The sequence below is a fragment of the Microbacterium sp. Gd 4-13 genome, assembly GCF_003095395.1.
Lineage (GTDB): Bacteria > Actinomycetota > Actinomycetes > Actinomycetales > Microbacteriaceae > Microbacterium.
The window spans coordinates 1-115,343 of the sequence record NZ_QEIJ01000001.1 but is presented as its reverse complement, the minus strand read 5'-3'; the positions used below and the strand labels follow the sequence as shown (position 1 = coordinate 115,343).

96 protein-coding genes, 1 tRNA gene, 1 pseudogene and 1 riboswitch (1 of these 99 running past the window's edge) are annotated in these 115,343 nt (G+C 70.4%); of the genes and pseudogenes, 45 read left to right on the top strand and 53 right to left on the bottom strand.

Translation table 11 applies throughout. The features are described from left to right. A protein-coding gene (locus DEA06_RS00495; RefSeq protein ID WP_116646014.1) for an NAD(P)H-quinone dehydrogenase crosses the window boundary here: on the bottom strand, positions 1-1,429 show its 5' portion. 32 nt of this gene lie to the left of the window's left edge; 1,429 of the gene's 1,461 nt are visible here — the first part of the coding sequence; its start codon is at positions 1,427-1,429; its stop codon lies beyond the left edge, outside the window. A gap of 53 nt (positions 1,430-1,482) precedes the next feature. On the opposite strand from DEA06_RS00495, the gene DEA06_RS00490 reads away from it, so the two are divergent. The 3 genes from DEA06_RS00490 to DEA06_RS00480 all read left to right on the top strand — a co-directional run bounded on the left by DEA06_RS00490 (position 1,483) and on the right by DEA06_RS00480 (position 5,201). Further along, a complete protein-coding gene (locus tag DEA06_RS00490) occupies positions 1,483-2,316 on the top strand; it encodes a purine-nucleoside phosphorylase (protein ID WP_116646013.1) in 834 nt (277 codons plus the stop codon). Further along, positions 2,313-4,025, top strand: coding sequence for a phospho-sugar mutase (locus tag DEA06_RS00485; RefSeq protein ID WP_116646012.1), 1,713 nt, complete (start codon positions 2,313-2,315; stop codon positions 4,023-4,025). Before DEA06_RS00490 ends, DEA06_RS00485 begins: the two co-directional genes overlap by 4 nt. Before the next feature lie 192 nt (positions 4,026-4,217). After that, positions 4,218-5,201: a type IV toxin-antitoxin system AbiEi family antitoxin domain-containing protein gene (locus tag DEA06_RS00480; protein WP_116646011.1), complete on the top strand. Its 984-nt coding sequence runs from the start codon at positions 4,218-4,220 to the stop codon at positions 5,199-5,201. 131 nt (positions 5,202-5,332) lie between these two features. Here the strand turns inward: DEA06_RS00480 and DEA06_RS00475 are convergent, their stop codons facing one another. Next, positions 5,333-7,258, bottom strand: a complete 1,926-nt coding sequence (locus DEA06_RS00475) for a PRD domain-containing protein (RefSeq protein ID WP_116646752.1) — start codon at positions 7,256-7,258, stop codon at positions 5,333-5,335. A gap of 163 nt (positions 7,259-7,421) precedes the next feature. On the opposite strand from DEA06_RS00475, the gene DEA06_RS00470 reads away from it, so the two are divergent. The 7 genes from DEA06_RS00470 (at position 7,422) to DEA06_RS00440 (ending at position 13,850) form a co-directional block, all read left to right on the top strand. After that, positions 7,422-7,760, top strand: a complete 339-nt coding sequence (locus DEA06_RS00470) for a PTS sugar transporter (protein ID WP_116646010.1) — start codon at positions 7,422-7,424, stop codon at positions 7,758-7,760. A 13-nt stretch (positions 7,761-7,773) separates the two neighbouring features. Then, positions 7,774-8,049, top strand: a complete 276-nt coding sequence (locus DEA06_RS00465) for an HPr family phosphocarrier protein (protein ID WP_116646009.1) — start codon at positions 7,774-7,776, stop codon at positions 8,047-8,049. A gap of 14 nt (positions 8,050-8,063) precedes the next feature. Then, positions 8,064-9,755, top strand: coding sequence for a phosphoenolpyruvate--protein phosphotransferase (gene ptsP / locus DEA06_RS00460; protein ID WP_116646751.1), 1,692 nt, complete (start codon positions 8,064-8,066; stop codon positions 9,753-9,755). Then, positions 9,752-11,362, top strand: coding sequence for a PTS mannitol transporter subunit IICB (locus DEA06_RS00455; RefSeq protein ID WP_116646008.1), 1,611 nt, complete (start codon positions 9,752-9,754; stop codon positions 11,360-11,362). The genes ptsP and DEA06_RS00455 overlap by 4 nt, the downstream gene beginning before the upstream one ends. A 103-nt stretch (positions 11,363-11,465) precedes the next feature. Next, complete coding sequence (locus tag DEA06_RS00450; RefSeq protein WP_116646007.1) at positions 11,466-11,906, top strand: PTS sugar transporter subunit IIA; 441 nt, start codon at positions 11,466-11,468, stop codon at positions 11,904-11,906. Further along, the gene (locus DEA06_RS00445) at positions 11,903-13,057 is read left to right on the top strand and encodes a mannitol-1-phosphate 5-dehydrogenase (RefSeq protein ID WP_116646006.1); all 1,155 of its coding nucleotides are present in this window, start codon (positions 11,903-11,905) and stop codon (positions 13,055-13,057) included. Before DEA06_RS00450 ends, DEA06_RS00445 begins: the two co-directional genes overlap by 4 nt. 73 nt (positions 13,058-13,130) lie before the next feature. Continuing rightward, positions 13,131-13,850: an alpha/beta hydrolase gene (locus tag DEA06_RS00440; RefSeq protein WP_240606801.1), complete on the top strand. Its 720-nt coding sequence runs from the start codon at positions 13,131-13,133 to the stop codon at positions 13,848-13,850. Positions 13,851-13,921: 71 nt separating this feature from the next. Here DEA06_RS00440 and DEA06_RS00435 read toward each other — a convergent pair whose 3' ends face one another. From DEA06_RS00435 to DEA06_RS00395, 9 genes are all read right to left on the bottom strand, one after another. Beyond that, on the bottom strand, positions 13,922-14,839 hold the full coding sequence (locus tag DEA06_RS00435) for a hypothetical protein (protein ID WP_116646005.1): 918 nt from the start codon (positions 14,837-14,839) through the stop codon (positions 13,922-13,924). 158 nt (positions 14,840-14,997) lie between these two features. Then, positions 14,998-16,113: an adenosine deaminase gene (locus tag DEA06_RS00430; RefSeq protein WP_116646004.1), complete on the bottom strand. Its 1,116-nt coding sequence runs from the start codon at positions 16,111-16,113 to the stop codon at positions 14,998-15,000. Between the two features lie 25 nt (positions 16,114-16,138). Next, complete coding sequence (locus tag DEA06_RS00425; protein WP_116646003.1) at positions 16,139-17,440, bottom strand: thymidine phosphorylase; 1,302 nt, start codon at positions 17,438-17,440, stop codon at positions 16,139-16,141. After that, positions 17,437-17,838 carry a cytidine deaminase gene (locus DEA06_RS00420; protein WP_116646002.1) on the bottom strand — a complete coding sequence of 134 codons (402 nt, stop codon included), beginning with the start codon at positions 17,836-17,838 and terminating at the stop codon, positions 17,437-17,439. The genes DEA06_RS00425 and DEA06_RS00420 overlap by 4 nt, the downstream gene beginning before the upstream one ends. A 61-nt stretch (positions 17,839-17,899) precedes the next feature. Continuing rightward, positions 17,900-19,186, bottom strand: a complete 1,287-nt coding sequence (locus tag DEA06_RS00415; RefSeq protein WP_116646001.1) for an ABC transporter permease — start codon at positions 19,184-19,186, stop codon at positions 17,900-17,902. After that, the gene (locus tag DEA06_RS00410; protein WP_116646000.1) at positions 19,183-20,463 is read right to left on the bottom strand and encodes an ABC transporter permease; all 1,281 of its coding nucleotides are present in this window, start codon (positions 20,461-20,463) and stop codon (positions 19,183-19,185) included. Before DEA06_RS00410 ends, DEA06_RS00415 begins: the two co-directional genes overlap by 4 nt. Next, positions 20,460-21,974 carry an ABC transporter ATP-binding protein gene (locus DEA06_RS00405; protein ID WP_116645999.1) on the bottom strand — a complete coding sequence of 505 codons (1,515 nt, stop codon included), beginning with the start codon at positions 21,972-21,974 and terminating at the stop codon, positions 20,460-20,462. The genes DEA06_RS00410 and DEA06_RS00405 overlap by 4 nt, the downstream gene beginning before the upstream one ends. 92 nt (positions 21,975-22,066) lie before the next feature. Further along, positions 22,067-23,146: a BMP family ABC transporter substrate-binding protein gene (locus tag DEA06_RS00400; RefSeq protein WP_116646749.1), complete on the bottom strand. Its 1,080-nt coding sequence runs from the start codon at positions 23,144-23,146 to the stop codon at positions 22,067-22,069. 225 nt (positions 23,147-23,371) lie between these two features. Further along, a complete protein-coding gene (locus DEA06_RS00395; protein ID WP_116645998.1) occupies positions 23,372-24,490 on the bottom strand; it encodes a mannose-1-phosphate guanylyltransferase in 1,119 nt (372 codons plus the stop codon). Between the two features lie 213 nt (positions 24,491-24,703). Here DEA06_RS00395 and sdhC point away from each other — a divergent pair, with 213 nt between their 5' ends. The 8 genes from sdhC to trpS all read left to right on the top strand — a co-directional run bounded on the left by sdhC (position 24,704) and on the right by trpS (position 32,655). Continuing rightward, positions 24,704-25,138 (top strand): succinate dehydrogenase, cytochrome b556 subunit, encoded by a 435-nt coding sequence (gene sdhC, locus DEA06_RS00390; RefSeq protein ID WP_116645997.1) that lies wholly within the window; start codon positions 24,704-24,706, stop codon positions 25,136-25,138. Next, a complete protein-coding gene (locus tag DEA06_RS00385; RefSeq protein ID WP_116645996.1) occupies positions 25,138-25,584 on the top strand; it encodes a succinate dehydrogenase hydrophobic membrane anchor subunit in 447 nt (148 codons plus the stop codon). The genes sdhC and DEA06_RS00385 overlap by 1 nt, the downstream gene beginning before the upstream one ends. 49 nt (positions 25,585-25,633) lie before the next feature. Continuing rightward, the gene (gene sdhA / locus DEA06_RS00380) at positions 25,634-27,463 is read left to right on the top strand and encodes a succinate dehydrogenase flavoprotein subunit (RefSeq protein WP_116645995.1); all 1,830 of its coding nucleotides are present in this window, start codon (positions 25,634-25,636) and stop codon (positions 27,461-27,463) included. A 2-nt stretch (positions 27,464-27,465) separates the two neighbouring features. Continuing rightward, on the top strand, positions 27,466-28,251 hold the full coding sequence (locus tag DEA06_RS00375; protein ID WP_187266873.1) for a succinate dehydrogenase iron-sulfur subunit: 786 nt from the start codon (positions 27,466-27,468) through the stop codon (positions 28,249-28,251). A gap of 42 nt (positions 28,252-28,293) precedes the next feature. Next, on the top strand, positions 28,294-29,433 hold the full coding sequence (locus DEA06_RS00370; RefSeq protein WP_240606746.1) for an MFS transporter: 1,140 nt from the start codon (positions 28,294-28,296) through the stop codon (positions 29,431-29,433). 9 nt (positions 29,434-29,442) lie between these two features. Beyond that, positions 29,443-30,597: a YihY/virulence factor BrkB family protein gene (locus DEA06_RS00365; RefSeq protein WP_116645993.1), complete on the top strand. Its 1,155-nt coding sequence runs from the start codon at positions 29,443-29,445 to the stop codon at positions 30,595-30,597. Between the two features lie 138 nt (positions 30,598-30,735). Next, complete coding sequence (locus tag DEA06_RS00360; RefSeq protein WP_205781187.1) at positions 30,736-31,584, top strand: exodeoxyribonuclease III; 849 nt, start codon at positions 30,736-30,738, stop codon at positions 31,582-31,584. Between the two features lie 66 nt (positions 31,585-31,650). Next, the gene (gene trpS, locus DEA06_RS00355; RefSeq protein ID WP_116645991.1) at positions 31,651-32,655 is read left to right on the top strand and encodes a tryptophan--tRNA ligase; all 1,005 of its coding nucleotides are present in this window, start codon (positions 31,651-31,653) and stop codon (positions 32,653-32,655) included. A gap of 236 nt (positions 32,656-32,891) precedes the next feature. On the opposite strand, the gene DEA06_RS00350 is transcribed toward trpS, so the two are convergent. Beyond that, entirely contained in the window at positions 32,892-33,734 is an 843-nt protein-coding gene (locus DEA06_RS00350) for a DUF559 domain-containing protein (protein ID WP_116645990.1), read from the bottom strand. A 257-nt stretch (positions 33,735-33,991) separates the two neighbouring features. On the opposite strand from DEA06_RS00350, the gene DEA06_RS00345 reads away from it, so the two are divergent. From DEA06_RS00345 to DEA06_RS00315, 7 genes are all read left to right on the top strand, one after another. After that, a complete protein-coding gene (locus DEA06_RS00345) occupies positions 33,992-34,855 on the top strand; it encodes a DNA-formamidopyrimidine glycosylase family protein (RefSeq protein ID WP_116645989.1) in 864 nt (287 codons plus the stop codon). A 274-nt stretch (positions 34,856-35,129) separates the two neighbouring features. After that, positions 35,130-36,155, top strand: a complete 1,026-nt coding sequence (gene ribD / locus DEA06_RS00340; protein ID WP_116645988.1) for a bifunctional diaminohydroxyphosphoribosylaminopyrimidine deaminase/5-amino-6-(5-phosphoribosylamino)uracil reductase RibD — start codon at positions 35,130-35,132, stop codon at positions 36,153-36,155. Further along, positions 36,155-36,838, top strand: a complete 684-nt coding sequence (locus DEA06_RS00335; protein ID WP_116645987.1) for a riboflavin synthase — start codon at positions 36,155-36,157, stop codon at positions 36,836-36,838. Before ribD ends, DEA06_RS00335 begins: the two co-directional genes overlap by 1 nt. Then, entirely contained in the window at positions 36,835-38,112 is a 1,278-nt protein-coding gene (gene ribA, locus DEA06_RS00330) for a GTP cyclohydrolase II (protein WP_116645986.1), read from the top strand. The genes DEA06_RS00335 and ribA overlap by 4 nt, the downstream gene beginning before the upstream one ends. Next, positions 38,109-38,585 (top strand): 6,7-dimethyl-8-ribityllumazine synthase, encoded by a 477-nt coding sequence (gene ribH, locus DEA06_RS00325; RefSeq protein ID WP_116645985.1) that lies wholly within the window; start codon positions 38,109-38,111, stop codon positions 38,583-38,585. The genes ribA and ribH overlap by 4 nt, the downstream gene beginning before the upstream one ends. 171 nt (positions 38,586-38,756) lie before the next feature. Beyond that, positions 38,757-40,247, top strand: coding sequence for an MFS transporter (locus tag DEA06_RS00320; RefSeq protein ID WP_116645984.1), 1,491 nt, complete (start codon positions 38,757-38,759; stop codon positions 40,245-40,247). Between the two features lie 148 nt (positions 40,248-40,395). Further along, on the top strand, positions 40,396-42,309 hold the full coding sequence (locus tag DEA06_RS00315) for an ABC transporter ATP-binding protein (protein ID WP_116645983.1): 1,914 nt from the start codon (positions 40,396-40,398) through the stop codon (positions 42,307-42,309). A gap of 837 nt (positions 42,310-43,146) precedes the next feature. Here DEA06_RS00315 and DEA06_RS00300 read toward each other — a convergent pair. Then, positions 43,147-45,024 (bottom strand): phosphoenolpyruvate carboxykinase (GTP), encoded by a 1,878-nt coding sequence (locus DEA06_RS00300; protein ID WP_116645982.1) that lies wholly within the window; start codon positions 45,022-45,024, stop codon positions 43,147-43,149. 109 nt (positions 45,025-45,133) lie between these two features. Here DEA06_RS00300 and DEA06_RS00295 point away from each other — a divergent pair, with 109 nt between their 5' ends. From DEA06_RS00295 to DEA06_RS00285, 3 genes are all read left to right on the top strand, one after another. Beyond that, on the top strand, positions 45,134-46,570 hold the full coding sequence (locus DEA06_RS00295; RefSeq protein ID WP_116645981.1) for an XRE family transcriptional regulator: 1,437 nt from the start codon (positions 45,134-45,136) through the stop codon (positions 46,568-46,570). Between the two features lie 34 nt (positions 46,571-46,604). Continuing rightward, the gene (locus DEA06_RS00290) at positions 46,605-47,213 is read left to right on the top strand and encodes a DUF1684 domain-containing protein (RefSeq protein WP_116645980.1); all 609 of its coding nucleotides are present in this window, start codon (positions 46,605-46,607) and stop codon (positions 47,211-47,213) included. 87 nt (positions 47,214-47,300) lie between these two features. Then, positions 47,301-48,095 (top strand): transglutaminase family protein, encoded by a 795-nt coding sequence (locus DEA06_RS00285; protein ID WP_116646747.1) that lies wholly within the window; start codon positions 47,301-47,303, stop codon positions 48,093-48,095. Between the two features lie 84 nt (positions 48,096-48,179). On the opposite strand, the gene DEA06_RS00280 is transcribed toward DEA06_RS00285, so the two are convergent. Continuing rightward, the gene (locus DEA06_RS00280) at positions 48,180-49,061 is read right to left on the bottom strand and encodes a bifunctional methylenetetrahydrofolate dehydrogenase/methenyltetrahydrofolate cyclohydrolase (protein ID WP_116645979.1); all 882 of its coding nucleotides are present in this window, start codon (positions 49,059-49,061) and stop codon (positions 48,180-48,182) included. A 105-nt stretch (positions 49,062-49,166) separates the two neighbouring features. Beyond that, positions 49,167-50,441, bottom strand: coding sequence for a serine hydroxymethyltransferase (gene glyA / locus DEA06_RS00275; protein ID WP_116645978.1), 1,275 nt, complete (start codon positions 50,439-50,441; stop codon positions 49,167-49,169). Positions 50,442-50,511: 70 nt separating this feature from the next. Then, a riboswitch (ZMP/ZTP riboswitch) is annotated at positions 50,512-50,613 on the bottom strand. Positions 50,614-50,742: 129 nt separating this feature from the next. Between glyA and DEA06_RS00270 the strand changes: the two genes are divergently transcribed. The 4 genes from DEA06_RS00270 to DEA06_RS00255 all read left to right on the top strand — a co-directional run bounded on the left by DEA06_RS00270 (position 50,743) and on the right by DEA06_RS00255 (position 54,460). Beyond that, a complete protein-coding gene (locus tag DEA06_RS00270) occupies positions 50,743-51,129 on the top strand; it encodes a YrdB family protein (protein WP_116645977.1) in 387 nt (128 codons plus the stop codon). Beyond that, positions 51,126-52,499 carry an FAD-linked oxidase C-terminal domain-containing protein gene (locus DEA06_RS00265; RefSeq protein ID WP_116645976.1) on the top strand — a complete coding sequence of 458 codons (1,374 nt, stop codon included), beginning with the start codon at positions 51,126-51,128 and terminating at the stop codon, positions 52,497-52,499. The genes DEA06_RS00270 and DEA06_RS00265 overlap by 4 nt, the downstream gene beginning before the upstream one ends. Further along, positions 52,496-52,909, top strand: coding sequence for an NUDIX domain-containing protein (locus tag DEA06_RS00260; RefSeq protein ID WP_116645975.1), 414 nt, complete (start codon positions 52,496-52,498; stop codon positions 52,907-52,909). The genes DEA06_RS00265 and DEA06_RS00260 overlap by 4 nt, the downstream gene beginning before the upstream one ends. A 96-nt stretch (positions 52,910-53,005) precedes the next feature. Continuing rightward, positions 53,006-54,460, top strand: a complete 1,455-nt coding sequence (locus DEA06_RS00255; protein ID WP_116646746.1) for a L,D-transpeptidase family protein — start codon at positions 53,006-53,008, stop codon at positions 54,458-54,460. 220 nt (positions 54,461-54,680) lie between these two features. On the opposite strand, the gene DEA06_RS00250 is transcribed toward DEA06_RS00255, so the two are convergent. Further along, complete coding sequence (locus DEA06_RS00250) at positions 54,681-56,897, bottom strand: NADP-dependent isocitrate dehydrogenase (protein ID WP_116645974.1); 2,217 nt, start codon at positions 56,895-56,897, stop codon at positions 54,681-54,683. A gap of 160 nt (positions 56,898-57,057) precedes the next feature. Between DEA06_RS00250 and DEA06_RS00245 the strand changes: the two genes are divergently transcribed. Then, entirely contained in the window at positions 57,058-57,510 is a 453-nt protein-coding gene (locus tag DEA06_RS00245) for a GNAT family N-acetyltransferase (protein WP_116645973.1), read from the top strand. 114 nt (positions 57,511-57,624) lie between these two features. Here the strand turns inward: DEA06_RS00245 and DEA06_RS00240 are convergent, their stop codons facing one another. From DEA06_RS00240 to DEA06_RS00190, 11 genes are all read right to left on the bottom strand, one after another. Further along, the gene (locus DEA06_RS00240) at positions 57,625-58,413 is read right to left on the bottom strand and encodes a lytic murein transglycosylase (RefSeq protein WP_116645972.1); all 789 of its coding nucleotides are present in this window, start codon (positions 58,411-58,413) and stop codon (positions 57,625-57,627) included. A 148-nt stretch (positions 58,414-58,561) separates the two neighbouring features. Continuing rightward, entirely contained in the window at positions 58,562-60,379 is a 1,818-nt protein-coding gene (locus tag DEA06_RS00235) for an ABC transporter ATP-binding protein (RefSeq protein ID WP_116645971.1), read from the bottom strand. Continuing rightward, the gene (locus tag DEA06_RS00230; RefSeq protein ID WP_116645970.1) at positions 60,376-62,205 is read right to left on the bottom strand and encodes an ABC transporter ATP-binding protein; all 1,830 of its coding nucleotides are present in this window, start codon (positions 62,203-62,205) and stop codon (positions 60,376-60,378) included. The genes DEA06_RS00235 and DEA06_RS00230 overlap by 4 nt, the downstream gene beginning before the upstream one ends. A 131-nt stretch (positions 62,206-62,336) precedes the next feature. Then, entirely contained in the window at positions 62,337-62,846 is a 510-nt protein-coding gene (locus DEA06_RS00225; RefSeq protein ID WP_116645969.1) for a methylated-DNA--[protein]-cysteine S-methyltransferase, read from the bottom strand. Beyond that, on the bottom strand, positions 62,843-64,339 hold the full coding sequence (locus tag DEA06_RS00220; protein ID WP_116645968.1) for an AlkA N-terminal domain-containing protein: 1,497 nt from the start codon (positions 64,337-64,339) through the stop codon (positions 62,843-62,845). The genes DEA06_RS00225 and DEA06_RS00220 overlap by 4 nt, the downstream gene beginning before the upstream one ends. 140 nt (positions 64,340-64,479) lie before the next feature. Continuing rightward, on the bottom strand, positions 64,480-66,531 hold the full coding sequence (locus DEA06_RS00215) for a hypothetical protein (protein WP_116645967.1): 2,052 nt from the start codon (positions 66,529-66,531) through the stop codon (positions 64,480-64,482). A gap of 193 nt (positions 66,532-66,724) precedes the next feature. Further along, positions 66,725-67,810, bottom strand: a complete 1,086-nt coding sequence (locus DEA06_RS00210; RefSeq protein ID WP_116645966.1) for a glycosidase — start codon at positions 67,808-67,810, stop codon at positions 66,725-66,727. 2 nt (positions 67,811-67,812) lie between these two features. Continuing rightward, entirely contained in the window at positions 67,813-68,652 is an 840-nt protein-coding gene (locus DEA06_RS00205; protein ID WP_116645965.1) for a carbohydrate ABC transporter permease, read from the bottom strand. After that, complete coding sequence (locus tag DEA06_RS00200) at positions 68,649-69,659, bottom strand: sugar ABC transporter permease (protein WP_116645964.1); 1,011 nt, start codon at positions 69,657-69,659, stop codon at positions 68,649-68,651. Before DEA06_RS00200 ends, DEA06_RS00205 begins: the two co-directional genes overlap by 4 nt. A 1-nt stretch (position 69,660) precedes the next feature. After that, positions 69,661-70,944 (bottom strand): extracellular solute-binding protein, encoded by a 1,284-nt coding sequence (locus DEA06_RS00195; protein ID WP_116645963.1) that lies wholly within the window; start codon positions 70,942-70,944, stop codon positions 69,661-69,663. Position 70,945: 1 nt separating this feature from the next. Next, on the bottom strand, positions 70,946-71,995 hold the full coding sequence (locus DEA06_RS00190) for a LacI family DNA-binding transcriptional regulator (protein ID WP_116645962.1): 1,050 nt from the start codon (positions 71,993-71,995) through the stop codon (positions 70,946-70,948). 154 nt (positions 71,996-72,149) lie between these two features. On the opposite strand from DEA06_RS00190, the gene DEA06_RS00185 reads away from it, so the two are divergent. Next, positions 72,150-73,577, top strand: a complete 1,428-nt coding sequence (locus tag DEA06_RS00185; RefSeq protein WP_116645961.1) for an NAD(P)/FAD-dependent oxidoreductase — start codon at positions 72,150-72,152, stop codon at positions 73,575-73,577. Positions 73,578-73,683: 106 nt separating this feature from the next. Here DEA06_RS00185 and purH read toward each other — a convergent pair whose 3' ends face one another. The 9 genes from purH to DEA06_RS00140 form a co-directional block, all read right to left on the bottom strand. Continuing rightward, complete coding sequence (gene purH, locus DEA06_RS00180) at positions 73,684-75,291, bottom strand: bifunctional phosphoribosylaminoimidazolecarboxamide formyltransferase/IMP cyclohydrolase (protein WP_116645960.1); 1,608 nt, start codon at positions 75,289-75,291, stop codon at positions 73,684-73,686. A gap of 8 nt (positions 75,292-75,299) precedes the next feature. Then, complete coding sequence (gene purN, locus DEA06_RS00175; protein ID WP_116645959.1) at positions 75,300-75,938, bottom strand: phosphoribosylglycinamide formyltransferase; 639 nt, start codon at positions 75,936-75,938, stop codon at positions 75,300-75,302. Between the two features lie 4 nt (positions 75,939-75,942). Then, entirely contained in the window at positions 75,943-77,460 is a 1,518-nt protein-coding gene (locus DEA06_RS00170; RefSeq protein ID WP_205781186.1) for a DUF6350 family protein, read from the bottom strand. 56 nt (positions 77,461-77,516) lie between these two features. Then, positions 77,517-79,073 (bottom strand): polysaccharide deacetylase family protein, encoded by a 1,557-nt coding sequence (locus tag DEA06_RS00165; protein ID WP_116645958.1) that lies wholly within the window; start codon positions 79,071-79,073, stop codon positions 77,517-77,519. Further along, complete coding sequence (locus DEA06_RS00160; RefSeq protein ID WP_116645957.1) at positions 79,070-79,606, bottom strand: hypothetical protein; 537 nt, start codon at positions 79,604-79,606, stop codon at positions 79,070-79,072. Before DEA06_RS00160 ends, DEA06_RS00165 begins: the two co-directional genes overlap by 4 nt. 113 nt (positions 79,607-79,719) lie before the next feature. Then, on the bottom strand, positions 79,720-80,160 hold the full coding sequence (locus DEA06_RS00155; RefSeq protein ID WP_116645956.1) for a nitroreductase family deazaflavin-dependent oxidoreductase: 441 nt from the start codon (positions 80,158-80,160) through the stop codon (positions 79,720-79,722). Between the two features lie 95 nt (positions 80,161-80,255). Continuing rightward, positions 80,256-81,158: a succinate--CoA ligase subunit alpha gene (sucD, locus tag DEA06_RS00150; RefSeq protein ID WP_116645955.1), complete on the bottom strand. Its 903-nt coding sequence runs from the start codon at positions 81,156-81,158 to the stop codon at positions 80,256-80,258. 46 nt (positions 81,159-81,204) lie between these two features. Further along, the gene (sucC, locus tag DEA06_RS00145) at positions 81,205-82,368 is read right to left on the bottom strand and encodes an ADP-forming succinate--CoA ligase subunit beta (protein WP_116645954.1); all 1,164 of its coding nucleotides are present in this window, start codon (positions 82,366-82,368) and stop codon (positions 81,205-81,207) included. A 157-nt stretch (positions 82,369-82,525) separates the two neighbouring features. Next, positions 82,526-84,055 (bottom strand): FAD-dependent oxidoreductase, encoded by a 1,530-nt coding sequence (locus tag DEA06_RS00140; RefSeq protein WP_116645953.1) that lies wholly within the window; start codon positions 84,053-84,055, stop codon positions 82,526-82,528. 112 nt (positions 84,056-84,167) lie between these two features. On the opposite strand from DEA06_RS00140, the gene DEA06_RS00135 reads away from it, so the two are divergent. The 3 genes from DEA06_RS00135 to DEA06_RS00125 are packed head-to-tail and all read left to right on the top strand — an operon-like array spanning position 84,168 to position 87,682. Beyond that, positions 84,168-85,406: an acyl-CoA dehydrogenase family protein gene (locus DEA06_RS00135; protein ID WP_116645952.1), complete on the top strand. Its 1,239-nt coding sequence runs from the start codon at positions 84,168-84,170 to the stop codon at positions 85,404-85,406. A 52-nt stretch (positions 85,407-85,458) separates the two neighbouring features. Further along, the gene (locus DEA06_RS00130; protein ID WP_116645951.1) at positions 85,459-86,634 is read left to right on the top strand and encodes an AI-2E family transporter; all 1,176 of its coding nucleotides are present in this window, start codon (positions 85,459-85,461) and stop codon (positions 86,632-86,634) included. Between the two features lie 4 nt (positions 86,635-86,638). Then, on the top strand, positions 86,639-87,682 hold the full coding sequence (locus tag DEA06_RS00125) for an ATP-dependent DNA ligase (RefSeq protein WP_240606745.1): 1,044 nt from the start codon (positions 86,639-86,641) through the stop codon (positions 87,680-87,682). Here DEA06_RS00125 and DEA06_RS00120 read toward each other — a convergent pair. The 3 genes from DEA06_RS00120 to DEA06_RS00110 all read right to left on the bottom strand — a co-directional run bounded on the left by DEA06_RS00120 (position 87,655) and on the right by DEA06_RS00110 (position 90,296). Then, positions 87,655-88,029, bottom strand: a complete 375-nt coding sequence (locus DEA06_RS00120; protein WP_165817889.1) for an LPXTG cell wall anchor domain-containing protein — start codon at positions 88,027-88,029, stop codon at positions 87,655-87,657. The two genes, DEA06_RS00125 and DEA06_RS00120, sit on opposite strands and share 28 nt — an antisense overlap. Positions 88,030-88,185: 156 nt before the next feature. Further along, a complete protein-coding gene (gene ligD, locus DEA06_RS00115) occupies positions 88,186-89,214 on the bottom strand; it encodes a non-homologous end-joining DNA ligase (protein WP_116645949.1) in 1,029 nt (342 codons plus the stop codon). Between the two features lie 59 nt (positions 89,215-89,273). Continuing rightward, on the bottom strand, positions 89,274-90,296 hold the full coding sequence (locus DEA06_RS00110; RefSeq protein WP_165817888.1) for an SseB family protein: 1,023 nt from the start codon (positions 90,294-90,296) through the stop codon (positions 89,274-89,276). A gap of 232 nt (positions 90,297-90,528) precedes the next feature. Here DEA06_RS00110 and DEA06_RS16430 point away from each other — a divergent pair, with 232 nt between their 5' ends. Beyond that, positions 90,529-90,891, top strand: a complete 363-nt coding sequence (locus tag DEA06_RS16430) for a hypothetical protein (RefSeq protein ID WP_165817887.1) — start codon at positions 90,529-90,531, stop codon at positions 90,889-90,891. On the opposite strand, the gene DEA06_RS00105 is transcribed toward DEA06_RS16430, so the two are convergent. Together DEA06_RS00105 and DEA06_RS00100 are read right to left on the bottom strand one after the other, a co-directional pair. Next, positions 90,888-93,335 (bottom strand): UvrD-helicase domain-containing protein, encoded by a 2,448-nt coding sequence (locus tag DEA06_RS00105; protein ID WP_116645947.1) that lies wholly within the window; start codon positions 93,333-93,335, stop codon positions 90,888-90,890. The two genes, DEA06_RS16430 and DEA06_RS00105, sit on opposite strands and share 4 nt — an antisense overlap. A gap of 40 nt (positions 93,336-93,375) precedes the next feature. Further along, a complete protein-coding gene (locus tag DEA06_RS00100; protein ID WP_116645946.1) occupies positions 93,376-94,251 on the bottom strand; it encodes a CHAD domain-containing protein in 876 nt (291 codons plus the stop codon). A gap of 130 nt (positions 94,252-94,381) precedes the next feature. Between DEA06_RS00100 and DEA06_RS16425 the strand changes: the two genes are divergently transcribed. Next, positions 94,382-94,457 (top strand) — tRNA-Met (locus tag DEA06_RS16425). Between the two features lie 123 nt (positions 94,458-94,580). On the opposite strand, the gene DEA06_RS00095 is transcribed toward DEA06_RS16425, so the two are convergent. From DEA06_RS00095 to DEA06_RS00075, 5 genes are all read right to left on the bottom strand, one after another. Beyond that, on the bottom strand, positions 94,581-96,164 hold the full coding sequence (locus DEA06_RS00095) for a carboxylesterase/lipase family protein (protein WP_116645945.1): 1,584 nt from the start codon (positions 96,162-96,164) through the stop codon (positions 94,581-94,583). Positions 96,165-96,190: 26 nt separating this feature from the next. Further along, positions 96,191-96,865, bottom strand: coding sequence for a GAP family protein (locus DEA06_RS00090; protein WP_116645944.1), 675 nt, complete (start codon positions 96,863-96,865; stop codon positions 96,191-96,193). A gap of 44 nt (positions 96,866-96,909) precedes the next feature. Beyond that, a complete protein-coding gene (locus DEA06_RS00085; protein WP_133241685.1) occupies positions 96,910-98,628 on the bottom strand; it encodes a hypothetical protein in 1,719 nt (572 codons plus the stop codon). After that, positions 98,625-99,272 carry a response regulator gene (locus tag DEA06_RS00080; RefSeq protein WP_116646744.1) on the bottom strand — a complete coding sequence of 216 codons (648 nt, stop codon included), beginning with the start codon at positions 99,270-99,272 and terminating at the stop codon, positions 98,625-98,627. Before DEA06_RS00080 ends, DEA06_RS00085 begins: the two co-directional genes overlap by 4 nt. Positions 99,273-99,339: 67 nt before the next feature. Then, positions 99,340-99,804, bottom strand: a complete 465-nt coding sequence (locus tag DEA06_RS00075; protein WP_116645942.1) for a MarR family transcriptional regulator — start codon at positions 99,802-99,804, stop codon at positions 99,340-99,342. 186 nt (positions 99,805-99,990) lie between these two features. Here DEA06_RS00075 and DEA06_RS00070 point away from each other — a divergent pair, with 186 nt between their 5' ends. Genes DEA06_RS00070 through DEA06_RS00055 form a run of 4 tightly spaced genes read left to right on the top strand, consistent with a single transcriptional unit; the run spans position 99,991 to position 103,722 of the window. Beyond that, positions 99,991-100,842 (top strand): MetQ/NlpA family ABC transporter substrate-binding protein, encoded by an 852-nt coding sequence (locus DEA06_RS00070; RefSeq protein WP_116645941.1) that lies wholly within the window; start codon positions 99,991-99,993, stop codon positions 100,840-100,842. Next, a complete protein-coding gene (locus DEA06_RS00065; protein WP_116645940.1) occupies positions 100,839-101,870 on the top strand; it encodes an ATP-binding cassette domain-containing protein in 1,032 nt (343 codons plus the stop codon). The genes DEA06_RS00070 and DEA06_RS00065 overlap by 4 nt, the downstream gene beginning before the upstream one ends. Beyond that, positions 101,867-102,535 carry a methionine ABC transporter permease gene (locus DEA06_RS00060; RefSeq protein WP_116645939.1) on the top strand — a complete coding sequence of 223 codons (669 nt, stop codon included), beginning with the start codon at positions 101,867-101,869 and terminating at the stop codon, positions 102,533-102,535. Before DEA06_RS00065 ends, DEA06_RS00060 begins: the two co-directional genes overlap by 4 nt. Before the next feature lie 2 nt (positions 102,536-102,537). Then, positions 102,538-103,722 (top strand): aminotransferase class I/II-fold pyridoxal phosphate-dependent enzyme, encoded by a 1,185-nt coding sequence (locus DEA06_RS00055; RefSeq protein WP_133241684.1) that lies wholly within the window; start codon positions 102,538-102,540, stop codon positions 103,720-103,722. Here the strand turns inward: DEA06_RS00055 and DEA06_RS00050 are convergent. Beyond that, positions 103,700-105,073: an FAD-linked oxidase C-terminal domain-containing protein gene (locus tag DEA06_RS00050; RefSeq protein ID WP_205781185.1), complete on the bottom strand. Its 1,374-nt coding sequence runs from the start codon at positions 105,071-105,073 to the stop codon at positions 103,700-103,702. The genes DEA06_RS00055 and DEA06_RS00050 overlap by 23 nt on opposite strands. Positions 105,074-105,164: 91 nt before the next feature. Further along, positions 105,165-106,163 carry a glycerophosphodiester phosphodiesterase family protein gene (locus tag DEA06_RS00045; RefSeq protein WP_116645936.1) on the bottom strand — a complete coding sequence of 333 codons (999 nt, stop codon included), beginning with the start codon at positions 106,161-106,163 and terminating at the stop codon, positions 105,165-105,167. Between the two features lie 132 nt (positions 106,164-106,295). On the opposite strand from DEA06_RS00045, the gene DEA06_RS00040 reads away from it, so the two are divergent. After that, complete coding sequence (locus DEA06_RS00040; RefSeq protein WP_205781184.1) at positions 106,296-107,195, top strand: Bax inhibitor-1/YccA family protein; 900 nt, start codon at positions 106,296-106,298, stop codon at positions 107,193-107,195. A gap of 276 nt (positions 107,196-107,471) precedes the next feature. Further along, positions 107,472-108,695, top strand: coding sequence for a non-homologous end-joining DNA ligase (gene ligD, locus DEA06_RS00035; RefSeq protein WP_116645934.1), 1,224 nt, complete (start codon positions 107,472-107,474; stop codon positions 108,693-108,695). A 554-nt stretch (positions 108,696-109,249) separates the two neighbouring features. Here ligD (DEA06_RS00035) and DEA06_RS00025 read toward each other — a convergent pair. From DEA06_RS00025 to DEA06_RS16420, 5 genes and pseudogenes are all read right to left on the bottom strand, one after another. Continuing rightward, the gene (locus DEA06_RS00025; protein ID WP_116645932.1) at positions 109,250-110,635 is read right to left on the bottom strand and encodes a glycosyltransferase; all 1,386 of its coding nucleotides are present in this window, start codon (positions 110,633-110,635) and stop codon (positions 109,250-109,252) included. Beyond that, positions 110,632-111,081 (bottom strand): nitroreductase/quinone reductase family protein, encoded by a 450-nt coding sequence (locus DEA06_RS00020; RefSeq protein ID WP_116645931.1) that lies wholly within the window; start codon positions 111,079-111,081, stop codon positions 110,632-110,634. The genes DEA06_RS00025 and DEA06_RS00020 overlap by 4 nt, the downstream gene beginning before the upstream one ends. Before the next feature lie 160 nt (positions 111,082-111,241). Continuing rightward, positions 111,242-112,822 (bottom strand): glutamine-hydrolyzing GMP synthase, encoded by a 1,581-nt coding sequence (gene guaA, locus DEA06_RS00015; protein ID WP_116645930.1) that lies wholly within the window; start codon positions 112,820-112,822, stop codon positions 111,242-111,244. After that, positions 112,819-113,334 (bottom strand): DUF3817 domain-containing protein, encoded by a 516-nt coding sequence (locus DEA06_RS00010; protein ID WP_116645929.1) that lies wholly within the window; start codon positions 113,332-113,334, stop codon positions 112,819-112,821. The genes guaA and DEA06_RS00010 overlap by 4 nt, the downstream gene beginning before the upstream one ends. A gap of 80 nt (positions 113,335-113,414) precedes the next feature. Beyond that, a pseudogene (locus tag DEA06_RS16420) lies at positions 113,415-115,343 on the bottom strand (hypothetical protein); the annotation flags it as partial.

Here is a 115,343-nt window from a genome sequence, read left to right as displayed (position 1 = left end):
GCATCGCCCGGGTCGCGTCGGTGATGCTCGCCGACAGCGACGGGTAGACGGCGAAGACGCGAGAGACCTGGTCGATCGTGAGACGCCGTTCGACGGCGATCGCGATCGGGTAGATGAGCTCCGACGCGCGGGGGCCGACGATGACGCCGCCGATGACGGTGCCGCTCCCCTGCCGGGCGATGATCTTGACGAAGCCGTCTTTGATGCCCTGCATCTTCGCGCGCGGGTTCGCCGAGAGGGGGAGCTTGCGCACGACCCCGTCGATGCGCCCATCGGCGATGTCCTGCTCCGACCAGCCGACGGTGGCGATCTCGGGGGCGGTGAAGATGTTCGCCGAGATGCGGCGGCGCTCGAGTGGGATGACCACGTCGCCGAGCGCGTGGAAGATCGCGGTGCGGCCCTGCATGGAGGCGACCGAGGCCAGCGGCACGAACGTGGTGCAGTCGCCGGCGGCGTAGATGTTCGGCACGGAGGTGCGCGCGACGCGGTTCACCCGGATGTTGCCCGACGAGGTCAGCTGCACGCCTGCCTCCTCGAGTCCGATGCCGGCGGTGTTGGGAATCGAGCCGACCGCCATGAGGCAGTGGCTGCCCTCGACCGTGCGTCCGTCGGCGAGGGTCACGACGACGCCGTCGCCGGTGTTGACCACGCTCTCGGCGCGAGCCTTCGACAGCAGGGTCATGCCGCCGCGCTCGAAGACCTTCTCGAGCACGGCCGCGGCGTCGGAGTCCTCGCCGGGGAGCACCTGATCGCGGCTGGAGACGAGCGTGACCTTCGACCCGAGGTTCATGTAGGCCGAGGCGAACTCGGCCCCGGTGACGCCGGAGCCCACGACGATCAGGTGCTTCGGCAGCGAACGCATGCCGTAGAGCTGGGTCCAGGTGAGGATGCGGTCGCCATCCGGCTTTGCGGAGGGCAGCTCGCGCGGCGACGAACCAACTGAGACGAGCAGCGTGTCGGCCTCGACGCGATCGAAGTCGGTGCCGCCCTGCTCGGTGGCGATCACGACGGCGGAATCGCCCTCCAGGCGCCCGTGGCCGGAGATGATGCGCACGCCCGCCTCCACGAGCGAGGCGCGCATGTCGTCGGACTGCTGGCGGGCGAGGGAGAGCAGCCGGGTGTTCACGGCCGCGAGGTTGATGGCGACCTCGGGCTGCAGCGGCTTGCCGTCGCCGCCCTTCGCGAACAGTTGCACCCCCAGCGCGCTCGCGCCCTTGATCGCGACCGCGGCATCGGCCGTGGCGATGAGGGTCTTCGACGGCACGACGTCGGTCATGACCGCGGCGCCCCCGACGCTCGCGCGCTCGACGAGGGTCACCTCGGCTCCGAGCTGGGCGGCGGCGAGCGCCGCTTCGTAACCGCCGGGGCCACCGCCGATGATGGCGACGCGCTGGGTTCGCTCGAAGCTGAGGGAGGACATGTACTCCATTCTGTCGCGCGTCGCGTGTGGCGACGAAACGCGGCGATTCCTAGAGTGGGCTCATGTCCTCATCTGCCGAGAACCCTCTCGATGACCCCACGGCCGATCCGTTCGCGATCGCCGCCACCGCCGCCGCCGATATCGCACGCCTCACGGGCGTCGAGCGCCACGACATCGCCGTCACTCTCGGGAGCGGGTGGGGACGCGCCGCCGAGCTCATCGGCGAGACCGTCGCATCGTTCCCCGCGACGGAGGTCACCGGGTTCAGCGCTCCGGCACTCGCCGGGCACGTCGGCACGCTCCGGAGCGTCCGCACCCCCGCGGGCACGCACGTGCTCGTGATCGGGGCCCGCACGCACTTCTATGAGAACCACGGTGTTCGCCGGGTCGTCCACAGCGTGCGCACGGCCGCAGCATCCGGGGCGTCCACCATGATCCTCACCAACGGCGCCGGTGGCATCCGCGAGACGTGGACGCCCGGGCAGCCGGTGCTGATCAGCGACCACATCAACCTCACCGCCGCCTCGCCCCTCGAGGGCGCGACCTTCGTCGATCTCACCGACCTCTACTCCTCCAGGCTGCGCGACCTCGCCCGCACGATCGACCCGACTCTCGACGAGGGCGTCTACTGCCAGTTCCGCGGCCCCCACTACGAGACGCCCGCCGAGGTGCAGATGGCCAAGACCATCGGCGGCCATATCGTCGGCATGTCGACGGCCCTGGAGGCGATCGCCGCCCGCCAGGCGGGCATGGAGGTCCTCGGCTTCTCGCTCATCACGAACCTCGCCGCCGGCATCCAGACCACGCCGTTGAGCCACGAAGAGGTGCTCGAGGCCGGCCGTGCGGCCGAGCCCGTCATCTCCGCCCTGCTCGCCCGCGTCATCGAGGCGCTGTGAGCGCCGACGCGGCGTCGCGCACCGACGACCTGCTGGAGGCGGCCCGCGCCTGGTTGGCGCAGGATCCCGACGGACAGACCCGCGACGAGCTGCGCACGCTGATCAGCGGCACCGAGGAGGCGGATGCTGCGGCCGCCGCCGAGCTCGCGAACCGCTTCTCGCAGCGACTCGCGTTCGGCACCGCCGGACTCCGCGGCGCGCTCGGTGCCGGGCCCAACCGCATGAACCGCGTGCTGGTGGCGCAAGCCGCCGCGGGCCTGGCCGCGTTCCTGCGCGAGCGCGCGGGCGAGGGCGATGCGCCGTCGGTCGTCATCGGCTACGACGGCCGCCGAAACTCCGACGTGTTCGCCCGTGACTCGGCCGAGATCTTCGCCGGTGCCGGGCTCCACGCGATCCTCCTGCCGCGGATGCTCCCCACTCCCGTGCTCGCCTTCGCCGTCCGCCACCTCGGCGCGTCGGCGGGCGTCATGGTCACCGCCAGCCACAACCCGCCCGACGACAACGGCTACAAGGTCTACCTCGGCGGCGACGACGACGGCGCGCAGATCGTCTCGCCCAGCGATTCGTCGATCGCCGCGCACATCCAGCGCATCGCCGATACGACCGAGCTCGGCGATCTTCCCCGCTCCGTGGGGTACTCCAACGCCGACGAGTCGCTCGTGGAGGCCTACGTCACTGCGACCGCGGCCGTCTCCCCCGCCCCCGCCGGGGCGCACGGACTGCGCTGGGTGTACACCGCGATGCACGGCGTCGGATGGGAGACCCTCTCGCGCATCGTCGCATCGGCCGGCTACCCGGCGCCGATCCCTGTCGAGGCGCAGCTGCACCCCGACGGCGCGTTCCCCACGGTGGCGTTCCCCAACCCCGAAGAGCCCGGTGCCCTCGACCTCGCGTACGAGACTGCACGCGAGAACTCCGCCGACCTGATCATCGCCAACGACCCCGACGCCGACCGCCTGGCGGTGGCGATCCCGGATGCTTCGGCGGAGGGCGGCTGGCGGATGCTCAGCGGCAACGACGTCGGGCTGCTGCTCGGCTGGCGGGCGGCCCGCGCTGCCGTCGACGAGAACGGCGTGCCCCGCGACCCGTCGGCGACGCTGGCCTGCTCGCTCGTCTCGTCGCCCGGTCTCGGACGCATCGCGGAGCACTACGGCCTCGGCTTCCGCGAGACACTGACGGGCTTCAAGTGGATCTCCCGCGCCCCCGGTCTCGTCTACGGGTACGAGGAGGCCCTCGGGTACCTCGTCAACCCCGGCACGGTGCGCGACAAGGACGGCATCTCCGCCGCGATCGCGATGCTCGGTCTCATCGGCCAGGCGCGGGAAGAGGGTCAGACCATCGCCGACGTGCTCGCGGAGTTCCGCGAGACCTTCGGCGCATTCGCGAGCGACCAGATCTCCATCCGCGTCGACGACGTGGCCGAGATCGCCGCCATGATGGCGAGATTGCGCGACGACCTGCCGCGAACGGTCGGCGGGATCGCAGCATCCCAGGTCGACGACCTGCGCGACGGGCTCGGCGACCTGCCGCCGGGCGACGTGTTGCGTTTCGCGCTCGAAGACGGCTCGCGCCTCATCGTGCGCCCGAGCGGCACCGAGCCGAAGCTGAAGCTCTACCTCGACGTGCGCGCGACGACCGAGAAGAAGGCGCGCAAACGCCTCGCGGAGCTCGCCGCGGGCGCCCGCGAGATGCTGGACGCCGTGCGCTGACCCTGCGCCCCGCGCCAGCGTTCCTCTCCGGTTCGGGGCACATATCTCTGGGTTCGGGGCGCAGGTTTCCGGTCGGGGCGGGGAATCCCGCGCCCCGACGCGAGTTCTGCGCCCCGACCCGGCTTTCCTCCCCAGGCGGCCGGACACGACGAGTATCCACCGGGGTACCGGACTCGACCTCGAGGCCGGCGTATGTCGCCGAAGCTCGGGAGCATGGTCTCGCCGTTCGACGTCTCCCTGCTCCGCAGGGGCGACCTCGCAGATGAGGGCATCGGCTCACACGCGCTCGACCGCATGGTGGCCTCGTCCGAGCTGAGGCGGGTGCGCCCCGGCGTCTACGTGAGAGACGAAGACGTGCGGATGCTGACCCCCGAAGGTCGCATCGTCGTGCGCGCGCGTGCGCTCTGCGCCGTCAGCCGCGTGGCGCCGGTGTTCTCGCATCTCACGGCGGCAGCGATCCTCGGGCTGCCCGTCTACGGGTGGCATGCGGTCACGCTCGATGCGATCCTCTCCCCCGAACGCCCCGGCGCGGCCGCGGGGGTCGTGCGGCACCGCGGTCAGCTCGCCGCGGGCGACGTCGTCGGCGTCGGCGACCTGACGTGCACGAGCCTGGTGCGCACCGTGGCGGACATCGCCCGCACCGCCGGCTTCACGCCCGCCGTCTGCGCGGTCGACGCGGCCCTGCGGCAGGTCGCCCATCCGAAGCAGGGCACCTACCTGACCGATCGCGCGGAGGCGTTCCGCGAGACCGCGCGCGAGGTCGTCGGGCGCTCCGCCCACGGCCGGACGCGGGCGCAACGCGCCCTCGCGTTCGCCGACGGTCGGGCCCAGCTGCCCGGCGAGAGCGTCAGCCGCATCCTGCTCGCCGAGCTGGGGTTCGCGCGCCCCTCCCTGCAGGTGCGGGTCGAGGGGCCGCGGGGCGAGGACTACTTCGTCGACATCGGGCTCGACGACGTGAACTCCTTCGGCGAGTTCGACGGCGAGAGCAAATACACCGACGAGGCCCTGCGCAGCGGGCGAACCGTCGAGCAGGTGCTCCTGGCCGAGAAGCAGCGGGAGGACTGGATCCGCGGACGCACCCAGCGCCGGTTCGCTCGGTGGGGGTGGGCGCACATCCGCTCGGCGCGCGACCTCGGCGCACGCCTGATCTCGTTCGGCATCGTCCCGCCGCGATAGGCCGCACACCGCGCGCTGACCCGTTCGGGGCGCGATCTTCTCATCGGGGCGCGGAATTCCACGCCCCAGCCGAAGAATCGCGCCCCAAACCCGAAGAGCGACGCCCCGAACACGGGCCGCCCGGCCGGGTGTCAGCCGTCGATGACGGCGACCAGCTCGTCGAGGAAGGCCGCGAAGTCGGTGCCGCGCCGCACGATCCGCTGCACGCTGTCGCGCTCGCTGAACACCTCGACGAACTGCTCGAACACGGTCTGGAACGCCTCGCGGTCGGTTTCGCTGAACGCCACGAGAGCGACCACCTGCACGCGGCCCTCGCCCCACGGGATCGAGGAATCGGCGATGCCGATCGCGATCCGCGTGCGCGAGGCGGTCATGTCCATCGCGTGGGGCACGGCGAGCGCGTCGGTGAAGGCGGTCGACGAGAGCGCCTCGCGATCGATCGCCCGCTCGACGTAGTCGCCGTCGATGACCGACTGCGCCACGAGCAGCGATCCGAGCTCGCGGATCACCCCCGGCTCCCCCTCGGCCGCGTCGATGCCGCGAATGAACGCGGTCGGGTCGAAGTACCGCTCGAGCTCGGTGCGCAGCCGCGCGAGGCGCCGCCCGCGGCGGATACGACCGGCCGCCGCCTGCACCCGTTCCACGTCGCTGTCGGTGAGGAACGGCTGGATGCGCACGATGCGGTCGCTCGGACGGGCCGGATCGATCGTCGAGAGAACGAGATCGGTGTCGATCGACTCCCAGTCGGGATCGACGCGGGTCTCGACGCCGACGACCTCGATGGCCTGGCCGAGCGAGCGGTCGACGCTCGAGCGCAGCAGCTCGTGCAGCTCGTAGTACCCGGGGCACACGATCGTCGCCGTCAGCAGCTGGTCGGCGCGCCTGCTGCGCTCGAGGCGCCCACCGACGTGCATCGCGATGTAGGCGATCTCGTCGTCCTGGATGGGGATGCCGAGGCTCTGCTGCAGACCGCTGGCGATGTAGACGGCGACGTCGAAGATCATCGGGTACGTCGACTTCAGCGAGCGCGTCAGGGGATTGCGCGACCACGCCTGCTCCCTCGCACGGTGCAGGAGGTTCTGCACGTGGAGGGCGAGGCGGAGGATGAAGTCCTCGTGCGCGATGTCGACGAGGAAGTCGGCGGCCGCCTGCTCGACGACGGCGCGGACGGATGCTTCGACCTCGGGATCGAGCCGCGCTCGCGCGTCATCGGCCGAGGGCGCACCGGGGGCGACGACCCGCGTGAGCACGAGAGTGGCGAGGTGCTCGCGGTCGCCCGTGCCCAGCTGCACGCCGAGGTGCCGGAGAGTGAGACGGTCGAGGAGGCCAGCCACCTCGGAATGGGCGGCGGAGCTGTCGGTCGACGCGCGTTCGAGCGCACGGTCGCGGGTGATCCGGTCGGCGGCGATCGCGATGTGCATCACGACATCGCCGATTCCGAACTCGTTGACGAAGTAGCCCATCGCCCCCAGCTCCCCGACGAGCTCGGACTTGAACGGTCCGAACGCGCGGGCGCCGACCGACCCCTCACCGAGGGTGCGGCGGAGCGCGGCGAGGTCGAACAGCCCCGCATCCATCTCGTCGTGGGCGAGCTTGCTCAGCAGCCGCCGCTGCGCCATCTCGGTGCCGCGCAACCGCGCGGTCGACGCGGAGCGCTCGAGGGTCAGCTCGGTGCCGCCGAGAAGCCCGCGCACCCGAGCCAGGTCGGCGTCGAGGGTGGCGGTGCTGACGTGCAGGGCGTCGGCGGTCTCAAACACGTCGATGCCGTCGGGTGAATCCAGGAGCGCACGCACGAGGGTGTGGAGCCGGTCGCGGGGGGTGCCCGCCTCGGGTGCGCTGCCGGCGCGCTGGGCCGCCGCCGCATCCGCCCCTGCGCGGTAGCCCGACGGACCCGACTCGATCGCCGTTCCGTGCGGAACCCGGGCGTTGACGGCGTTGACGTACGACCGGACGCTCCGGGGCGTCACGCCCAGGGAATCGGCGAGTGTCGCCGCCGTCTCCCACTCGCCGTTCCGGGTCAGCAGGGCGAGCAGGCGATCCTGTCTCGCTCGTGTCACGTCTTCCTCCACGTCCGCCGTCGTGTCGCGGAAGCCTCCCCAGTCAATCACGCGCCGACCCCTCGGGCGGCGGCGCACCAGCGTTCATTCCGGGGGGTGGGAAACGAACCTGGTTGTCGTCTCCCAGCGTTCTCACAAGAATGGGCGAGAAGGAGGCGGATCGATGAGGATCCTCGTGGTCTGTGGTGCGGGTGCGTCAAGCACCTTCGTCGCACAACGCGTGCGGCACGCCGCTCATGACCGCGGCCTTCCCTACACCGCGTTCGCCGGTACCGACAGATCGCTCCCGATCGATCTGGACGCCGCCGACATCGTGCTGGTCGGACCCCACATGGCCGACTCGCTCGAGAGGATCGAGAGGGATGCCGCGGCCCGTGGCGTCGTGGTCGTCCTCCTCCCGGACGACGTCTTCACCGACCTGTCCGGCGTGCGGACCCTCGACCTGGTCGAGCAGGCCGTGCAGAGCTCCCCGGCACGCGCCACCGACCCCCTCGACGCCTGAGAAAGGACCCCCCATGCCCCAGATCACCCGGACGGTGAGGATCGGCTCGTCCCACGGACTGCACGCCCGCCCCGCGAAGCTGTTCGCGAAGGCGGCGAAGGACTCCGGCATCCCCGTCACGATCGCCAAGGACGCGGGTGCCCCGGTGAACGCCGCCAGCATCCTCGGGGTGATCGCCCTCGGGCTCGATCAGGGCGACTACGTCACGCTCACCGCCGACGGCCCCCACGCCGAGGCGACGGTCGACGCCCTCGCCGAACTTCTCACCACCGACCACGACGCAGCATGACGGGAACCGAGACCATGACGGAACTTCGCGGAGTCGGAATCGGCCTGGGCGTCGCCCAGGGACCGGTCGCACGCATGGCGGAGCCCCTCCCGGCTCCGAAGGACGCCCCCAGCCAGCTGAGCGTCGACGAGGAGTCGGCGCGCGTCCGCGAGGCGGTCGCCGCCGTCGCGCGCGAGCTCGAGGAGCGCGGTAACACCGCGGGCGGCGCCGCCCGCGACGTGCTCGAGGCCCAGGCGATGATGGCCGAGGACCCGACACTCGAAGCCGAGGTCGACACCCGCCTGCAGGCCGGCAAGACCGGCGAGTGGGCCGTCTACGACGCCTTCGCGTCGTTCCGCGAGCAGCTCACCGCTCTCGGCGGCTATCTCGGCGAGCGCGCCGCCGACCTCGACGACGTCGCGCAGCGCGTCATCGCCCGCCTCCGGGGCGTCGCCGCCCCCGGCATCCCCGACCCCGGGCACCCGTTCGTCCTCGTCGCGAAAGACCTCGCCCCGGCAGACACCGCGCTGCTCGACCTCGACAAGGTGCTCGCGCTCATCACGACCGAGGGCGGCCCCACCTCGCACACGGCCATCCTCGCCCGCGAGAAGTCGATCGTCGCGGTCGTCGGCGCCGCAGAAGCCGCGAGCCTCACCGAGGGCGAGACGGTGATCGTCGACGCCGCGGCGAACCTCGTCGTGACCTCGCCGTCCGACGACGAGCTCGCCCGAGCCCTGACCCGCGCCGCCGACCGTGCGGCCGCAGCATCCGCCCCCATCACCCCGGGCGCTCTGGCCGACGGCACCCCGGTGCCGCTGCTGGCGAACCTGGGCAAGCCCGGCGGGGCCTCCGAGGCGGTCGAGCTGGGCGCCGAGGGCGTCGGCCTGTTCCGCACCGAGTTCCTCTTCCTCAGTTCGAGCTCGGCCCCCACCGTCGAGGAGCAGCGCACGGCCTACACCGAGCTGCTCGCGGCATTCCCCGGCAAGAAGGTCGTCGTGCGCGTGCTCGACGCCGGTGCCGACAAGCCCCTGCCGTTCCTCAACGACGCGCACGAAGAGAACCCGGCGCTCGGCCTCCGGGGCCTGCGCGCCCTCCGCGCCAGCGAAGACATCCTCCGCGAGCAGCTCACCGCGCTCGCGGAGGCGGATGCGGCGACCCGACGCTCTCCCGAAGGACCTGCCGATCTGTGGGTCATGGCGCCCATGGTCTCGACCGTCGAGGAGACCGAGTACTTCGTCTCGCTGGCGAAGGACTACGGACTGAAGACCGCGGGCGTCATGGTGGAGGTGCCCTCGTCGGCGCTCCTGGCCGACCGCATCTTCCGCCACGCCGACTTCGCCTCCATCGGCACCAACGACCTCACGCAGTACACGCTCGCCGCCGACCGCCTGCTCGGCTCGGTGGCATCGTTCCAGGATCCGTGGCACCCCGCCGTGCTCCGCCTGGTGCGCGAGGTGGGAGCGGCGGGAGCGGCGTCGGGCAAGCCCGTCGGCATCTGCGGCGAAGCGGCGGCCGACCCGCTGCTGGCCGTGGTGCTCGTCGGTCTCGGCGCGACCACGCTCTCGATGGCGCCGACGGCCCTGGCCGACGTGCGCGCCACCCTCCTCACCCACACTCTCGACGATGCCCGCCGCATCGCCGAGGCAGCACTGGCCGCCGACGGCGCGGCCACCGCACGCGAGGCCGCGACAGCGGCCTCCGCACGACAGAAAGAAGCAGTCAAATGACGACGACGTCGAAAGACGTGACGAGCAGCACCGGCGGCGCACGCGTCGCGGTGCAGCGCTTCGGCACGTTCCTCTCGGGCATGATCATGCCCCTCATCCCCGCGCTCATCGCCTGGGGCATCTTCACGGCCTTCTTCATCGAGAAGGGCTGGACGCCCAACGACCAGCTCGCCACGATCGTCGGCCCCTTCATCCACTACCTGCTGCCGGTGCTCATCGCCTACCTCGGCGGCCACCTGGTCTACGCCGTGCGCGGCGGTGTCGTGGGTGCGATCGCCACGTTCGGTGTCATCGCCGGCTCCGACTACCTCATCGGGCAGGTCAACCTGACGCTTCCCGCCGACAACCAGCTCGGCGAGATCAACATGTTCATCGGCGCGATGATCATGGCCCCGCTCGCCGCGTGGACGATGAAGCAGCTGGACAAGCTCTGGGACGGCAAGATCAAGGCCGGCTTCGAGATGCTCGTCAACATGTTCTCGGCCGGCATCTGGGGCTTCGTGATGGCGATCGTCGGGTTCTACCCGCTGGCGTTCCTCATCAACGGCCTCATGAACGTGCTCAGCACCGCGGTGAACTTCCTGGTCGACACGGGCCTGCTGCCGCTGACGAGCATCCTGATCGAGCCGGCGAAGGTGCTCTTCCTCAACAACGCCATCAACCACGGCGTGCTGACTCCGCTCGGCATCCAGCAGGCGGCCGACAGCGACACCGGCGGGTCGATCCTGTTCCTGCTCGAGGCCAACCCCGGCCCCGGCGTCGGCCTGCTGCTCGCCTTCACGTTCTTCGGGCTCGGCGCGGCGCGCGCGTCCGCTCCGGGTGCGGCGATCATCCAGTTCTTCGGCGGCATCCACGAGGTGTACTTCCCGTACGCGCTCATGAAGCCGACCCTCATCCTCGCCCTCATCGGCGGCGGCATGACGGGCGTCACGACCAACCTGCTGCTGGGTGGCCAGCTCCGCGCCCCCGCGGCTCCGGGCAGCATCCTCGCGGTGCTGGCTCAGGTGGCCGACAACCGGTACTTCGCGGTGATCCTCTCCGTGGTGCTGTCGGCCGCGGTGACGTTCCTCATCTCGGCGATCATCCTGCGAGCCTCGCGCAAGCGGGACCTGCTCGCCGAGGGCGACGCCTTCGCCGCCGCCATCTCGAAGACGTCGGCGAACAAGGGCAAGTCGTCCGCCGCCCTCGACGCGCTCCGCGCGTCGGACGGCCGCGACCGCGAAGCGGTGCGCGAGGCCGAGGAAGCCGTCGACCGCCTCGAGACGCAGGAGGAGACCGGTGGAGCTCTCAGCGGCGGCATCGTCGCCACCAAGCAGATCCAGAACGTGGTCTTCGCGTGCGACGCCGGAATGGGCTCGTCGGCGATGGGCGCCAGCGTGCTGCGCAACAAGTTCAAGAAGGCCGGTCTCGCCGACGTCACGGTGACCAACAAGGCCATCGCGAACCTCGACCCGTCGGCCGATCTGGTGATCACGCAGGCCCAGCTCACCGACCGCGCGCGCAAGCAGACGCCCGGTTCGATCCACGTGTCGGTCGACAACTTCATGAACTCGCCGAAGTACGACGAGGTCGTGGAACTCGTGCGCGACCAGCACGACGACAAGTAAGACAGATCACACCTACGAGGCCGGGCGCGCGAAGCCCCGGCCTCGTAGGCTTTCACCCACGGATGCTTCGGCATCCGACCCCTCGAAACGAAAGGCGAACGACATGCCACGCGACGTTCTCAGCATCGACCAGGTGCGCATCCACAGCGGCGGTGCGACCCGTGAAGAGGCGATGAAGGAGGCCGCCGACATCCTCGAATCGGCCGGCGCCGTGACGTCGGAGTACTTCGACGCGATGCAGCAGCGCGAGGAGACCGTCTCGACCTACATGGGCAACGAGCTCGCCATCCCGCATGGCACCAACGAGACGAAGGATGCCATCCTCGACTCCGCGCTCTCGGTGGTGCGCTACGACGGCGGGGTCGACTGGGGCGGAGAGCCGGTGACCTTCGTCATCGGCATCGCCGGCAAGGGCGACGAGCATCTCGAGATCCTCTCGCAGATCGCGATCCTCTTCTCCGACGAGGACGAGGTCGCCAGACTGAAGCAGGCCGACGCCCCCGAGGCGCTCTACCAGGCCCTCGCCGCGGTCAACGACGCATGAAGGCCGTCCACTTCGGCGCCGGCAACATCGGCCGCGGCTTCGTCGGCGTGCTCCTGCACCAGGGCGGCTACGACCTCGTGTTCTCCGACGTCGCAGCGCCCCTCGTCGACGCGATCAACGACGCATCCGAGTACACGGTGCACGAGGTCGGCGAGGGCGGCGTCGACACCGTCGTCACCGGCTTCCGCGCGATCAACAGCGCGACCGACGCTGCGGCGCTCGTCGATGAGATCGCCGGGGCGAACGTGGTCACCACGGCCGTCGGTCCGACGATCCTGAAGTTCGTCGCGCCGCACATCGTGGCGGGCCTGGGCCTTCGCGACCCCGCATCGCCGCCGCTGCAGATCATGGCGTGCGAGAACGCGATCGGCGCGACCGACACCCTCCGCGAAGAAATGGCGAACGCAGCCGGAGATGCGTGGGACGCCGTCTCTGCCCGCGCCGTCTTCGCCAACACGGCCGTCGACCGGATCGTGCCCGCCCAAGCTCCGGGCGACGGCATCGACGTCACGGTCGAGCCGTTCTTCGAGTGGGCCATCGAGCGCGCGCCGTTCGGCGATAACCCTCCCCGCATTCCGGGGGCGCACTTCGTCGACGACCTGACGCCGTACATCGAGCGCAAGCTCTTCACGGTCAACACCGGGCACGCCACCACCGCCTACTTCGGTGCCGAGGCGGGGATCGAGCGCATCTCCGACGCCCTGGCCGACCCCGCGATCGCCGAGAAGGTCGAAAGCGCTCTGCGCGAGACCTCGGAGCTGCTCATCGAGAAGCACGAGCTCGACGCCGCGACGCAGCACGAGTACCGTGCGACCATCCTGCAGCGGTTCCGCAACCCCGCGCTCCCCGACACCGTCTGGCGCGTGGGGCGCCAGCCGCTGCGCAAGCTCTCCCGGCACGAGCGTTTCGTCGGCCCCGCCGCCGAAGCCGTCGACCGGGGCCTCCCCGTCGACGCCCTCGTCGCCGCGATCGGTGCCGCGCTGCGGTTCTCCGATCAGGAGGACGCGCAGGCCGTCGATCTCCAGCGGATGCTGCGTGAGCAGTCGGCCGCAGAGTTCACGGCGTCGGTGACGGGCCTTGACGCGCAGCATCCGCTCTTCGCCCGCATCGAGGCGCAGGTCGCCGCGCGCCAGGCGGAGCTGGCAGCCTGACGACGTGACCGATCCGCACGACGCGACGCCGGCCGGGGGCACTCCCCCGCGCCGGCGTCGTCGGTTCCGCGCACTGCGCTGGACCCTGGGCGTCATCGGCGGCCTCATCGCGGCGCTGCTGATCGGCATCGTCGTCTGGAGCCAGGTCGACGTCATGGGCGCCGAGGCCGGCCCGCTCGACGCGGTCAGGAGCGACCCCTCGATCTCGGTCGCCGACGACGGTGCGGGCATCGTGCTCGCGCCCGCCGACGGCGGCAGCGACGTCGGGCTCGTCTTCATCCCGGGCGCGAAGGTCGACCCGTGGGCGTATGCGGCCAAGCTCTCGCGTCTGGTCGTCGACGACGGCGTGACCGTCGTCATCACGCGGCCGTGGGTGAACCTCGCGTTCTTCGACCCGCGCCCGCTCGACGCCTTCACCTCGCTCGCCCCCGACGTGAAGGCGTGGGCGGTCGGCGGGCACTCGCTCGGAGGCGTCCGGGCGTGCCAGCTCGCCCCCGACGCCGACGCGCTCGTGCTGTTCGCCTCGTACTGCGCGAACGACCTCAGCGGTTCCGGTCTTCCCGTGCTGAGCCTCGCGGGCTCCGACGACGGCCTCTCGACCCCGCAGAAGATCGCCGACGCGAAGGGCGAGCTGCCCGCCGACGCGGAGTTCGTCGAGATCGCCGGCGCCGCGCACGCCTCGTTCGGCGACTACGGGCCGCAGGCCGGCGACGGCACCCCGACGATCTCCGACGCCGACATGACCGCCGCCCTGACCGACGCGATCGCCCCGTTCCTCGCCGCGCTCCCCTGACCACGGGTCTCACCCGACCGTGTCCCGATCCCGCCGGGAAAGAGTGCGTCATTCCCGGCGGGATCGGGACATCAACCCCGCGATGGCGACCACCCTGCACGCACCAACGCCTCCCGCACGAGGAAGACAGCCGGTTTGCCGCCGTCGCGCAGGTGGTGCCGCAGCACTCGCACCACATCCCACCCCGCGCGGCGTATAGCCGGCCAGCGATCGGAGTCTCGTTCGAACTGCCGGACGTCGAAGGCGTGCTGCCGACCGTCGTACTCCGTCCCGACGCGCCACCGCGGATAGGCCAGATCGAGCCGCGCCACGAACCGGCCGCTCGCGTCCCGCAGCACCCAGTTGAGCTCGGGCTCCGGCAGACCGGCTCGCGCCAGCACCAGGCGCAGCCGGGACTCCTCGGACGACTCCGAACCCGCACGGATGGCATCGAGCGCGGCGCGCAACCGCTCCGCGCCCACCCCGCCCATCGCCGCTGCCTCACGGCGCAGCTCCTCGAGCGTGGCGCAGCGGCCGCGCCCGACGAGATAGTCACCCGCCGCCACGAGGTCATCGAGGCTCCAGGATGCGCCGGCCTGCCGCCAGGCCCTGGCGGGCGACTCGACGGGGAGTCCCCCGATGAGATGCACCGCCGCATCTCGGTGCTGGAGCCGGTGACCGATCACCCCCTTGACCCGCGGCTCGCGCTGCGGACGGTGGGCGCTGACATGCACCTCACTACCGGACCGGCCCGAGGGCATCGGCGCACCCCAGAGAGCGAGGGCCGTGCCGTGGCTGAAGAACTGCCAGGGCGCGATCCGTGCGGCGAACTGCTGACACTGCCGCAGGAGTCCGTACGAGCCAGCATCCTTGTGGTCGCGCACGCCCGGAAAGGGGATGGCGAGATCGCGGGCGTCGAGCCGCCCGGCGCGCACGCCGGCCCGCTGGGCGTCGTGGATGGAGAACGGTCTTGCACGAAGTTCAGCGGGCAGATCGGCGGGAGGGCGCATCGCCCGATCCTGGCCGCCACATCACCGTCTGCGGCTCGGTGGGCACTCTCCTGTCCAGAACCCCCGCCGCCCGTCCCCTTGTGGAGGACGAGCGATGTCCCCATTCCGCCGCGAACTGACCGCGCATTCCCGGCCGGATGGGGACATCGGCTCGGAGGTCAGGCGCCGAAGCCGGCGGCGATGAGTTCGATGAGTTCCTCGCGCTCCTCGACGGGCAGGAAGGCACCCGCGGCGGCGTTGAGCTGGAACGCCTCGAGGTCGCCGAGGTCGTAGCCGAAGGCGTCGACGAGCAGCGAGAGCTCCCGCGTCAGGCTCGTGCGGCTCATCGTGCGGTTGTCGACGTTCACCGTGACCGAGAAGCCGAGCTGGTAGAGCAGATCGAACGGGTGGTCCTCGATCGCGGTGCCCCACGCCTCGATCGCACCGGTCTGCAGGTTCGACGACGGGGAGAGCTCCAGCGTGATCTCGCGGTCGCGCACCCAGCGGGCGAGGTCGCCGAACTGCACCATGACCTCCTCGCCCGAGCGCTCGATGACGTTCAGGTCTGAGGCGAGCCGCACACCGTGACCCAGACGCAGCGCACGACCGTCGAGAAGGGCGGAACGGATGCTGTCGAGCCCGGCCGCCTCGCCGGCGTGCACCGTCGTCGGGAAGAACTCCCGCGCGAGGTAGTCGAAGGCGTCGCGGTGCAGGGCGGGGAGGTATCCGTCCTCGGGGCCGGCGATGTCGAACCCGACCACTCCGCGCCCTCGCCACGACACGGCGAGCTCGGCAAGCTCACGGACGCGCTCGGTGTGGCGCATGCCCGAGATCAGCTGGCCGACGCGGATGTCGCGACCCGCTGCCTCCGCGGCATCCTCACCCTCTTCGATCCCCTCCTGCACGGCGTCGACCACGTCGTCGAGCGACAGACCACCGGCGAGGTGCTGCTCGGGCGCCCAGCGCACCTCGCCGTAGATCACGCCGTCGGCGGCGAGGTCTTCGACGAACTCGCGGGCGACGCGCGTGAGGTTCTCGCGCGTCTGCATGACGCCGGTCGTGAGGTCGAAGGTCTTGAGGTACTCCACGAGCGACCCCGAGTCCCCCTTCTCGGCGAACCAGTCGGCGAGGTCTTCTCCGTCGTCGACGGGGAGATCGACCCCCGCCGCATCGGCGAGCTCGACGATGGTGTCGGGGCGTACCCCTCCATCGAGATGGTCGTGCAACGACACCTTGGGCAGGCCGCGGAGCGACATCCCCTCGAGGCGGGCGTCTCCGTGCTGATCGATCGACATGGCTTCCTCCTGTGCGCGGGTTCGGTCAGGCCGTGATGCGCTCACGGACCAGTGGCAGCACGTCGACCGCCGAGTCGGCGATCTCCCATGCTCCCGCGACGGCCTCGAGAGCGCGGCCGAACCGCTTCTCATCATCGGCCGACAGGGTGAACAGCGGTTGACCAACCGTCACCCGATCGCCGGGCTTGACGTGCAGGTCGATGCCCGCAGCGTGGATGACGGGGTCGATGGCTCGGGCGCGCCCGGCGCCCAGCCGCCAGGCGGCGACGCCGAACGGCAGTGCGTCGACGCGCTGCACGATTCCGGCGCGCTCGGCGGTGACGACGTGCGTCTCGCGGGGCGTCGGGAGCGCCGCATCCGGATCGCCGTCCTGAGCGATGATCATCGCGCGCCAGGCGTCCATCGCACGACCGTCGGACAGGGCCGCCTCGACGTCGGCATCGGGGTGCCCCGCGAGGGCCAGCATCTCGCGGGCGAGGGCGAGGGTGAGCTCGACGACGTCGGCCGGTCCGCCGCCGGCGAGCACCTCGACCGACTCGCGAACCTCGTTGGCGTTGCCGATCGCGAGGCCGAGGGGCGTGTTCATGTCTGTCAGGAGCGCCGTGGTCGACACGCCCGAGTCGGTGCCCAGCGCCACCATGGTGCGGGCCAGCTCGCGCGCGCGGTCGATGTCCTGCATGAAGGCGCCGGAGCCGAACTTCACGTCGAGCACGAGCGCATCGGTGCCCTCGGCGATCTTCTTCGACATGATGCTCGACGCGATCAGCGGGATCGCCTCGACCGTACCCGTGACGTCGCGCAGGGCGTAGAGCTTCTTGTCGGCCGGGGCGAGGCCCGAACCGGCCGCGCAGATGACGGCGCCGACGTCGCGCAGCTGCGCGAGCATCTCGTCGTTCGACAGGGCCGCGCGCCAGCCGGGGATCGACTCGAGCTTGTCGAGCGTGCCTCCGGTGTGTCCGAGGCCGCGACCCGACAGCTGCGGCACGGCGACGCCGAACGCGGCGACCAGCGGCGCCAGCGGAAGGGTGATCTTGTCGCCCACTCCCCCGGTCGAGTGCTTGTCGACGGTGCGCTTGCCCAGGGAGGAGAACTCCATGCGCTCGCCCGAGGCGATCATGGCGTCGGTCATGACCCGGATCTCGTCGCGCGACATGCCGTTGAGGAGCACGGCCATCGCGAACGCCGACATCTGCGCGTCGGAGACGTAGCCCTTCGTGTAATGCTCGATCATCCAGCGCAGCGCGGGCTCGGGCACGGCCTGGCCGTCGCGTTTGGCGCGGATGATGTCGACCGCGTCGTGGGGGTGCACCTCCGACTCCGCGCTCATCGGGCCGCCTCCTCGAGGTCGCGCGGTCCGAAGGCATCGGGCAGCACCTCGTCGATCGTGCGGATCCCCGACACGGTCTCGAGCAGCATCCCCGGGATGGCGTGCTCGAAGAGCAGCTGCCGGCACCGGCCGCACGGCATGAGCGTGCGCCCGTCGCCGTCGACGCACACGAAGGCGACCAGCTGGCCACCGCCGGAGCGGTGCAGCTCGCTCACGAGTCCGCACTCGGCGCAGAGGGTCACGCCGTAGGATGCGTTCTCGACGTTGCACCCCGACACGATGCGCCCGTCGCTGACGAGGGCCGCGGCCCCCACCTTGAAGCGGGAGTACGGCGCGTACGCGTGGTGCATGGCATCGGTGGCCACAGTGCGCAGCTCGTCCCAGTCGATGTCGGTCATCTGTCCTTCTTGTCGTGAGTCGGATGCTTCGGCACGCCGTTGATCGGATGCCGCGGCGAGGTCAGCCCTTGATGTACGGCTTACCGGCGGCGGCCGGACCCCGGACACGGCCCGCCAGGCCCACCACCGCGAAGATGGTCACCAGGTAGGGCAGCATCGCCAGGAAGTCGCCCGGGATGGGCGACCCGAGGTTGCCGAGCAGGGTCTGGAGGTTGGTCGCGAACCCGAACAGCAGCGCTGCGAGCGTCGCGCGCACCGGGTCCCACCCGCCGAAGATCACCGCGGCCAGGGCGATGAAGCCGAGACCGTTGGTCATCTCCTTGTCGAAGCTGCCGACGGCGCCGAGGGTGAAGTACGCACCGCCGATGCCCGCGATGCCTCCGGCCAGCAGCAGGTTCCAGAATCGGGTCGGGTTGACCTTGATACCGACGGTGTCGGCCGCCTGGGGGTGCTCGCCGACGGCGCGCAGGCGCAGACCCCAGCGCGTCTTGTAGAGCCCCCACGCCACGGCGGGGACCGCGATGTACATGAGGTAGACGATGAGCGTCTGGTTGAACAGCACAGGCCCGAGCACCGGGATCTCGCTGAGCCCGGGGATGGCCCAGCGCGGGAAGCGCGGCGGGCTGTTCAGGGTGGCGCCGTTGGGCACCATGATCGCGCCGTGGAGGAAGCTCGTGAGGCCCGTGATGAGCACGTTGAGCACGACTCCGACGATCACCTGGTCGACGAGATAGCGGATGGCGAACAGACCGAGGACGGCTCCGACGAGGGCACCGGCGAAAATGGCCGCGACAAGGCCGAGCACGTAGCTGCCGGTGATCGTGCCGACCAGCGCACTCGTGAAGGCCGCGAGGAGGAACTGGGCCTCGATCGCGACGTTGACCACGCCCACCCGCTCGCCGATGACGCCGCCGAGCGCTCCGAAGACAAGCGGTACCGAGAGCGAGATCGCGCCGAAGAGCAGACCGGTGACGGGCACGAGGCCGTCCGCCGCCGACCAGGTGAGGAATCCGAAGACGCCCACCAGCGCGACGAGGATCGCGAGCCACAGGCCCGGGCGTCGGTAGCGCAGCGTCGCCCAGACCGAGTACGCGGTGGCGAGGGCGAGAAGCATCGCGCACACCAGTACCGTCGGCCAGGTGGGGACGAGGATGTCGGGCGCGGTCCACGACGACGCGCGGTCGGCGAGGCGGTAGGTGCTGACACCGGTGCGTCCGGCGGGGAGCGCGAGCAGCAGGACGAGGATCGTCGCCACACCGAAGGTGATCGAACCCTTCCAGCTGCGCTGGCGCGACATCTCGAGCCCCGGGTCGACGGGGGCGTTGTCCGTGACCGTGGCGGCGCTCATGCCGACACCGCCTTCCGTGCGGCGCGGCGCGTTCGCCGGGTGGGCGTCGCGGGGTCTTTCGGGAGGAAGAAGATGGTGCGCACGAGCGGCGGAGCGGCGATGAACAGCACGATCAGCGCCTGCACGACGAGCACGATGTCGACCGGGATGTTCTCGGTGATCTGCATCGTGAAGCTTCCCGCCTTGAGGGCGCCGAACAGGATGCCCGCGGCGAAGACGCCCCACGCGCGGCTGCGGCCGAGCAACGCCACGGTGATGGCGTCGAAGCCGATGCCGGCGTCGATGCCGTTGCCGAAACCGCTTGTGATCGTGCCCGAGATCTGGTTGACGCCGGCGAGTCCGGCGAGAGCACCCGCGAGAGCCATCGCGTAGATGAGGATGCGGCCGACCTTCACGCCCGACGCGCGTGCCGCGTGCGGGTTCTCGCCGACGGCGCGCATGCGGAAACCGAGCGAGGATCGCTCGATGAGCCACCAGACGAAGACCGTGGCAAGGATCGCCACGAAGAAGCCCCAGTTCACCGTGAGCGGCGCCGGGAAGATCGCCGGGAACTGCGCCGTGACGGGGGTGGCCTGGGAGATCGGCTGCGATCCGCCCGGGCGCATCAGCAGTCCCGGCGTCGAGAGCAACCACGACACGAAGTAGAACGCGACGAAGTTGAGCATGATCGTGAGGATCACCTCGTGCGCACCGGTGCGGGCTTTGAGCACTCCGACGATGCCGCCCCAGACGGCCCCTCCCGCGAGGCCGGCGAGGATCGTCAGCGGCAGGTGGATCCACAGCGGAGCGTCCACCGAGAACGCAACGAACGCGGCCGTCGCGGCACCGATGAGCAGCTGACCGCGGCCACCGATGTTGAACAGACCGACGCGGAACGCGAGTCCGACGCCGAGGCCGGCGGCGATCAGCGGCGTCGCGAAGTTCAGCGTGTCGGTGAGCGGTTTGATGGCCCGGAGGAAGTCGGGTGCGTCGTAGTTGTAGATCGCGCCGCGGAAGAGCGCCGAGTACGTGCCCGCGAAGGCATCCCATACCGCGGCGAGCATGTCGCCGGGGCGGGCGAAGAAGTAGCCGGCGGTGCGGATCACGTTCTGATCGGTCAGGGCGACGAGCAGGCCGCCGATCAGCATCGACAGCACGATGGCCAGCACCGTGGTGACGACGTTGCCGCGCAGGAGGTCGGCCACGAAGGCGTTCTGCCGCGGCGCCGGGGGCGAGGACGGCGTCTGGCCCGCCAGCGGGCCGGTGGCCGCGGGAAGCTCGGAGGAGGTGTCGGTCATGCGTTGATCCCCTCGATCGATTCGCCCGCCATCATGAGTCCGAGGGTCTCCCGCGACGCGTCGCCGGGCACGATGCCGATGATGCGGCCGCGGTACATCACCGCGATCCGGTCGGCGAGCGCCGACACCTCGTCGAGCTCGGTGGAGACGACGATGACGGGTACCCCGGAGTCGCGGGTCTCGACGATGCGCTTGTGCACGAACTCGATCGACCCGACATCGATGCCGCGGGTGGGCTGGGAGGCGACGAACAGCTTGAGCGGACGGCTCAGCTCCCGCGCGAGGACGACCTTCTGCTGGTTGCCGCCCGACAGGCGCCCCACGGCGGTCTGGGGACTCTGGGTGCGGATGTCGAACTCGTCGATCTTCTCGCGGGCGAAATCGGCGAGAACCGACCGGCGCAGAGTGGCGGCCTGGAAGAACGGTGCCTCCCCCGACCTGTTCAGCACGAGGTTCTCGGCCACGCTGAACTCGCCCACCAGCCCCTCGACCTTGCGGTCCTCGGGGACGAAGCCGACACCGGCGTCGATGATCTGCTTGACGCTGCGACCGTTCAGTTTCTCGCCGTCGAGGAGGATCGACCCCGACACCTTGGCCTGCAAGCCGATGAGGGCCTCGGTGAGCTCGGTCTGACCGTTGCCCTGCACTCCCGCGATCGCCAGGACCTCGCCTGGCTGCACGGTGAAGCTGACGTCGTTGACGACCAGGTGGCCGGTCTCGTCGGTGACGCTGAGTCCCTCGACGACCAGCCCGCCGGGGCGCAGGTTCGGAGCTTCCCGGCTCACGGTGAGCTCGACGGCACGACCGACCATGAGCGAAGCGAGTTCGGCGTTCGTGGCCGTCGGCTCGGCCTCGGCGACGACCTTGCCGAGCCTGATGACCGTGATGGTGTCTGCGACCTCGCGCACCTCGCGGAGCTTGTGGGTGATGAAGACGATCGACGTGCCCTCGTCGCGGAGCTGGCGCATGATGCCCATCAGCTCGTCGGTCTCCTGCGGGGTGAGCACAGCGGTCGGCTCGTCGAAGACGAGCACCTTCGCTTCGCGCGAGAGCGCCTTGATGATCTCGACCCGCTGCTGGACGCCGACGGGAAGGTCGCCCACGATCGCGTCGGGGTCGATGGCGAAGCCGAACCGGGCCGCCACCTCCCGCACGTGTGCCCGCGCGGCGGGGAGATCGAGCGCACCGCCGAAGCGGGTCGACTCGTGCCCCAGCATGACGTTCTCGGCGACCGAGAACACGGGCACGAGCATGAAGTGCTGGTGCACCATGCCGATGCCGGCCTGCATGGCATCGCCCGGACCCCGGAACTGCTGGACGACTCCGTCGAGCAGGATCTCGCCCTCTTCGGCCGTGTACAGACCGTAGAGGACGTTCATCAGGGTGGACTTGCCGGCGCCGTTCTCGCCCAGGAGGGCGTGGATCTCTCCGGGACGGACGACGAGGTCGATGTGGTCGTTCGCGACAAGGTCGCCGAATCTTTTCGTGATCCCGCGCAGTTCGAGCGTCATGACGTCAATCTAATCGAGGCGGAAGTGGGCGGCACCGGGGAGAACACGACCACGGCCAGCCGGAGCACCGGCTGGCCGTGGTCGTCGCGTGATCAGCCCTGGGCGGGCGAAGACACCGATTCGGCGTCGATCGTGCCGTCGATGATGCTCTGACGGATCGTCTCCAGCTCGTCGGCGAGGCCGAGCGCGACCTCGTTCTCGAAGTCGTGGAAGCTCGAGATGCCCACGCCGTCGTTCTCCAGCACGCCGACGAACGGAGTGGTGTCGAACCCGCCGGCGGCGGCTTCCATCGCGGCTTCGTAGACCGCGACGTCCATGCCCTTGAGGATCGAGACGAGCAGCAGATCGGCGACCGTCGGGTCGGTCTCGTAGACGTCCGCGTCGACGCCGAGCAGCGCGATGTTGCCGCCCGAGTCACGGATGGCCTGCGCGGCCGACTGGTAGATCGGGCCGCCGACGGGCAGCAGCACGTCGACGTCCTGGTCGATGATGCCCTGCGCGAGCTGCTTGGCGACGTCGTTGGCAGCGAAGGCGTTGGTGAACTGGCCCTCCTGCGTGGCCGAGTCCCAGCCCACGACCTGAACGTCGGTGCCCTTCTCGGAGTTGTAGTACTCGACGCCGCTCTGGAAGCCGTCCATGAAGATCGTCACCGGCGGGATCTTCGCGCCGCCGAAGGTGCCGACCTTGCCGGTCTGCGTGTACGAGGCGGCGGTGTAGCCGCCGAGGAACGCAGCCTGAGCGGTGTCGAAGAGCAGCGGCTTGATGTTCGGCGCGTCGGTGGTGCCGTCGAAGTCATTGTCGGCTGCGTCGTCGATGATCGCGAACTCGATGTCGGGATTGGCCAGGGCCGCCTCCACCGTCGGAGCGCTCAGGTTGAAGCCGACCGAGACGATGAACGTGCAGTTGGCCGCGACGAGACCGTCGAGGTTCGAGGCGTAGTCCGAGGCCGAGGCGGACTCGGTCTTGGTGACCTCGACGCCCAGTTCGTTCGCGGCACGCTCCAGGCCCTCGAAGCCGAGCTGGTTGAACGACTTGTCGTCGAATCCGCCCTCGTCCGAGACCATGCAGGGCTTGAACCCGTCGACCACCGTCGCGGCGCTGCCGCTCTCGGCGGGTGCGGCGGCGTCCGGCGCGGATCCACAGGCGGTCAGCAGCGCGAGGGTACCGACCATCGCGAGACCGCTGAGAACGGCCTTCTTCGTCGTCTTCACAAAGTCCTCCAGAACGGGGGTATGACCTCCGGGTTCGGAGATCGATGCAGTCACATTACATATTGTGACGCCCCGCTCCACGGCCCGAACGAGCGCCGAGGGGCAATGGTTACAAAGACGCAACAGAGGGGACACGGATGCGGCGTCCGAGCCGCCGATCTCTCTGCATTCCGGAGCATCCGCCCGTCAGAGCACGTCGCTGCGACCGGTGAGTTTCAGGGCGTCGACGACACCCTTCACCCGCTGGGCGTTGTCGCTGGTGGTGACCAGCAGCGCGTCGGGGGTATCGACGACCACGATGTCGTGAACGCCGATGAGGCTGATCACGCGACTGGTCTGCGAGACGACGATGCCGCTGGAGGAGTCGGCGAGCACGCGCGCGTTCTTGCCGAGGATCGCGAGCTCCCCCTTGCCGCCGTGCGAGTTGAGCTTGGCGAGGCTCGCGAAGTCCCCGACGTCGTCCCAGTCGAAGTGTCCGGGGATCACCGCGAGACGCCCCTTGTCGGCGGCGGGCTCGGCCACGGCGTAGTCGATCGCGATCTTCTTGATCGTCGGCCACACCCGGTCGACGACCGGCCCTCGACGGTCGCGGTCGTCCCATGCCTCGGCGAGCTCCATGAGACCGGCGTGCAGTTCGGGCTCGTTGGCCTCGATCTCGGCGAGGAGCACATCGGCGCGCGTGATGAACATGCCCGCGTTCCAGAGGTAGGCGCGGTCGGCGAAGTAGGTCTGGGCGGTCGCAAGATCGGGCTTCTCGACGAAGCGCTCGACCAATGCGGCCTCGGGCGCACCCTCGACGTCGAGCTCGTCGGCCTTCTTGATGTAGCCGAATCCGATCGACGCCTCGCTGGGCTGGATGCCGATGGTGCAGATGTATCCCTCCCGGGCGACCGCCACGGCCTGCTGCACGGCGAAGGCGAAGGTGTTCGTCCCTCGGATGACGTGGTCGGCGGCGAAGGAGCCGATGACCACGTCGGGCTCGCGGCGAACGAGGATCGCCGCGGCGAGACCGATCGCGGCCGCGGAGTCGCGCGGCTCGGACTCGAGGATCACGTTCTTGTCGGCGACGCCCGGAAGCTCGCGCTCGACCGCGGCACGATGTGCGCGCCCGGTCACCACGGCGATGCGGTCGCGTCCCGTCAACGGCTCGAGGCGGTCCCAGGTGTCGCGGAGCAGCGTCTGACCCGACCCGGTCAGGTCGTGGAGGAACTTCGGCGCCTCGGCGCGGGAGAGGGGCCACAGCCTGCTGCCGATACCCCCGGCGGGGATCACGGCGTAGAAGTCGTCGAGGGGGTGAGATGCCATGCCGCCAGGGTAGTGGCGTCACGGGGTCGCGCCCGTCGCGGCCGGGTGACCAGCGTGTAAACGATTCTCTCGATATCGAGATAGTTAGGAGGGCCTTAGGGGCGGACCTATGAGGCGCCGAATAGAATTGCGAGGCGCTCGCGCGCCGTCCGGGGTGCCCCGTGCGGGGGCATCGAATGGCCCCGAAACCATGTTCGATCAGGGAGGACGACCGTGTCAGCACCTGCACGCGTCACACCGTCGATATCCGAGACCACCTCGAAAGTCCCTCGCGGCACCCTCTACCGGGGTAACGAGGGAATGTGGTCGTGGGTGCTGCATCGCATCACCGGCATCGCGATCTTCTTCTTCCTCTTGGTGCACATCCTCGACACCGCGCTGATCCGCGTGTCACCCGAGGCGTACGACGCCGTCATCGGCACCTACAAGAACCCGATCATGGGCCTGGGCGAGGTGGCCCTGGTCGGTGCGATCGCCTACCACGCCTACAACGGCCTGCGCATCATCCTCGTCGACTTCTGGGGATGGGCCACCCGCCACCAGCGTCAGCTGTGGTGGGGCGTGCTCGGCCTCTGGGTCGTGACGATGCTCGGCTTCACGCCGCGCCACCTCATCAACGTCTTCTCGAGCATGGGAGTCGGACACTGATGACCACCGCAGACCTCGCGGCACCGCGCACCCCGTACGTCCGCAAGAAGGGCGTCAACCTCGAGAAGTGGGGCTGGCTCTACATGCGCGCCTCCGGCGTGCTGCTGATCATCCTGATCTTCGGCCACCTGTTCTCGAACCTCCTGACCAACGACGGCATCCACCAGATCGACTTCGCCTTCGTCGCGGGCAAGTTGGCCTCGCCGTTCTGGCAGTGGTGGGACGTCGCGATGCTCTGGCTCGCCCTCATCCACGGCGCCAACGGCATGCGCACGATCGTGAACGACTACGTCGCGACGCCGCTCATCCGCCGCATCCTGGTGGTGTCGCTGTGGACCTCGGCGGCGTTCCTCATCCTCCTCGGCACGCTCGTCGTCTTCACGTTCGACCCGTGCATCGGGGTCGACGAGGCCAGCGTCCTCTGGGAAACCTGCACCGGCGCCTGACCCGTATCTCCCCTCCCCCGCACGTCACCGACAGCAGAGGCATCTCCCCGTGAGCACCCAGACCAGCTCGGACTCCGTCGTCAAAGACGGAGTGCACTACCACCAGTTCGACATCGTCATCGTCGGCGCCGGCGGCGCCGGCATGCGCGCGGCGATCGAGGCCGGCCCCGGTGCCAAGACCGCGGTGATCTCGAAGCTCTACCCCACCCGCTCGCACACCGGTGCGGCGCAGGGCGGCATGGCCGCGGCGCTCGCCAACGTCGAAGAGGACTCGTGGGAGTGGCACACGTTCGACACCGTCAAGGGCGGCGACTACCTCGTCGACCAGGACGCCGCCGAGATCCTCGCGAAAGAGGCGATCGACGCGGTCATCGACCTCGAGAACATGGGCCTGCCGTTCAACCGCACGCCCGAGGGCAAGATCGACCAGCGACGCTTCGGCGGCCACACCGCCGACCACGGCAAGACCCCCGTGCGCCGTGCCTGTTACGCCGCCGACCGCACCGGCCACATGATCCTCCAGACGCTGTTCCAGAACTGCGTGCGCCTGGGCATCAACTTCTTCAACGAGTTCTACGTGCTCGATCTCGTGACCGTCGTCGACGATGCGGGCGCGACCCAGATCGCCGGTGTCGTCGCGTACGAGCTGTCGACCGGCGAGCTGCACGTGTTCCAGTCGAAGGCCGTCATCTTCGCCACCGGCGGCTTCGGCAAGATCTACAAGACGACCTCCAACGCTCACACCCTCACCGGCGACGGCGTCGGCATCGTCTGGCGCAAGGGCCTGCCGCTGGAGGACATGGAGTTCTTCCAGTTCCACCCGACCGGCCTCGCGGGCCTCGGCATCCTCCTCACCGAGGGCGCGCGCGGCGAAGGCGCGATTCTCCGCAACGCCTCCGGCGAGCGGTTCATGGAGCGCTACGCCCCCACGATCAAAGACCTCGCGCCGCGCGACATCGTCGCGCGCTGCATGGTGCAGGAGGTCGCGGAGGGCCGCGGCGCGGGCCCCCACCGCGACTACGTGCTGCTGGACTGCACCCACCTCGGCGCGGAGGTGCTCGAGACGAAGCTCCCCGACATCACCGAGTTCGCCCGCACCTACCTGGGTGTCGACCCCGTCGTCGAGCCGGTGCCCGTCATGCCGACCGCGCACTACGCGATGGGCGGCATCCCCACGAACATCAACGCCGAGGTGCTGAGCAACAACACCACCGTCGTCCCCGGCCTCTACGCCGCCGGCGAGTGCGCCTGCGTGTCGGTGCACGGCTCGAACCGCCTCGGCACCAACTCGCTGCTCGACATCAACGTCTTCGGCAAGCGCGCCGGCCGCAACGCGGTCGAGTACGTCAAGACGGCCGAGTTCGTGCCCCTTCCCGAGGACCCGGCCAAGGAGGTGCGCGAGCTCATGGAGGGTCTGCGCGCGAACCCCGGCACCGAGCGCATCGCCGTCCTCCGCAAGACCCTGCAGGACGAGATGGACAAGGGCGCACAGGTGTTCCGCACCGAGGAGTCCCTCACCCGGATGCTGACGACGATCGAGGATCTGCGCACCCGCTTCAACAACATCCACGTCGACGACAAGGGCAAGCGCTTCAACACCGACCTGCTCGAGGCCGTCGAGCTCGGTTTCCTGCTCGACCTCGCCGAGGTCGTGGTGTACTCCGCACTCAACCGCAAGGAGAGCCGCGGCGGCCACATGCGCGACGACTACCCGACGCGCGACGACGAGAACTACATGAAGCACACCATGGCCTACCTGACGGGCGACCCCCACTCGTCGTTCGCCTCCGACCACATCGAGCTCGACTGGAAGCCGGTGGTCTTCACGAAGAACGAGGCAGGCGAGTTGCGTTACCCGCCCCTGGAGAGGAAGTACTGACCATGGCATCGACAGTCATCGACACGACGGACGCCACGGCGGAGGCCTCGGAGACCACGGCCGACACCGGCATCCAGTCGTTCATCGTCACCTTCAACGTGCGTCGCTTCGACCCGGAGTCCGACACCGAACCGCGCTGGGTCGACTACGACGTGGAGCTCTACCCCACCGACCGCGTTCTCGACGCACTGCACAAGATCAAGTGGGAGGTCGACGGCTCGCTCGCCTTCCGCCGCTCGTGCGCCCACGGCATCTGCGGCTCCGATGCGATGCGCATCAACGGCCGCAACCGCCTGGCCTGCAAGACGCTGATCAAGGATCTCGACATCTCGCAGCCGATCTACGTCGAGGCGATCAAGGGTCTTCCCCTCGAGAAGGACCTCATCGTCGACATGGAGCCGTTCTTCGCCTCCTACCGCGACGTGCAGCCGTTCCTGATCTCCAAGACCAAGGCCGAGCCTGGCAAGGAGCGCGTGCAGTCCATCGTCGACCGCGAGGTCTTCGACGACACCACCAAGTGCATCCTCTGCGCCGCCTGCACCTCGTCGTGCCCGGTCTTCTGGACCGACGGCCAGTACTTCGGCCCCGCCGCGATCGTCAACGCGCACCGCTTCATCTTCGACTCGCGCGACGACGCGGCCGACGTGCGTCTCGACATCCTCAACGACAAGGAAGGCGTCTGGCGTTGCCGCACGACCTTCAACTGCTCCGAGGCCTGCCCCCGCGGCATCGAGGTCACGAAGGCCATCGCCGAGGTCAAGCAGGCGGTTCTGCGCGGCGGTCGCTGACACTCGCTCCCTGAGGGATCGTCCGCGCGCTAGCCTGTGCGCGTGGACGGGCGGATGCGGCGACCGGCGGGTGCCGCGATCGGCGCGGCGTATGCGGCGCAGGGCCTCGGCTATGCGGCCGTCGTCACATCTCTTCCTTCGCTGAAGGATCAGGTGCGCATCGACGACGCCGCCGTCGCGGTGATCGTGCTCGGCGTCAGCGTGGCCGCCGCTGCCGGATCGGTGCTCGCCGACCTCATCGCCGTTCGCGCCGGTAGCCGCGCGGCGCTCGTGACGGGCCTCCTCCTGCAGGCCGCGGCTCTGCCGCTGATCGCCCTCCTGACCCCTCTTCCCCCGTTCCTCGCGGCCTTCGCCGTCTACGGCCTCGGGCTCGGGTGCGTCGACGCGGCATCGGCGATGCAGGGCGTCGCGCTTCAGCGCTCGCGCGGGCGCCCCGTGCTCGGACGACTCTTCGCCGTCTACACCGCCGCGGCGATCGTCGGGGCGGTGCTCGTCGCCGGTGCGGCAGCGTCCTCGGCGTCGGCGATGCCGCTCCTGGTCGCCTGCGCGGTCGCGGCCGGCGCAGCGGTGGCGGGAACCCGCTGGTTCTCGACGGAGCGACCGACCGCCGCAGCATCCGGCTCGTCACGGCTTCCGCGGCGGGGCATCTGGGTGTTCGGCTCGGTCATCCTCGCGGCCTTCGCCCTCGACGCGGCCGTCAGCACGTGGAGCACGGTCTACCTCGCCGACACCCTCACCACCGCCGGCGTGATCGCTCCTCTCGGCTATGCCGCGTACCAGGGCGCCGTTCTCGTGACGCGGTTGGCGACCGATGCCCTCGTCACGAGGCTGGGCCGGAGGGCGCTGGCAGCACTGTCGGCGGTGGTTGCGATCGTCGGATGCGTCGTGATCGCCGCGATCCCCTTGCCGGCCGCGGCGGTCGTCGGGTTCGCGCTCGCGGGTGTGGCGACGGGCGTGCTCGTGCCCGTCGCCTTCGCCGCCGCCGGCGACCTCGACCCCGCACGCGCCGACGAGGTCATCGCCCGGGTGAATCTCTTCACCTACGCCGGCGCTGTGCTGGGGGCCGTGGGCGTCGGCCTCATCGGCGACGCGACCGGGCTCGGGGTCGCGTTCCTGCTTCCCGGCCTCGCGCTCGTCACCGTCCTCGTCGTCCGACGGCGCTTCGCCTCGCGCGCTCGGTAGTCTGATCCGGTGGCAGACTCCAACGCGTCCGGGGAGCGCCTGCAGGCGCTGCGCGAGCGACTGGACGAGCCGATCGAGAAAGCGACCGAACTGACGAGGAAGACCCTCGCCTGGTTTCCGATCCGCGTCTGGCGCCACTTCCTGCAGCACAACGGGTTCCTGCTCGCGGCGGGGATCAGCTATCAGTCGCTCTTCGCGATCTTCGGCGTCATCTATCTCTCCTTCGCCCTCGCCGGCCTGTGGCTCGGCGGCAGCAAGGAGTCGGTGCAGGCGCTCATCGACCTGATCAACCGCTACATCCCGCAGATCATCAGCGAGAACGGGCTCGTGAAGCCCGAGCAGGTCGAAGCGGTCGCGGCCGGCAGTACCGGCCTTCTCACCGTCACCGGTATCGTCGCGGCGGTCGTGGTCATCTGGACCGCCATCGGATTCATCACCTACGCGCGCCGCGCCGTGCGCGACACCTTCGGCCTCCCGTTCGACCGGCGCAGTTACGTACTGCTGAAAGCCCGCGACTTCCTCGCCGCCGCGCTGTTCGGGGTGGCGCTCATCGTCGGCGCCGGACTCGGACTCATCGCCACCGGCGCGATCGAGCTGATCTTCCTGCTGCTCGGCTGGGACAGCCAATCGATCTGGGTACGGGTCCTCAGTCGCGTCCTGGCGTTCGTGGTGGCGTTCTGGGTCAACACCCTCGCCCTGGCGGCCATGTTCCGGTTCCTCACCGGCGCCTCGCTCTCGTGGCGGCGCATCTGGTCGGGCTCGCTCCTGGGCGGCGGCGCGATGGTCGCTCTGCAGATCGCCGCGGGCTTCCTCTTCGTCTACTCCCCCACCAACCCCCTTCTGGCGACGTTCGCGATCTTCATCGGGTTCCTCCTCTGGTTCCGCCTGAACGGGATCGTGATCCTCGTCGCCGCCGCGTGGATCGCCGTGGGCGCCGAGGACCGCGGCATGTCGCTGTTGTCGGAGGACGAGCGGGTGGCCGCCGAGCACGCCGCGCTCGTCACCGCCGCGCAGGTGCGCCTGCGTGACGCCGAGCAGGAGCTCGGCGACGCGCCCTGGTACGCCCGGTGGTGGGCCACGCGCGAGGTGAACCGACTCCGCGACGAGCTCGCCGAGGCCGAAGCATCCGCCCCTCCTCGAGCCTCGAGCACCTTCCTCGACTGAGCCCGCTCGCCCGTCTCTCGTTCCTGTGCAGGAATGTGGCGCCTTCCTGCGAATGACGGCATCGATTCGTACCGTCGTGAGCAGCACGGTGTGGCAGTCGCCCCGGCCGTGTCGGGGGCCGCGGTTAGGCTTGCGGTCGTGTCTCGCAGCGTTCGTATCGTCTCCATCAATGTCAACGGCATCCGTGCCGCCGTCCGCAACGGAATGAACGATTGGCTCGCCGAAGCCGATGCCGACATCCTCGCGATCCAAGAGGTGCGCGCCACCGCCGACGACCTGCGCACCGCACTCCCCGGGTGGGAGATCGTCAACGACGAGGCCCTCGCGAAGGGCCGCGCCGGCGTCGCGATCGCGAGCCGGGTGGCTCCCGTCGAGGTGCGCACATCGCTCAGCTCCGATCCGGTCGATTCCGCCGGCCGCTGGATCGAGGGAGACTTCGACATCGACGGCGAGCCCGTGACGGTCGTGAGCGCCTACGTGCACAGCGGCGAGGTCGGCACCCCCAAGCAGGAGGCGAAGTGGGGCTTCCTCGATGCCATGGAGAAGCGGATGCCGCAGCTCGCCGCTGAGCATCCGCTGGCGCTGATCATGGGCGACCTCAACGTCGGTCACCGCGAGCTCGACATCCGCAACTGGAAGGGCAACGTCAAGAAGGCCGGTTTCCTCCCGCGTGAGCGCGGCTACTTCGACCGCTTCCTCGGCGAGGCCGGAGCGACCGTGACGGGCGTCGACGGCAGCGTCGGCACCGGACTCGGCTGGATCGACATCGGCCGCCGCCACGCCGGAGAGGTCGACGGCCCGTACACGTGGTGGTCGAGCCGCGGCAAGGCCTTCGACACCGACACCGGCTGGCGCATCGACTACCACCTCGCCACCCCCGCCCTCGCCGAGCGCGTCACCGACTACCGCATCGGCCGGGCCCCCTCGTGGGACACGCGCTGGAGCGACCACGCTCCCGTGGTGGCCGACTACACCCTCGGCCTCTGACGCTCCCCGCGCCCGCGTCGCACGGCGGCTGACGCCGCATCCGATCACCCGCCCTAGGATTGGGCGGTGATCAAACCGCGTTTGTACTCCGGCATGCAGCCCTCGGCCGATTCGCTTCAGATCGGCAACTACATCGGGGCGCTCATGCAGTGGCGGGAACTGCAGGACTCGTACGACGCGTATTTCTCCGTCGTCGACCTGCACGCGCTCACCCAGCCGAACGACCCGGCCGAGCTGCGGGCGAAGACCCGCCGCACCGCCGCCCAGTACATCGCGGCGGGCATCGAGCCGTCGCGATCGACCCTGTACGTGCAGTCGCACGTCTCGGCGCACTCCGAGCTCGCCTGGGCACTGTCGACGATCACCGGATTCGGTGAAGCCGGTCGCATGACGCAGTTCAAGGACAAGTCGGCTCGCTACGGCGCAGACGCCACCAACGTCGGCCTCTTCACCTACCCCGTGCTGATGGCCGCCGACATTCTGCTCTACCAGACCGACGTCGTGCCCGTCGGCGACGATCAGAAACAGCACATCGAGCTCACGCGCGACCTGGCCGAGCGTTTCAACTCCCGCTACGGGCAGACCTTCACCGTTCCGACGCCGGTGATCCAGCGCGACACGGCCCGCATCTACGACCTGCAGAACCCCACGGCGAAGATGTCGAAGTCGGCGGAATCCGACGCCGGTGTGCTGTGGCTTCTCGACGAGCCGTCCAAGAGCGCGAAGAAGATCATGCGCGCCGTCACCGACAGCGAGGGCGTCGTGCGGTTCGACCGCGAGGCGAAGCCCGGGGTGTCGAATCTGCTCGTGATCTACGCGGCCCTCAGCGGACGACAGATCGCCGCGATCGAAGACGAGTACGCCGGCCGCGGCTACGGCGACTTCAAGAAGGGCCTCGCCGAGGTCGTCGTCTCGGAGTTCGAGCCGGTGCGCGAGCGCGCTCTCGCGCTGCTCGACGACACGGCCGAGCTCGACCGGGTGCTCGCAGAGAACGCCGGGCGCGCAGCATCCGTCGCCAACCGCACCCTCAGCGACGTCTACGACCGGATGGGCCTGCTGCGCCGCGTGTGACCCCCGGGTGGCACCTCGTGGGGCCGGCCTCACTGCCACAACTCAGGATGATTCTCACCAACACTTGATCGAGCCCTGATTCGTCGCGGTGCGCGCGCCGCTCGGGCGTAACGCGCCTGAGTTACGGTCGCGCGGTCGACGACCATCGAGCGGACGCCGTCATCGAGCGGACGCCGTCATCGAGCGGACGCCGTCATCGAGCGGACGCCGTCATCGAGCGCGGCTCCCGCGCGCGGTCACCGAGGACCGCTCGCGAGCATGCGCTTGACCGCAGCCAGGACGAGTTCGGGTTCGTCCATGATCATCTTCGCGGTCGGTCTCAGCGTCGTGTATCCGCGAGCCGCGAGCAGGATGTCACGGCGACGGTCTCGCTCCTGGCTCTCCCAGCCGGAGTGGAACTCCTGGCTGTCGCACTCGATGACGAGCCAGCCGTCGACCACCAGATCGACACGTCCGATGCCATCGAACGCCACCTGGACCCTCACCTCGCAGCCGAGGGCCCGCAGCATCAGCCGCATGATCGTCTCCGGCCCCGACTCGGAACGCGGATCGAGCAGCGGGAGAATCACGCGGTACTTGGCAGGGAGAGCGTGGAACATGTCGGCGACCTCGTCCATGCGCACCAAACCCTGGTGCAGAGCGCTGTCGAGCGTGGCGACGGCAGCACGCGGCGCCTGGCAGAGCACGGAGTGAGCCAGCGCGTCGAGGATCGATACGCACGCCGACTGCCCGGGCGGGATCATCAGGGGAAGCCAGTGCAGTCGAACGCCCCGCCTCGTCCGCGACGACAGCGCGCGCCGTCGATCATGCGGGGATCGCAGGCGCGAGGCGTTGCGCGGAAGGTGGACGTGCAATGAGCCGTGGCGCAAGACGAAGACCGACAGCATCGACAAGAGCGACAGGCACGTGAGGCGCCCGCCCACACGCACGGCGCGGATGATCGACTCGGCCGTGTCGCCGGGAAGGTAGTGATCACGGCGCGCCCGGACCAGGTACCCGAGAGCGAGGGCGGCGTCGATGTCGGCGCGACGGAATCCGTCACGGACGAGGTCGGAGCGGTGGAGGAAGTCGATGTTCATCACGCGACGATCGCCCGCAGGAGCAAGCCCGTGGACGCGCGGTGCACATCCGTGGATGACAGGGGGCTCGACGGATGCTGTGGAGGAACGCTTCTCGCACGAATTCAGGCTGAATCCGGGCGCCCACCACCGCGTCCGCGAAACCGCGGGGCTCGATCGAACCCCGCGGTTTCCCATCCTGAGTTCGGGCAGAAGCCGGGAGCGCGAAGAGGGTGCGCGCACGGCCGGGGGTCGGCGGTGCGTGGGAGGATGGGCGCATGCCGGAGATGCCGGAAGTGCAGGGCCTCGTCGATTTCCTCCGCGGACGCGTGGTCGGGGTGGAAGTGGCGCGGGCGAGCGTCAGCGCGATCTCGGCGCTGAAGACCTACGATCCGCCCATCACGGCGCTGGTCGGTGCCCGGGTGACCGGGGTCGAGCGGCGCGGCAAGTTCGTCGACATCGCCACCGACGCCGGTGCTCACCTCATCTTCCACCTCGCGCAGGCCGGCTGGCTGCGGTGGTACGAAACGCTCCCGTCGACCGTGATCCGCCCCGGCAAGACGCAGATCGCGCTGCGCGTCGGTCTTGCCGACGGGTCGGGCTTCGACCTGACCGAGGCGGGCACGAAGAAGTCGCTCGCGGTGTATGTCGTGGGCGAACCCGCCGATGTGCCGGGCATCGCCCGACTCGGACCCGATCCGCTCGATCCGGGCTTCGATCGAGACACGTTCGCCGGGCTGCTGGCCGATCGGCGAACGCAGATCAAGGGCGTGCTGCGCGACCAGTCGATCATCGCCGGGGTCGGCAACGCCTACTCCGACGAGATCCTGCACGCCGCCAGGATGTCGCCGTACGCTCTCGCCGCGGGCCTGAGCGCCGAGGAGGTCGACCGCCTCTACGGCGCGCTGCGCGACACGCTGGCCGAGGCCGTCACCACCGCGAGCGGCAAGCCCCCGGCCGAACTGAAAGACGCGAAACGACGCGGGATGCGGGTGCACGGCCGCCGCGGCGAGACCTGCCCGGTCTGCGGCGGCGAGGTCAAGAGCGTGTTCTTCGCCGATAACTCGCTGGAGTACTGCCCGGTCTGCCAGACCGGAGGGAAGATCCTCGCCGATCGCCGGTTGTCGCGCCTGCTGAAATGACCGCGCACGACGGGGGAATGAAACGTCGAGACGGGCGTTGACTAGAATCGCACCCAACACACACGTGCTCCGGGGTCGGTGAGAATCCGAACCGGCGGTGACAGTCCGCGAACTCGCGGTATCCGACAGGATGCTGCGGGTTGATCCGGTGGAATTCCGGAACCGACGGTGATGCGACGAGCGATCGTCGTCAGTCCGGATGGGAGGAGGCACGCACGGTACGCCGTGCCGTTGCGTCTTGACCCCCGGGGATTCACCGGAAGGAACAGGACCGATGGCCACCACCGCCGAGCTCGAGGCCATGCGGCATGCGCTGCGTCTCGCCCGGCGCGGTCCGCGGGGCGTGAACCCCCAGGTGGGATCGGTGATCCTCTCCCCCGCCGGCGACGTCATCGCCGAAGGCTGGCACCGCGGAGCGGGAACTGCCCACGCCGAGGTCGACGCGCTCTCGAAGCTCGACCCGGGAGCCGCCCGCGGCGCGACCGCCGTGGTGACCCTCGAGCCCTGCAACCACACCGGGCGCACCGGGCCCTGCGCCGTCGCGCTCATCGAGGCCGGCGTCGAACGTGTCGTCTACGCGATCGCCGACCCCAACGCCGCCGCCGCCGGTGGCGCCGAGCGTCTGCGTGCCGCCGGCGTCGAGGTCGAAGGCGGAGTCCTCGTCGACGAGGCGATGGACCTCCTGCGAGGCTGGCTCGACGTGCAGCGCCTGCGCCGACCACGTGTGACCGTCAAGTGGGCGCAGAGCCTCGACGGCCGTGCGGCGGCCGCCGACGGCACGAGCCAGTGGATCACCGGGCCGGAGGCACGGGCCGACGTGCACCGGCGTCGCGCCGAGGCCGACGCGATCGTCGTCGGCACCGGCACGCTCCTCGCCGACGACCCGGCGTTGACGGCGCGCAGATCCGACGGCTCGTTATACGACGCGCAGCCGCGGCCCGTGGTCATCGGCTCGGCCGAGGTGCCGACGGATGCTGCGGTGCGCCGTCATCCGATCGATCCCCTGTTCTTCGCCACGCGCGACCTCGACACCGTGCTCGCCGACCTGCGCGAGCGCGGGGTGCAGCGCGTGTTCGTCGAGGGCGGCCCGACTCTCGCCAGCGCGTTCGTCCGCGCCGGTCTCGCCGACGAGATGCTCGTGTACGTCGCCCCCGTCCTGCTCGGCGGCGACCGGCTCGCCGTGGGAGACATCGGTGTCTCCACCATCGCCGAAGCGCACCGGCTGCGCGCGGCATCCGTCACCGCTCTCGGCGACGACCTCCTGGTCGTCGCGCACCCCGCCGTCGAAGGAGACCTCTGATGTTCACCGGAATCGTCGAAGAGATCGGCACGGTCACCTCCGTCGAACCCTCGGGCGACGGCGTGCGGCTCACGGTGCACGCGCCCGTGGCGGTCTCCGACGCCACCCACGGCGACTCGATCGCCGTGAGCGGCGTATGCCTCACGGTCGTCGAGCAGGGGGCCGACTGGTTCACCGCCGACGTCATGAAGCAGACGCTCGACATGTCGACCCTCGCCGGTGTCGCTCCCGGCCGGCCCGTCAACCTCGAGCGGGCCACCGCCGCGCACGGCCGCCTCGGCGGCCACATCGTGCAGGGCCACATCGACGGCACCGGCGAGGTGCGCGAGGTGCGACCGGGCGAGCAGTGGCGCGTGGTGCGGGTCGGCATCCCGGCGGCCCTCGCACCGCTCGTCGTCGACAAGGGCTCCATCGCCATCGACGGCATCTCGCTGACGGTGAGCGCCGTCAGCGCCCCCGAAGAATCGGCCCCGTGGCTCGAGGTCTCCCTCATCCCCGAGACCCTCGAGGCGACGACGCTCGGGTCGGCCGACGTCGGTGACCCCGTCAACCTCGAGACCGACATCCTCGCGCGCCACGTGCAGCGCCTGTTCAGCTTCTCTTCCGCAGCGAGCGGGGCCGGTTCCTCGCCCGCCGCCGACGGGGCGCTTTCCGCATCCACGACCGAAGGAGGCTCGCGATGAGCCTTGCCAGCATCCCCGAGGCTCTCGACGCGCTCCGCGCCGGCCGCCCCATCATCGTCTCGGACGACGAGAACCGCGAGAACGAGGGCGACGTCGTCCTCTCCGCCGAACGGGCGACCGCCGAATGGATCGCCTGGACCGTGCGCTGGTCGAGCGGCTTCATCTGCGCGCCGATGCCCGCCGAATGGGCCGACCGCCTCGACCTCCCCCCGATGGTGGAAGTCAACCAGGACGCCCGGGGCACCGCCTACACGGTGAGCGTCGACGCCGCCACGAACGTCACCACCGGCATCAGTGCGGCCGACCGCGCCCACACGCTCAACGTGCTGGCCGACCCCGAGTCCGTTCCGACGAGCGTGCACCGCCCGGGCCACATCCTGCCGCTGCGCGCGGTCGACGGTGGCGTGCGCGAGCGCAGCGGACACACCGAGGCCGCCGTGGAGCTCATGCAGCTCGCCGGCCTCTCGCCCGTCGGCGCCATCGCCGAGATCGTCGCCGAGGACGGCAGCATGATGCGCCTCCCCGGCCTTCTGGAACTCGGCGAGCGCGACGGCATCCCCGTCATCACGATCGAGCAGCTCATCGCGCACCTCGACCAGATCGCGCCCGCTCCGGCAGCATCCGCCGACCGCCACAAGCGTCGGGTGAGCCTGCGCGCCGAGGCCCAGGTTCCCACCTCTCACGGCGAGTTCCGCTTCCTCGCGTACAAGGACCGCGTCACCGGCACCGACCACATCGCGGTCGTCTCCGGCGACCTCTCCAGCGAGGCGCCGCTGGTGCGCGTGCACTCGGAGTGCCTCACGGGCGAGGCCTTCGGGTCGCTCAAGTGCGAGTGCGGCCCGCAGCTCGATGCCGCGCTCGACGCGATCGACAAGGAGGGCGGCGTCGTCGTCTACATGCGGGGGCACGAGGGCCGCGGCATCGGTCTCATCAACAAGCTTCGGGCGTACAGCCTCCAAGAGCGCGGACTCGATACCGTCGATGCGAACCTGGCGCTCGGACTCCCCGCCGACGCTCGCGACTACGCGGCGGCCGCCGGCATCCTGGCAGACCTGGGCGTCGAGCGCGTGCGCCTGCTGACCAACAACACCGACAAGGTCTCGCAGCTGCGTCACCTCGGGCTCGAGATCGTCGAGCAGGTGCCGCTCCTCGTGGGCGTCGGACCCAACAACCACCAGTACCTGTCGACCAAGCGCGACCGGATGGGACACATCATCGCCGAGCAAGACCTCAGCGATGCCCTCGAGCAGATGAAGGAAGGGGCCGGTTCATGAGCGGCAAGGGAGCACCGATCACGGGAGACCTGCGTGGAGAGGGGCTGTCGATCGTCGTGGTCGCCGGCACCTGGCACGACGCGATCACCGATGGACTGATCGCGGGGGCCGAGCGCACGCTCGACGCGGCGGGAGCAGACTGGCGCCTCGTGCGGGTCCCCGGCTCGTTCGAGCTGCCCGTCGCGGCGAAGGCGGCCTTCGAAGCCGGCGCCGACGCGGTGGTGGCCCTCGGCGTGATCATCCGCGGCGGCACCCCCCACTTCGAGTACGTGTCGTCGGCGGCGACCGACGGGCTCACCCGGGTGGCGATCGACGCCGGGCGCCCGGTCGGCTTCGGCGTGCTGACCCTCGACGACGAGCAGCAGGGCATCGATCGGGCGGGACTGCCGGGCTCGAAAGAAGACAAGGGAGCCGAAGCGGCGGATGCTGCGGTGCGCACCGCGCTCGTCCTGCGCCAGCTGCGCGCGGGCTGACGGCGCCGAGGGGTCTGCGAGCGGCATAGGATCGTTCACCGTGTGTCGGCGACCAGGCCGCCGCACTCGGTGACCCGGCGTCGAGCCCCGGCGCAGACCCCGCGCCCACGGCCGCCCACCGCGACGCATCGCAGAACGTGCGTCTCCCCGCGCTGATCGACAGGCCCTCTCTTGACCTCCCCCGCATCCTCCCCCTCCTCCACCCGCGCGGCCGCCAAGCCCGCGAACCCGCGCTCGCGCGTCATCACCGCGAGCCTCGTCGGCACGACGATCGAGTTCTACGACTTCTACGTCTACGCGACGGCCGCCGTACTCGTCTTCCCGATCCTCTTCTTCCCCACGGGCAACGACACCACGGCTCTGCTGCTGTCGTTCAGCGTGTTCGGCGCCGCGATGATCGCGCGGCCGATCGGCGCCATCGTCTTCGGGCACTTCGGCGATCGGTTCGGCCGCAAGGCGACCCTCGTCGCGTCGCTGCTGACGATGGGCGTCGCGACGTTCCTCATCGGGTGCCTTCCGACGCACAACGAGATCGGGCCGTGGGCGGCCTTCCTGCTGCTGGTCATGCGCCTCGCCCAGGGCTTCGCGCTCGGCGGTGAGTGGTCGGGCGCGGCGCTCGTCGCCACCGAGAACGCCCCCAAGGGCAAGCGCGCCTGGTACGGCACGTTCCCCCAGCTCGGTGCGCCGATCGGCTTCATCATCGCGAACACCGTGTTCCTGCTGATCAACTTCGCTCTCCCCCACCCGGGTGGCGCCGGCCAGCGCTCAGCCGACTTCCTCGCCTGGGGCTGGCGCGTACCGTTCCTCTTCTCCGCCGTGATGGTGATCATCGGTCTGTGGGTGCGCCTCAAGCTCGTCGAGTCGGAGTCGTTCACGAAGGCCGAGCAGAAGGGCACGATCCGCAAGTTCCCGCTCGCGGTCGTCGTGCGCCACCACTGGAAGGCGCTCATCCTCGGCACGTTCATCATGCTGGCGACCTATGTGCTCTTCTACCTGATGACCAACTTCACGCTGTCGTACGGCACGAAGGCGGCGAGCCTCGAGACGGCGGCCGCCGCCGCGCAGACCGCGGCCGCGAACGGGGGTGCGCCCTACGACGCCACGGCGTTCGCCGCGCAGTTCTACCCCGGCCTGGGCTTCGGCTACACCGACTTCGTGATCGTGCAGATCATCGGCGTGGTCTTCTTCGGCATCTTCACGCTGCTCTCCGGCCCGATCGCCGATTCCATCGGGCGCCGACGGCTGCTGCTATGGGTCACGGGCGCGATCATCGCCTTCGGCTTGACGTTCTCGATCTTCCTGCTGCCGCAGGCCGACCCGAAGTTCACCGGCGCACTCACGCAGGCGTTCCTCGTTCTCGGGTTCATGCTCATGGGCGCGACGTTCGGTCCGATGGGCGCGCTCCTGCCCGAACTCTTCCCGACCAACGTGCGGTACTCGGGGTCGGCGATCTCGTACAACGTGTCGTCGATCCTCGGAGCGGCGCTCGCGCCGATCGTCGCGCTGTGGCTCTGGCAGCTGGGCGACGGCAACCCGTGGCTCGTCGGCGTCTACCTCTCCGCGATGGGCGTGCTGACCTTCATCGCCCTGCTGCTGTCGAAGGAGACGAAAGACATCGACTACGACGAGAACCTCGGGCTCGGCGCCACCGGCTCGCTGTAGAAGCACCACGGAAGGCGGATGCTGCGCGGGCGCCTCGCCCCGCAGCATCCGCCTTCTGCGTGCCTCGGCATGCGACGTCGGCGCGGGGACCCCGAGACGAAGTACGGTCGAAGGGATACACCCGACGACGATCGAACGAGGTACCGGCATGTCCACCCCCGTACGCGCACGCCGCGGCCGCCGCTCCCCCGACGACGGCCCCCGCGCGAGCTTCCGCCAGCTGCTGCCGTTCCTCTTCGAGCACAAGAGGGTGCTGGTGATCGTCGCGATTCTGAGCGTCATCGGCGCGGGCACGACCCTCGCCCAGCCGCTGCTCGTGGGCCAGGTCATCGAGCTCGTGCAGAACGGCGAGACGCTGGGTGCGCTGGTGTGGGCGATCGTCGCGCTCGTGGTCGTGTCGTCGATCATCTCCGGCTACCAGCACTACCTGCTGCAGCGCACCGGCACCGCCGTGGTCTACTCCAGCCGTCGCAAGCTCATCGCCCGCATCCTCCACCTGCCGATCAGCGAGTTCGACGCGCGCCGCACCGGCGACCTCGTCTCGCGGGTGGGAACCGATACGACGCTTCTCTACGCGGTGCTCACGCAGGGTCTCGCCGACAGCGTCGGCAACGCCCTCATCTTCGTCGGAGCGATCATCGCGATGGCGATCATCGACCCCGTGCTGCTCGTTCTCATCGTGGTCGTCATCGGAGTGTCCATCGCCGGTGTCACCGTGCTGTCGGGCCGTATCCGCAAGGCCACGACCACGCAGCAGGAGAAGGTGGGCGAGCTCGCCTCGAGCGTGGAGCGCGCGGTCGGGTCGATCCGCACCGTGCGCGCCTCCGGCGCCACCGAGCGCGAGGAGTCCTCGATCACGGCCACCGCGGGCGAGGCCTACGGGATCGGTGTGCGCATCGCGAAGGTCTCGGCCCTCGTCGTGCCGATCGCGGGGGTCGCGCTGCAGGTCTCGCTCCTCGTCGTGCTCGGTGTCGGCGGCTACCGCGTCGCCGACGGGGCCATCACGATCGCCTCGCTCGTGACCTTCGTGATGTTCCTGTTCTTCCTCGTCGGCCCGCTCGGCAGCTTCTTCGGCGCGATCACCTCGGTGAACCAGGCGCTCGGCGCGCTCGGGCGCATCCAGGAAGTCATCGACCTGCCTGTCGAGTCGCAGGACGACGCGGCGATCGCGGCACGCGTGACGGCGGATGCTGCGGCCGCCCCGGCCGACTCCGGCGCCGCGATCGAGTTCCGCGACGTGCACTTCGCCTACCCGGAGAACGTCGTCGCCGCTCGCCGCAAGGCCGAGACCGAGGCTCTCGCCGCGCTGGAGACCGCCCACCTCGCCACCGCCGCCATCGACCTGCCCGCCGGAGACCCAGACGCGCCCCACGCGCTCGACGGGGAGGTGCTGCGCGGAGTGTCGTTCACCGTGCCGCGCGGCGCCCGCGTTGCCCTCGTCGGTCCGTCCGGTGCGGGCAAGAGCACGACCCTCTCCCTCATCGAGCGCTTCTACGACCCGACGGCGGGTGCGATCCTCCTCGACGGCACCGACGTGCGCGCCCTCGACCGCGCCGAGCTGCGGAGCCGTCTCGGCTACGTCGAGCAGGACGCCCCGACCCTGGCCGGCACCATCGCCGAGAACCTGCGACTGGCCTCCCCCGAAGCATCCGATGTCGACATCGAACGCGTGCTGCACGCGGTGAACCTCGGCGACGTGCTCGATCGCAACCCGCTCGGCGTCGACGCACCCGTCGGAGAGGCCGGCGTCATGCTCTCGGGCGGCGAGCGCCAGCGCCTCGCCATCGCGCGCGCGCTGCTGGCGGCTCCCCCGATCCTGCTGCTCGACGAATCGACGTCGTCGCTCGACGGGCTCAACGAGCAGCGCATGCGCGACGCGATCGACGCGGTGGCCGCCGGGCGCACCCTCATCGTCATCGCCCACCGCCTGTCGACGGTCGTCGACAGCGACCTGATCGTCGTGCTCGAGAACGGGCGCGTCATCGGTCAGGGCACGCACTCCGAGCTGGTGGAGTCGACGCCGCTCTACCGCGACCTCGCCCGCCACCAGCTGCTCGTCTGACGACCGCACCCGCGCGAACCCCCGCCGCGCCCCTCAGCGTCACCGGCGCTGGCGTCACCGGCGCTGGCGTCACCGGCGCTGGCGTCACCGGCGCTGGCGTCACCGGCGCTGGCGTCAGCGGCGCTGGCGTCAGCGGCGCCCTACCGTAACTCAGGATGGATGTGAGAGCCCTCCCCCCGGGCACCCCAGGAATCCGGGCCTGGGCCCCCGCCACGAAGAACGAGCCTGAGTTAGCGCACGAGGCACCGGCACCCGTCCCGGCACGCGGTGCCGGCACCCGCGGATCGGGCACCGCAGCCGGCCGCCCTGGACGCGCTCCCCACACGACGCGGGATGCGCACGCGACGGACGCGGGATGCACACGCGACGGACCGTACTCAGGATGGGTGCGGACGCCCTGCGCGCCGCACGCGCAAATCCGGGGCCCGGCCCCGCTCTGCGGCGAACGAGCCTGAGTTAGCGCACCGGGCCGGCCCACAGCGCGCCAGGCGCCGGAGAGCCGGGCCCCCGGTACCCGCCCCCGGTGCGGGCTCTGGCTCCCGCGATCGGCTTCCGGGCCCCCGGGGCACCCCAGCACCCGCAAGCCCGGATCCGCGCGCGACGGACCGTAACTCAGGATGGATGCGGAAGCCCTGCGCGCGGCAGCCGCAAACCCGGGCCCCGGCCCCAGCCCGCGGCGAACGAGCCTGAGTTAGGGCACCGGGCACCGGGCACCAGGCACCGGGGGCCCAGCACTCCGGCACCGGGCACCAGGCACCAGGCACCGGGCACCGGGCACCGGGCACGGGGCACGGGGCACGGTGCGCGGGCACGGGGCCCGGGGATGCTGCGCGGGAGTCAGGCCTGCGCGGCGCGGAGGCGGTAGCGCAGCGCCGACAGCTCCGACGTGAGCGCCGCGGGGATGCGTCCGCCGAACGTGTCGAAGAACTCCTCGGTCAGGTCGGCCTCATCGAGCCACGACTGCGGGTCGATCTCGAAGAGCTGCTCGAGGTCGGCCTCGGGCACGTCGATGCCGTCGAGGTTGAGGTCGGCGAGCCGCGGTATGCGACCGATGGGGGTGGTCACCGCGGGGACCTTGCCGTCGATCCTCCGGATGATCCAGTCGATGACGCGCGCGTTCTCGCCGAAGCCGGGCCACAGGAAGCGGCCGTCGGCACCCTTGCGGAACCAGTTGACCTGGAAGATCCGCGGCGCGTGGTCGAACCGCAGGCTCTGCCCGACCCGCAGCCAGTGCGCGAAGTAGTCGGCCATGTTGTACCCGCAGAACGGCAGCATGGCGAACGGGTCGCGGCGCAGCTCGCCGACGGTGCCCTCGGCGGCGGCGGTCTTCTCGGACGACACCGTCGAGCCGAGAAACACGCCGTGCGCCCAGTCGGTCGCCTCGAGCACGAGCGGCACGTTGGTCGCACGGCGTCCGCCGAAGATGATCGCATCGAGCGGGACGCCCTCGGGGGTCTCCCAATCGTCGGCGATCTGCGGGCACTGGGCTGCGGGCACGGTGAAGCGCGAGTTCGGATGCGCGGCGGGGCGCCCCGACTCGGGCGTCCACGGCTCGCCGCGCCAGTCGGTGAGGTGCGGCGGAGCCTCGTCTGTCAGCCCCTCCCACCAGACGTCGCCGTCCGGGCGCAGCGCGACGTTCGTGAAGATCGTGTTGCCCCAGAGAGTCTCGACGGCCGTCACGTTCGTCGATTCGCCCGTGCCCGGGGCGACCCCGAAGAACCCGGCCTCGGGGTTGATCGCCCACATCCGACCGTCGGCGCCCTTGCGGATCCACGCGATGTCGTCGCCGAGGGTCTCGACCCGCCAGCCGGGGATCGTCGGGCGGAGCATCGCCAGGTTCGTCTTGCCGCACGCCGAGGGGAAAGCCGCGGCGAGGTGGTAGGCCCGCCCCGACGGGTCGATCACGCGGATCAGGAGCATGTGCTCGGCGAGCCAGCCCTCGTCGCGCCCGATGACGGAGGCGATCCGCAGCGCGAAGCACTTCTTCGCCAGGATCGCGTTGCCGCCGTAGCCCGAGCCGAACGACCAGACCTCGAGGGTGTCGGGGAAGTGCACGATGTACTTCTCGTCGTTGCACGGCCACGCCGCATCCGCCTGCCCGGGGGCGAGTGGCGCACCGACCGAGTGCACGGTGCGCACCCAGGGCGCGCCGTTCTCGATCTCGCGCAGCACGGGCGTTCCGACGCGGGTCATGATGCCGATCGACGCCACGGCGTAGGCGCTGTCGGTCAGCTGCACGCCGATGTGCGAGAGCGGGCCTCCGACGGCACCCATCGAGAACGGCACGACGTAGAGCGTGCGCCCGCGCATCGATCCGGCGAACAACGATGTGAGCGTGCCGCGGATCTCGTCGGGCGCGACCCAGTTGTTGGTGGGGCCGGCGTCGTCCTCGTTCTCGGAGGCGATGAACGTGCGCGCTTCGACGCGGGCGACATCGCCGGGGTGCGTGCGAGCGAGGTACGACCCCGGCCGCCATTCCGGATTGAGTTTGATGAGCTTGCCCTCGGCGACGAGCTCGCGCATCAGGGCGTCGTGCTCGGCAGCACTGCCGTCGACCCAGTGCACGCGATCGGGCTTCGTGAGCGCGACGACCTCGTCGACCCAGAGGCGCAGCGCGATGAGACCCGGCGACGTGGACGGGGGCGGCGTCCCGCCGGCGGGCACGGCCGCGGGCGCCGTCGACGGGCGGAAGGTGAGAGTGTCGGCGATGGCCATGCGAGCTCCTTCGAAGAGAACGGGGTTCCTCCTTAGATTGACCGGTCGGCTGGCGTCTTTAGGAGAAAAGTATCGATAAGAATCAGGGTTCTTTCGCTAGGATCAAACAATGACGTCTCCCGCCTTCGAGCTGACGACCCTCGGGCATCGCATCCGTCATCACCGCCTCGCGCGCGGGCTCACCCTGGACGAGCTCGGCGCCCAGGTCGGGGTTGCGGGCAGCCAGCTCAGCCTCATCGAGAACGGCAAACGCGAGCCCAAGCTGTCGCTGCTCCAGGAGATCGCCCGGGCGACCTCGACGCCCATCTCCGAGCTGCTCTCCGCCGAGCCTCCGAACCGGCGGGCGGCGCTGGAGATCGAACTCGACCGCGCACAGGCGAGTCCGGTGTTCCGGCAGCTCGGCCTGCCGCCGGTCAAGGTCACGAAGAGCATGTCGGACGACACGATCGAGACCGTGCTCGGACTTCACCACGAACTGCAGCGCCGCGAGCGCGAGGCCATCGCCACCCCCGAAGAGGCTCGTCGCGCGAACACCGAGCTGCGCCTGCGGATGCGCGACGTCGACAACTACTTACCCGACGTCGAGAAGCTCGCCGAGAAGCAGCTCAAGAGCGCCGGACACGTCTCCGGCGCCCTCACCCACCGCACCGTCAGCATCATGGCCGAACAGCTCGGGTTCGAGCTGCTCTACGTCGACGACCTGCCCCACTCGGCGCGTTCGGTCACCGACCTCGAGAACGGCCGCATCTACCTCCCGCCGGCGTCGATCCCCGGCGGCCACGGCCTGCGGTCGATGGCGCTGCAGGCGATGGCGCACCGGCTGCTCGGCCACCGCCCGCCCACCGACTACGCCGACTTCCTGCAACAGCGGTTGGAGATCAACTACTACGCGGCGTGCTGCCTCATGCCCGAGGGCAACTCGGTGGCCTTCCTGCACCAGGCGAAGAAGGATCGCGACCTCGCGGTGGAAGACTTCCGCGACGCCTTCGGGGTCACCCACGAGGCCGCCGGCATGCGGATGACGAACCTGTTGACGCAACACCTCGGGATCAAACTGCACTTCCTGCGGGCCGACGGCTCAGGGGCGATCTCGCGCGTCTACGAGAACGACGGCCTCCCCCTCCCCGCAGACGTCACCGGTGCCGTCGAAGGCCAGCGCGTGTGCCGACGCTGGTCGGCGCGCACGGCGTTCGCCGAGAAGAACCGCACCACCGAGCATTACCAGTACACCGACACCCCCGCCGGCACGTTCTGGTGCTCCACGCAGACGGGCACGACCTCCGACGGCGACTTCTCGATCACGGTGGGGGTTCCCTTCGACGATGCGCGGTGGTTCCGCGGCCGCGAGACGCAGACGCGCGCGGTGTCTCGGTGCCCCGACGAGTCGTGCTGCCGCAGGCCCCCGGCCGAGTCGGCGAGCCGCTGGACGGGCAAGGCCTGGCCGAGCGCCCGCGTTCACCGCCACATGTTCTCTCCGCTCCCCCGGGGCGACTTCCCCGGCGTCGACGACACCGAGGTCTTCGCCTTCCTTGATCGCCACGCCTGAGCCGCCCCGCCGCCGCGCGGCCTAGGGTCGAAGCATGCAAGCCCTCGAGATCGTCGATTGGCGCCGCCGCGTCTTCGCCCTCTACGCCGAGGTGCGCGAGCACCCCGACCTCTCCGCCGCGCACGACCTGTGGCGGCGCGGTCGCGACGAGCTGTTCGCGCAGCATCCGGCTTCGCCCCTCCTCGACGACGACCGCGACGCCTTCACCGGCCTGCGCGTGCCGCCGTACGACCCCGAGTGGCGTTTCACCTGTCGGATCGAGCCCACCGACCCGCATGGCATGGAGGTCGAGACCGGCACCGACGGCATCGTGCCGTTCGAGCGCATCGGCCGCGTCGACGTTCCGGGCGTGGGCGGGCTCGACGTCTGGCGACTCGCCACGTACGGGGGCGGGGTGTTCATTCCCGTCAAGGACGCCCTCAGCCGCGTGCCCGGCGGCACCTACGGCGGCGGGCGGTACCTCCTCGACACGATCAAGGGCGCCGACCTCGGCGGTTCGCCCGACTCGCTCGTGCTCGACTTCAACTTCGCCTACAACCCGTCGTGCGCCTACGACCCGATGTGGGCCTGCCCGCTGGCCCAGGTCGGCAACACGGTCGACGTCGAGATCCCCGTCGGCGAGCGCTACGGAAGTGCACGCTGAGCTCGCTCGGCCCCTGACGCACGCCACCCGCACGTCTCGGGCCGGATGCTGCGACCCGACACGGCGCGGGTGTGGCACGCTGTGCGCATGAGACGTGACGTGACCAGCAAGATCGTGCTCGACGTGACCGGACAGGCCGACCTGGTGTTCGCCGTGGCGGTCTCGTCGCACTACGCCCCCTCGACGGAGGAGTTCACCGCCTCGATCGACGGACGCCGGATCGACCCCTCGGTCGTCGACGACGCCCACGGAACGCGCCTGCACCGGTTGAGCGCCTCTCCCGGCCGCCTGGAGGTACGGTATCGCGCGACCGTCGACGAGGGGGAGGTCGCCACCGCGACCGAGACCGACCTGCTCGTCTATACCCGCCCGAGTCGCTACGCCGAGTCCGACCGGCTGCTGCCGACGGCCGTGGCCGAGTTCGCGGGCATCACCGACCCCGTCGACCTTCTCGCAGCCGTGTCGTCGTGGGTGGGCACCGAGCTCGCCTACGTACCCGGGTCGAGCCTGCCGACCGACGGGGCGGTACGCACCCTGCTCGACCGCCGGGGTGTCTGTCGCGACTACGCCCACCTGTGCGTCGCGCTGCTGCGGGCGCTGAACGTGCCCGCTCGTCTCGCGGCCGTGTACGCCCCCGGGCTGCACCCGATGGACTTCCACGCGGTGGCCGAGGCGTGGGTCGACGGCGCGTGGCGGGTCGTGGACGCCACGACGCTCGCGCCGCGCCAGACGCTCGTGCGCATCGCGACCGGACGAGACGCCGCCGACACGGCGTTCCTCACGATCGTGTCGGGCTTCGCGAACCTCGTCGAGATGGAGGTCACCGCGACGGCGGAGTCGCTCCCCCTCGACGACATCACCCGGCTGGTGCAGCTGGCCTGAGATCGCGAGAATCGTTCGGGCGCGTGAGGCTCCGCGCGCCGCACCGATTGTCGAGCGGCCCGCCGATTTTCGAGCGGCCGACCTTCAGGCCGTCGCGCGCTCCGCCGCCTCGACGACGTTGGTCATGAGCAGCGCCACGGTCATGGGGCCGACCCCGCCGGGGTTGGGTGAGAGGTAACCGGCCACGTCGGCGACGCCGGGGTGCACGTCGCCGTACACGCGGTTCTTGCCCGTCTCGGGGTCGGTCTCGCGGGTGACACCGACGTCGAGCACGGCCGCCCCCGGCTTCACGTGCTCGGGGAGCACGATGTGTTTGACCCCCGCGGCGGCGACGATGACGTCGGCCTGTCGCAGGTGGTGACCGAGGTCGGTCGTGCCCGTGTGGGTGAGCGTCACGGTCGCGTTGTATTCGCGGCGGGTCAGCAGCAGCCCGATCGAGCGGCCGATCGTGACACCGCGACCCACGACGACGACCTCCTTGCCCGTGAGGTCGTAGCCGTTGCGCACCAGCAGCTCGATGACGCCGCGGGGGGTGCAGGGCAGGGGCGTGGTGATCGGCGCGTTGACGTTGAGCACGAGGCGTCCGAGGTTGGTCGGGTGCAGGCCGTCGGCGTCTTTCGCGGGGTCGATCCGCTCGAGGATCGCATCGGTGTCGATGTGCTTCGGAAGCGGCAGCTGCACGATGTAGCCGTGGCACGTCGGGTCGGCGTTGAGCTCGTCGATCGTCGCCTCGACCTCGGCCTGGGTCGCCTCGGCGGGCAGTTCGACCTGGATCGAGTTCATGCCGATCGCCTCGGACTCGCGGTGCTTCATGCCGACGTACAGCTGCGAGGCCGGATCGGCACCGACCAGCACCGTGGCGATGCCCGGAGTGACGCCCTTCGCGCGGAGGGCGTCGACGCGCTCGCGCAGCTCCGCCTTGATCTCGGCTGCCGCCGCCTTGCCATCGAGCTTCTGCGCGGTCATGTGTTCTCCTCGTGTCATCGTCGACGGTCGAGAGCCCGGCTCCCGCAGATCACTATGCCCGTAGGTATAGGTCCACGGCAACCGGGCTTCCGAACCTCTCGGTCTTTACTGAGTCAGACCCGGGTACAGCGGGAAGGCCGCGGTGAGCGCGGCAACGCGGGTGCGCAGCGTCTCGACATCGGCGTTCGGCAGCAGCGCGAGGGCGATGATGTCGGCGACCTCGGTGAACTCCGCGTCGCCGAAGCCGCGCGTGGCGAGCGCCGGGGTGCCGATGCGCAGACCCGAGGTCACCATCGGCGGACGCGGGTCGTTCGGCACCGCGTTGCGGTTGACCGTGATGTGGATCTCGTGCAGCAGGTCTTCGGCCTGCTTGCCGTCGATCGCGGCCTCGCGCAGGTCGACCAGCACCAGGTGCACGTCGGTGCCGCCCGACCGCACGGCGATGCCGGCGGCGGAGACGTCGTCGCGGGTGAGGCGCTCGGCGACGATTGCCGCGCCGCGCACCGTTCGCTCCTGACGCTCACGGAACGCCGGCGAGGCGGCGAGCTTGAACGCCGTGGCCTTGGCCGCGATCACGTGCATGAGCGGGCCGCCCTGCTGGCCGGGGAACACCGCGGTGTCGATCTTCTTCGCCAGCGCGGCGTCGTTCGTGAGGATGAAGCCCGAACGGGGTCCACCGATCGTCTTGTGCACGGTCGACGACACGACGTGGGCGTGCGGCACGGGGCTGGGGTGCAGGCCCGCCGCCACGAGACCGGCGAAGTGCGCCATGTCGACCCACAGGAGGGCACCGACCTCGTCGGCGATCTCGCGGAACCGGGCGAAGTCCAACTGACGGGGGTAGGCCGACCAGCCGGCGATGATGACCTTGGGCTTGTGCTCGATCGCCAGTCGGCGCACCTCGTCCATGTCGATGAGCGAGGTCTCGGCATCCACGCCGTACGCGACGATGTTGTAGAGCCGACCCGAGAAGTTGATCTTCATGCCGTGCGTCAGGTGGCCGCCCTGGTCGAGCGAGAGACCGAGCAGAGTGTCGCCGGGGCGGGCGATCGCGTGCAGCACGGCGGCGTTGGCGGTCGCGCCCGAGTGCGGTTGCACGTTGGCGAACTGCGCGCCGAACAGGCTCTTCGCCCGCTCGATCGCGAGCTCCTCGGCGACGTCGACCTCCTCGCAGCCGCCGTAGTAGCGGCGGCCGGGGTAGCCCTCGGCGTACTTGTTGGTGAGCACCGATCCCTGCGACTGCAGCACCGAGACGGGCACGAAGTTCTCGGACGCGATCATCTCGAGGTAGCCGCGCTGACGCTCGAGCTCGCGCTCGAGCACCTGGGCGATCTCGGGATCGACCTCGGAGAGGGGGGCGTTGAATGACGGGTCGGACACGGGCGGACTCCTCGATCGTCGGGTGGATACTGCGGTTGCAGTCGGCCCGCGGAGCGCGCCGACGAACATCCACATCGGCCCAGGCGAGCGGTCGAATGCCATCGTGCAGAAGGCGAAAACAGTGTCGCTCCCCGGTGGTCCTCCACCTTGAACGCCAGTCGCGACAGGTCAGATCATACCGGATGCTGCTGCCCGCGCCCCGCGCGGATGAGCGCCCCGCACGGGCTCGTCGAGCCCGCTTCCCGATCCGTCGCCGACCGCGCCCTCCGCCCCGCGGCGCGACGGATCGTAGACTGGCGGTATGCCCGAAACCCCGAACGTCCGCGCCGAAGCGCCCCTCCAGCCGGGGATGCGACCGCGGCCCTCGGTCGCCGAGATCGGCGCCTTCCTCTGCGGCCTGTTCGCCTTCGCGACCCTCGCTCTGTGGGGCTTCCTGGCATGGCCGCTCCCCTGGAACATCGTGTTCGGCATCGCCGCGCCGGTCGTGGCGATCCTCGTGTGGGCGCTGTTCGTCTCGCCGCGCGCCGTGCTGGCCGTGCACCCGTTCGTGCGGGCGATCGTCGAGCTGCTCGTATATGCGGCCGCGACCGTCGCCTGGTGGAACATGGGCCAGGTGTGGGTCGGCATCGCCTTCGCGATCATCGCCATCACGTGCGGCCTGTTCGCAGGTCGTCGACGACTCGCATGAGCGTCGACGTCGTCGGGCTGCTGCGAGACGCCCTCGGCGACCGCGTCGACACCTCGGCCGATGCGCTCGACGCCGCCCGCGCCGACAAGTCGGGCCACGCCGCCCCCGAGCGCCCGCTCGCGGTCGTCCACGCCGAGTCGGTGGCCGACGTGCAGCGCGTGCTGCGGATCGCCTCTCAGACCTCGACCCCCGTGGTCACCCGCGGCGCGGGCACGGGGCTCGCCGGCGGCGCCAACGCCGGTGGCGGCGAGATCGCCCTCTCGGTGCGGCGCATGGACCGCATCCTCGAGGTGCGCCCCGATGACCTCCTCGCGGTGGTCGAGCCCGGCATCCTCAACGCCGAGCTCAACGACGCTCTCGCACTCCAGGGCCTGTGGTGGGCCCCGGATCCCGCCAGCCGGGCCATCTCCACCGTCGGCGGCAACATCGCCACCGGCGCCGGCGGACTCCTGTGCGCCAAGTACGGCGTGGTCCGCGACGCCGTGCTCGGGGTCGACATCGTGCTCGCCGACGGGCGCCTCATGACCCTCGGACACCGCAGCGTCAAGGGCGTGACGGGCCTGGACCTCACGTCGCTCGTGATCGGTTCCGAAGGCATCCTCGGGGTCGTCGTCGCCGCCACCCTGAAGCTGCGTCGTCTCGTGGAGGGCGAGATCGTCACGATCGCGGCCACCTTCCCCGACGTGCGCACCGCGGCCGCGGCATCCGCCGCCGTCACCGCCTCGGGCGCGCAGCCCGCGATCATGGAGCTGATGGATGCGGCGTGCCTCGCCGCCGTGCACGCGCTGCTCGGTCTCGAGGCGCCCGCGCCCGGCGTGGCGCAGCTGACCCTCCAGACCGACGGCCCCGCCGCCGCCTCGGAGGCGTCGAGGATCAGCGAGGTGCTGGCGGCCGCCGGTGGCACCGTGCGCGTCGCCGCCGACCGCGAGGAAGGCGAACGACTGCTGACGATCCGTCGTTCGATGCATCCCGCGATGGAGACCCTGGGGTCGGCCCTGATCGAAGACGTCTCGGTGCCGCGCAGCGCCCTCCCGGCGATGTTCGACGAGATCGCCCGCATCGAGCGGGAGTACGGCATCGTCATCCCCACCGTCGCCCACGCCGGCGACGGCAACCTGCACCCGAACTTCGTCTTCGACGGCCCCGAGGTGCCCGACCACATCTGGGCCGCGGCCGACGCCCTGTTCCACGCCGCCCTCGACCTCGGCGGCACGCTCACCGGCGAGCACGGCATCGGCGTGCTCAAGCGACGCTGGCTCGCCGATGAACTGGGCGCCGATCAGTGGGAGCTGCAGCGGCAGGTGGCTCGCGCGTTCGATCCCGCCGGGATCCTGAACCCGGGCAAGGTCTTCGAGACGGCTTCCCGGTGACCGCCGAAGTGCACGTGAGCGCTGCCGTCGTGCTCGACCACGATCGTCGCGCGCTGCTGGTCCGCAAGCGCGGCACCCACACCTTCATGCAGCCCGGGGGCAAGCCGGAGCCCGACGAGACCCCGGCCGCGACGCTCGCGCGCGAACTCTTCGAGGAGGTCGGGCTGAGCGTCGACCCCGACGCGCTCGAGCCGCTCGGGCAGTTCCGGGCGGATGCGGCGAACGAGCCCGGATTCACCGTCGTGGCGCACGCGTTCCGAGTGCGCCACGCGGTCACGGCGTCGGAGGTGACGATCGGCGCCGAGATCGAGGAGCTGCGCTGGTTCGACGAGGCCGAAGCATCCGTTCTGCCTCTCGCTCCGCTGAGCCACGTGCTGCTCCCCCTCGTCTGGGGTGCGTCCCGCGGGTGAGCGCGGCGCACTTCGTTGTGCCACCGTGATACGGAACACCCCCGGGGGCCCACCCCGCCGGATTACCATGGAGTGATCAAACGGGGGGTGACCGACATGACCGATCTCGTCACGAGACCGGATGCCGACGCAGACGACCGCGACGGAGCGACCGTCGACGGCGGCAGCGACGGGTCCGTCCCCACGGTCGCGTGGGCCCCCGTCGAACCCGGCCGCCCCAAGAAGAAGCGCACCGCGCTGTGGATCGGTCTGCCGGTGGGCGCGACGCTCACCGCCCTCATCGCCGCTTCGCTCGTTCTCATCGCCCCCGGCGCCTCCGTCGCGGGCGTGCCGGTGGGCGGACTCACCGCCGGCGGCGCAGCCGACGCGATCTCGGCCCGCCTCGCCGAGACCACCGTGGTGCTCGACAGCCCCGACGGCACCTTCGAGATCACGGGTGCCGACCTCGGCGCGAGCGTCGACGCGAAGGCTCTCGCCGACGCCGCGTTCGCCGAGAACCCGATGTGGAACCCGTCGACCTGGTATCCGGGCAGCAGCGATGCCGCGGTCACCATCGACCAGGCGACCGCCACGGCCGCTCTCCAGAGCACCGCTCCCGACCTCTACCTCGCCCCCGTCGACGCGGCCGTGACGTTCGACGCCGCATCGGCCAGCTACGTCACGACCCCCGCGGTGCCGGGCGAGGGCGTCGACCTCGCGACCGTGCAGGCCGCCCTGCAGACGGCCTTCGACAGTGGGCAGACCACCACCACCGTCGACGCCGCGCCCGTCGCCGTCGACGCCCTCGCGACCACCGAAGAGGCCGACGCCGCCGTGGCCGCGCTCAACAGCGTGCTCGAGACGGTCGGCTTCTACGTCGGCCAGGAGCGCACCGTGCCCGTCGACCGCACCGTGGCCGCGTCGTGGCTCACCGTGTCGTCCGAGGGCGGCGAGTTCACCTACACGGCCGACCCCGCGCTGATCCAGGCGAGCGTCGACGCACTGCCCGCAGCTGTGAACCGCGACGCCGTCACCGCGAACGTCATCACCGACTCCTCCGGCGGCGTCCTGCTCGAGAAGGTTGCCGGCGTCACCGGTCGCGCGCTCGAGTCGACCGACGGCATCGCGTCCGCCTTCGCGAGCCAGCTCGCCGAGGGCAACGGCGTGTTCCCGCTGACCGTGGCCGAGACGCCGTTCGCGACGACCGCCACCGAGCGTCGCCTCGAGGTCAACCTGAGCACGCAGACGACCTACCTCTACGAGAACGACCAGGTGCTCTACGCCTGGGCGTCGTCGACCGGGCTCCCGACCAGCCCGACGACACCGGGCTCGTTCCGCATCGGGTGGAAGACCCCCCTGCAGGACATGGGGTGCTTCCCCGGCGCGACGTACTGCACCGAGAACGTGCCGTGGGTGGCCTACTTCAACGGCGACGAGGCCTTCCACGGCGCCTACTGGCACAACAATTTCGGCAACGTCATGAGCCACGGCTGCGTGAACCTGCCGGTCGCCTCGGCGAAGTTCCTCTACGACTGGGCACCCAAGGGCACCGAGGTCTGGGTGCACTACTGAGTTCGACCGAAGGGGCGGATGCTGCGAAGCATCCGCCCCTTCGTCGTTCCCACCCCGCAGCCCCCACCCCGCAGCGCCACCCTCCAGCGCTCCCCCAAACCCACCCCACACCGCTCCCCCGACGCAAACGGCGCGCCGCACCCCCCACACGCGACGGGGGAAGGGCGGAAACGACGAAGGGCGGATGCTGCGCAGCATCCGCTCTTCGTCGTTCGGGGCGTCAGACGGCGTCGATGATGCCGTTCAGCGTCGTCGAGGGACGCATGACGGCCTCGACCAGCGCGGGGTCGGGCCGGTAGTAGCCGCCGATCTCGGCCGGCGTGCCCTGCGCCGCGGCGAGCTCGTCGACGATGGTCTTCTCGTTCGCGGCCAGGGCCTCGGCGACCGGGGCGAAGACCGCCGCCAGCTCCGCGTCGGTGGTCTGCGCTGCGAGCTCCTGCGCCCAGTAGAGCGCGAGGTAGAAGTGGCTGCCGCGGTTGTCGATCGCGCCGATGCTGCGTCCGGGCGACCTGTCGTTCTCGAGGAACGTGCCGGTCGCCGCGTCGAGCGTGTCGGCGAGGATCTTCGCGCGAGCGTTGCCCGCGCGGTCGGCGAGGTGCTCGAGCGACGCCGCGAGGGCGAAGAACTCACCCAGCGAGTCCCAGCGCAGGAACCCCTCCGCGACGAGCTGCTGCACGTGCTTGGGCGCCGAGCCTCCAGCACCGGTCTCGAACAGTCCGCCGCCCGCGAGCAGGGGGACGATCGAGAGCATCTTGGCGCTCGTGCCGACCTCGAGGATCGGGAAGAGGTCGGTGAGGTAGTCGCGCAGCACGTTGCCGGTGACCGAGATGGTGTCCTCGCCGCGACGGATGCGCTCCAGCGAGTAGGTGGTCGCCGCCTCGGGCGCGAGGATCTCGATCGTGAGGCCCTCGGTGTCGTGGTCGGCGAGATAGGTGCGCACCTTCTCGATGAGCTGCGCGTCGTGCGCGCGGGTCTCGTCGAGCCAGAACACCGCGGGGGTGTCGCTGGCACGGGCACGGCTCACGGCGAGTTTCACCCAGTCGCGGATCGGGATGTCTTTCGTCTGCGTCGCGCGCCAGATGTCGCCCTGCTCGACCTCGTGCTCGATGAGCACGTCGCCGGCCGAGTTCGTGATCTGCACGACACCGGGAGCGGCGATCTCGAACGTCTTGTCGTGGCTGCCGTACTCCTCGGCCGCCTGCGCCATGAGCCCGACGTTGGGCACGGTGCCGATCGTCGCCGGGTCGAGCGGGCCGTTCGCGATCACGTCGTCGATGGTCGCCTGGTAGACGCCCGCGTACGACGAGTCGGGGATCACGGCGAGCGTGTCGTCCTCGCCGCCGTCGACGCCCCAGAGCTTGCCGCCGTTGCGCACGAGCGCCGGCATGGACGCATCGACGATGACGTCGGAGGGCACGTGGAGGTTCGTGATGCCCTTGTCGGAGTTCACGTACGACAGGCGGGGGCCCGACGCGAGGTCGGCGGTGATCGCCGCAGCGATCTCGTCGCCCCCCTCGATCGACGACAGGCCCGAGAGGATCGCGCCGAGTCCGTCGTTCGCGGTGAGTCCGGCGGCGGCGATGGCGTCGCCGTAGCGGTCGAAGACGTCGGTGAAGTAGGCCTTCACGACGTGGCCGAAGATGATGGGGTCGCTGACCTTCATCATCGTGGCCTTGAGGTGCACCGAGTAGAGCACGTCGTCGGCCTTGGCCGTCGCGAGCGTCTCGGCGAGGAACGCGTCGAGCGCCGTCGCCGAGAGGAACGTCGCGTCGACGATCTCGCCGGGCAGCACCTTGAGTCCGTCGCGCAGCGTGGTGACGGTGCCGTCGGAGGCGACGTGCCGGATGTCGAGCACGTCGTCGCCGGGGATGACGACCGACTTCTCGTTCGAGCGGAAGTCGTCGTGCCCGAGCGTCGCGACGCGCGTCTTCGACCCCTGCGCGAACGGCTTGTTGCGGTGCGGGTGCTTGCGGGCGTAGTTCTTCACCGACAGCGGCGCGCGGCGGTCGCTGTTGCCCTCGCGGAGCACCGGGTTCACCGCGGAGCCCTTGATGCGGTCGTAGCGGGCGCGGGCGTCCTTCTGCTCCGTCGTGGTGGGCTCGTCGGGGTAGTCGGGCACGTCGAAGCCCTGCGACTGCAGCTCGGCGATGGTGGCCTTGAGCTGCGGGATCGAGGCGGAGATGTTCGGGAGCTTGATGATGTTCGCTTCGGGCAGCGTCGCGAGACCGCCGAGCTCGGCCAGGGCGTCGCCGACCTGCTGCTCGGGGCTCAACCGCTCGGGGAACGCGGCGAGCACGCGCCCGGAGAGCGAGATGTCGCGGGTCTCGACGTCGACGTCGGCGTGCCGCGCGATCGCCTGCACGATCGGCAGGAACGATGCGGTCGCGAGCGCCGGGGCCTCGTCGGTGTGGGTGTAGATGATGGTGGAGTCAGGCACGTGTCGTCTCTCCGTCAGGCGTCGTTGTCACCCGTCGATATCCAGCGTCGGGGTCGCGAATCAGCCTAACGCAACCGCGAAAATATCTTGATGTCGAGATAGTTGCCACGGGGCGTCAACTCGTTTCCCGCAGCGCGCTCTTCCCGGCTAGCCTGTCGTCATGGCAGACCTGCGACTCGTCGAACTGTCGGCCGCCACGATCGTGGCCGTCAACACGCTGTCTCTCAAGCCCGGGCAGGAGCAGTTCCTCGCTCCGCTGAGCTACGGAATCGCCGCCACCGTGGTGAATCCGCAGACCTCGTGGCAGCGCGTCGTGCTCGACGGTGACGAAGTCGTGGGTTTCGTCAGCGCGAACTTCGACCCCGAAGCATCCGTGGAGCACTTCCGTTCCGTGCTCTGGCGGATCAACGTCGACGCCGACGACCAGGGTCGCGGCATCGGCCGTTTCGCCGTCGAGCGCCTGCTCGACGAGGCCCGCTCGCGCGGCCTCGACCACGTCGATGTGATCTACGAGTCCGGCGAAGAGGGCCCGGAGGCGTTCTTCCAGCGGGTGGGCTTCACCCCGGTCGGCGAGACCGAATACGGCGAGATCATCGCCCAAGTGCACCTCTGACCGCCCTCGACGCTTCACCAGCGTCGGAGAACCGCACCTCCGTCGAAGCATTCGAGGCGCAGCATCCGACCCGGGTGCGATTCTCCGACGCCGGTGAGGAGCGGATGCTGCGGATCAGCCGGCGTCGAGCGCGTAGCGGTTGGCGACCGCGGCCACGTCGTCCACGTAGACGTCGAGGTGGTTGTAGCTGAATACCGCCGCCCGCCATCCCTCGGTGCTCGTCATCGAGCCGGAGTGGCAGAGGTAGCGCGCCGCAGCCAGCGCCGCGTCGTCGATCTGGTTCGGATCGGCCGTGCCGTCGCCGTTCGCGTCGACGCCCCAGCGCGCCCAGGTGTCGGGGATGAACTGCATCGGGCCCACGGCGCGGTCCCACACGGTGTCGCCGTCCCATGCACCGCCGTCGGTGTCACGGATGGCGGCGTTGCCGTTGCCGTCGAGCTGCGGTCCGCGGATGGCCGGCGACGGGTAGCCGTCGTCGCCCAGTGCCGCTCCCCCGTGACGGCCGTGGTCGGTCTCGATCGCACCGATGCCGGCGAGGGTGTTCCACCCGATGCCGCATCCCGGCTGCTCGGCGTCGACGACGAGGTCGGCGAGGGCGTACGCCTCCAGCGCCCGCCGCGGGATGCCGATGGCGGCCGCGACGCGCGCGCTCCACGCCGCATCCACCGTGACCGCGGGCGCACTCGCCTGCGGCTGATCGGCGAACGACGTCTGGCCGCCGACCTGGCCCGACACCTCGACCGCGGGGGCCGGCGAGTCGGCGCGTGGCGCGTCGGCCTTCGACGAGACGGCGTTCAGGTTGGCGAGCCACACCCCGGCGACGATCAAGAGCACGACTCCGGCGATCAGACCGAACCACGTGACGCTCGCACCACGCGTCGGGATCTCGTCGTTCGGTGTCACGGATGTTCTTCGCGGGTCGGGAGCGGCAGAAGGATGCTGCGCACCATAGCAGGGCGCGATGACCCGCACCCGAACGGCCGCCGCTGTCCTCTGGGCGATCGCAGCGCCCGGCACGCGCGCGCCACGAGTGTGCGCGCGCGACCGGACGTCAGACGAGCGACTCGCGCCAGGACGCGTGCAGCTGAGCGAACTTGCCCGTACCGGCGATCAGGGCCTCCGGGGTGTCGTCCTCGATGATGCGGCCGTACTCCATCACGAGCACCCGGTCGGCGATCGCGACCGTCGAGAGACGGTGGGCGATGATGATGGCGGTGCGGTCGGCGAGCAGGGTCTGCAGGGCGTCCTGGATGAGGCGCTCGCTCGGCATGTCGAGCGACGCCGTCGCCTCGTCGAGGATGAGCACCGCTGGATCGGCGAGGAACGCCCGCGCGAACGAGATCAGCTGACGCTGACCGGCCGACACCCGACCGCCGCGCTTGTTCACGTCGGTGTCGTACCCGTCGGGGAGAGCGCGGATGAACTCGTCCGCTCCCACCGCTCGCGCGGCCGACCGGATCTCGTCGAGCGTCGCGTCGGGCTTGCCGAGCGCGATGTTGTCGGCGACGGTGCCGCTGAACAGGTAGGCCTCCTGCGTGACCATGACGATCGCGCGACGGAGGTCCTTCGGGTGCAGCTGCCGGAGGTCGACGCCGTCGAGGGTGATGGCGCCCGACGTCGGGTCGTAGAACCGCGACACCAGCTTCGCGAGCGTCGACTTTCCGGCCCCCGTCGTTCCGACGAGGGCGATCGTCTGCCCGGCCGGAAGATCGAGCGTGAAGTCGGGCAGGATGACGCGGTCGTCGGAGTACCCGAACTCGACGCCGTCGAAGCGGATGTGTCCGCGGGCCGAGCGCAGGTCGACGGGGTCGGTGGGGTCGGGGACGGTGAGTTCCTCTTCGAGGACTCCCGACACCTTCTCCAGCGCGGCCGTCGCCGACTGGTAGGAGTTGACGAAGAACGCCACCTCGCTCAGCGGCGAGAAGAAGTTGCGCACGTACAGCACCGCGCCCAGCAGCGTTCCGACCGCGAACGTGCCGTCGACGACGCGCAGCCCGCCCCACAACAGCACCAGGGCGACCGAGACGGCGGCCACGGCCATGAGGCCGGGCTCCAGGATGCCGAACAGGCGGATCGAGCGCATGTTGACGTCGCGGTACTGGTCGGACAGATCGCCGAAGCCCTCGTCGTTGCGGGGCTCCTTGCGGAACGCCTTCACCGCGCGGATGCCGGTCATCGTCTCGACGAACTTGACGATCACCTGGGCGCTGATCACCCGCGACTCGCGGTACACGCCCTGCGAACGCAGGTAGAACCAGCGCATCAGGAAGTACAGCGGCACACCCATGACCACCACGACCATGCCCGACTGCCAGTCGAGCAGCAGCAGCGCGATGAGCGTGAAGCCGCCGTACAGCACACCGGAGACGAGCTCGTTCAGGCCGCCGTCGAGCAGTTCGCGGATCGTGTCGAGGTCGCTCGTCTGCCGCGAGATGATGCGGCCGGAAGTGTACGACTCGTGGAACTCGAGACTCAGCCGCTGCGTGTGCAGGAAGATGCGCTTGCGCAGGTCGAGCATGACGGCCTGCGTCAGCCGCGCGGCGACGATCGAGTACCAGCCGATGAGGGCGGCGCCGCCGAAGCCCGCGACGAGGTACACCGAGACGACGCCGATCGTCGGCATCCAGTCGGCCTGCTCGAGGGCGGCGGGCAGGGCGTTGTCGATCCCCCACGCGATGAGCGCGGGGCCGGCGACGCGCAGGGCCGTGGAGATCACGAGCACGACGGCCGCCAGCAGCACCTGCCAGCGCACCGGGCGCACGAGCGAGCCCAGAAGCCGCAGGGAGCGGCGACGGATGCTGCGGCTCTCGGCCTTCGTGTAATCGGAGCGGTCTTCGCCGGCAGTTCCGGAGACGGTCGTGCTGCTCATCGGATCACCTCGATCTCTCGGGTGTTCGTATCGCGGACGGCCGCCTCGACCTCGAGGCTCGAGATCACGTGACGGTAGTGCTCGTTGCCGCGCAGCAACTCGGTGTGCGTGCCGATGGCGGTCACGCGGCCCCGCTCGAGCAGGGCGACGCGGTCGGCCAGCAGCACGGTCGACGGGCGGTGGGCGACCACGAGCGCCGTGGTGTCGGCGAGGACGGCGCGGAGCGCTTCCTCGACCAGCGCCTCGGTGTCGACGTCGAGAGCCGACAGGGGATCGTCGAGCACGAGGACGGCGGGCTTGGCGGCCACGGCACGAGCGAGGGCCAGGCGCTGACGCTGGCCGCCCGACAGGCTGAGCCCCTCCTCACCGATGACGGTGTCCAGTCCGTTCGGCAGCTCGTGCACGAACCCGGCCTGCGCGACGGCGAGCGCCTCGGTGATCGCCGCCTCCGCCTCCGGCGAGCCGGGTTCGAGGTCTTCCCGACCGAGCAGAACGTTCTCGCGCACGGTCGCCGAGAAGAGCGTGGCGTCTTCGAAGGCCATGCCGATGTGGCGTCGCAGGTCGCTGAGGGTGAGGTCGCGCACGTCGATGCCGTCGAGTGTCACCCGCCCTCCGGTCACGTCGTACAGGCGCGCCGGGAGGGTGGTCAGCGTCGTCTTGCCCGACCCGGTGAGCCCGACGAGCGCCATGGTCTCTCCGGGGCGGAGGGCCAGGTCGATGCCGTCGAGCAGGTCGCGCTCGCTCTCGGCAGCATCCTGATACCGGAACCGGGCGCCTTCGAACACGAGCGCTCCGCGCACCTCGCCGAGCGCGACCGGGTTCTCGGGGTCGACGATCGTGTTCTCCTCGTCGAAGACCTCGAAGATGCGGTCGGTCGCCGTGCGCGCGTCGAGGAGGAACGAGAAGAGGAAGCCGATCGACTCGGTGGGCCAGCGCAGAATCGCCGCCATCGCGAAGAACGCGAAGAGCTGCGCCACCTCGAGCTGTCCGATCGAGGTGAGCACGATGCCCGCGCCGAGGCAGAGCGCCAGCGCGATGTCGGGCAGCAGCACGAGCCAGAACATGATGAGCCCGACCGACTTCGCCTTGCGCAGCTCGGTGACGCGGAGACTCTCTGCCTGGCGGGTGAACTTGCCCAGCAGGTGCCCGCCGCGCCCGAACGCCTTGAGCACGCGGATGCCGTGGACGCTTTCCTCGACAGCGGTCGCGAGGTCGCCGGCCTGGTCCTGGCTCTGGCGGGTCAGCATGCCGTACTGCTTCTCGAAGAGGTAGCCCGCGATCCACAGCGGCGCCGAGCACACGACGTAGACGGTGCCGAGCACCCAGTGCCAGCTGAACAGCAGCACCGACCCCGCGAGGATCGTGAGCATGTTCACCACGAGCAGCACGAGGCCGAAGGCGAACCAGCGCCGCACGAGGCTGATGTCCTGCATCATGCGGCTCAGCAGCTGGCCCGACTGCCAGCGATCGTGGAACGCGACCGGAAGGCGCTGCAGACGCTTGTAGAACTCGGTGCGGATCACGTACTCGACCTGGGTCGAGGGTGACAGCACGAACCACCGTCGAGCCCACGTCATGAGGGCTTCGAGCAGACCGAGCGCGAGCACCGCGGCGGCGCCCCACGCGATGAGGCCGGGGTCGCCCGATGCGATCGGACCGCCGACGACGGCCTCGAGCACGAGGGGGATGCCGAGCGCGAGCAGGCTGGCGACGAGGGCGCTGACACCGCCGAGGATGAGGCGTCCCTTGACAGGACGCACGAACGGCAGCAGCCGCGCGAGCGATCGCGCGGTGGACAGTTCGGAGGCAGGTGAAACGGGGGTCATGATCCTCGGTGGAGCGGCGCCGTCCGGGGACGGCAGTATTTCAGGGGACTCACAGCCGCAACGCTCGGGCGGAAGGAGTTATGCCCGGCTCGCGGGCAGCCCTCCAGGATACAGACGTTCGCGAGGCGGCCTCAACCCTGGGCCCGCGGCGTCGTCTCGCGGTCGAGGAGGCGCCGCTTGACCTCGAGACCCCAGGCGAACCCGCCGAGCGAACCGTCGGTGCGCAGCACCCGGTGGCACGGCACGAACAGCGCGGGGGCATTGCGGGCGCAGATGGATGCTGCGGCCCGCACCGCGCGAGGCTGTCCGAGCGCCGCGGCGAATCCGGTGTAGGTGAGCGGCTCCCCCGGGGCGATCCTGCGGAGTGCCGACCAGCCGGCGAGCTGCAGGGCGGTGCCCGTCTGCGCGACGGCGACACCGTCGATGGCGGCGACGTCGCCGTCGTAGTACGCCCGCGCGGCGTCCGCAGCATCCGTCCGCCCCTCGGTGACGGCAGACGGGCGTACAGCCGGGGCCAGGCGGCCGACGACGGTCTCGGCATCGCTCGTCCAGCCCGACGACAGCACGCGGCCGTCGGCGTCGGCGAGGATGGTGAAGGGGCCGTCGGGGGTATCGATCGTCTCGATCGTGGCGGTGGTCATGACTTCTCCTCGACAGGGGCGGGTGCGGCGCGCCAGGGCTGGGTGACGGGGGCGGCGTACCAGAGGTGCGCCATCAGATAGCTGCGCCACGGTGCCGCTCGCCCGGCCCATGCGGTGAGGCCGGCGGCGTCGGCGGGGATCCCGGCGGCCGCCGCGCCCGCGCGCGCGGCGATGTCGCCCGGAAGCAGCACATCGGGGTCGCCGAGCACGCGCATGCGCACGTAGTCGGCGGTCCACGGACCGACTCCCCGCAACGCCAGCAGCCGTTCCCGCTGCTCGGCGCCGTCGTCGCCGGCGCCGAGATCGAGCGAGCCGTCGGCCAGGGCGGTGGCGGTCTCGACGATGGCGCGGATACGCGCCGCAGGACCCCGCAGCACGTCGTGGCCCCGCTCGGCGATCGCGGTCATGGTCGGGAAGAGCACCGTCGCGCCCTCGTCGCCCTCGACCCGTTCGCCGAGGGCGTCGGCGAGCCGGGTCATGGCGGTGCGGGCGGCGGCGACGCTGATCTGCTGGCCGATCATCGCGCGGACGAGCATCTCGTGCGCGTCGACGCATCCCGGCACACGCACGCCCGGGATGCGCGCAACGAGGGGCGCGAGGAGAGGATGCTGCGACAGCGCCGTGTCGACGGCGATCGGATCGGCGTCGAGGTCGAACAGGCGCCGGACGCGGGTGATGAGGGTCGCGAGGTCGGACAGCTGCGACAGACGCGCTCGCATGCGCACCCGGCCGTCGGCATCGAGCGCGACGGAGAACCACGCCGGGCCGCCGTCGAGGAGCAGCGTTCGCGCGAACGAGGTGGCCGAAGCATCCTCTACTCCCCCGATGGCGTGAGCGGCCATCCATCCGAACAGGCCGGCGGAGTCGAGAGGCCCGCGGTGCGGCAGCACGAGGTCGATCTGCCCCGGGGTGCTCTCGTGCGAACGACGGCGGGCACGCAACTGAGTGGGCGGCATGCCGAAGACCTCGCCGACGGTTTCGTTGAACTGTCGCACGCTCGAGAACCCCGCCGAGAACGCGACGTCGGCGGCGGGCAGGTCGGTGCCGACGAGCAGCATGCGCGCCGTGTGCGCCCGGTGCGCCCGGCTCAGCGCGAGCGGGCCGGCGCCGAGCTCGGCCGCGAGCAGCCGGGTCAGGTGCCGCGGGGAGTATCCGAGCCGGCGGGCGAGCCCCGGCACCCCCTCGCGGTCGACGACCCCGTCGGCGATGAGGCGCATCGCCCGAGCCGTCACGTCGCCGCGGAGATTCCACTCCGGGGAGCCGGGGGCGGCCTCCGGCAGACACCGTTTGCACGCGCGGTAGCCCGCCTCGTGGGCGGCGGCCGAGGTGGCGTAGAACGAGACGTTCTGCTCCTTCGGGGTGCGCGCCGGGCAGCTCGGCCGGCAGTAGATGCCGGTGGAGCTGACGGCGGTCACGAACTGGCCGTCGAAGCGCGTGTCGCGCGACTGGATCACGCGGTACCGCTCGGAGAAGCTCATGCCCGTGGTGCTCATTCCCCCAGCCTGCCACCGCCCGCCGACACCGGCTGGCGGTTTTCGGACACGGCCGTGGCGGGCGTCCGCGCTGAGAGTCCAAGACACCCGGGCGGCCTGGGCGGCGCGTCCGGGTGTCTTGGACTCTCGAGGTGAGCGGGTCAGCGCTCCGCGATCGCGAACCCGCCCGCGGGGAGCACGATCGACATCTGCCTCGACGCAGAGCGCTCGCGCACGAGCTCACCGCGATCGTTGTAGACGCGAACCGTCGTCGCCCCGTCGCCGCCGATTTTCGCCGACTGCGGCACCTGCGCCGCGGAGTGCACGAGCTCGGTGCGTCCGCCCGCGCCGTCGAGCGTCATGCGCGAGATCATCGGACGCACGAGCAGCGCATCGAGGGTCAGCGAACCCGACTGTACGTCGACGCTCACCTCGTTGCGCTTCCCGAGCGCGGACAACGGCAGCGAGTGCGGCAGGAGAGCACCCGCGGTGGGCGAGATGCCCTGCGCCGGGCCCGTATCGCGCAGCAGTCCGAGCAGTCCTCCGGCACGCCAGAGCGACGCGCTCGACGCACCCGGCTCGGCGAACAGCACCGGCTCGACCCAGCGCCGCGACTCGTCGGTACCGATGTCGAACGTCGCCTGCTGCCCCCTCGTCAGGGTGAGGGCGTCACCCGACCAGCTCGACTCGCCCGTCCACGAATCGGGGGTCGTGATGGTGCCCGTCGTCGACGACGCATCCTCTGCTTCGACGACCTCGAGCCCGTCACGGGCGGTGATCGAGGTCACCGAGGTCGCGCGTGCGACGACCTCGGGGTGCGCATCGAGGGCGATGGCGGTGAGGAGCCCGTGGATGGTCGACTCGGCCCCGCTGTTGCGGTTGACCGTGCCGTCGGGCTGCAGGCCGTCGTAGGTCACGCCGGTGGCCGGGTCGTACATCCGGGCGCCTGCGTGGTTGCCCCCGAAGAACCAGGCCGCCTGGATCGCGGCGAGCGAGGCGAACCCGGCCGAGCCCGTCGCGTCCGCCACCGCGAGCAGCGACTGCACGCGCGAGTCGGCGCCGTACGCGATCTGCACGCGATCGGTGGGTGTGGGGTACCAGCCGTTGTCAGGACCGCCAGCCGTGAGCAGCGTCGGGGTGAACACCGCCGCGTCCGCAACGGCGGGAGCGGCGATCGAGGGGTCGCCGAGGGCGACGGATGCTGCGGCGAGCGCCGCCGGCATCTGCGAGCCCCACGCGTGCCACATCGCCGGCGACTCCGCCCACGGCAGGATCGCGCGGTAGGGCCAGCTCTGCGTGGTGCCGGACGCCATCGCACCGATCCCTTCGGCGAGCTGGCGCAGCGCGGTGGCGGCGCGGGCGTCGTCGGGTCGCGCTTCGACGCGAGCCGCGAGTCCGAGTGCCGCCTCGGCCGACGCATCCGCCCCGTTCACGATCAGCCATGCGGGAACGCGTTTCCCGTCCGACTCGGTCCACTGGCCGTACCTCGACAGCGAGTCTCGCTCGACCGCACCCAGGGAGAGGTTCAGACGCTCCTCGAGGAAGCTCGCGAAGTCGGGATCGGTATCGGCGAACGCGGCGTAGCCCTCGCCGAGGGCCCAGATCGTGCGCGCGGTCCAGTAGCTCGGCCCGGAGTCGGACGGGTCGGGCAGCTCGACCGGCTCGGCCGAGGGGTTGAGCGTTCCGTCGGGCTGCATCCAGAGCACGACGTTGCCGGCCGACGGCCCGTCGGTGGTCTGCAGGTAGGCGACCGAACGCAGGAGCTCGTACGCCATCTCGCGGCTCGAGGCATCGCCCGTCTGGGTCCAGTGCCGGATGTAGACGACGGCCGTACGGGCGATGTCGTCGGCGTTGTAGGCACCCTGCCCCCAGTAGCCGGTGGCGGGATCGAGCGGACCCCCGCCCACCCGCTCGAAGGTGCCGCCGTCGCGCGCATCGGCGTAGGTCCACGGGAGCACCAGATTGGGCTGCTCCGCGAGCCGGTATGTCGTGTGCCCGGCCACCTCGGCGGGCGGGGTCGCCTCGTCGAGGAGGAAGTCGAGGTGCGCGAGGTTCGTCAGCGGCGCCGCGGCCGGCGCCGCCGGTGGGGCGGATGCTGCGGCCGGCGCCACGACGGATGCCGTGGCCGGAGCTGCGAAGGGGATGGTGAGGGCGAACGCGACAACGGCCGTGAGGGCCGTTCTCCGCGCACGCCGTTGTGCGAGCGAAACCATGGGGGTGTTTCCTTCCGGGGTGAGGTGTGACGGGCCCCCTTCCGCCATAACTCAGGATGAGCGGAGGACGGATGCGGCTGTCCCGCGGAATTGCGCGGTGACCGGACCGCGTCCCCGCACACATCCTGAGTTACGGCGAGAGGGTGTGGGGAGACGGGGGACGTTATACGGGAGACGGGGACGGGGACGGGGCTCAGTCGGTGCGCTCCAGCAGGGCCACCCCGATCTTCGAGTCGGCCATGCCGTAGAAGACGAAGTGGCGCCCGTCGATCTCCTCGATCGCGGTGGGGAAGACGACGTTCGGCACGATGCCGCTGCGCTCGTCGTCGGTCTCGGGCGCGAGGAGCGGTTCGGACGTGCGGGCGATGACCCGGCTCGGGTCGTCGGCGTCGAGGATCAGCGCGCCGGCGGCGTAGTTCACCTTCTGCTGCTGCGCGAAGGCGCTCGCTAGCACGCCGGTGACGCCGTGGTGGATGACGAGCCATCCCTCGGGGATGCGCAGCGGCGGCGGGCCGCCGCCGATCTTGAGCTCCTCGAAGGCGAACTCCGGGCCGGCGACGAAGCGGTGCTGCTCCCACAGGGTGAGATTGCCGAGGTCTTCCCGCGCGGCGGCGAGCGGCACGTAGCTGATCCAGATCGACTGGCGCGGATCGTCGATCCCGGCCGGGAGCCGCACTCCCTGCCCCGGTTTGGTCTCTCCCAGATCCCACATGGGGCGGTGCAGCACCGCGATCGACTCGGTGCCGTCGGGCGCCGTGACCGGTTCGGGGAAGAACACCGTGTCTTTGTTGTGGAAGAGGTTGAGATCCATGTCGAGGTCTTCCTGGTAGCGGAAGAGCGCGGGGCCGAGCCGCTTCCACGTGCGCAGGTCGCTCGACACGGCGATGGCCGTCCGGGGGCCCAGCGGGCCGTAGGCGACGTACGTCATGACGTGCACGCCGAGCACCTCGATCCAGGTGGTGCGAGGGTCTTCGGTGCCGGCGTTGCCGACACCGCGCTCCCAGCCGCGGTCGGGCTCGAGCACGATGCCCTCTCGCTCGACACCGACGGGCACGCCGTCTTCGATCACGATGCGGGCGATGCCGACCCGCGAGATGTTGCCCTCAGCGACGAGCCTCGGCAGCAGGTACAGCTCGCCGTCGGGACCGCGGCCGGATGCGGGATTCAGCACCCCCTCGGCCTCGAGCGGGTCGCCCGGCGCGGGTGTCATCACGACGCCCGCCCTCGTCAGCCGGTAGGGCACCTCGAGGCGCTGGGTTGTGGGGGTATCCGTGGGCATGGTCATCCTTTCACTCCGGATCCGATGTCGTTCGATGTGAAGTAGCGCTGGAACACGATGAACAGGGTCACCGCGGGGACGGCGAGCACGACGGCACCGGCCGTCATCGCACCGAAGGGGTTGCTGGTGGATGCTGCGACGTTGGAGATGAAGTTCGCCAACGACACCGCGAGCGGCTGCAGCGCCGCATCCTTCGTGATGAGGAAGGGCCACAGGAACTCGTTCCACGGCCCGATGAAGGTCAGCAGCGCCGCCGTCAGGAGGGCAGGCCGCACCAGCGGGAGGGCGACGCTCCACAACACCCGGAACTCCCCTGCGCCGTCGATGCGGGCCGCGTCGAACATCTCCTTCGGCACCTGCAGGAAGTACTGGCGGAAGATGATGACGGCGGCCGAGTTGATGAAGAACGGCAGGATCATGCCCAGGTGCGTGTCGGCGAGACCGTAGTCGCGCGCGATCAGCACGTAGAGCGGGATCATCAGCAGCTGGAACGGCACGACCTGCACGAGGAGCGCGAGGGCGAAGGTGAAGCCGCGCCCGCGCCACCGCAGCACGGCGAGCGCGTAGCCGGCGAGCACGCCGAACACGAGTGTGCCGAGGATGACACCGCCGGTGAAGATGCCCGAATTGATGAGCCCCACACCGAGATTGATCCGATCGTTGATCGCGACGTAGTTCTCGCCCGTGAGGTTGGCGGGGTTCGGGAACGCCCCCGCCAGCGAGGGGTCGGAGTTCGTCTGCAGCGACGTGACGATCATGTAATAGAACGGGAAGAGGAAGGCCAGTGCCCCGATCGAGAGCACGAGGTACAGGGCGACCTTGCTGCCCAGTGCGCGTTTCATGACTCCTCCCTTCCGACGAAGCGGCGTTGGAGCGCCGCGATGATCAGCACGAAGATGATGAGGATCACGCCGATGGCCGCCGCGACGTCGGGGTTCTGCTGCTCGATGCCCTTCTGGTACATCAGCAGCACGGGTGACGCGGATGCGCCGTTCGGGCCGCCCCCGCCGGTGAGCAGGTACGGCTCGGTGAACAGGTTCGCTCCGGTGATGGTCGCCAGCAGCAGCACGAGCACCGTCGCCGGCCGCACCCCCGGAACGGTGACGGTGAAGAACTGGCGCAGGCGCCCGCCGCCGTCGACGGAGACCGATTCGTAGAGCTCCTTCGGCACGTTCTGGAGCGCCGCGAGGAACAGCAGGATGTAGAACCCGAGGCCCTTCCAGGTGACGAAGATGGCGATCGTCGGCATCGCCAGCGCCGAGTTCACCAACCATGACGGCGACGGGGCGAGTGGGCCGAGCACGGCGTTGACGAGTCCCTGGTTCGAGAAGAGGAACAGCCACACGGCGACCACGGCGACGGAGGCGCTGACGTACGGCACGTAGAAGGCCACGCGGAAGAAGGTGCGGGCGTGCACCACGCGGTCGAGGGCCGTGGCGAGCAGGAGCGAGAGCACGAGCGTGAGCGGAACGTTGATCAGGAGGAAGATCCCGACGTTGCCGAACGACTGCCACACCGCGGGGTCGCTGAGGGCGGTGACGTAGTTGGCGAACCCGACGAACGGACGGTCGACCTGCGCACCGGGGGCGGCGAAGAAGTAGTCCTGGAACGACATCCAGATCGCGAAGATCACCGGGTAGGCGAAGACGACCGCGATGAAGATGATGTACGGGGCGGAGAACAGGATTCCCAGGGGCTGCTTGCCGAGGAGGCGCCCCCGCTTCTTCCTCGGCGGCGGCGTGCCGACGGCCGCGGGCGCACCGGCCCGGTCGCGTCGTCCGGAACCGGTTGCGCCCGTCGACGGGCCCGGTTCTGGACGGCCGGCCGAGCCGGGAACGGTGGCGGTCATGTCAATTGCCCGCCACGAGACCGTTGATCTGCTCGGCCGCGCCGGAGAGGAAGGAGTCGACGCCCTCTTCACCGAAGATGATCGACTTCGAGTACCCGTCACGGAAGGTCTGCCAGACCTCCACGGAGTTCGACACGTTCGGCACCTCGACGGTACGGGCGGCCTGATCGCCGAAGAGCTGGTAAGCGGGGTTCGCGGTGAAGTAGTCGGCGTAGGTGTCGGTGAGGTCCTGACGCAGCGGCATCTGACCGGTCGCTTCGAGCCACGCGCCGTCCTGTTCCTCGCTCGTGGCGAACTTCAGCACGTCCCATGCGGTGCCCTTGTTGTCGCACGCCGTGAACAGACCGACGTTCTTGGCGTCGCTGAACGTCCAGGTGTCGGCAGCATCCGTCCCGTTCTCGGTCGGCACGGGCACAGCTCCCCAGTTCACATCGTCGCCGTAGACCTGAACGGCCCACGGGCCGACGATCGCCATCGCGGCATAGGCGTCGGCGAAGGCATCGCCCTGGTACTGCTCGTTGCCCGCCAGCTGCTCTGAGTAGATCGTCGCCCAGAAGTTGGCGACGGCCTTGCCGCTGTCGTCGTCGAAGGTCGACTGCCCGTCCTGCACGAGCTGGGTGCCGCCGGTCTGGGCGGCGTACAGCGGGTAGAAGTCGAACCACGACTGGAAGAACTCGCTGGTCGGGGCGGGGTTGATCGCGAACGGCGCGACACCCGATTCCTTGATGGTGCGGGCCGTCGCGAGGAAGTCCTCGTAGGTCGACAGTTGCGGGTTCTCGGGGTCGAGGCCGGCCGCGGCGAACAGGTCTTTGTTGTAAAAGATCATCACCGGGTTGGACTTCCACGGCAGCTGGTAGAAGCCCCCGTCGTCCGAGCGGTACTGCTCGGCGAGCTCACCGCTGCGTGCCGTGATGTAGTCGTCGCCGTCGGGGAAGTCCGAGAGGTTGACGAGACCGCCCTGCCGTTCGAATCCGGGAACGGCGGCCGGTGAGGTGTTGAAGATCAGGCACGGCGCGTTGCCGGCGGTGATCGCGGCGCTGATGACCTCTTCGCTCGACGACCCGGCGGGGATCTCCTGCGCGGTGACCTGCTCGTCGGGGTGATCGGCGTTCCAGGCGTCGATCATCTGCTCGCCCCACGAGATCTCGGCGGCGTTGTTGGAGTACCAGATCGTGATGGGGCCGCGGGCGTCGGTGTCGCCGCCGCCCCCGCCTCCGCCGCTGCAGGCGGTGAGTGCCAGGATTCCGGTCGCCGCAGCGACCGTGCTGAGGATGCGTCGTCGCATGTCATTCTCCTTCGTGGGTGGCGACCGCAGCCGCCGGTGGGGTGCTCGTCGATGAGCGGATCGTGAGGGTCGGATCGGGAAGCGAGAGGTGGCGGGGCGGTTGCCCGTCGATCGCGTCCAGGAGGGTACGGGCGGCCAGAGCCCCCCACCCCCGGGCATCGGTGGTGACCGTCGTGAGGGCGGGATGCACGTGGCGGCCGATCTCGGTGTCGTCGAACCCGGTGATCGACAGGTCACGCGGCACGCTCAGCCCGCGCCGTTGAGCCACCCCCAGGCCCGCGACGGCCATGGGATCGTTCGAGTAGACGATCGCGGTGGGAGGCATCGCAGCATCCAGCAGTTCCTGCGTTGCGCGAGCGCCCTCCGCCGCGCTGAAGTCGGTCGCGACGACCCGGCCGCCGACCCCGGCACGCCGGATCGCGTCGTCGAAGGCAGCACGACGACGCGTTCCGTGCAGCATCGTCTCGGGCCCGGCGACGTGCGCGATAGCGCGGTGGCCGAGGGCGACGAGGTGCTCCACGGCGAGCCGGATACCGGCGCCGTCGTCGACCGACACCGACGAGAAGGGGCTCGGCGCGGCGGGAACGCCCAGGGTGACGGCGACGAGCCCGAGGCTCTCGACGAGTTCGATGCGCGGGTCGTCGGCGCGCAGGTCGGTGAGGATCACGCCGTCGACGCGGCGGTCGAGAGCGAGCCCTCGGTAGGTCTCGGCCTCCTGCCGGCCGGGGGTGGCGACCGCCATCACGAGCACCTGCCCCGAGATCGAGAAGACGTCTTCGAGTCCGGCGATGAGCGAGGGGAAGAACGGGTCGGCCGCGATGACGTCGGGGCTGCGGCCGATCACCAGTCCGCACGCGAAGGCTCGGCCCACGCTCAGGGAACGGGCGCGGATGCTGGGCGTCCACCCCATCTCGGAAGCGATGGCCAGGATGCGATCGCGCGTATCGGGTGCGACGCCGGGGCGGTCGTTGAGGGCGAACGAGACGAGGCCCTTGCTGACGCCCGCGCGCTTGGCGACATCGGCGATGGTCGGGCGGCCTGCCTGGCTCATTCGCTGCACTCCCTCGTGTGGCGCGACGCCGAACCGTCCGTTCGTCGTCGAATGCTCCTATCTAAACCGGTTAAGGCCGTTTTCGTAACCCCCCTCTCGAACACGACGCGCAAGCCCCGCCCTCCCCCGGCTCGTGCGGCGGTAGCGTGTGGCCATGAGCGCACGCGAATACGACGTCATCGTCATCGGAGCCGGTCCCGTCGGAGAGAACGTCGCCGACCGGGCCGTGCAGAGGGGTCTCTCGGCCGTCATCGTCGAGGCCGAGCTCGTGGGCGGTGAGTGCTCCTACTGGGCGTGCATGCCGTCCAAAGCGCTGCTGCGCAGTGGCGCGGCTCTGCGAGCGGCACAGGCCGTCGACGGCGCGAAGCAGGCCGTCACGGGCGACCTCGACGTGGCCGCCGTCCTGCGCCGACGCGATTCGATGACGCACGACTGGAACGACTCGAGCCAGGTCGAATGGCTGCAGGGCGCGGGCATCGATCTCGTCCGCGGTTACGGTGCGCTGACCGGCGAGAAGACCGTGCGCGTCACCGCCGACGACGGCACCACGACCGACCTCGTCGCCCGTCACGCGGTCGCGGTGTGCACCGGGTCCGCCGCCCTCCTCCCCGACATTCCCGGACTCGCCGAGGTGGAGCCGTGGACCAGCCGCGAAGCCACGAGCGCCCAGAAGATTCCCGCGTCGCTCGCGATCCTCGGCGGCGGCGTTGTGGGGGCCGAGATGGCGACCGCTTACGCGAGCTTGGGGAGCGCCGTCACGCTCGTGGCGCGCTCAGGGCTGCTCGCCAACAACGAACCGTTCGCGGGAGAGCTCGTCGCCGCATCCCTCTCCGACCTCGGCGCCACGGTGAAGACGGGAGTGGACGCCGTCTCGGCTCGCCGCACCGAGGCCGGCCTGGTCGCGCTCGAGCTCTCGAACGGCACCACCGTCGAGGCCGAAGAGGTGCTCGTCGCGACCGGACGCATCCCCCGCACCGGCGGGCTCGGCCTCGAGACGGTGGGGCTCGAACCCGGATCGTGGCTGGACGTCGACGACACCCTGCTCGTGCGCGGCACCGAATGGCTATACGCCGTCGGCGATGTGAACCACCGGGCGCTGCTCACCCACCAGGGCAAGTACCAGGCCCGCGCCGCCGGCGACGTCATCGCCGCCCGCGCCCAGGGGACGCCGGTCGACGACGCGCCCTGGGGCGCCCACGTCGCGACGGCCGATCACGAAGCGGTACCGCAGGTGACCTTCACCGACCCCGAGGTCGCCTCCGTCGGATTCACCGCGGCCTCCGCCGAGAAGGCGGGACGCCGCATCCGTGTTCTCGACTACGACCTGTCGTGGATCGCCGGTGCCAGCGAGCAGTCGGACTCGTACAAGGGCCAGGCCCGCGCGATCGTCGACGAAGACCGCGGCACGATCATCGGCGCGACCTTCGTGGGTCCCGACGTGGCCGAACTGGTGCATTCGGCGACGATCGCGATCGTCGGCGAGGTGCCGCTGACGCGCCTGTGGCACGCCGTGCCGTCGTACCCGACCGTCAGCGAGGTCTGGCTGCGCCTTCTCGAAACCTACGGCCGCCCGACTCCCTGAGGTAGCCCACAGACCGCGAGACTTCAACGTGGCCACGAGACTGCGAGCGTCGGCTGCAGTCTCGTGCCCCGGATGAAGTCTCGCGGTCTTCGGCGAACCACCGGGGTCAGTGGAAGAAGTGGCGCTCGCCCGTGAAGAACATCGTCACGCCGGCGGCACGGGCCGCGTCGATGACCTCCTCGTCGCGCACCGAACCGCCCGGCTGCACGATCGCCGACACCCCCGCGTCGAGCAGCACCTGGGGGCCGTCGGCGAAGGGGAAGAAGGCATCGGATGCTGCGACCGAGCCCGCGGCGCGGTCACCGGCGCGCTCGACGGCCAGACGGCACGAGTCAACGCGGTTGACCTGACCCATCCCGATACCGACCGTCGCGGAGCCCTTGGCCAGGACGATGGCGTTGGATTTCACCGCGCGACACGACTTCCACGCGAAGATCAGGTTCTGCATCTCGGCCTCGCCGGGCTGCTCACCCGAGACGAGCTGCCAGTCCTTCGCGACCGACTCGATGTCGTCGGGGAAGCGGTCGGCGTCCTGCAGCAGGAGTCCGCCCGAGACGAGGCGCACGTCGAGGCGCTCCTGCTCCCAGTCGGTCGGCAGGCACAGCACGCGCAGGTTCTGCTTGAGCTTGAAGACCTCGAGCGCCTCGGGCTCGAAGTCGGGCGCGATGATCACCTCGGTGAAGATGTCGCGTAGGTTCTCGGCCATCTTCAGCGTCACGGTGCGGTTCGCGGCGATGACGCCGCCGAAGGCCGACACGGGGTCGCACTCGTGGGCGCGCAGGTGGGCGCTGGCGATCTCGTCGAGCGCGTTGGGTGCGGCCACGGCGATGCCGCAGGGGTTCGCGTGCTTGATGATCGCGACGGCGGGCTTGACCATGTCGAACGCGGCGCGAAGCGCAGCATCCGCGTCGACGTAGTTGTTGTACGACATCCCCTTGCCCTGCAGCTGGCGGGCCTGGGCGATGCCGTGGCCGCCTGCGCGGGAGTAGATCGCCGCGCGCTGGTGCGAGTTCTCGCCGTAGCGGAGGGGCTCGAGACGTTCGGCCGCGATCGTCAGGTGCGCGGGCAGCTCGTCGGCCGACGAGAGCGTGTCGTCGGCGAACCACGTCGAGACCGCCGTGTCGTACGCGGCCGTGTGCGCGAAGGCGCGGGCGGCCAGTTCGCGGCGCTGGGCGAGGGTCGTGCCGCCGGCGCCGAGCGCATCGATGATCGTGGGGTACGACTCGGGCGAGACGACGATCGCGACGTTCGCGTGGTTCTTCGCCGCGGCGCGCACCATCGCGGGGCCGCCGATGTCGATCTGCTCGACGACGTCGTCGCCCTCGGCCCCCGAGGCGACCGTCTCGACGAACGGGTAGAGGTTCACCACGACGAGTTCGAACGGCGCGATGCCGAGCTCGTCGAGCTGGCGCTCATGGCTCTCCAGGCGGAGGTCGGCGAGCAGCCCGGCGTGCACGCCCGGGTGCAGGGTCTTCACTCGGCCATCGAGCGACTCGGGGAAGCCCGTGACCGCCGACACGTCGGTGACGGCATGGCCGGCCTCGCGGATCGTCGCCGCGGTCGAACCCGTCGAGACGATCTCGACGCCGGCGCCGGCGAGCGCCTCGGCGAGGCGCAGCAGATCGGTCTTGTCGCTGACCGAGACGAGTGCGCGGCGGACTGCCACGACGTCACGGTCGCGGTAGAGGGAGGGGTCGTGCCGAGGTCCGGCCATGGGGACTCCTAGGGTGTGTCGAGGGCGGATGCTTCGTCGTGCCGAGCAACGATCGGCAACGGGACGGTCGAGGAGAGGTCGAGGTCGCCGGTCGCGATGCGGCGCACCACGTCGATGAGCAGACGGCGCTCGACGGGCTTGATGCGGTCGTGGAGGCGGTGTTCGTCGTCACCGGCCCGCACGGCGACGCGCTCCTGGGCGAGGATCGGTCCGGTGTCGACGCCGCTGTCCACGACGTGCACGGTGGCCCCCGTCTCGGTGACGCCGGCGGCGAGGGCGTCGCGCACTCCGTGCGCGCCGGGGAACTCGGGCAGGTAGGCGGGGTGGGTGTTGATCAGCCGCGGCGACCACGCGTCGACGACCGCCGGCGGAAGCACGCGCATCAGTCCGCTCAACACGACGAGGTCGGGGTTCCAGACGGCGAGCTGCTCGGTGAGCTCGCTCCCCCACTCGGCGCGCGAGTCGAACTGCTCGTACGCCACGAGGAACGTGGGGATGCCGAAAGCCTCGGCGTGCGCGAATCCCTCGGCCTCGCGGTCGGCTCCGACGACGATGACCCTGGCCGGGAAATCGGCGGAAGCGGCGGCCTCGAGAAGGGCCCGGAGGTTCGATCCGGTGCCCGAGATGAGGACCGCGACGGTGAACACCCGGTCAGTCTACCGACGGGCGCCGCCGACGCTCGTCGCCGTCCGACGCGCCCCCGCGCTCGAATCCGGGGATCGGCTCGGTCGCATCCGCGTCGACCGGCACCGGGTGGGCGTGCTCGCGGTCACCGGCGGCCGTCGGCTCGCCCGGTTCGGTCGGCGGGGCCTGCCACGTGTCGGTCGTCGGGATGGGGCGCTCGGGGTGGGAGAACGGACGCTCGGCGGCCAGGCGGCGCCAGGTATCGAGACCGGGGTCGGGGGGTGCGGGACGCACGGGTGTGACGGATGCGGCGACCTCGCGGCGCTCGTCGTCGCTCGCGCGTCGCGGCAGGAGCAGGAGGATCGCCGCACCGACGAGCACCTCCACTCCGACGGTGAACGCGAGAGCACCGGCGTCGGGGCCGATCCGCGCGAGTCGCCCCGGCCCGATCGATCCCGACCCGAAGACGGCCAGGAGGGCGGCGACGGCACCCGTCACGACCGCCACCGACACCGCGAGCACGAGGCGGAACAGCAGACCGCCGTCGTGGTCGCGCGCGGCGTCGGGCCTCGCAGCGAGGCGGGAGCGCAGCATCCACCCGGTCAGCACCCCGACCGCGACCGGGAGGAGTGCCAGGAGCAGCAGCCACGTCGTCGACCCCTCGGGAACGACCCCGAGAACCGGAATGCCGGGCAGCACTCCCAGCTGCGTGCCCGCGGGGGAGACGGCGGTGCCCTCACCGAGCGCGAAGCCCGGACCCGCGACGAACGACAGCGCCCAGACGATCAGCGTCGGAAGGTAGGCGAGCTGCGCGAGGGCGAGCACGATCACGCCGGCGGCGTCGACGTGGGCGGCCTCGAACAGTGCCACGATCTCGCCGCCGCGCAGCAGGACGGCGATGCCCGTGACGGTTGCGGCAACGCCGATCAGGCCCGTCACGGCGATGGCGCTGCCCCGCACGAGGAGGCCCGGCAGCGCTCCCCAGGTGCCGTGCTCGATCCGAGACCGCAGCCGCGCGATCGGTCCGTGTTCGTCGAGGCGCCACGATTCGACGACCGCGCCGAGCACGGCGGGGAGCCCGAAGACGAGAGCGGGGAGGAGCACCGCCTGCCAGAGCTCGACGGTGGCGAGGTCGTTGACCGTCGTGAGCGCGATGACGGCGGCGATCGCCGTGAAGACCACCACGCCCGTCGCCGCTCCGGTCGCGGGGGCACCGGCCTGGGCCGCGCGGCGACCGGATCGGGCGGCGAACAGCGCCGTGAAGACGGCGAGGGCGAGCGGCGCGAGCGAGAGCGTGAACGACGCCGCCGTCGGGTCGATGCCGGCGACGTTCAGATATTCGGGCGGCAGCGTGAGCTCGAGCGGCACGAGGTGCCCGAGCTGCCAGATCGCCCCGCTCGCAGGCCAGAGCGTGGCCCAGTCGGCGCCGGATCCGAAGCCGACGACCCACAACAGGGTCAGTGGTGCGAGCACGACGGCGACGCCGCCCGCTGCCGCGATGACGGCGTCGAGGGCGGCGAGGAGAACGACGAGGAGGCGATGCATGCGCGAACGACCCTACCCGCGGGTGCGGCGCGTCCCGCGACGGGACACGCGCAGGCTCAGCGGCCGCTGCGCCAGGCGCCCGACGCGGGCACCTGGCCCCCGAACAGCTGCGCAACGGTCACCAGGCTGAAGCCCCTGTCGCGCAGCCCGTCGTAGACCGCTCCGGCGGTACGGGCGGTGTTCGGCTGGATGTCGTGCTGCAGCACGATCGATCCGGGTCGGGGCTGCTCGACGGCGCGGCCGATCAACACGTCGTCGGCGATCCCCTGCCAGTCGAACGTGTCGACGTCCCAGAGGATCGCGGGAAGGCCCGCCCCCGCGACGATCCGGGACGTGTACTCGCCGTACGGCGGGCGGAACATCGTGACCCGCTCCCCCGTCTGCTTCTCGATCGCCCCCGTGGCATCGCGGATCTGCCGGAGCGCGGCGTCGAGCGGGATGTCGGGGAGGTGCGGGTGGTTCCAGGTGTGGTTCTCGGCGAGATGCCCCTCCGCCACCATCCGGCGCAGAACGTCGCCGTAGCGCGAGGACTTGTCGCCCATCGTGAAGAACGTCGCGGCCGCCCGCCGTGAGGCGAGCTCGTCGAGGATGCCGGCGGTGAAGTCGCTGGGGCCGTCATCGTACGTGAGCGCCACGCACGGGAAGAGGTCGCAATCGATCGGGGTGCTCCCGGCGGGCAGCGCGACGGGGCTGTCGAAAGCGGCGCCCGCCTGCCCGGCCGCGACGAGCGCGGCGCCCAGCGGCGTGACCAGGGTCGCGGCGGTCGCCGCAGGCACCTCGATCACGAGCGGCGAGTCGGTCGGCGGCATGTCGAGCGCCGCCAGCTCGGGCGCGGTGAAACCGGGCGCGATCGTGATGACGAGCGACCCGCCCGCGCCGGGGACGGTCGTCCCGAGGGCGGGGGCGAACCCCGCCAGGCCCGCCTCGTCGGCGGGCGCGGCCGTCGCGAGGCTGAGCGCGCCCGCCTCGCGGCGCAACAGCTCCACGATCTCGCCGTGGAGGCGAGCGGATGCGTGCGGATTCCAGAGATCCGCGGCGGAGCCGACCGCACCGGTGGCGACGTCGGCGTAGACGATGGTCGTGTCGTCCGACGCCACGCCGCCCGGGCCACCGGCGATGATCCTCACCCGTTCGCCGAGGATCGGCCCGGTCGCGGCGACGATGTCGCAGACGACGGCGACGCCCGTGCCGCCCACCGGCCCCAGGGCAGGATCGGCCAGCACCTCGGCACCGGTTCTGAGCGTTGCCCCGCGCACGCATCCGCGGTCGCCGAGTCCGGCGCCGAGGGGGAACACCTCGGGTGCATAGGTCTTGCCGATCGCCGCAGCACGGCCCAGGGCGGCGTCGCGGACCATGCCGACGATCCGGTCGTCGAACGCCCCGGAGCCGGGGAGCAACGAGAACCGGGCCTGGAGGCCGACGGTGTCGTTGCGGAGACGTTCGCCGCTGAGTGCCCCGACGCCTGCCGGGTCGACCGGCTCGGGCTGTGTCGTGATGCGGATGTCGTGCTCCTCCCAGCCGGGTGGCGTCCACTGCGGATCGCTCGCGACGGCGCAACCGCTCAGCAGGAGCGCGCTCATCGCGGCGGCGGCGACGAAACGGCGCCGCCTCATGATCCCACCCGCACGCTCTCGAGCAGGTCGGCGATGACCGGCCGGTAGGGGGCGAGATCTTCCCTCGATCCGGTCGCGACCATCCTCATGCTCGGTCCGGCCGCCCCTCGTCCGACCGCGAGGACGAGGGCATCGTCGGTCTGCGCGTGCGCGACATCGAGGCCGGAGGCGAGCCGCTCGACGACGGCCCCGCCTCGACCCGCCACGTCGTCGGAGGCGACCGTCGGCTGCGCAGCGTCGGCCGAGATGGTGAAGGTCACGGACAGCCCGCCATCGGGCGATCGCACGACGAGTTCGCTCTCGCTGCCCCACGCACGTTGCGACGCCCAGCCGGCGGGAACGACGACCGTCGCGCTGGTGCCCGCGTCGATGATCGTCTGCCGGTGCGCCTCGTCGGACACCTCGGTGAAGAGGTTGGGGAGAACGCGGGGTGCCAGGTACGCGCCGAGCGCCAGAGCGGCGACGACGACCAGCACGCCGGCACCGATGCCGATCGCGATCGACCGTGCGCGTCGCGCCCGCTGTGCGGTCATGCCGAGTCCCCCGATCCGCCGCCCCGACCGGTGGAGCAGGGAGATTCTAGGGTTCGCCGATGACCGATCGGCGCAGCGACGCCCGTCTGCGCGTCACCCGCGCGAGCGGGGGGTCAGTCGGCGACGGGTTCGAGAACGAACACCGCGATCCGGCGATCGGTCTTCGCCTGGTACGCGTCGTAGTCGGGCCACACCGCGGTGGCCCGCGCCCACCACCGGGTGTACTCGTCGCCCTCGGCCTCGTGCGCGAGGTAGTCGCGGGTCACGGCGCCGTCCTGAAGCTCGACGTGTGCGTTCTTGACGAGGTTCCAATACCACGCGGGAGCCTTCGGCGCGCCTCCCTGCGAGGCGACGACGGCGTAGCGACCGTCGTGCTCGACGCGCATGAGGGCGGTCTTGCGCAGCGCCCCCGACTTGGCGCCCACGGTCGTGAGCACGATGATCGGCACACCGCGCAACTCGGCGGCTTCGGCACCCCCGGTGGCTTCGAAGGTCTCGGCCTGGTTGCGGGCCCACTCGGACGTGCTGGGTAGATACTCCCCGGAAAGCGGCATGCTCCCCACCCTATGCCGCGACGACGAAGGGGCGGATGCTTCGACCACGGCGCCTGCGCGCCGGTGTCGAAGCATCCGCCCCCTCGGGTGCGTGCTTACAGTGCGGCGATGATCTCGCGCATGAGCGTCGCGGTCTCGCTGGGCGTCTTGCCGACCTTGACCCCGGCGGCCTCGAGGGCCTCCTTCTTGGCCTGCGCGGTGCCCGCCGAGCCCGAGACGATGGCGCCGGCGTGGCCCATGGTCTTGCCCTCGGGTGCGGTGAAACCGGCCACGTAGCCCACGACGGGCTTGGTGACGTTGGCCTTGATGAAGTCGGCCGCGCGCTCTTCGGCGTCGCCGCCGATCTCGCCGATCATGACGATGGCCTTGGTCTCGGGGTCGGCCTCGAACGCGGCGAGCGCGTCGATGTGCGTCGTGCCGATGATCGGGTCGCCGCCGATGCCGATGGCGGTCGAGAAGCCGAGGTCGCGCAGCTCGAACATCATCTGGTAGGTCAGGGTGCCCGACTTCGAGACGAGGCCGATGGGGCCCTTACCCGTGATGTTGGCGGGGGTGATCCCGACGAGCGCCTCACCGGGCGTGATGATGCCCGGGCAGTTCGGACCGATGATGCGGGTGGTCTCGCCCTTCGACTTCGCGTAGGCCCACGCCTCGGCGCTGTCGCCGACGGGCACGCCCTCGGTGATGACGACGAGCAGCGGGATCTCGGCGTCGATGGCCTCGATCATGGCGTCCTTCGTGAACGCCGGCGGCACGAACGCGATCGACACGTCGGCGCCGGTCGCGGCGATCGCCTCGGCGACCGAGGCGAACACGGGCAGCTCGACGTCGTTGCCGTCCTTGTCCGTGTGCGCGACGACGGTGCCCGCCTTACGAGCGTTGACACCGCCCACGACCTGGGTGCCGGCCTTCAGCATGAGCGCGGTGTGCTTGGTGCCCTCGCCGCCCGTGATGCCCTGGACGATGACCTTGGAGTCCTTGTTGAGGTAGATCGACATTTCTTATGTCCTTCGAATCAGTCGCTGAGCTTGTCGAAGCGTCGGGTCAGGCGTTCGCCAGCTCGGCGGCCTTGTCGGCACCCTCGTCCATACCGGCGGCGAGGGTCACGAGCGGGTGGTTGGCGGCGGCGAGGATCGCGCGACCCTCTTCGACCTGGTTGCCGTCGAGGCGCACGACGAGCGGCTTGGAAGCGGTGTCGCCGAGGATCTCGAGTGCCTTCACGATGCCGTCGGCGACTGCGACGCACGAGGTGATGCCGCCGAAGACGTTGACGAACACGCTCTTGACCTGCTCGTCGCCGAGGATGACGTCGAGCCCGGCCGCCATGATCGTGGCCGAGGCCCCGCCGCCGATGTCGAGGAAGTTCGCGGGCTTGACGCCGCCGTGCTTCTCACCGGCGTATGCCACCACGTCGAGGGTCGACATGACCAGGCCCGCGCCGTTGCCGATGATGCCGACCTGGCCGTCGAGCTTGACGTAGTTGAGGTCGTGGGCCTTGGCCTTGGCCTCGAGCGGGTCGGCGGCGTCCTTGTCCTCGAGCTCTTCGTGCTCGGGGTGGCGGAAGCCGGCGTTCTCGTCGAGCGAGACCTTGCCGTCGAGGGCGATGACGTCGCCCTCCTCCGAGAGGATCAGCGGGTTGACCTCGACCAGCGTGGCGTCTTCGCCGGTGTAGACGGCGTAGAGCTTCACGAAGACGTCGGCGACCTTGGGAGCGAGCTCGTCGTCGAAACCGCCGGCCTTGGCGATCTCGAGCGCCTTCTCGGGGGTGATCCCCTCGATCGGGTCGACCTCGATGCGCGCGAGCGCCTCGGGCTTCTCTACGGCGAGCTGCTCGATCTCCATGCCGCCCTCGACGCTGGCGAGGCTCAGGTACGAGCGGTTCGCGCGGTCGAGCAGCACGGAGAAGTAGAACTCCTGGGCGATGCGGGCGCCTGCGGCGACCATCACGCGCTTGACGACGTGGCCCTTGATGTCGAGGCCGAGGATGGCCTGGGCCGCCTCGAACGCCTCGTCGGGGGTCTTGGCGACCTTCACGCCGCCGGCCTTTCCGCGGCCGCCGGTCTTGACCTGAGCCTTGACGACGACGACGCCGCCCAGCTTCTCAGCCGCGGCTCTCACTTCTTCGGGGGTGTCGGCGATGATGCCGGCAAGCACCGGCACCTCGTACTTTTCGAACAGATCGCGTGCCTGGTACTCGTACAGATCCACGGAGAATCCTTCGCTGGACGATGGGACGGGGGAGCCGGAAACATCTTGATGTCGAGATATATCGACCAGTCCCCCACCCTACTATCCCGACCCTGGAGGCCCGAATCCGCGGCCCCGTCCGAGGCCGCGCAGGCGGCCGTCCCGGCTGCGCGAACCGTCAGGCCTGCGCCCCGTCGTCCAGGCGACGCAGGTCGGTTACCGCCGGACCCTCGATGCGGGTGCCGTCCGCAGCGAACCGCGAGGCGTGCAACGGGCAGTCCCACGTGCACTCGAGATCGTTCCAGGAGAGCACTCCGCCCAGATGGGGGCAGACGGCGTCGACGGCCCGGGTGACACCGTCGGTCGTCGAGATCCCGACGGGTCTGCCGGAGCGCTGCGCGACGATGCCGTCGCCGTCGCCCGGGCGCGGCACGGGCACGGCCGTCGACTCGGCCGCCGCCCAGCCTCGAGCGGCCTCCCGAGCGACCGACGCGTTCTCGACCGCACCCTGTGCGAGGTCGGCCGGCACCGTCAGCCGCGTGCCGATCACGGTCATCCAGCGCGGGCGATCGCGCCGCTTCTCGCCGCGGAGCTCCGACACGAGGCGCATCGCCGCCGCCGGGCCGTTCGTCAGCCCCCACTTCGCGTACCCCGTCGCGAAGCTCACCCGCCCGAGTGAGCGCGGAAGTGTGCCGACGAACGGCACGAGGTTGTGCGAGCGGTAGTCCTGCGCCGACCACCGGTGGGTCTCCTCACCGATCGGGAGGTGCTGCCGGGCCCAGGCGACGAGTTCGTCCACGAGGGTGAGCGCCGAGTCCTCGCGGCCGACGGGGTGACCCGCTCCCCCGACGATCAGCTGCGGGGCATCGACGGGTCCGTCTGCCTGGCGGACGACGCGGATCGAGCGCGAGGGATCGTCGGTGGAGAGGTACATGCCGTCGAAGGCATCCCCCTCGAGCGCGAACGAGACGCACGACGATCGCAGGCCGCTGGTCTTGGCGAAGTAGAGCCCGCGGTCCATGATCGGCGTCGCCGTCGCCAGCACCACGCGGTGCGCCGAGAGGTCCCCCGCATCCGTGTGCACCGTCGGCGTGCCGGTCACGCTCACCCGCCGCACCGGGGTGCGGGTGTGGAGGCGACCGCCCTCGGCGACGAAGGCCGCGGCGAGCGCGCGGGCGAAACGGGCCGGATCCAGCGCGAGCTGGTCGTCGAGCGCGACGGCCCGCGCGATCGGGAACGGCACCTGCGCCATCTCGTCGACGCCCACGATGCGCGTCTCGACACCGGCCTCGGTGGCGGCGGCATGCTCGTCGCCGACCGCGCGCACTCCACCGGCATCCTGCGCATAGGTATAGGCCGTGCGTCGCGTGGCCGGGACGCCGAGTTCGCGTGCGGTGTCGGCCACCCATTCCGCGCCGGTGCGATTGGCCTCGACGTAGGCGCGGACGAGTCGGGCGGGATGGTGACGCCGCAGCCCCGAGAGGGTCGTTCCCTGAAGGAGCGAGACCTTGCCGGTGTTCGAGCCCGTGGCGAGTTCGGCGACATCGCCCTTCTCGACGAGGGCGACGTCGAATCCCGACCTCACGAGCATCAGCGCGGTCGACAGTCCCGTGATCCCGGCACCCACGACGACGACCTCGTGCGAGGCGCCGGCTTCGATCGTCGTACCGGTGACGGGCTCCAGCCCGTGCTTCCACAGAGAGGTCATGCGCGTCAGCCAACGCCCGCCGGTGACCGGGCGCAGGCGGCTTGACACGACACCTCGACGCGGTCGAGGCAACCCGCCCGCATCGGGGGCTCGACCGTCTAGCGTGGTTCGCATGAGCGACGCTGCTACTTCACACCTCCCCGGCGAGGCCGTCTCGCGCTACGACCTCACCGGCCGACGCGGCACCGACTACTACGCGGTCTTCGCCGACGTGTCCGGTGCCGACCTCGACGCCTGGAAGAACGCGCAGACTCTCATCGACGAGGTCGGAACGCGGATGCAGGGCGCGTGGGATGCCGCGGAGTTCCCCATCGACCTCCTCCCCCGCATGGGCGAGCTCGGGCTGTTCGCCGACGGCATCGACGACCCCGACCTCCCCGCTTCGTCTCCCCTGGCGGCGGGACTGGTGAACATGGAGGTCTCCCGCGGCGACGGCTCGCTCGGCACCATCGTGGCCGTCCAGGGCGGACTCGCCCTGCGCACGCTCGCGCTCTACGGCTCACCCGAGCAGCGCGAGCGATGGCTGCAGCCGCTCTTCCGCGGCGACGTGCTCGGCGCGTTCGCGCTCACCGAGCCCGACCACGGGTCGGACTCGGTCTCGCTCGAGACGGTCGCGCGGCGCGACGGCGACGCGTGGGTGCTGCGCGGCACGAAGAAGTGGATCGGCAACGGCGCCTCCGGCGGGGTCACCTTCGTGTGGGCGCGCGTCGACGACCCGGACGCCGCCGAGCACGGCTCGGTGCGGTGCTTCCTCGTCGAGCAGTCGCTCCCCGGGTACACCGGCACCGTCATCCCCGGCAAGGCGTCGCTGCGCGCGATCCACCAGGCGCACATCGCGCTCGACGATGTCCGGGTGCCGCTGAGCGCGGTGCTTCCCGGCACGAAGAGCTTCAAAGATGCGTCGACCGTACTCTTCGCCACGCGTTCGGGCGTGGCGTGGTCGGCCCTCGGCCACGCGACCGCCTGCTACGAGGCCGCCCTGTCCTACGCCACGCAGCGCGTGCAGTTCGGCAAGCCGCTGGCGAAGTTCCAGCTCATCCAGGAGCGCCTGACGCAGATGCTCGACGACCTCACCGGCATGCAGCTGTTCTGCCGCCGGTTGGCCGACCTCGAAGCATCCGGCGGTCTTCGTCCCACACAGGCCTCGCTCGCGAAGTACCACAACACGCGCGCGGCCCGTCGGGTCGCGTCGACGGCGCGCGACCTGCTCGGCGGCAATGGCATCCTGCTCGAGAACGGCGTGATGCAGCACATGGCCGACATCGAGGCGATCCACACGTACGAAGGCACCGAGAGCGTGCAGGCGCTCCTGCTCGGCCGCGACATCACCGGCATGAGCGCGTTCGTATAACGCATCGCCGCAACCCCGGGTACGCATTGGAGCGACCGGCTACCTTCGGAGCATGAGCCTGTTCCGTCGCGCGCCCGTGCACAAGGATGCCGTCGCATCCGCCATCGAGCACACCGAAGACACCCCACCCCGCTCGTTGTGGGCCGACAGCTTCGGACGCCTCGCCCTGCGCGGCGTGCAGATCATCGTGCTCGTCATCGTCGTCGCCGGCCTCATCTGGGGCATCCAGCAGGTGACGCTCGTCGTGATCCCCCTCATCCTCGCGCTGATCTTCGCCTCGGCGTTCGGGCCGTTCACGATGTGGATGCGGCGAAAGGGCGTGCCGTCGCTGATCGCGACCCTGCTCACCCTCCTCGCCGTCGTCGCGGTGCTGACGGGGCTGGGCTGGCTGGTCGTGCGCGCCGTCGTCGACCAGTGGGACGACCTCTATTCGCAAGCGCAGGACGGCTTCTCGCAGGCGCTCGACTGGTACCACACGCTGCCCTTCGCCATCTCGCCCGAGCAGATCGACAGCGCGATGTCGGCGGTCACCGACTTCGTCACGAGCGCACAGTTCGGCACCGGGGCGCTGGCGGGCGTCAGCGCGATCGCATCGTTCGCCACCGGTTTCGTGCTGCTGATCGTGATCCTGTTCTTCTTCCTCAAGGACGGACCCCGCATGTGGGAGTTCGTGCTGCGTCCCTTCCGCGGCACCCACTACGACCGCGCGCGACGCATCGGCGACAAGACGGTGTCGGTTCTCGGCTCGTACGTGCGGGGCACCGCCTCGGTCGCGGCCGTCGACGCCATCGGCATCTACATCGGCCTCCTCATCCTCCAGGTGCCCCTGGCGCTCCCCCTGGCCGTGCTCGTCTTCCTCCTCGCCTTCATCCCGATCGTCGGCGCGGTCTCGGCCGGCGTGCTGGCAGCGCTCGTCGCGCTGGTGGCGAACGGACCGGTCAACGCGCTCTTCGTCGTCGGGGTGGTCGTGCTCGTCAACCAGCTCGAGGGGAACTTCCTCCAGCCGGTGCTGATGGGCCGCACGATGAAGCTGCACTCGTTCGTCGTACTCGTCGTGCTCGCCGGCGGTACCGCGATCGGCGGAATCCTCGGAACCCTGCTCGCCGTGCCGCTGACCGCCGTCGCGTGGGGCATCGTGTCGGTCTGGAACGGCGAGAACGAGCCGGCCGAGTGGGCCCGGCGAAAGAAGCGTCGGTCGCCCGTGTCGCTCTCCGGCGGCGAGGGGTGAGGTCGTGCCCTACGACATCCCGGCGCCCATGCTGGCGAAGTCCGTGCCCCGGGTGCCCGAACAGGCCAAGGTCGACGGCGGTCTGAGCTACGAGCCCAAGTGGGACGGGTTCCGCGCTCTGGTGTCGTGGGACGGCACCGCGGTCGAGATCGGCAGCCGCGGCGCGAAGCCCCTCACCCGATACTTCCCCGAGCTGGTGGAGGCGTTCACCCGCCTTCTTCCGCAGCCGTGCCTCATCGACGGCGAGATCGTCGTCGCCCGGGGCGAACCGGGAGCGCAGCGCCTCGACTGGGAGTCGCTGTCGCAGCGCATCCACCCCGCCGCCTCCCGCGTGGCGATGCTCGCCGAGGAGACGCCGGCGATGTTCATCGCGTTCGATCTGCTCGCGCGCGGCGAGCGCGACCTCCAGCCCGAGCCGTTCTCGGTGCGTCGCGCCGAACTCGTCGACCTGCTCGTGGCGCTCCCCCACCCGGTGCACGTGACGCGCACGTCGGACGACGCCGACGTCGCGCGGCGCTGGCTCGCGGAATTCGAGGGAGCGGGGCTCGACGGCGTCGTCGCGAAGCCGCTCGCCCAGCCCTACGCCCCGAACAAGCGCACCATGTTCAAGATCAAGCACGCCCGCACGGCGGACGTCGTCGCACTGGGGTACCGCATCCACAAGTCGGGTCAGGGCGTCGGTTCGCTCCTCGTCGGGCTCTACACCGCCGAGGGCACCCTCATGGGGGTGGGCGGGGTGGCCGCATGGAGCAACGAGCGACGACTCTCCCTCATCGACGAGCTCGCACCGTACGTGGAGCGCGACGACGTGGGAGACCCGATCACCGGAGAGACCGACCGCTCTCGCTTCTCGGCGTCGAAGGACGTGTCCTTCGTGCGGCTACGGCCCGAACGGGTTCTCGAAGTCCGGTACGACCAGCTTGAGGGGTACCGTTTCCGTCACACGGTGCAGTTCGAGCGGTGGCGCGACGACCGCGACGCGCGGTCGTGCACGTACGAGCAGCTCGAGACGATCTCGGCCTACGACCTGGGCGACGTGCTCGATTGACGCGAACGCGCCGCGCCGCGGATCGTGAGGCCGACCGCGGTGATCGCGCCGCCGGCGACCAGGAGCCAGAGCAGTCCCTCGCCGCCGGTCGCGGGGAGCTGACCCGATGCGCCGTTGCCCGGCGCGGCCGTCGAGCTCGACGACGGCTGCGGCCACGGTGTCGGATCGATCGTCGCCGTGGGCGACGGGGTGGGAGTGGCGGTGCGCTCGGGGATCTCGACGACGAGGGTCAGCGATTCGCCGTCGACGGATTGGGCTGATGCCACGCCCGCCGGGAGCAGCAGAGCCCCCGCGAGCACTGCCCCGGCGACGATGCCGACCGATCTGCGTCCGTTCGACGTTCGCACCCTTGTTCTCCGATTCCCGGCCGCCCTTGGCCGTTCGACGCTGTCGGCGTTTTGTCGCCTCTTTCCACAATATCGTGATCGGCCCGCGACACGCGACATCGGATCCGCGCATCCCGGTGTCGCCGGCGCGACGCTCACCCCGCGCACCCCGGTCCGTCAGTTCGCATCGGGCTTGCGGGCGCGAGACGGCTGCACGCGGGGCGGTTCGCCCGGCATCTTGGGAAACTCGGGCGGGAACGGCAACTCGCCGAGTCCGGCGGACAGGTCGCGCTCCCACCACTGCAGCAGCACGTCGATCCGACCGCGCGTGTCGAGGATCCCGCGCCAGGGGTCGCCGACGTCGGCCAATCTCTGCGGCACGGTTCGTACGGTGAAGGCGCGCGGATCCACTCCGTCGAGCTCGTCCCACGTCACCGGGGTGGAGACGGTCGCCGCCGGGAGCGCGCGCGGCGAGTAGGCGCCGGCCATGGTGCGATCGCGGTTCGCCTGGTTGAAGTCGACGAAGATCCGCTCTCCGCGCTCCTCCTTCCACCAGTTGGTCGTCACGCGATCGGGCATCCGCCGTTCCAGCTCACGCGCCGCGGCGATCACCGCGTGCCGCACATCGAGGAACTCGTGGGTCGGTTCGATGGGGCAGAAGACGTGCAGCCCGCGGTTCCCGCTGGTCTTGATCCAGGGTTCGAGCCCCGCGTCGTGGAGTACCTCGCGCAGCCCGTGGGCGGCGGCGACGGCCTCGGCGAACCCGGTGCCGGGCTGGGGGTCGAGGTCGATGCGCAGCTCGACGGGTCGGTCGGTGTCGTCGGCGAGCGACGCCCACGGATGGAAGACGATGGTGTTCATCTGTGCGGCCCACACCGCCGACGCGATCTCGGTGAGGACGAGCTGCGGATGCGTGCGTCCGCTGTTGTAGGTGACGGTCACCGCTTCGACGTAGTCGGGCGCACCTTTCGGCGGGTTCTTCGAGAAGAAGCTCTCCCCCTCGATGCCGTCGGGAAACCTCTCCAACGACACAGGTCGGTCGCCGTTCGCCGCGAGGAACGGCTCCGCCACGGCGACGAAGTACTCGGCGAGCTCGCGCTTGGTGATCCCCGCATCCGGCCAGAGCACGCGATCGGGGCTCGACAGCCCCACCTCCCGATCGCCATCAGGGCCCGGGACGGTGAGGGTGATGCGCGGAGACGCCATTGTTCGACACTAGGGCGGCGCACAGCATCCGTCACCCCTGCGGGGATCGGATGAGTCGACTACGAGGTCGCGTCGGTGAGGAGCGCGGCCAGCTCGCTGCGGGGCACGCGGATCCACGGTCCGCCCGGATCGACGAGCACCCCGGTGAGCCCCGCGTCGGCGGCGAGGGCTTTGCCGAGCTGATCGGCCGTGACCGGCAGGGCCTGGTCGCCGCGGCCGAGGCTGAGCACTTCGAGCGGGTGGGAGAACACCTCGAGGTAGCGGTCGCCGTCGGCCGTGCGCGATTCGGCGATGCCGACGGGCCCGCCCTCCTCGGTGCGCCGTACGGCGATCCACAGGGGCGCCTCAGCCAGCGCGGCGGCGACCGCAGGCGCCGTCTCGTCTGTGCGCGGGGTGGCGAGGAGTGTCTTGATGACCAACGTCGCGTGCGCCTCGTCGACGGCGCGCTGGAGGAGCGGCTTCGGCAGGACCGCCCGGGCAGGACCCGACGACGGGTCGATGACGATGCCCTCGTAGGGCCCGTCGAGCACATGGCGCAGCACCGTGAGAACCGGTTGCGCCATCGCGGAGGTGTCGGTGTCACCGTCGGCCTTCACGCTGGCCTGGAGAGCGGTGCCGGAGCTGTAGACGAGGACGTGCTGCTTCTCGCCGCGCCGGGTCACCGCGAGCGGCAGACCGCGGCCTTCCGCCAGCAGCGCCCGCGCATCGCCCTTGACCCTCAGATAGAGGTGCCCCTGCAGCAGCTGCCGCGCAACGTTCATCAGCGCGGTCGGTGTGGGCGGATCGGGCAGCGCTGCCAGCGCATCGCGGAGAAGCACGTTGTCGTACACGCCCGGGAGCGACTCGGTCGGCGCGGGAGCCTCGGCGGGCACCGCGCGGGCCCGTGGTCGCGGGTCGGGGACGGGCGCGGCGGGCTGAGACGCGCCCACGCCCTGGAACGTGGAGAGCGATATGCCGACCGATGCCGCGGGGTCACTCACCGGCGGGGCCGGCGGGGCCGGGACGTCGGCGGTGCCAGCCTCGGCCGGAGCCTCGGAGGTGGCCGGACGGTCGGAGTTCTTTCGACGCGAGAAGAGAGCCATCCGTTTCAGCCTAGCCCGAGGCCCCGTCCACGCATGCGGCGAATCACGCGGTCGCGGGGGTGGCGGCCCCTCGTCTCCACGGACTACGGCAACCGCACTAGCATGTACACATGCGCACGCGAGCCCCGGTCGGCGAGCACGCGATGTCGGAACCCCACGCTTTACTGGGCGGAGAGGTCGTGCCCACCTCACCCAGCGATGACGGACGTCGAATGGCGAGAGGGGAGCCCCGATGAGCGACGACGAGGTTCGGCGCCGACCCGAGAGCCGAGGCCCGTCCTGCCCCTTCGCCTGGTGCACGACGCGACACGGCCACACCACGCACGAGGCCGACGAAGACCACCGCAGCGGTGGGCGCTCGCTCACCCTGACATTGCGCGACGCACGCGACGGTGCCGCGATCTCGACGGCGGACGTCGAGGTAGGCCTCCTCCGCCGGCGTAGCGACTCGCGCACCTGGCTGGTGATCGAGAACGGCCGAGACATCCGAGTGCAGATCACCGCCGAGAGCGCGCACGATCTCCTGGAGGCCGTGCTGGCCGACCCCGCTGTGGCAGAAGAACTCGGCGTTCCGACCGCCGAGGGCGATCGCTAGATCTTCGCGATCGGTGCGATCTTGATGAGGAGCTTCTTGGCACCGACCGTGTCGAACCTCACGTGGGCGACTCGTTTGGCGCCCTCCCCCGTCACGGCATCGACGCGACCCTCGCCGAAGTCGTCGTGCCGGATGCGATCACCCGATGCGAGCACGAGATCGCCGTTGTCGCGCACCTTCGCGGGGATGCGATTGGGAAACCTGTCGATCGCCGTCGACTTCGGCGCCAGGTCGTCGCCGTAGCGCTTCGTGCCCCAGCTGCCGGAATCGGAGCCACCCGACGGACGAGCGTTGAGGGCACGGGAGCGAGAGCCGCCGCGCGAGTTCACATCACCCGGCGATTGGCGCCAGTCGATGAGCTCCGACGGCACCTCTTGCAGGAACCGGCTGGGCATGGCGACCGTGACCTCGCCGAACTGCGCGCGGGTCATCGCCAGCGAGAGGTAGAGACGCTTGCGCGCACGCGTGATGCCGACATAGAACAGGCGGCGTTCCTCGGCGGGCCCCCCGGGCTCGTTCGCCGAGATGCGGTGCGGGATGAGGTCTTCCTCCACACCGGTGAGGAAGACCGCGTCGAACTCGAGCCCCTTCGCCGTGTGGAGGGTCATCAGCGACACCGACCCCGACGCATCGTCGAGGTCGTCGGCGTCGGCGACCAGGGCCACTTCGCTGAGGAAGTCGATGATCGTGCCCTCGGGGTTGTTGCGGGCGAACTCGCGTGTCACCGCGACGAGCTCGTCGAGGTTCTCGAGGCGCGCTTCGTCTTGCGGGTCGCGGCTGCGCCGCAGTGCGTCGAAGTAGCCCGACTTGTTCAGCAGCAGGGTGAGTCCCTCGGCGACGGCCGTGGGGGGCGCGAGCTCGCCGGTGGCGGGCAGCATGATCGCGGTCGCCTCGGCGAGGATGGCGTCGAGCTGCGCGATAGCGGCCTGCAGCTTGGGCCCGACGCCCAGAGCAGAGGAGTTCGCAAGAGCATCGCGGAAGGTGATCTGCTGGTCGGCCGCGTATCGGGCGATCGACGTCTCCGTCACGTCACCGATGCCGCGGCGCGGGCGATTCAGGATGCGGCGGAGCGCCATCTCGTCGGCGGGGTTCGCCACCGCGACCAGATAGGCGAGGGCGTCCTTGATCTCGGCGCGCTCGTAGAACTTGGTGCCGCCCATGATCTTGTAGGGCACCGCCGCGCGGATGAAGATCTCTTCCAGCGCGCGCGACTGAGAGTTCGTGCGGTAGAACACGGCCATCTGCGAGTAGTCGACGCCCGTCTTGTGCAGCGACTCGATCTCGTCGGCGACGAACTGGGCTTCGTCGTGCTGCGAGTACCCGGTGAACCCGATGATGGGTTCGCCGGCGCCCACGTCGGTCCAGAGGCGCTTCTCTTTGCGGTCGAAGTTGTTGCTGATGACGGCGTTCGCCGCCGACAGGATGTTCTGCGTGGAACGGTAGTTCTGCTCGAGCAGCACGACCTTCGCACCCGGGTAGTCGCGCTCGAACTCGGTGATGTTGCGGATGTCGGCGCCGCGGAACGCGTAGATCGACTGATCCGAGTCACCGACGACCGTGAGAGACGCGGCGTCTTCGCCGACGGGCTCTGGCTCGAAGATCATCATGCCGCCGCTGGAGGCGATCGGCGCGGCATCCGACCCGATCGGACGGGTCAGCTCGTGGATGAGCGCGTACTGCGCGTGGTTGGTGTCTTGGTACTCGTCGACGAGAATGTGCCGGAAGCGCCGACGGTACTGATCGGCCACGTGCGGGAAGGCGCGGAAGAGGTAGACCGTCTGCCCGATGAGATCGTCGAAGTCGAAGGCGTTGGATTTCTGCAGCTCGCGCTGGTAGGCGCCGAAGATCTCGACGAAGACCCGCTCGACGGGGTCGCTCATGTTCGCCTGGCGCGCGTAGGACTCCGCGTCGGCGAGCTCGTTCTTCAGCTTCGAGATGCGACTCTGCGTGCCCGCCGGCGTCAGGCCGAACGCGTCGCCCTCGTGCTCTTTGACGAGCCGCTTGATGAGCGCACGGGAGTCACCGGAGTCGTAGATCGTGAACGACTTCGTGAAACCGAACTGCTGGGCCTCGCGGCGGAGGATGCGCACGCACGCGGAGTGGAACGTGGAGATCCACATGCCCTCGGCGCGGTCGCCGATCAGCGAGCGCACTCGCTCGCGCATCTCGCCCGCGGCCTTATTGGTGAACGTGATGGCGAGGATCTGGCTCGGCCACGCCTCGCGGCTGCGCAGCAGCGAGGCGATACGGCGCGTGAGCACGCTCGTCTTACCCGAACCGGCACCGGCCACGATCAGCAACGCGGGGCCGCGATATGTGACGGCCTCGAGTTGGGGCGGGTTGAGCCCGGCGAGCAGGTCGTCGTCGGAGCGCGAGGCGTGATCGGCCTTGTCGAAGCGCCCGGTGCCGCTGCCGACGATGAGGGGCGTGGATGCGTCGGTCATGTCCCGTCAAGTGTAGGCGCGGGCTCCGACACCCGCCCCGTCAGTCGAGCATCTTCGACGCGTCCCGCACCCTGCGGAGGGCTCGGTCGAGTTGGCCCCGCCGCCGCATCGCACGGGCGGTCGCCGCGGCGATCAGCCGGTCGTAGCCCTCCGTCGCCTCCCCCGCCCTCGCCGCGCGCACCCTCGAACGCTCGAGACGGGCGGCCAGCACGACCGCGTCACGGTGGTCGCCCAGCACGTCGTGCAGCCGCGAGCCGGCTTTCGCCGCGGCCGCCGCTGCGTCGGTGAGAGTGGCCGGCCCCGCCTCGCCGATCGCCTCGGCGGCGTACCGCAGGCGCCGCCCGGCCTTGCGCACGTCGTGCAGTCGCTCCATCGAGCCGTCCAGCCGCTTCGCGGCCTTCCGCACGCGTCGCGCCTCACGTCGCAGCACCGCGGTCAGCGCCCCGGTCGCATCGGCGTCGACCCCGACGAGCGGCGGATCGGCCGCGAACGCGTGCAGCTCCCGCATCCGCTCTTTCGCCCTCGGCTGCTCGCTCAGCGCCACCAGGCGGGCGTGCAGCCGGGCGTAGTCGGCCAGCGGCTCCTCGACGAGCCGACGCCTCATGGCATCGTCGTCGATGCCCGCAGCGGCCAGTGCCGAGGCGGCTTCGGCGGCCAGAACCTCGGCGTCGCGAACGGTGCCGAGCTGGCTCCCCCACTCGCGCAACGGCACACGCAGCCTCTGCGATCGACGGTCGTCGAGGTGATCGCGCAGCAGCGACAGGATGCTGCGCAGCCGCCGCACGCGCGTGCGCAGTGCGTGCAGGCCGTCGGGTTCGTCGGCGAGAGCCGCCTGCTCGGCGTCGAGGACGGCACCCGCCGCCCCGCGGACCATCGAACGGGCCACCTCGCCCAGGGACACGTGCGGTGCAACCATCCGCACACCCTAGTGCGGGGCCCGTCGAGGCCGCGGGGAACGACGCCCGTCACACTGACGACTCAGGGGGAAATCATCGGTCACAGACCTCGACCCGGGTGCGACCGGCGTTCTAACGTGGAACCGTCATCGCGGCGATCCGGGCGGTCCCGGGCATCGGTTCATACCCGACTGCGTGGCGGGTTCGACTCCCGCCGTCGCGTCCACTTCTGCAGGCGGTGCAGCATCCGTTCCCGGCGTAGGCCATGGCGCGGCCGTAGGCCACGTCGGTGCGAATCGTCCTACGCCGGCGCCATCTCCTTCGCCCGCAACCGGCGTGGGCAGTGCATCTAACGGAAGGTGAGTGCCTCGTCGCCCCACGCGGTACGAACGGGCGCATCGAGGTCGGGCACCAGGGTGTCGTGGGCGTCGATCACGAGGGTCGCCCGCACGGGATCGGCCCCCTCGACCCGATACGGCTCCCAGGCGGTCGCGCCGTCGGCGTCGGGGTTCTCACCCCGCGCGAATGCGGTCCAGCGCTGCTGCATCGCAACGGAGATGCTCTGGGCCGCGCGTCGGCCTCCGAGACGGAACGTCGGATCCTTCGGGCCGCCGTCGAGGTTGCCCCACAGGTAGGGAAGCTCGGTCGCGTGCGTCGCGCCCAGACCGATGAGCCGAAGAAAGGGAGCTGCGTGATCGAAGCGGTAGAGCCACACGTCGGCGACGGCACCATGCCCCTCGGCGATCCAGACCGTCGGCATGCGGAACCCGATGTCACGGGCGATGCCGAGCCCGACGGCCCGGTGCCGGGCATGCTCGTAGGCGGTGTGCACCTGATCGGCCGTCGGGGGGACGACCGACGGGTTGTCGGCGGCCATGTCGTCGAGCATCCGCGCGATCCGGTCGTCGGTGATGGGGATCAGCGGCGACTTCATGAACCGGAACAGCGACGCTTCGTCCTTGTTCGTGCCGATCAGAAGCGGCACGCGGATGCCTCGGCCCGCGCGGAGGGCCACGAGCGGTGATTCCGGGATGAGGTCTCCGTCGATGACGGGGGCGAAGGCCAGCGTGCCCGGGTCGGCGTCGGGAACGGCCGCGTAGACCGCCATAGCGGCCGAGACGACCTCGGCGACGGGGGCGTCTCGCAACGCCCGCGCGGCGTCCGCCGCATCCGCGATGTCGATGCCGAGCTGTGTGACGAAGCGCTCCGCCACCGATCGGGCGCGCTCGACCCCGTAGACGCTCGACGCGGGTGATGACTGCGCGATGGCGCGCTGGAAGAGCCCCTCGGCCGACGGCGTGGCCAGGAGGGTGGTGACCAGTCCCCCACCGGCCGACTCGCCGAAGATCGTCACCCGGTCGGGGTCGCCGCCGAAGGCCGAGATGTTCTCGCGCACCCAGGCGAGGGCGAGGAGGACGTCTTTGAGCGCGAGGTTGCGATCGAATCCACCGTCGGGCACGAGCGCGGCGAGATCGAGGAACCCGAAAGCGCCGAGCCGGTAGTTGACCGTGACGACGATCACGTCGCCGCGGCGGACCAGCGATGTCGCGTCGAACAGCGGCTGGCTGGACGCACCGAACGTGTAGGCGCCGCCGTGGATCCAGACCATCACCGGCAGCAGCCCCGCGTCGTCTGCGACCGGCGCCCACACGTTCAGGGAGAGACAGTCCTCGTCCATGACCGCGTCGTCGCCCAGCGGCACCGCCGGGTTGAGCTGCTGCGGGCAGGCCGGTCCGAAGCTGCGCGCGTCGATCTCACCTTCGACGGGAGCGACGGCGACGGGGTCTCGCCAGCGCCGCCCGCCCGTCGGAGCTTCCGCGAAACGGATGCCGCGCCAGGCGCGAACCTCGTCGAGCCGGCCGCGGAATCGTCCGGCCGGCGCGGCCGCCAGGCAGGAGTTCTCGGAGCCGGCATCGGAGATCGAATCGGACATCGTGGCCTGCTTCCTTCGCATCGGGGTCAACCGATGAGCTGGTGGAGGAGGTGGGAGGCTTCGACCGCGGCGAGGATCGCGAAGAGCACCGTCATGATCGCGGCGTTGTGGGCGATCATCTCGGCCTTCAACCTCTCGAGCGAACGCACCACGGCGGGCGACCCCGTGGCGGCGAGCGCCGTGGGAACGATGAGGGCGAGTGAACCGGCCACCGCGAACCCGATGCACCAGAGCACGACCAGAATCGCCGGAAGGTGCGCCGCGCCGATCAGCGCCCCGCCCTTGAGCTCGAGCGGGATGTTCTTGGTGTTGGTGACGGCCATCAAGAGCCCGAGGCCGGCGGCGCGAGCGGGCGTGATCGTGTCGACCGCGGCGAGCCAGCTGGGCGGTTTCGCCTCTGCTCCCGGTTTCGGCCGGGACAGCCAGCTCGCCACGGCCAGCGCCGCGAAGCCGAGCGTGAGCACGGCGGTCAGCACGAGCACGACGATCTTGCCGCCGCCCGAGGCCGACGACGAGGCTCCGACGGCGGTGATCGCCCCCACGGCGACCACGATCAGAGACACGGCGGTGAAGGCCGCGGCATAGGCGGGCGCGGCGCTTCGCCCCCGCGCGGAGAGAAGGATCGCCACGGTTGCGACGATCGGTAGCGGCGAGATGAGCATCCCCACCGCCATCGGCAGCAGTTGGTGCAGCGCGTCCATGTCGACCTTCCGATCCGGGCCCGCCTCCGGATCCGGGGACGACGCTACGGTTCGGCCGTGACGCCCTCGGCCGGATGTTCGGCTGACACGACAGCACGCGGTCCGGGCACGGCGAACGCGGCCTCCAGGACGACCCCGCCCTCGACCGATCGCAGGCGCGCGCCGAGTTCGCGCGCACGCGAGTGGGGCCCGAGCCCGTCGAGCACCGCAGCCGCAGCTCGGGTGGTCACGCGAACGGTGAGATGGTCGCCCGCCCCGGTCATGGTGGCATCGACCGTGAGGGTCGTGCGGGCGGCTGCGGCGTGCTTCGCCGCGTTCAGCAGGCCCTCCGCGGCGACCTCGAACGCCTGTGCGGCGAGGTCGGGATGGGCGTCGAGCGCGTCGCTTGCGTCGCTCGTCACCGTGCTGGCGAGGTCGAGCACCCGCGACCACGTGCCGGCCAGTTCGGTGATCGACGACGCGCCCGTCGTCGATCGCGAGCCGGCGAAGACCCGCTGCACGCGATCGACGATCCCGTCGAGCTGCGTCGCGAGCGCCGCGAGCCGATCGGGTGTCGGGGCTGCGTTCTCGATCGCGAACAGCACGCACAACGCCTGGCCGTCGCGGTGCATGACGTCGGCTGCCTCGCGCAGCGCGGCGCGCGCAGCGCCTGTCGCGGCACGCGTCGCGCGCTGATCTGCCGCTACGGCACTCGCGAGACGGCTCTGCTCGGCACCGAGCCGGTGCAGCATCCCCGCGCACAGCGCGGCCCCCAGCGACGACCCGACGTACACCACGAGCGGCACCGTCGCCAACGCGACGCCGCCTCCGTCGGCCGCCGCGACGATCGACAGCACCGCTCCGACGACCGCCGAGAGCGCGACGAAGACGGCGGCCGAGCCGCCCCTGCGGCGCACCATCCGCAGACGACTGAGTCGGTCGACCGCCCACCCTCCTCCGACGGCGACGAGGAGGGCGAGAGCGATCACGCCGCCCGTGGCCGCACGAAGCGCGTAGGGCAGCATGCAGGCCACGTACAACGCCGTGACGGTTCCGGGCGACGGCGCGCGCAGAGTCAGCCTGTCGCGTCGCCGAGCGGGCATGCGCGCGACGGGCGGCCCCGCCGCGTCCGCTGCCCGCGCCCGCTCCGATACGGCGTGACTCGCGGCACGGAACCCGTCGCCGACCCACCTCACCGAGGCGGCTGTCGCGCCGTCGCGACGGAGCGCACCGACGCGGTGGCGCAGATCGGCCACCGCGCCGTTCACGTCGGCTCGAGCCGCGGCCTCGAACGCCTCGCCCCGACGCTGCGCAGCATCCATCTCGGTCCGCACGGCCGACAGGAGCGCGTTGGTCGCGCGCAGCGACCGCGAGGCGTCGACCACCACGGCGATCGCGGTCAGGGTGACGGTCCACACCACCACGTTCGTGAGGATGCGGAAGGGAAGCTGCGACGACGGCGGTGCGGGAACGCCGAACGCCGAGAGCAGGAGATCGTGGATCACGGGGCGCGCGGCCGCGTCGAGCAGCACGCCGACGGCAACCCACGTCGCGCGGGTGGTGACGCGCCGAGCGGAGCGCTCCACAGCAGCGACGGCCGACAGCCCGGCGACGAACGAGACCCAGCCGATGACCAGCGCCGTCAGCACGCCCGACGCGGTCGGATCGGGCACCGCCGGCGCCATAACCGTGAGCGACAGGACGAGGGAGGCGGCGATCGACCAGACCGAGATGAAGCGCCCACCGCCGAGCGCACCTCGCGCGCCGGTGGCCAATCGCCTCACCGCGACGGGCCGAAGACGGCCAGGTACTTCGTCGCCGCCGCCACGCGCGGGCTGACCGACGCGTCCCCGGTGACGCCGAGCCGGTCGAAGATGCGACTGATCGACCGCTCCACGGCACGCGTCGATGCGCCCGAGGCCTCGGCGATCTGGTCGTTCGACCACCCCCGTGCGATCATCGCGAGAACGTCGAGCTGGTGTCGGGTGAGCGCCGACAGCTCGTCGGTGTCGACGGCCGGTGGCACCGGTGCGGCGGGTGACGGATGCGTCGCCACGGCGGACTCGAGCCCCGCGAGGAGTTCGCCCGCGGAACCCAGATCGTGCTTCGACACGAAGACCGCCCGCTCCAGCCCCATCGCCCGGGCGCCCGCCGCGGCTCGCGGGTAGCTGCTCAGGAACACGATCCCGACGTGGGGTGCGAGGTTCGCGATCATGACAGCGAGCTCTGCGCCCGATGGCCGCGACCCGAGGTCGATGTCGGTGAGCAGCACGTCGGGGTCGAACGCCGCGAACACCGCCATCGCCTGCGCCGCATCGGCGGCCTCGGCGGTCTCCCACCCATGGCGGGAGAGCATGTCGCAGACGAGCACGCGCAGCGCGGATTGGTCCTCGACGACGAGCACGCGCCGCACCCATTCCGTCCCCACGGCATCACGATAATGGAGCGCCACCGCACCCATCGTCCACCCGCCCGAACCAGACCCCGTGCGCGCGTTACCTCTCGGGCTTCCCGTCGGTCGCGAACTCGCGATGGGCGGTCGCAACCGCCTCGAGGAACTCCGTGATCACCCGCTGCTGCTGCACCGTGAACGAGGCGCCGATCTCCTCGACGCGGTGCTCGAGGGGCGCCAACTCGACCGCGACGAGGTCACGGGCCTCATCCGTCGGAACCAAACGAAAACGGCGCCCGTCGGCCTCGTCGCGGCGCCGCTGGATGTGCCCCGACCGAACCAGTCGGTCGATGATCTCGGTCGCGGACGATCGGGTCACACCGAGGCGGACGCTGAGTTCGGCGGGGCCGATCGGAACGGCCGCGAGAGCGATGTGCTCGATCGCGGCGGCATCGGTGGTGGAGAGATTCATGCGGCGGGCGGTGACGAAACCCGCCTGCATCGTCGCATCGTGCAACTCCTGGAGGAGTGAAGCGAAGGCGGATCGCTGAGCGTCCGCGGAAGGCATGTAGTTAATATACAGCTTTGCTAGTAGTTAGATTTCCGAACTAGTTTTCTCTCCGGCTCGTCGAGACTGTTGCCGACTGTGACGCCCGAAATCCCGGCATCGACCGGGGGCTGGCTAGCGTGACCCCCAGCACCGGGAGAGTTCCGCATCCGGACCCCCGAGACACTCACCGCAGAAGAGGCCCCCATGAAGCTTTTCCGTCCTGCGCTCGTCAGCGCGATCGCCGCCGTCGTCCTCGTCGCCACCTCGGCGTGCAGCGGCGGGTCGACCACGACCTCGGGCGATGCCGCCGACGGCGCCGAGAAGACGAGCATCAAGATCGGCTTCAACCCCGGCCCGTACCTCGACATGTTCCAGGGCGGCATCCTCCCGATCCTCGAGTCCGAGGGCTACTCGGTCGAGACCGTCGACTTCACCGACGGCATCGTCGTCAATGTGGCGGTCTCGCAGGGCGAGATCGACGCGAACATCATGCAGCATCCTGTCTACCTCGACTTCGTGAACGCCCAGGAGGGCATCACCAACGCCGCACTCGTGCAGATCCCCACGCCCCGTATGGGCCTGTTCGGCGGTAAGAAGTCGTCGCTCGACGACGTGGCCGACGGGTCGACCGTGACCGTTCCGAACTCGCCGTCGAACATGTACCGCGGTCTTCTCATCCTCCGTGACGCGGGATGGATCGACTTCGACGACGTCGACGACCCCAACACGGCCGACCTGTCGATCATCACGTCCAACCCCTACAACCTGAACATCACGCCCATCGAGAACGCGCAGCAGGTTCCGGCGCTGCAGGACGTCGATTACGCGACGATCCAGGGGAACTTCATCGTCTCGGGCGGCCTCGACTACGGCGACGCCCTCGCCGTCGAGGACCAGCCTGTGTTCTTCTCGAACGTGGTCACCGTGCGCGAAGACGACGTCGACTCGGACTGGGCTCAGGCCATCAAGGCCGCCTACGAGTCGCCCGAGTTCATCGAGTACATCGCCTCCGACCCGCGGTACGACGGCTACCAGCTGCCGGCCTGGTTCGAGTGAGTTCTCGCGACGAAGGGCGCATCGTCTTCGAGAGCGTCACGAAGACCTTCGGGCAGAAGGATGCGGCGACCGCGGCACTGCGCGACGTCTCGCTCGAGATCTCTCCGGGATCGATCTTCGGAGTCATCGGATACAGCGGTGCCGGGAAATCGACGCTGATCCGGACGGTCAACGGTCTCGAGCAACCCACGAGCGGGCGCGTGATGGTCGAGGGAGTCGACATGGGCGCGCTGCGCGGGCGTGCCCTGCGCACCGCCCAGCGTCGCACGGGCATGATCTTCCAGCAGTTCAACCTGCTCGAGACCGTGCGCGTACGCGACAACGTGGCGCTGCCCCTTCGGCTCGACGGGGTCGCACCCGCCGCCGCCCGCGCCCGGGCGGAGGAGGTGCTGGACTTCGTCGGCCTCGGCGCGAAGGCCGACAGTTTCGCCTCGCAGCTCTCCGGCGGGCAGAAGCAGCGGGTGGGCATCGCTCGCGCGCTCGTGCGGAACCCTCGCATCCTCCTCTCCGACGAGGCGACCAGCGCGCTCGACCCGACGACCACGGTGCAGATCATCGAACTGTTGCGCAGCATCAACCGCGAATACGGCACCACGATCCTCGTCGTCACCCATGAGATGGACGTCATCAAAGACCTCGCCGACGAGGTCGCCGTCATGGCCGACGGCGCGGTCGTCGAGCACGGTTCGGTGCTCGACGTGTTCGTTCACCCGCGCGCCTCGATCACGCGCGACTTCGTCACGACCGTCGTGCCGCAGGGACTCCCCGCTCGCGTCGTGTCCCACGTGGGCGGCGACAACCTGTGGCGCCTCCTGCTGCTCGACGAGCAGGTCGCCGAGCCGCTCGTGTCGCACATGATCACCGACCTCGGCGTGACGGTGAACATGCTCCACGCCGACATGACCGAGGTCGGCACGCACACGATCGGTCAGATGATCGTGAAGGTCGACGGCCCCGCCGATCGGGTGCGCTCGGCGCGGGCCTACCTCACGTCGCGGGTCGTCAGCCTCGAGGAGGTCGTGGCATGAACGGCGATCGCTGGACCCTCATCACCCCCGACATCTTCCTGAAGGCCATCGGCGAGACCCTGCAGATGCTGGGATTCGCCCTCGTGTTCGGGTCGATCCTCGGAGTCGCGATCGGCACCTTCCTCGCCCTCACGCGACCCGGCGGCATCCTGCAGAACAGGCCCGCCAACATCGTGCTGGGCGTCTTCGTGAACATCGCCCGGTCGCTGCCGTTCATCGTGCTGCTCGTGGCGATCCTGCCCTTCACCCGCCTGCTCGTCGGCACGAGCATCGGAGTGTGGGCCGCCATCGTGCCCCTGACCGTCATGATCGCGCCCTACATCGGGCGCCTGGTCGAGAACTCGTTGCTGGAAGTACCGCAGGGAGTCATCGAGGCCGCTCGCTCAATGGGCGCCTCGCCGTGGCAGATCTTCCGTCGCTTCCTCCTTCCCGAAGCGCGCAGCTCGCTGATCCTGGCGATCACGATCGCCACGGTCGGACTCATCGACGCCACCGCGATGGCGGGCACGGTCGGAGCCGGCGGCATCGGCGATCTGGCGCTGTCGTACGGCTACCAGCGCTACGACGGCTTCGCCATGGTGCTCACGTGCGTCACCCTGATCGTGCTGGTGCAGGGCATCCAGATGACGGGCTCGGCGATCGCGCGCCGGTACAGGCGGCGGTGACGGTGGCCGACTTCTCCCCCGCGCGCCGAGTGCGCGCCTTGCCCCCGAACTTCTGGGGCGCCATGGACCGTGAGATCGCGCACCTGCGCGCGGAGCCCGGGCCGCCGGTGATCGACGTGTCGAAGGGAAACCCCGACCTCCCGACGCCGGAGCACATCGTGTCAGCGATGCAGCGGGCCGTCGCCGACCCGGTGAACCACCGCTACCCGTCGTCGATCGGGCGACCGGCGGTGCGCCGGGCGATCGCGAAGCGCTACCGCGACGATCACCGCGTGGAGATCGACCCCGACGCGGAGGTCGCGATCTTCCACGGCTCGCACGAGGCCATCATGGCGTCGGTCATCGCGCTCGCCGATCCGGGCACGAGCGTCGTGCTGCCCGACCCCGGGTACCCGCTGTATCTCTCCGCCGCCGACCTCGCCGAAGCATCCGTCGTCTCGCTGCCCCTCGACGCGCCGTCGTTCCAGCCGCGTTTCGAGACGCTCGAGGCCGTGAGCGATGCGAGCGTGCTCGTGCTGAACTACCCGAACAATCCGACCGGGGCCCTGGCGACGCCCGAGACGATGAAGCGGGCGCTCGCTTTCGCGCGTCGGGCGGGGGCGGCGTTCGTGCACGACTTCGCCTACTCGTCGCTCGGTTTCGACGGCCGTCGCCCGCTGTCGGCGCTGGCGTTCGATCCGGGGCTCGATGTCACCGTCGAGCTGCAGACGCTGTCGAAGACGTACAGCATGGCGGGGTGGCGGTTCGGCTTCGCGGCCGGCAACGCCTCCATCATCGACGCGATGGCGCGATACCAGGCGCACGCGTTCAGCACGATGTTCGGCGCGACGCAGGTCGCGGCCACGGCCGCCCTCGACGGCGACCAGAGCGCCGCCGCAGAACTCGTCGGCATCTACCGGCGGCGCCGCGATCTCGTCGTCGCGGGGCTCCGCGCCGCCGGGTGGGAGGTCTTCGAGCCGGAGGGCACGTTCTTCGTCTGGGTGCGGGTGCCCGGTGGGGCGGATGCTGCGGACTTCGCGCGCAGGCTCCGGGAGGAGCAGCGCGTGGCGGTCGCGCCCGGCGACGGGTTCGGCGAGCGCGGACGCGGCTTCTTCCGCGTCGGACTCGTTCACGACGACGCGACGCTGGCCGAACTGGTCGAGCGCCTCGCGGCGTTCGGCGCGGTCAGAGCTTCCGCCCGGGGTTGAGGATCCCCCTCGGATCGAACACGACTTTGACGGCACGCTGCAGTTCGCGGATGCGCGGCGGCACCTCGCCGTCCACCGCGAAGAGCTTCACCGACCCGATGCCGTGCTCGCCGGCGACCGTTCCCCCGAGTCGCTGAGCCAGCACGAGGAGTTCGCGCTCGGCTGCGCGCGCCCGCGCGGTCTCGTCGGCGTCGGCCGGATCGAACACGACCGTCGGATGCAGGTTGCCGTCCCCCACGTGCCCGGCGAGGCTGATCTCCACCCCGAGGCGCGCCCGCAGCCCGACCACGGCGTCGGCGATAGCGGGCAGCTGCGATCGGGGTACGGCGAGGTCGCCGTGGGTCGCGCCGCCCCGGACGGCGACGAGAGCGGGACTCAGCGCACGACGGGCGGCGAACAGGTGATCGAGCTCCTCCGGGTCATCGGCGCGCGTGACGGCCTCCGCCCCGTGCGCGCGGAACGCGGCTTCGAAGCCGTCGAGGTCGTCGGCGCTCCCGATCGCCTCGTCCGTGACGGCCAGCAGCCACGCCTGCGCGCGCTCGGGGATGCCGAGCTCGGGACGCACGAGACGGATGCCGCGCAGCGCCACCTCGTCGAGGAACTCGAGCGTCGACGGCAGCCGGGAGCCCGACGCGATGGCGTTCGCCGCCGCGAACGCCGAGGCCGCGTCGCGGAAGACCGCCGACACCCCCCTGCTCGGGCCGGGTGCGGGGCGCAGGGCGAGGGTGGCCTCGGTGATAACGCCGAGCGTCCCCTCCGACCCCACGAACAGACTCGTGAGGTCGAGTCCGGCGACGCCCTTGACGGTCTCGGCCCTCGTGCGCACCACCTCGCCGTCGGCGAGCACCACTTCGAGGCTGCGGACCGCGTCGCCGGTCACCCCGTACTTGACGCAGCGCATGCCGCCCGCGTTGGTCGCGATCGTGCCGCCGATCGACGCCCAGTCGGCCGAGGCGGGGTCGGGCGGGTAGAAGAGCCCCACCGCAGCCGCCGCGCGCTGCAGGTCGGCGACGACGACCCCCGGCTGGACGACGGCGATGCGATCGACGGGGTCGATGCGCACGATGCGGTCGAGCGCTCCGAGGTCGAGGAGCACGGCGCCCTCGATCGCCGCCGCCGCCCCGACGAGGCCCGACCGCGCGCCCTGCGGCACGACGGGCACGCCCGCGTCGTTCGCGGCGCGGAGAACGGCGGAGACCTCGTCTGTCGAACGCGGTCGCACCAGCACGGCGGCAGCCGGCGGGGTCGTGCGCGAGGCGTCGGAGGCGTGCGCCGCCACGACCCGCGGATCGTCGATCACCGCCGCATCGCAGAGGAGGTCACGGAGCGTTTTCACGAAAGCGGCGGCCACCGCTCCACCGTACGGATGCACCGGGCGCCGCGGCGCGTCGCGCGTCACCGCCCGACACACACCCGCACGACGCCGCTGACCGGCGCGCGTTTCACTCGCCGCGGAAGAAGGCCACCGCGAGATCGGCGTGGTCGGCGAAGACACCGTCGGGCTCAGCATCCCTGAGCACCGCCCACTCCTCTTCGTACCGGCCGAAGGCACCGTCGTCGGCGCCGGATCGAAACTCCGGCACGAGGAAGGCGTTCTCAGGGCGGCACGTCCACGTGAAGACGCGCAGCCCCCGCTCGTGCGCATCCGCGACGATGCGGCTGGGTCCCGTCGCGCGTCCCGCTCCGTCGGGTTCCAGGATCATCCGCTTGTCGACGCTGATCCCGTCGAACCGGCCCGCGAGCGCGTCCAGCCCCGCCGGCGCCGCCGTCTGCGCGTACGTCGGCGCGGCCGCGCCCAGAGAGGCGACGAGGTCGGCCGGATGACCGTCGGCGGCGAGCAGATAGATGTACTCGGCGGCGAGACCTCGCTCGCGAAGGGCCGTCAGCACGGTCGACTCGAACGACTCGATCACGAGCGGAACGTCGCCGCCCAGGCCACGGAGTTCGTCGAACACCAGCTGGTCGAGCCGGTGCCCGAGCCGGCCGAGAGCGGTCGCGTGCTTGATCTCGACGACCAGCCCGACCCTTCTCCCCCGCGCCCGACCCGCGGAGCGCACGAGATCGACCAGGTCGCTCAGCCGCAGCATCGGCTCGGTGTCGTCGAAGGCGGCGCTCTGCGGGCGCAGCGCGGGCAGCCGCTCGCGGCAGCGCAGAGTGGACAGCTCCGCCCAGGTGAAGTCCTCGGCGAACCAGCCGGTCAGCATCTCGCCGTCGACGTCCTTCGTCGTGCGTCGTGAGGCGAATCCCGGATGCTGCGACACATCGGTCGTCGATCCGATCTCGTTCTCGTGCCGCACCACGAGCACGCCGTCCTTCGACACGACGATGTCGGGCTCGACAGCATCCGCCCCCATGGCGATGGCCAGTTCGTACGACGACGCGGTGTGCTCGGGGCGGTATCCGGGGGCTCCCCGGTGGCCGATGACGAGGGGTGCGGTCACGTCTTCACGTTAGCGGCCGGCCCGCTCATGGTGTCCTCACAGCAGCACCCCGCGACGGCGGAGAGGGCGTCGGCTAGTGTTGATCTACAGCACGGTGCTGTAGATCAACCCCGATTTTGGAGTGTGAGAGCAGTGGCCCTCAACAACCCGGCCTTCAACAACCCGGCGTTCCAGGACCCGCGCGCCGTTCAGACCTACCCCGGTGGCTCGCAGGCTGCGCGCCTGGGCAACGGTCAGACGCAGTATGCGCCGCCCCCCGCCGCCACCAACGCCGAGCTCGAGGGCAAGTTCGCCGCCCCCTCGGCCGGCGCCCAGCAGACCGACCGCATGACGTACGAGGACACCGTCTACAAGACGATCGCCCTCTTCGCGGTCATGCTCGTCGTCGCGGTCGGCGGATGGATCTGGACGATGTCCAGCGTCACCCCCACCAACCCCCAGCCCAACGTCGCACCGTGGCTCATCGGCGCCCTCGGCGGCTTCGTGCTCGCCATGGTCAACATCTTCAAGAAGCAGCCCTCGGCGCCGCTGATCATGGCGTACGCCGCCTTCCAGGGCCTTTTCGTCGGTGGCATCTCGGCATACTTCGAGTTCATGATGCCGGGCATCGTCGTGCAGGCGACCCTCGCGACCGTGTCGGTCGTCGGCGTCACCCTCGCCCTCTTCGCCAGCGGCAAGATCCGCGCCTCGAAGCGAGCCACGAAGATCTTCATGATCGCGATGGTCGGATACCTGGTGTTCAGCCTCCTGAACGTCGGCCTCATGCTCTTCGGCGTCCTGCCCGCTGACCAGATGTTCGGTCTGCGCTCGGCGACCATCGCCGGCATTCCGATCGGCCTCATCCTCGGTGTGCTGGTGGTCATCATGGCCGCGTACTCGCTGGTGCTCGACTTCGACCAGATTCAGCAGGGCGTCCGCAACGGCGCTCCCCGCAAGCTGGCGTGGAAGGCCGCGTTCGGCATCATGGTCACGGTCATCTGGCTCTACGTCGAGATCCTCCGCATGATCGCCATCATCCGCGGCAGCAACTAGCCACCGCTCGCACGAAGGGGTCGTCCGTTCCGGACGGCCCCTTCGTCGTTTCCGCCCGGACCCCGTTCCTCCCTCGTTGTCCGGAATGTGGCGCATTCCTGCGTATGACCGCACCGAACTGTAGGGTCACTCGACGGATGCTGTGGCAGTCGGCTCCTCGGCTCGGCGGGGAGCCTGCCGAACCGCACGGATGGGGCACGGGACGCCACGACCGCGGCGACGGCACGACAGCGCAAGGCCTGGCCGCAGCATCCTGCACCCGGCTAGCCTCGCGCCATGAGCCCGTCGAAGACACCCGCCGACACCCTCGAGATCGCCGGGCACGAGGTGCGCGTGACGAGCCCCGACCGGGTGGTGTTCCCCGGCCCCGGTCTCACGAAGCTCGACATCGTGCGCTACTACGTGGCCGTCGCCGACGGCGCTCTGCGCGGTGCGGGAGGGCGCCCGATGGTGCTCAAGCGGTTCGTGAAGGGCATCGACGAGGAGGCGTTCTTCCAGAAGCGGGTGCCCGACAAGCATCCGGACTTCATCGATACCGCGACCCTCCGCTATGCGCGCGGCACCTCCGCGGAAGAGACCGTCGTCAGGGACGCTGCCGGGCTCGCATGGGTCGCGAACCTCGGATGCCTCGACCTCAACCCGCATCCGGTCCGTGCCGAAGACCTCGACCACCCCGACGAGCTGCGGGTGGATCTCGACCCCATGCCCGGCGTCGAGTGGGCGCAGATCGTGGATGTCGCGATGATCGTCCGCGACGTGCTCGACGACCACGGTCTCGTCGGCTGGCCCAAAACGAGCGGGTCGCGGGGGCTGCACATCCTCGTGCGTATCGCGCCCGAATGGGATTTCGCCGCGGTGCGGCTGGCTGCCGAGGCCCTCGCTCGGGAGGTCGAGAACCGCGCGCCCGGCCTCGCGACCGCGCGGTGGTGGAAGGAGGAACGCGGTGAGAGCGTCTTCGTCGACTTCAACCAAAACGCCAAGGACCGCACGGTGGCGTCGGCGTACAGCATCCGTCCGCTCCCCGACGCGCGCGTGTCGACCCCGCTCGCCTGGGACGAAGTGCGTGCGCGCCGCCCCGAGGAATTCACCGTCGCGACCGTGCTCGAGCGCTTCGCCGACATCGGAGACCCGCACCGCGGTATCGACGAGGCGGTCGGGCGTCTCGACGGCCTGCTGCAGCTCGCCGACGAGCTGGGCCCCGCCGACAAGCCGCCGACGGCTTCCGACGGCTCGGGCCGGCGCACCTCCACGATGCCGTTGATCGAGGTGGCACGCACGAAGACGAAGCCCGAAGCCCTCGAGGCCCTCGAGACGTGGAAGACGACGCACACGCGGGCGGCGGCCGTGCTGCATCCCGCGGACGTGATGATCGACGGCATGCGCGGATCGAGTTCGCTCTGGTACCGCGTGCGCGTCAACCTGCAACACGTGCCCGAGGCGGAGCGCCCGCCGCAGGAGCCGCTGCTCGCCGACTACGACCCGTGGGCAGGGCGGGCCTAGGCGCCTTTCCTCGCCCGCCCGGGTGCGTCTGCGCTCAGCCACCCCTGCCCTCGCCGCGCCCGACCTCCCCTTCACGTTCTTGCTCACGAAGGCCTCCTCCCCCCTCCCTCACGAAACGCTTCCCCATCCCCTCCTCGCTCACGAAACCCCTCTCCCCGCACGAACTCAGGATGAACGCGCCAACCCCCGCGGTCTGCAGCGGTTCCGGGCCCGTCCCCGGCCGACCATCCTGAGTACGGTCGCCGAAGCCGACGAAAGCGGGCACGAGCCCCCCACGCGCCCGCCCTTCCCCCACCCCTTCTTCCTCACTAAGCCCCTCACCCCGCACGAACTCAGGAAGAATCCACCGGCCCCCGCGGTCTGCAGCGGTTCCGGGCCCCTCCCCGGCCAACCATCCTGAATACGGTCACCGAGGCTGCCGGAAGCGGGCACGAGCCCCACGCGCGCGGCCGACCGCACCGCGCGACAACCGCCCCCGCGCGGCCAACCGCACCGCGGGACGACCGCACCGCGGGGCAGCCGCACCGCGGGGCAGCGGTCGCGGGCGGAGGGCCTCAGCGAGTGCCGGGAGAGCGCCGCGGCGTGCGATCAAGCGCCTGCCGGGCCACGGCCGCGAGGGCATCCATCGTCGGGGCGGGGGCGAATCGCGCCGCGGCGACAAGGGCCTCCGCCGACAGCCGTTCGCGCATCGCCGCATCGCCGAGCACCTCGGTCAGCGCGGCCGAGAGCGCGGCGACGTCGCCGTCGGGAACGAGCACTCCCCCGCCGCCCCGCAGCATGTCGCGCGGACCGTAGCGGATATCGAACACCACCGCGGGCGTGCCGTGCGACAGCGCCTCGGCGAGCGCGAGCCCCTGCCCCTCGAAGGCCGAGGTGGAGAGGTAGACGGATGCGGCGTCGAGCACGCCGGCGACGTCCTCGGTCGCGCCGCGCAGCACGACCGACTCGCCGACCCCGAGATCGTCGATGAGCGCCTGGAGCGCCCCGCGCTCCGCCCCGTCGCCGTAGATGTCGAGCGTCGCATCCGGCACGGCCGCGCCGACGAATCCTCGGATCGCGAGGTCTACGCGCTTCCCGGGCGCGAGCCGGCCGACGACGACGGCCCGGCTGGGCTCGCGCGCCGCGATCGGGACGACGGATGCGGGGGGCACCACGGCATTCGGGACGACCGCGTGCACGCCCGACGACCCGAACCGCTCGACGACGTCATCGCGCTGCGATGGGGTCGGCCACAGCACGGCGTCGAACCGGTCGGCGACCGAGAACCACCGCGACCACAGCGCGTTCAGGGGCGCATCGGGGGTGAACGGCGGTTCGAGGTGTGTGGTGTGCACGGTGTGCAGCAGACGCACCGCAGGTGCGTGCCACCCGCTGAGCAGCTCGCCGAGCTGGCGGGATTCGCAGATCACGACGACCGGGCGCTCGACCCGCTCGCGCAACCCCGCGACCACGTGGTCGAGCCAGGCGCGATAGAGCGACCCGAACCCGGCGATGACACCGATGCCAGACCCGTCCGCGTCGTGCACGACGATCGGTGCCGTCGTCAGGTGCCAGTCGGGGTCGCCCGTGATCACCGGCAGCGACACGATCGGGCGGCCCGCAGCATCCGTCACCTCCCGGTACGAGAGCGAGGGGTCGGCGTCGCCGGGCGCCGTGGCCTCGCGCAGCCATTGCGCGCCACCGCCACGGGGGTCGGATGCTTCGTCGAACAGATTGCGCAGGCGTTCGGGGACGTCGAGCATCCCACGACGGACGAACTCCGACCGGTGTTCGACGTGGGCCTCGGGCGCGCCCGGGTCGACCGTCAGCAGCTCGGTCTCGGCACCGGCCTCTCTCATCTGCCGGATCCGGGTCAGGGTCGCCACGGTGTATCCGCCGTCGAGACCGGGGATGAGCCGGCTCGACAGCACGAGGTACCACGCGTCGGGGAATCGGGTCACGGGCGCGGTCGTCCTATCCGGAACACGGGGAAGCCCGGGGCGATCTCGGCGAGCTTCTCGTCGGGAGAACCCGCGTCCACTCCTTCGAAGAAGCGCCCGACCTCCCAGGCCCAGGCCTTCAGGTAGGCGCGGAGGATCGGGGGCTTCTCGGCGTCGGACACCTCGACGGCGGTGAAAGCTTCGACCCGGCGGCCGGCGCGGAGTTCGCCGGCACCCGAGACCCGGAGGTTGCGCACCCACTGCGCGTTGCCGCGCGGGGCCACGAGGTACCGCTCACCGCCGACCCGGAGCGGATTGACGGGCGTCGTGCGCCATTCGCCGCTCGAGCGACCTCGCACGGCGAGCACTCGGCTACCGGCGAGCGGCAGCCCCACCCGGGTCAGGAGTCCGACGACCCGGTTGAACCCCCGATCGACCACGGTGGGCCGAACGAACCTCTCGCTCATCCCCTCATCCTCTTCCCTCTGCGAGAAGTGAGGCTCGTGGCAGCGCCGCCGGGCAGCAGACGGCTGGCGGCTGCAGGCGCAGCGATGTCACGCTCCGGGCCGACCGAAGACGACGTCACGGAGCCCGCCGTCGACCGCGCCGCAGCACGAACCCGGCGGCTCACTCCCACTCGATCGTCCCCGGCGGCTTCGACGTCACGTCGAGCACGACACGGTTGACGTCGCGGACCTCGTTCGTGATGCGGTTGCTGATCTTCGACAGCACGTCGTAGGGCAGGCGCGTCCAGTCGGCCGTCATCGCGTCTTCGCTCGACACGGGGCGCAGCACGATCGGATGCCCGTAGGTGCGGCCGTCGCCCTGCACGCCGACGGATCGCACATCGGCGAGGAGCACGACGGGGCACTGCCAGATCTCGTTGTCGAGGCCGGCCTTGGTCAGCTCCGCGCGCGCGATGGCGTCGGCGTCACGCAGAATCTCGAGGCGGTCAGCGGTGACCTCACCGACGATCCGGATGCCGAGGCCGGGCCCCGGAAACGGCTGGCGGCCGACGATCGCCTCGGGAAGACCGAGTTCGCGCCCGATCGCCCGCACCTCGTCTTTGAAGAGGGTGCGCAGCGGCTCGACGAGTTCGAACTGGAGGTCTTCGGGAAGGCCCCCGACGTTGTGGTGGCTCTTGATGTTCGCGGTGCCCGCACCGCCACCGGATTCGACGACGTCGGGGTACAGCGTCCCCTGCACGAGGAACCGGATCGGCTCGCCGTCGGCGGCGGCCTCGGCGACGAGGTCGCGCTCGGCGGCCTCGAACGACCGGATGAACTCGCGCCCGATGATCTTGCGCTTCTGCTCGGGGTCGCTGACGCCGGCCAGCGCCTCGAGGAACTGCTCGCGCGCGTCGACGGTGATCAGGCGAACGCCGGTCGAGGCGACGTAGTCGTTCTCGACCTGTTCGCGCTCCCCCTTTCGCAGCAGCCCGTGGTCGACGAAGATCGCGGTGAGCTGATCACCGACGGCCTTGTGCACCAGCGCGGTCGAGACGGCGGAGTCGACCCCGCCCGAGAGCGCGGAGATGACGCGTGCCGAGCCGATCTGCTCGCGGATGCGGTCGACCTGCTCGGCGATGACGTTGCCGCTGTTCCAGTCGGCGGGCAGGCCCGCGGCCTTGTGGAGGAAGTTCTCGATCACACGCTGACCGTGGTCGGAGTGCTTCACCTCGGGGTGCCACTGCACGCCGTACATGCGGCGGGAGTCATTCGCGAAGGCGGCGACCGGGGTCGCGGCGGTGCGAGCCAACACGTCGAACCCCTCGGGGGCGCGCGAGACCTGGTCGCCGTGACTCATCCACACGTTCTGCTCGGCGGGCTGACCGTCGAGCAGAGTGCCCTCGGTGACGATCGTGGCATCGGTCGCGCCGTACTCGCGCAGGCCGGTGTTCGCGACCTCGCCGCCGAGCGCCTTCGCCATGACCTGGAAGCCGTAGCAGATGCCGAGCGTGGGAACGTCGAGGTCGAACACCCCCGAGTCGAGCGACGGGGCGCCCGGCTCGTACACCGACGACGGGCCCCCGGAGAGGATGATGCCCACCGGGCTCTTGGCGGCGATCTCGGCGGCCGTGGCCGTGTGAGGAACGATCTCGCTGTAGACACCGGCCTCGCGGACGCGACGAGCGATCAGCTGCGCGTACTGCGCGCCGAAGTCGACGACGAGGACGGGACGTTGGGAGGTCTCGGTCTGTTCGGTCAACGGGTGCCTTCCGGTGCGGAAACGGATGCTTCGGCCGCCTCGCGTTCTGCGAGGTAGGTGGTGACCTTCCGGGCCGTGATGGCCTCGAGGAAGAAGGAGAGGAACGGTACGACGCCGCCGAGGGCGAGCAGGATGAACCGCGGGAAGGGCCAGCGCATGAGGCTCCAGATGCGGAAGCACGAGAACAGGTAGACGACGTAGAACCATCCGTGGACAACGAGGATCGCGAGAGAGATGTTGACGCCGTCACCGGTGGAGACGATCTCGCACCCGTTGCCCCCCGGCAGGAAGAGCGAGAACCATTCGCACGCCGGACCGGGGATCGCCGGGGCGAAGTACAGGAAACCGCGCGTCCCGCCGGCGAAGAGCTCGACGTGCAGCGGGGTGTACTTCAGGATCATCTCGGTCAGGAGCAGCAGGAGGCCGACGCCGGTGATGACCGAGCAGATCTGGTAGAACTTCAGGGCTCCGCGGATCGCAGGAAATGATGCGAGTTTCGGGGCTCGAGGCATGGGCTCCATTCTAGACGGCGGCGAAATCGCCGACCGCCCTCCCCCGCGCGGGGAGAGGGCGGTCGGTCGATGTCGAACGATCAGCTCTTCGGCAGCGTGACCTGGATGAGGCCGGTCGGGTACCGATCGCGCGCCGAGACGTACAGCAGGTCGCGGTCGGCATCGATCGAGACGCCGTAGACCTTGTTGCCGTACGCGTGCGCCGAGAGTCGCTGCACCACGCTCAGATCGGACGCCGAGACCACCGTCGCCCCCGACTGCTCGAAGGTGGTGCTCTGGTTTCCGACGACCACCAGGCCGCCGTCCACCGCGATCGAGCGGTAGTCCGCGTTCGCGACGCTCTGACGCTTCTGGAGAGCCAGGTCTGCGCCGCCGTACACGCGGATGCCCTCGGTCGAGCCGCTGGCGTCGCTGTTGCTGATGTACAACAGGTCGCTCGCCGCGTCGTATGCGACACCGTGCGTGCGCCACGCGCCCCCGTCCGCGACGCCGGCGACAGTCTGCTTCAGCTCGCCCGTGTTCGCGTCGGCGACGTCGAAGCCGGTGCCGCGCGTTCCGCCGTAGACGAGGCCGCGCCCGAGATCGACGTCCATGCCGCGCACCCCTCCCGAGAACGCGAACGGACCACGGACGACCGCTCCGGTCTCGGCGTTCAGCACGACCCAATTGCTGCCGTAAGCGACGTAGAGCACCTTGTTCGCGGCGTCGTACGCGATGTCGCGCAATCCGTCGCCCGTGAGTCCCTCGGGCACGACGATCGTTCGCTTGACCACGTCGGCCACCGGATCCACGATGTGGATCCGCGCCGGGCGCATCTCGTTCGCGACGAACAGGTCGCCCGTCGCGGGGTCGACCGTCGTGCCGACGGGGAGGATCTGCGGCTCCTCACCCTCGGTCGGGATGGCGGTGAGCCCGCGCGCGATCCACGGCTCGACCGGAACCTCGGGTTCGGGCAGTGCCGCCGGAAGCGTCACCCGCACCAGGCCCGAGGGATACCGATCGCGCGCCGAGACGTACAGCCGGTGGGTCTTCGGGTCGATCGAGACCCCGTAGACCTTGTTGCCGTATCGGTGCTCCTCGAGGCGCTCGACCAGGCCGAGTCCGTCGGCGTGATAGATCGAGACCCCCGAGTTGTCGAACGTCGTGCTCTGGTGTCCGACGACGACCGTGTCGGTCGCGGGGTCCACCGCGATCGACCGGAAGTCGGCCCCCGCGACGTCGAGCGTGTCGACCAGCGAGTAGTCGGCGCCGCTGTAGACACGGATCCCCTGGGTGGATTCGGCGGTGTCGCTGTTGCTGACGTAGATGAGGTCGTTCACCGCGTCGTACGCGACACCGTGGGTGCGCCAAGCACCGCCGTCGGCCGGCGCCTCGACGGCACGGATGAGCGCACCCGTCGCGGCATCTCGCACGTCGAATCCGCTGCCGCGGAGGCCTGCGAAGACCCGTCCGCCCGCGAAATCGACGTCCATCCCGCGGACCCCGCCCGACGAGAAGGCGAACGGTCCCGCGACCCTGGCACCGGTCTGCGCGTCCATGACCACCCAGTTGTCGCCGAAGGCGACCGTGAGATGCCCCGTGGCTGCGTCGAAGGCGATGTCGCGCAGACCGTCCTTCACCGGGTCGGTCGTCGGCGCCGACAGGGTGCGCACGATCGTGTCGGTCTTCGGATCGACGACGTGCACACGGGCGGGCCGCTGCTCGTCGGCGAGGTAGACCAGGCCGGTCGCGGGGTCGACTGCCGAGCCGACGGGGCGGATCTCGGTCGCGCCCTCAGCCGTCGCGGTCGGGATCGCGGCCAGCGCGGTCGCCGTCCACGGGTCTTCGGTGGGCACCTCGGGCTCGGTGGGTTCCTCGGGGTCCGTGGGCTCTTCGGGCTCGGTCGGCTCTCCGTCACCGGTGCGGATGCTGACGGTCACCGCCTTCGGCTCCAGCTCCTCGCCCGGAGGGTTGAGGCGGAAGTCGCGGTTGGCGACGAAGACCCGCTGGTCCTCCTCGTCCACGACGAT

What these genes read in the sequence shown, in the direction of transcription:
- DEA06_RS00490 (WP_116646013.1), top strand. Translation starts at nt 1,483, where the DNA reads ATGTCCTCATCTGCCGAGAACCCTCTCGATGACCCCACGGCCGATCCG.
- DEA06_RS00480 (WP_116646011.1), top strand. Translation starts at nt 4,218, where the DNA reads ATGTCGCCGAAGCTCGGGAGCATGGTCTCGCCGTTCGACGTCTCCCTG.
- DEA06_RS00470 (WP_116646010.1), top strand. Translation starts at nt 7,422, where the DNA reads ATGAGGATCCTCGTGGTCTGTGGTGCGGGTGCGTCAAGCACCTTCGTC.
- DEA06_RS00465 (WP_116646009.1), top strand. Translation starts at nt 7,774, where the DNA reads ATGCCCCAGATCACCCGGACGGTGAGGATCGGCTCGTCCCACGGACTG.
- ptsP (WP_116646751.1), top strand. Translation starts at nt 8,064, where the DNA reads ATGACGGAACTTCGCGGAGTCGGAATCGGCCTGGGCGTCGCCCAGGGA.
- DEA06_RS00455 (WP_116646008.1), top strand. Translation starts at nt 9,752, where the DNA reads ATGACGACGACGTCGAAAGACGTGACGAGCAGCACCGGCGGCGCACGC.
- DEA06_RS00450 (WP_116646007.1), top strand. Translation starts at nt 11,466, where the DNA reads ATGCCACGCGACGTTCTCAGCATCGACCAGGTGCGCATCCACAGCGGC.
- DEA06_RS00445 (WP_116646006.1), top strand. Translation starts at nt 11,903, where the DNA reads ATGAAGGCCGTCCACTTCGGCGCCGGCAACATCGGCCGCGGCTTCGTC.
- DEA06_RS00435 (WP_116646005.1), bottom strand. Translation starts at nt 14,839, where the DNA reads ATGCGCCCTCCCGCCGATCTGCCCGCTGAACTTCGTGCAAGACCGTTC.
- DEA06_RS00430 (WP_116646004.1), bottom strand. Translation starts at nt 16,113, where the DNA reads ATGTCGATCGATCAGCACGGAGACGCCCGCCTCGAGGGGATGTCGCTC.
- DEA06_RS00425 (WP_116646003.1), bottom strand. Translation starts at nt 17,440, where the DNA reads ATGAGCGCGGAGTCGGAGGTGCACCCCCACGACGCGGTCGACATCATC.
- DEA06_RS00420 (WP_116646002.1), bottom strand. Translation starts at nt 17,838, where the DNA reads ATGACCGACATCGACTGGGACGAGCTGCGCACTGTGGCCACCGATGCC.
- DEA06_RS00415 (WP_116646001.1), bottom strand. Translation starts at nt 19,186, where the DNA reads ATGAGCGCCGCCACGGTCACGGACAACGCCCCCGTCGACCCGGGGCTC.
- DEA06_RS00410 (WP_116646000.1), bottom strand. Translation starts at nt 20,463, where the DNA reads ATGACCGACACCTCCTCCGAGCTTCCCGCGGCCACCGGCCCGCTGGCG.
- DEA06_RS00405 (WP_116645999.1), bottom strand. Translation starts at nt 21,974, where the DNA reads ATGACGCTCGAACTGCGCGGGATCACGAAAAGATTCGGCGACCTTGTC.
- DEA06_RS00400 (WP_116646749.1), bottom strand. Translation starts at nt 23,146, where the DNA reads ATGGTCGGTACCCTCGCGCTGCTGACCGCCTGTGGATCCGCGCCGGAC.
- DEA06_RS00395 (WP_116645998.1), bottom strand. Translation starts at nt 24,490, where the DNA reads ATGGCATCTCACCCCCTCGACGACTTCTACGCCGTGATCCCCGCCGGG.
- DEA06_RS00385 (WP_116645996.1), top strand. Translation starts at nt 25,138, where the DNA reads ATGACCACCGCAGACCTCGCGGCACCGCGCACCCCGTACGTCCGCAAG.
- DEA06_RS00375 (WP_187266873.1), top strand. Translation starts at nt 27,466, where the DNA reads ATGGCATCGACAGTCATCGACACGACGGACGCCACGGCGGAGGCCTCG.
- DEA06_RS00350 (WP_116645990.1), bottom strand. Translation starts at nt 33,734, where the DNA reads ATGAACATCGACTTCCTCCACCGCTCCGACCTCGTCCGTGACGGATTC.
- DEA06_RS00345 (WP_116645989.1), top strand. Translation starts at nt 33,992, where the DNA reads ATGCCGGAGATGCCGGAAGTGCAGGGCCTCGTCGATTTCCTCCGCGGA.
- ribD (WP_116645988.1), top strand. Translation starts at nt 35,130, where the DNA reads ATGGCCACCACCGCCGAGCTCGAGGCCATGCGGCATGCGCTGCGTCTC.
- DEA06_RS00335 (WP_116645987.1), top strand. Translation starts at nt 36,155, where the DNA reads ATGTTCACCGGAATCGTCGAAGAGATCGGCACGGTCACCTCCGTCGAA.
- ribA (WP_116645986.1), top strand. Translation starts at nt 36,835, where the DNA reads ATGAGCCTTGCCAGCATCCCCGAGGCTCTCGACGCGCTCCGCGCCGGC.
- ribH (WP_116645985.1), top strand. Translation starts at nt 38,109, where the DNA reads ATGAGCGGCAAGGGAGCACCGATCACGGGAGACCTGCGTGGAGAGGGG.
- DEA06_RS00315 (WP_116645983.1), top strand. Translation starts at nt 40,396, where the DNA reads ATGTCCACCCCCGTACGCGCACGCCGCGGCCGCCGCTCCCCCGACGAC.
- DEA06_RS00300 (WP_116645982.1), bottom strand. Translation starts at nt 45,024, where the DNA reads ATGGCCATCGCCGACACTCTCACCTTCCGCCCGTCGACGGCGCCCGCG.
- DEA06_RS00295 (WP_116645981.1), top strand. Translation starts at nt 45,134, where the DNA reads ATGACGTCTCCCGCCTTCGAGCTGACGACCCTCGGGCATCGCATCCGT.
- DEA06_RS00290 (WP_116645980.1), top strand. Translation starts at nt 46,605, where the DNA reads ATGCAAGCCCTCGAGATCGTCGATTGGCGCCGCCGCGTCTTCGCCCTC.
- DEA06_RS00285 (WP_116646747.1), top strand. Translation starts at nt 47,301, where the DNA reads ATGAGACGTGACGTGACCAGCAAGATCGTGCTCGACGTGACCGGACAG.
- DEA06_RS00280 (WP_116645979.1), bottom strand. Translation starts at nt 49,061, where the DNA reads ATGACCGCGCAGAAGCTCGATGGCAAGGCGGCGGCAGCCGAGATCAAG.
- DEA06_RS00270 (WP_116645977.1), top strand. Translation starts at nt 50,743, where the DNA reads ATGCCCGAAACCCCGAACGTCCGCGCCGAAGCGCCCCTCCAGCCGGGG.
- DEA06_RS00265 (WP_116645976.1), top strand. Translation starts at nt 51,126, where the DNA reads ATGAGCGTCGACGTCGTCGGGCTGCTGCGAGACGCCCTCGGCGACCGC.
- DEA06_RS00255 (WP_116646746.1), top strand. Translation starts at nt 53,006, where the DNA reads ATGACCGATCTCGTCACGAGACCGGATGCCGACGCAGACGACCGCGAC.
- DEA06_RS00245 (WP_116645973.1), top strand. Translation starts at nt 57,058, where the DNA reads ATGGCAGACCTGCGACTCGTCGAACTGTCGGCCGCCACGATCGTGGCC.
- DEA06_RS00235 (WP_116645971.1), bottom strand. Translation starts at nt 60,379, where the DNA reads ATGAGCAGCACGACCGTCTCCGGAACTGCCGGCGAAGACCGCTCCGAT.
- DEA06_RS00230 (WP_116645970.1), bottom strand. Translation starts at nt 62,205, where the DNA reads ATGACCCCCGTTTCACCTGCCTCCGAACTGTCCACCGCGCGATCGCTC.
- DEA06_RS00225 (WP_116645969.1), bottom strand. Translation starts at nt 62,846, where the DNA reads ATGACCACCGCCACGATCGAGACGATCGATACCCCCGACGGCCCCTTC.
- DEA06_RS00220 (WP_116645968.1), bottom strand. Translation starts at nt 64,339, where the DNA reads ATGAGCACCACGGGCATGAGCTTCTCCGAGCGGTACCGCGTGATCCAG.
- DEA06_RS00215 (WP_116645967.1), bottom strand. Translation starts at nt 66,531, where the DNA reads ATGGTTTCGCTCGCACAACGGCGTGCGCGGAGAACGGCCCTCACGGCC.
- DEA06_RS00210 (WP_116645966.1), bottom strand. Translation starts at nt 67,810, where the DNA reads ATGCCCACGGATACCCCCACAACCCAGCGCCTCGAGGTGCCCTACCGG.
- DEA06_RS00205 (WP_116645965.1), bottom strand. Translation starts at nt 68,652, where the DNA reads ATGAAACGCGCACTGGGCAGCAAGGTCGCCCTGTACCTCGTGCTCTCG.
- DEA06_RS00200 (WP_116645964.1), bottom strand. Translation starts at nt 69,659, where the DNA reads ATGACCGCCACCGTTCCCGGCTCGGCCGGCCGTCCAGAACCGGGCCCG.
- DEA06_RS00195 (WP_116645963.1), bottom strand. Translation starts at nt 70,944, where the DNA reads ATGCGACGACGCATCCTCAGCACGGTCGCTGCGGCGACCGGAATCCTG.
- DEA06_RS00190 (WP_116645962.1), bottom strand. Translation starts at nt 71,995, where the DNA reads ATGAGCCAGGCAGGCCGCCCGACCATCGCCGATGTCGCCAAGCGCGCG.
- DEA06_RS00185 (WP_116645961.1), top strand. Translation starts at nt 72,150, where the DNA reads ATGAGCGCACGCGAATACGACGTCATCGTCATCGGAGCCGGTCCCGTC.
- purH (WP_116645960.1), bottom strand. Translation starts at nt 75,291, where the DNA reads ATGGCCGGACCTCGGCACGACCCCTCCCTCTACCGCGACCGTGACGTC.
- DEA06_RS00170 (WP_205781186.1), bottom strand. Translation starts at nt 77,460, where the DNA reads ATGCATCGCCTCCTCGTCGTTCTCCTCGCCGCCCTCGACGCCGTCATC.
- DEA06_RS00165 (WP_116645958.1), bottom strand. Translation starts at nt 79,073, where the DNA reads ATGAGGCGGCGCCGTTTCGTCGCCGCCGCCGCGATGAGCGCGCTCCTG.
- DEA06_RS00160 (WP_116645957.1), bottom strand. Translation starts at nt 79,606, where the DNA reads ATGACCGCACAGCGGGCGCGACGCGCACGGTCGATCGCGATCGGCATC.
- DEA06_RS00155 (WP_116645956.1), bottom strand. Translation starts at nt 80,160, where the DNA reads ATGCCGCTTTCCGGGGAGTATCTACCCAGCACGTCCGAGTGGGCCCGC.
- sucD (WP_116645955.1), bottom strand. Translation starts at nt 81,158, where the DNA reads ATGTCGATCTACCTCAACAAGGACTCCAAGGTCATCGTCCAGGGCATC.
- DEA06_RS00140 (WP_116645953.1), bottom strand. Translation starts at nt 84,055, where the DNA reads ATGACCTCTCTGTGGAAGCACGGGCTGGAGCCCGTCACCGGTACGACG.
- DEA06_RS00135 (WP_116645952.1), top strand. Translation starts at nt 84,168, where the DNA reads ATGAGCGACGCTGCTACTTCACACCTCCCCGGCGAGGCCGTCTCGCGC.
- DEA06_RS00130 (WP_116645951.1), top strand. Translation starts at nt 85,459, where the DNA reads ATGAGCCTGTTCCGTCGCGCGCCCGTGCACAAGGATGCCGTCGCATCC.
- ligD (WP_116645949.1), bottom strand. Translation starts at nt 89,214, where the DNA reads ATGGCGTCTCCGCGCATCACCCTCACCGTCCCGGGCCCTGATGGCGAT.
- DEA06_RS00110 (WP_165817888.1), bottom strand. Translation starts at nt 90,296, where the DNA reads ATGGCTCTCTTCTCGCGTCGAAAGAACTCCGACCGTCCGGCCACCTCC.
- DEA06_RS16430 (WP_165817887.1), top strand. Translation starts at nt 90,529, where the DNA reads ATGAGCGACGACGAGGTTCGGCGCCGACCCGAGAGCCGAGGCCCGTCC.
- DEA06_RS00105 (WP_116645947.1), bottom strand. Translation starts at nt 93,335, where the DNA reads ATGACCGACGCATCCACGCCCCTCATCGTCGGCAGCGGCACCGGGCGC.
- DEA06_RS00100 (WP_116645946.1), bottom strand. Translation starts at nt 94,251, where the DNA reads ATGGTTGCACCGCACGTGTCCCTGGGCGAGGTGGCCCGTTCGATGGTC.
- DEA06_RS00095 (WP_116645945.1), bottom strand. Translation starts at nt 96,164, where the DNA reads ATGTCCGATTCGATCTCCGATGCCGGCTCCGAGAACTCCTGCCTGGCG.
- DEA06_RS00090 (WP_116645944.1), bottom strand. Translation starts at nt 96,865, where the DNA reads ATGGACGCGCTGCACCAACTGCTGCCGATGGCGGTGGGGATGCTCATC.
- DEA06_RS00075 (WP_116645942.1), bottom strand. Translation starts at nt 99,804, where the DNA reads ATGCCTTCCGCGGACGCTCAGCGATCCGCCTTCGCTTCACTCCTCCAG.
- DEA06_RS00070 (WP_116645941.1), top strand. Translation starts at nt 99,991, where the DNA reads ATGAAGCTTTTCCGTCCTGCGCTCGTCAGCGCGATCGCCGCCGTCGTC.
- DEA06_RS00060 (WP_116645939.1), top strand. Translation starts at nt 101,867, where the DNA reads ATGAACGGCGATCGCTGGACCCTCATCACCCCCGACATCTTCCTGAAG.
- ligD (WP_116645934.1), top strand. Translation starts at nt 107,472, where the DNA reads ATGAGCCCGTCGAAGACACCCGCCGACACCCTCGAGATCGCCGGGCAC.
- DEA06_RS00020 (WP_116645931.1), bottom strand. Translation starts at nt 111,081, where the DNA reads ATGAGCGAGAGGTTCGTTCGGCCCACCGTGGTCGATCGGGGGTTCAAC.
- DEA06_RS00010 (WP_116645929.1), bottom strand. Translation starts at nt 113,334, where the DNA reads ATGCCTCGAGCCCCGAAACTCGCATCATTTCCTGCGATCCGCGGAGCC.